Annotated in this window: 105 protein-coding genes and 6 tRNA genes (2 of these 111 only partly in view); 69 read left to right on the top strand and 42 right to left on the bottom strand. The window is 52.3% G+C overall.

The genetic code is table 11. The features are described 5' to 3' along the window. The 3 genes in view from actP to acs are tightly spaced (at most 54 nt apart) and all read right to left on the bottom strand, a layout consistent with a single transcriptional unit that may run on beyond the window. Window positions 1–705, bottom strand: the 5' end (the start) of a protein-coding gene (gene actP, locus IV433_RS09390; protein ID WP_165058782.1) for a cation/acetate symporter ActP. Its footprint begins 963 nt before the window's first position; the window shows 705 of its 1,668 coding nt (coding positions 1–705); its start codon is at window positions 703–705; its stop codon lies beyond the left edge, outside the window. Next, window positions 702–1,013, bottom strand: a complete 312-nt coding sequence (locus IV433_RS09385) for a DUF485 domain-containing protein (RefSeq protein WP_101078242.1) — start codon at window positions 1,011–1,013, stop codon at window positions 702–704. The genes actP and IV433_RS09385 overlap by 4 nt, the downstream gene beginning before the upstream one ends. A gap of 54 nt (window positions 1,014–1,067) precedes the next feature. Next, window positions 1,068–3,029, bottom strand: a complete 1,962-nt coding sequence (acs, locus tag IV433_RS09380; RefSeq protein ID WP_195813544.1) for an acetate--CoA ligase — start codon at window positions 3,027–3,029, stop codon at window positions 1,068–1,070. Between the two features lie 690 nt (window positions 3,030–3,719). On the opposite strand from acs, the gene IV433_RS09375 reads away from it, so the two are divergent. The 5 genes from IV433_RS09375 to IV433_RS09355 all read left to right on the top strand — a co-directional run bounded on the left by IV433_RS09375 (window position 3,720) and on the right by IV433_RS09355 (window position 8,997). Then, a complete protein-coding gene (locus tag IV433_RS09375; protein ID WP_152325359.1) occupies window positions 3,720–4,301 on the top strand; it encodes a fimbrial protein in 582 nt (193 codons plus the stop codon). Between the two features lie 96 nt (window positions 4,302–4,397). After that, the gene (locus IV433_RS09370) at window positions 4,398–6,899 is read left to right on the top strand and encodes a fimbria/pilus outer membrane usher protein (RefSeq protein WP_195813545.1); all 2,502 of its coding nucleotides are present in this window, start codon (window positions 4,398–4,400) and stop codon (window positions 6,897–6,899) included. Window positions 6,900–6,934: 35 nt separating this feature from the next. Then, window positions 6,935–7,672, top strand: a complete 738-nt coding sequence (locus tag IV433_RS09365) for a fimbrial biogenesis chaperone (protein ID WP_195813546.1) — start codon at window positions 6,935–6,937, stop codon at window positions 7,670–7,672. A gap of 86 nt (window positions 7,673–7,758) precedes the next feature. Continuing rightward, window positions 7,759–8,697 (top strand): fimbrial protein, encoded by a 939-nt coding sequence (locus tag IV433_RS09360; RefSeq protein WP_229893313.1) that lies wholly within the window; start codon window positions 7,759–7,761, stop codon window positions 8,695–8,697. Window positions 8,698–8,724: 27 nt separating this feature from the next. Next, complete coding sequence (locus IV433_RS09355; protein WP_104923563.1) at window positions 8,725–8,997, top strand: helix-turn-helix domain-containing protein; 273 nt, start codon at window positions 8,725–8,727, stop codon at window positions 8,995–8,997. 23 nt (window positions 8,998–9,020) lie between these two features. Here the strand turns inward: IV433_RS09355 and IV433_RS09350 are convergent, their stop codons facing one another. From IV433_RS09350 to aspA, 10 genes are all read right to left on the bottom strand, one after another. Beyond that, window positions 9,021–9,425 carry a FidL-like protein gene (locus IV433_RS09350; RefSeq protein WP_195813548.1) on the bottom strand — a complete coding sequence of 135 codons (405 nt, stop codon included), beginning with the start codon at window positions 9,423–9,425 and terminating at the stop codon, window positions 9,021–9,023. Between the two features lie 139 nt (window positions 9,426–9,564). Continuing rightward, window positions 9,565–10,449, bottom strand: a complete 885-nt coding sequence (locus tag IV433_RS09345) for a winged helix-turn-helix domain-containing protein (RefSeq protein WP_195813549.1) — start codon at window positions 10,447–10,449, stop codon at window positions 9,565–9,567. A gap of 264 nt (window positions 10,450–10,713) precedes the next feature. Next, window positions 10,714–11,739: a S66 family peptidase gene (locus IV433_RS09340; protein WP_195813550.1), complete on the bottom strand. Its 1,026-nt coding sequence runs from the start codon at window positions 11,737–11,739 to the stop codon at window positions 10,714–10,716. Window positions 11,740–11,820: 81 nt separating this feature from the next. Beyond that, window positions 11,821–13,137 carry an MFS transporter gene (locus IV433_RS09335; protein WP_195813551.1) on the bottom strand — a complete coding sequence of 439 codons (1,317 nt, stop codon included), beginning with the start codon at window positions 13,135–13,137 and terminating at the stop codon, window positions 11,821–11,823. Next, entirely contained in the window at window positions 13,130–14,290 is a 1,161-nt protein-coding gene (locus IV433_RS09330) for a mandelate racemase/muconate lactonizing enzyme family protein (protein ID WP_195813552.1), read from the bottom strand. Before IV433_RS09330 ends, IV433_RS09335 begins: the two co-directional genes overlap by 8 nt. Window positions 14,291–14,521: 231 nt before the next feature. Continuing rightward, window positions 14,522–14,597: transfer RNA gene (locus tag IV433_RS09325), tRNA-Phe, on the bottom strand. Between the two features lie 129 nt (window positions 14,598–14,726). Further along, on the bottom strand, window positions 14,727–15,302 hold the full coding sequence (gene dicD / locus IV433_RS09320; protein WP_152325350.1) for a division control transcriptional repressor DicD: 576 nt from the start codon (window positions 15,300–15,302) through the stop codon (window positions 14,727–14,729). A 43-nt stretch (window positions 15,303–15,345) separates the two neighbouring features. Continuing rightward, on the bottom strand, window positions 15,346–17,082 hold the full coding sequence (locus IV433_RS09315; protein WP_195813553.1) for a protein-disulfide reductase DsbD: 1,737 nt from the start codon (window positions 17,080–17,082) through the stop codon (window positions 15,346–15,348). A gap of 205 nt (window positions 17,083–17,287) precedes the next feature. Next, a complete protein-coding gene (locus tag IV433_RS09310; protein ID WP_195813554.1) occupies window positions 17,288–18,589 on the bottom strand; it encodes an anaerobic C4-dicarboxylate transporter in 1,302 nt (433 codons plus the stop codon). Window positions 18,590–18,724: 135 nt separating this feature from the next. Next, a complete protein-coding gene (gene aspA / locus IV433_RS09305) occupies window positions 18,725–20,161 on the bottom strand; it encodes an aspartate ammonia-lyase (protein WP_195813555.1) in 1,437 nt (478 codons plus the stop codon). Between the two features lie 372 nt (window positions 20,162–20,533). On the opposite strand from aspA, the gene IV433_RS09300 reads away from it, so the two are divergent. From IV433_RS09300 to IV433_RS09285, 4 genes are all read left to right on the top strand, one after another. Then, complete coding sequence (locus IV433_RS09300) at window positions 20,534–21,025, top strand: FxsA family protein (RefSeq protein ID WP_152325346.1); 492 nt, start codon at window positions 20,534–20,536, stop codon at window positions 21,023–21,025. A gap of 215 nt (window positions 21,026–21,240) precedes the next feature. Beyond that, the gene (locus IV433_RS09295) at window positions 21,241–21,534 is read left to right on the top strand and encodes a co-chaperone GroES (protein WP_009636718.1); all 294 of its coding nucleotides are present in this window, start codon (window positions 21,241–21,243) and stop codon (window positions 21,532–21,534) included. A 53-nt stretch (window positions 21,535–21,587) separates the two neighbouring features. Continuing rightward, window positions 21,588–23,231 carry a chaperonin GroEL gene (gene groL / locus IV433_RS09290; protein WP_195813556.1) on the top strand — a complete coding sequence of 548 codons (1,644 nt, stop codon included), beginning with the start codon at window positions 21,588–21,590 and terminating at the stop codon, window positions 23,229–23,231. Window positions 23,232–23,532: 301 nt separating this feature from the next. Beyond that, window positions 23,533–23,877, top strand: a complete 345-nt coding sequence (locus IV433_RS09285) for a DUF4156 domain-containing protein (RefSeq protein ID WP_014333641.1) — start codon at window positions 23,533–23,535, stop codon at window positions 23,875–23,877. Window positions 23,878–23,968: 91 nt separating this feature from the next. On the opposite strand, the gene epmB is transcribed toward IV433_RS09285, so the two are convergent. Beyond that, window positions 23,969–24,997 carry an EF-P beta-lysylation protein EpmB gene (gene epmB, locus IV433_RS09280; protein WP_165058804.1) on the bottom strand — a complete coding sequence of 343 codons (1,029 nt, stop codon included), beginning with the start codon at window positions 24,995–24,997 and terminating at the stop codon, window positions 23,969–23,971. A 38-nt stretch (window positions 24,998–25,035) separates the two neighbouring features. On the opposite strand from epmB, the gene efp reads away from it, so the two are divergent. From efp to IV433_RS09265, 3 genes are all read left to right on the top strand, one after another. Next, window positions 25,036–25,602, top strand: coding sequence for an elongation factor P (efp, locus tag IV433_RS09275; RefSeq protein WP_101078258.1), 567 nt, complete (start codon window positions 25,036–25,038; stop codon window positions 25,600–25,602). Between the two features lie 88 nt (window positions 25,603–25,690). Further along, a complete protein-coding gene (locus IV433_RS09270) occupies window positions 25,691–25,819 on the top strand; it encodes an entericidin A/B family lipoprotein (protein ID WP_013573743.1) in 129 nt (42 codons plus the stop codon). Between the two features lie 118 nt (window positions 25,820–25,937). Then, a complete protein-coding gene (locus IV433_RS09265; protein ID WP_014333643.1) occupies window positions 25,938–26,072 on the top strand; it encodes an entericidin A/B family lipoprotein in 135 nt (44 codons plus the stop codon). Between the two features lie 77 nt (window positions 26,073–26,149). Here the strand turns inward: IV433_RS09265 and blc are convergent, their stop codons facing one another. From blc to frdA, 5 genes are all read right to left on the bottom strand, one after another. Next, window positions 26,150–26,674, bottom strand: coding sequence for an outer membrane lipoprotein Blc (gene blc / locus IV433_RS09260; protein WP_101078260.1), 525 nt, complete (start codon window positions 26,672–26,674; stop codon window positions 26,150–26,152). A 122-nt stretch (window positions 26,675–26,796) separates the two neighbouring features. Next, window positions 26,797–27,156: a fumarate reductase subunit FrdD gene (gene frdD, locus IV433_RS09255; protein ID WP_104923549.1), complete on the bottom strand. Its 360-nt coding sequence runs from the start codon at window positions 27,154–27,156 to the stop codon at window positions 26,797–26,799. Between the two features lie 9 nt (window positions 27,157–27,165). Next, window positions 27,166–27,582: a fumarate reductase subunit FrdC gene (gene frdC / locus IV433_RS09250; protein ID WP_195813557.1), complete on the bottom strand. Its 417-nt coding sequence runs from the start codon at window positions 27,580–27,582 to the stop codon at window positions 27,166–27,168. Between the two features lie 11 nt (window positions 27,583–27,593). Then, window positions 27,594–28,328: a succinate dehydrogenase/fumarate reductase iron-sulfur subunit gene (locus tag IV433_RS09245; protein WP_195813558.1), complete on the bottom strand. Its 735-nt coding sequence runs from the start codon at window positions 28,326–28,328 to the stop codon at window positions 27,594–27,596. Continuing rightward, window positions 28,321–30,120, bottom strand: a complete 1,800-nt coding sequence (gene frdA / locus IV433_RS09240; RefSeq protein ID WP_195813559.1) for a fumarate reductase (quinol) flavoprotein subunit — start codon at window positions 30,118–30,120, stop codon at window positions 28,321–28,323. Before frdA ends, IV433_RS09245 begins: the two co-directional genes overlap by 8 nt. Before the next feature lie 282 nt (window positions 30,121–30,402). Between frdA and epmA the strand changes: the two genes are divergently transcribed. The 3 genes from epmA to IV433_RS09225 all read left to right on the top strand — a co-directional run bounded on the left by epmA (window position 30,403) and on the right by IV433_RS09225 (window position 34,468). After that, window positions 30,403–31,380: an elongation factor P--(R)-beta-lysine ligase gene (epmA, locus tag IV433_RS09235; protein ID WP_195813560.1), complete on the top strand. Its 978-nt coding sequence runs from the start codon at window positions 30,403–30,405 to the stop codon at window positions 31,378–31,380. Window positions 31,381–31,659: 279 nt separating this feature from the next. Further along, window positions 31,660–33,024 (top strand): nucleobase:cation symporter-2 family protein, encoded by a 1,365-nt coding sequence (locus IV433_RS09230; RefSeq protein ID WP_195813561.1) that lies wholly within the window; start codon window positions 31,660–31,662, stop codon window positions 33,022–33,024. 85 nt (window positions 33,025–33,109) lie between these two features. Continuing rightward, window positions 33,110–34,468: an 8-oxoguanine deaminase gene (locus IV433_RS09225; RefSeq protein WP_195813562.1), complete on the top strand. Its 1,359-nt coding sequence runs from the start codon at window positions 33,110–33,112 to the stop codon at window positions 34,466–34,468. A gap of 71 nt (window positions 34,469–34,539) precedes the next feature. Here the strand turns inward: IV433_RS09225 and mscM are convergent, their stop codons facing one another. From mscM to rsgA, 3 genes are all read right to left on the bottom strand, one after another. Further along, window positions 34,540–37,908: a miniconductance mechanosensitive channel MscM gene (gene mscM, locus IV433_RS09220; RefSeq protein ID WP_195813563.1), complete on the bottom strand. Its 3,369-nt coding sequence runs from the start codon at window positions 37,906–37,908 to the stop codon at window positions 34,540–34,542. A 34-nt stretch (window positions 37,909–37,942) separates the two neighbouring features. Beyond that, complete coding sequence (gene asd, locus IV433_RS09215) at window positions 37,943–38,932, bottom strand: archaetidylserine decarboxylase (protein WP_195813564.1); 990 nt, start codon at window positions 38,930–38,932, stop codon at window positions 37,943–37,945. A gap of 177 nt (window positions 38,933–39,109) precedes the next feature. Next, window positions 39,110–40,147: a small ribosomal subunit biogenesis GTPase RsgA gene (gene rsgA / locus IV433_RS09210; protein ID WP_152325335.1), complete on the bottom strand. Its 1,038-nt coding sequence runs from the start codon at window positions 40,145–40,147 to the stop codon at window positions 39,110–39,112. Between the two features lie 89 nt (window positions 40,148–40,236). On the opposite strand from rsgA, the gene orn reads away from it, so the two are divergent. From orn to IV433_RS09190, 4 genes are all read left to right on the top strand, one after another. After that, complete coding sequence (gene orn, locus IV433_RS09205; RefSeq protein ID WP_195813565.1) at window positions 40,237–40,782, top strand: oligoribonuclease; 546 nt, start codon at window positions 40,237–40,239, stop codon at window positions 40,780–40,782. Window positions 40,783–40,975: 193 nt separating this feature from the next. Further along, a tRNA-Gly gene (locus IV433_RS09200) sits at window positions 40,976–41,051 on the top strand. A 70-nt stretch (window positions 41,052–41,121) separates the two neighbouring features. Further along, window positions 41,122–41,197 (top strand) — tRNA-Gly (locus tag IV433_RS09195). Between the two features lie 48 nt (window positions 41,198–41,245). After that, window positions 41,246–41,321, top strand: a tRNA-Gly gene (locus IV433_RS09190). Window positions 41,322–41,634: 313 nt separating this feature from the next. Here IV433_RS09190 and queG read toward each other — a convergent pair. Continuing rightward, window positions 41,635–42,792, bottom strand: a complete 1,158-nt coding sequence (gene queG / locus IV433_RS09185; protein WP_195813566.1) for a tRNA epoxyqueuosine(34) reductase QueG — start codon at window positions 42,790–42,792, stop codon at window positions 41,635–41,637. Between queG and nnr the strand changes: the two genes are divergently transcribed. The 15 genes from nnr to IV433_RS09110 all read left to right on the top strand — a co-directional run bounded on the left by nnr (window position 42,791) and on the right by IV433_RS09110 (window position 61,163). Then, the gene (gene nnr / locus IV433_RS09180) at window positions 42,791–44,317 is read left to right on the top strand and encodes a bifunctional ADP-dependent NAD(P)H-hydrate dehydratase/NAD(P)H-hydrate epimerase (RefSeq protein ID WP_195813567.1); all 1,527 of its coding nucleotides are present in this window, start codon (window positions 42,791–42,793) and stop codon (window positions 44,315–44,317) included. The two genes, queG and nnr, sit on opposite strands and share 2 nt — an antisense overlap. Further along, window positions 44,314–44,793, top strand: coding sequence for a tRNA (adenosine(37)-N6)-threonylcarbamoyltransferase complex ATPase subunit type 1 TsaE (gene tsaE, locus IV433_RS09175; RefSeq protein ID WP_195813568.1), 480 nt, complete (start codon window positions 44,314–44,316; stop codon window positions 44,791–44,793). The genes nnr and tsaE overlap by 4 nt, the downstream gene beginning before the upstream one ends. Before the next feature lie 7 nt (window positions 44,794–44,800). Next, window positions 44,801–46,591 (top strand): N-acetylmuramoyl-L-alanine amidase AmiB, encoded by a 1,791-nt coding sequence (amiB, locus tag IV433_RS09170; protein ID WP_195813569.1) that lies wholly within the window; start codon window positions 44,801–44,803, stop codon window positions 46,589–46,591. A gap of 34 nt (window positions 46,592–46,625) precedes the next feature. After that, complete coding sequence (gene mutL / locus IV433_RS09165) at window positions 46,626–48,530, top strand: DNA mismatch repair endonuclease MutL (RefSeq protein WP_195813570.1); 1,905 nt, start codon at window positions 46,626–46,628, stop codon at window positions 48,528–48,530. After that, window positions 48,523–49,464 carry a tRNA (adenosine(37)-N6)-dimethylallyltransferase MiaA gene (gene miaA / locus IV433_RS09160; RefSeq protein ID WP_195813571.1) on the top strand — a complete coding sequence of 314 codons (942 nt, stop codon included), beginning with the start codon at window positions 48,523–48,525 and terminating at the stop codon, window positions 49,462–49,464. Before mutL ends, miaA begins: the two co-directional genes overlap by 8 nt. 114 nt (window positions 49,465–49,578) lie before the next feature. Then, window positions 49,579–49,890: an RNA chaperone Hfq gene (gene hfq / locus IV433_RS09155; protein ID WP_104923534.1), complete on the top strand. Its 312-nt coding sequence runs from the start codon at window positions 49,579–49,581 to the stop codon at window positions 49,888–49,890. Window positions 49,891–49,988: 98 nt separating this feature from the next. Further along, window positions 49,989–51,293, top strand: a complete 1,305-nt coding sequence (hflX, locus tag IV433_RS09150; protein WP_195813572.1) for a ribosome rescue GTPase HflX — start codon at window positions 49,989–49,991, stop codon at window positions 51,291–51,293. Between the two features lie 33 nt (window positions 51,294–51,326). Beyond that, window positions 51,327–52,619, top strand: coding sequence for an FtsH protease activity modulator HflK (hflK, locus tag IV433_RS09145; RefSeq protein WP_195813573.1), 1,293 nt, complete (start codon window positions 51,327–51,329; stop codon window positions 52,617–52,619). Between the two features lie 2 nt (window positions 52,620–52,621). Next, complete coding sequence (gene hflC, locus IV433_RS09140; protein WP_152325326.1) at window positions 52,622–53,626, top strand: protease modulator HflC; 1,005 nt, start codon at window positions 52,622–52,624, stop codon at window positions 53,624–53,626. Window positions 53,627–53,720: 94 nt separating this feature from the next. Next, window positions 53,721–53,921 carry a DUF2065 domain-containing protein gene (locus IV433_RS09135; protein ID WP_101078281.1) on the top strand — a complete coding sequence of 67 codons (201 nt, stop codon included), beginning with the start codon at window positions 53,721–53,723 and terminating at the stop codon, window positions 53,919–53,921. Window positions 53,922–54,065: 144 nt separating this feature from the next. Continuing rightward, a complete protein-coding gene (locus tag IV433_RS09130; protein WP_101078282.1) occupies window positions 54,066–55,364 on the top strand; it encodes an adenylosuccinate synthase in 1,299 nt (432 codons plus the stop codon). A gap of 228 nt (window positions 55,365–55,592) precedes the next feature. Further along, a complete protein-coding gene (nsrR, locus tag IV433_RS09125; RefSeq protein WP_165058831.1) occupies window positions 55,593–56,018 on the top strand; it encodes a nitric oxide-sensing transcriptional repressor NsrR in 426 nt (141 codons plus the stop codon). Between the two features lie 41 nt (window positions 56,019–56,059). Further along, complete coding sequence (rnr, locus tag IV433_RS09120; RefSeq protein WP_195813574.1) at window positions 56,060–58,558, top strand: ribonuclease R; 2,499 nt, start codon at window positions 56,060–56,062, stop codon at window positions 58,556–58,558. Between the two features lie 92 nt (window positions 58,559–58,650). After that, on the top strand, window positions 58,651–59,394 hold the full coding sequence (gene rlmB, locus IV433_RS09115; RefSeq protein ID WP_014411562.1) for a 23S rRNA (guanosine(2251)-2'-O)-methyltransferase RlmB: 744 nt from the start codon (window positions 58,651–58,653) through the stop codon (window positions 59,392–59,394). A 137-nt stretch (window positions 59,395–59,531) separates the two neighbouring features. Then, complete coding sequence (locus tag IV433_RS09110; protein ID WP_195813575.1) at window positions 59,532–61,163, top strand: isovaleryl-CoA dehydrogenase; 1,632 nt, start codon at window positions 59,532–59,534, stop codon at window positions 61,161–61,163. On the opposite strand, the gene bsmA is transcribed toward IV433_RS09110, so the two are convergent. Beyond that, window positions 61,164–61,475 carry a biofilm peroxide resistance protein BsmA gene (gene bsmA / locus IV433_RS09105; protein WP_195813576.1) on the bottom strand — a complete coding sequence of 104 codons (312 nt, stop codon included), beginning with the start codon at window positions 61,473–61,475 and terminating at the stop codon, window positions 61,164–61,166. 95 nt (window positions 61,476–61,570) lie between these two features. After that, on the bottom strand, window positions 61,571–63,520 hold the full coding sequence (locus tag IV433_RS09100) for a methyl-accepting chemotaxis protein (RefSeq protein ID WP_195813577.1): 1,950 nt from the start codon (window positions 63,518–63,520) through the stop codon (window positions 61,571–61,573). Between the two features lie 281 nt (window positions 63,521–63,801). On the opposite strand from IV433_RS09100, the gene yjfP reads away from it, so the two are divergent. The 6 genes from yjfP (at window position 63,802) to IV433_RS09070 (ending at window position 66,634) form a co-directional block, all read left to right on the top strand. Further along, window positions 63,802–64,560, top strand: coding sequence for an esterase (gene yjfP / locus IV433_RS09095; RefSeq protein ID WP_195813578.1), 759 nt, complete (start codon window positions 63,802–63,804; stop codon window positions 64,558–64,560). Window positions 64,561–64,702: 142 nt separating this feature from the next. Next, on the top strand, window positions 64,703–65,095 hold the full coding sequence (gene rpsF / locus IV433_RS09090; RefSeq protein WP_013573776.1) for a 30S ribosomal protein S6: 393 nt from the start codon (window positions 64,703–64,705) through the stop codon (window positions 65,093–65,095). A gap of 5 nt (window positions 65,096–65,100) precedes the next feature. Next, window positions 65,101–65,418 carry a primosomal replication protein N gene (gene priB, locus IV433_RS09085; RefSeq protein WP_101078289.1) on the top strand — a complete coding sequence of 106 codons (318 nt, stop codon included), beginning with the start codon at window positions 65,101–65,103 and terminating at the stop codon, window positions 65,416–65,418. A gap of 4 nt (window positions 65,419–65,422) precedes the next feature. Continuing rightward, window positions 65,423–65,650, top strand: coding sequence for a 30S ribosomal protein S18 (rpsR, locus tag IV433_RS09080; protein WP_002210155.1), 228 nt, complete (start codon window positions 65,423–65,425; stop codon window positions 65,648–65,650). 39 nt (window positions 65,651–65,689) lie between these two features. Further along, complete coding sequence (gene rplI, locus IV433_RS09075) at window positions 65,690–66,142, top strand: 50S ribosomal protein L9 (protein ID WP_129954277.1); 453 nt, start codon at window positions 65,690–65,692, stop codon at window positions 66,140–66,142. A 108-nt stretch (window positions 66,143–66,250) separates the two neighbouring features. Further along, window positions 66,251–66,634, top strand: a complete 384-nt coding sequence (locus tag IV433_RS09070; RefSeq protein ID WP_195813579.1) for a DUF488 domain-containing protein — start codon at window positions 66,251–66,253, stop codon at window positions 66,632–66,634. On the opposite strand, the gene IV433_RS09065 is transcribed toward IV433_RS09070, so the two are convergent. Further along, complete coding sequence (locus IV433_RS09065; RefSeq protein ID WP_152325315.1) at window positions 66,631–67,338, bottom strand: OapA family protein; 708 nt, start codon at window positions 67,336–67,338, stop codon at window positions 66,631–66,633. The two genes, IV433_RS09070 and IV433_RS09065, sit on opposite strands and share 4 nt — an antisense overlap. Window positions 67,339–67,593: 255 nt before the next feature. Here IV433_RS09065 and fklB point away from each other — a divergent pair, with 255 nt between their 5' ends. After that, the gene (gene fklB / locus IV433_RS09060) at window positions 67,594–68,214 is read left to right on the top strand and encodes an FKBP-type peptidyl-prolyl cis-trans isomerase (protein ID WP_095923686.1); all 621 of its coding nucleotides are present in this window, start codon (window positions 67,594–67,596) and stop codon (window positions 68,212–68,214) included. Between the two features lie 90 nt (window positions 68,215–68,304). Here the strand turns inward: fklB and ytfE are convergent, their stop codons facing one another. Both ytfE and IV433_RS09050 read right to left on the bottom strand, forming a co-directional pair. Beyond that, entirely contained in the window at window positions 68,305–68,970 is a 666-nt protein-coding gene (gene ytfE, locus IV433_RS09055; RefSeq protein ID WP_195813580.1) for an iron-sulfur cluster repair protein YtfE, read from the bottom strand. 123 nt (window positions 68,971–69,093) lie between these two features. Continuing rightward, window positions 69,094–71,043 (bottom strand): bifunctional 2',3'-cyclic-nucleotide 2'-phosphodiesterase/3'-nucleotidase, encoded by a 1,950-nt coding sequence (locus IV433_RS09050; RefSeq protein WP_195813581.1) that lies wholly within the window; start codon window positions 71,041–71,043, stop codon window positions 69,094–69,096. Window positions 71,044–71,266: 223 nt separating this feature from the next. Here IV433_RS09050 and cysQ point away from each other — a divergent pair, with 223 nt between their 5' ends. Next, window positions 71,267–72,013: a 3'(2'),5'-bisphosphate nucleotidase CysQ gene (gene cysQ / locus IV433_RS09045; RefSeq protein WP_195813582.1), complete on the top strand. Its 747-nt coding sequence runs from the start codon at window positions 71,267–71,269 to the stop codon at window positions 72,011–72,013. Window positions 72,014–72,049: 36 nt separating this feature from the next. Here cysQ and IV433_RS09040 read toward each other — a convergent pair whose 3' ends face one another. Next, window positions 72,050–72,607: a YtfJ family protein gene (locus tag IV433_RS09040; RefSeq protein ID WP_195813583.1), complete on the bottom strand. Its 558-nt coding sequence runs from the start codon at window positions 72,605–72,607 to the stop codon at window positions 72,050–72,052. Between the two features lie 311 nt (window positions 72,608–72,918). Between IV433_RS09040 and IV433_RS09035 the strand changes: the two genes are divergently transcribed. Further along, window positions 72,919–73,125 (top strand): DUF1107 domain-containing protein, encoded by a 207-nt coding sequence (locus tag IV433_RS09035; protein ID WP_013573785.1) that lies wholly within the window; start codon window positions 72,919–72,921, stop codon window positions 73,123–73,125. A gap of 105 nt (window positions 73,126–73,230) precedes the next feature. Here IV433_RS09035 and IV433_RS09030 read toward each other — a convergent pair whose 3' ends face one another. Beyond that, window positions 73,231–74,580, bottom strand: a complete 1,350-nt coding sequence (locus IV433_RS09030) for a hemolysin family protein (protein WP_152325310.1) — start codon at window positions 74,578–74,580, stop codon at window positions 73,231–73,233. 228 nt (window positions 74,581–74,808) lie between these two features. Then, a complete protein-coding gene (gene msrA / locus IV433_RS09025; protein ID WP_195813584.1) occupies window positions 74,809–75,447 on the bottom strand; it encodes a peptide-methionine (S)-S-oxide reductase MsrA in 639 nt (212 codons plus the stop codon). Window positions 75,448–75,772: 325 nt separating this feature from the next. Here msrA and tamA point away from each other — a divergent pair, with 325 nt between their 5' ends. From tamA to IV433_RS09010, 3 genes are read left to right on the top strand one after another with little or no spacing between them, the layout of a single operon-like run. Further along, a complete protein-coding gene (gene tamA, locus IV433_RS09020) occupies window positions 75,773–77,452 on the top strand; it encodes an autotransporter assembly complex protein TamA (protein WP_229893307.1) in 1,680 nt (559 codons plus the stop codon). Next, on the top strand, window positions 77,449–81,264 hold the full coding sequence (gene tamB, locus IV433_RS09015; protein ID WP_195813585.1) for an autotransporter assembly complex protein TamB: 3,816 nt from the start codon (window positions 77,449–77,451) through the stop codon (window positions 81,262–81,264). Before tamA ends, tamB begins: the two co-directional genes overlap by 4 nt. A 31-nt stretch (window positions 81,265–81,295) precedes the next feature. Then, the gene (locus tag IV433_RS09010) at window positions 81,296–81,649 is read left to right on the top strand and encodes a gamma-glutamylcyclotransferase family protein (protein WP_104923512.1); all 354 of its coding nucleotides are present in this window, start codon (window positions 81,296–81,298) and stop codon (window positions 81,647–81,649) included. A 101-nt stretch (window positions 81,650–81,750) separates the two neighbouring features. Here IV433_RS09010 and ppa read toward each other — a convergent pair whose 3' ends face one another. Further along, window positions 81,751–82,281 carry an inorganic diphosphatase gene (ppa, locus tag IV433_RS09005; protein WP_152325307.1) on the bottom strand — a complete coding sequence of 177 codons (531 nt, stop codon included), beginning with the start codon at window positions 82,279–82,281 and terminating at the stop codon, window positions 81,751–81,753. A 316-nt stretch (window positions 82,282–82,597) separates the two neighbouring features. Here ppa and IV433_RS09000 point away from each other — a divergent pair, with 316 nt between their 5' ends. Beyond that, window positions 82,598–84,169: a methyl-accepting chemotaxis protein gene (locus IV433_RS09000; protein WP_195813586.1), complete on the top strand. Its 1,572-nt coding sequence runs from the start codon at window positions 82,598–82,600 to the stop codon at window positions 84,167–84,169. Between the two features lie 128 nt (window positions 84,170–84,297). Here IV433_RS09000 and fbp read toward each other — a convergent pair whose 3' ends face one another. Then, entirely contained in the window at window positions 84,298–85,302 is a 1,005-nt protein-coding gene (fbp, locus tag IV433_RS08995) for a class 1 fructose-bisphosphatase (RefSeq protein WP_195813587.1), read from the bottom strand. 168 nt (window positions 85,303–85,470) lie between these two features. Between fbp and mpl the strand changes: the two genes are divergently transcribed. Then, entirely contained in the window at window positions 85,471–86,850 is a 1,380-nt protein-coding gene (gene mpl, locus IV433_RS08990; protein WP_195813588.1) for a UDP-N-acetylmuramate:L-alanyl-gamma-D-glutamyl-meso-diaminopimelate ligase, read from the top strand. 299 nt (window positions 86,851–87,149) lie between these two features. On the opposite strand, the gene yhcN (IV433_RS08985) is transcribed toward mpl, so the two are convergent. From yhcN (IV433_RS08985) to argR, 3 genes are all read right to left on the bottom strand, one after another. Then, window positions 87,150–87,413, bottom strand: coding sequence for a peroxide/acid stress response protein YhcN (gene yhcN, locus IV433_RS08985; protein ID WP_195813589.1), 264 nt, complete (start codon window positions 87,411–87,413; stop codon window positions 87,150–87,152). A gap of 201 nt (window positions 87,414–87,614) precedes the next feature. Continuing rightward, a complete protein-coding gene (gene yhcN, locus IV433_RS08980) occupies window positions 87,615–87,878 on the bottom strand; it encodes a peroxide/acid stress response protein YhcN (RefSeq protein ID WP_195813590.1) in 264 nt (87 codons plus the stop codon). Between the two features lie 465 nt (window positions 87,879–88,343). Beyond that, window positions 88,344–88,814 (bottom strand): transcriptional regulator ArgR, encoded by a 471-nt coding sequence (argR, locus tag IV433_RS08975; protein WP_104923506.1) that lies wholly within the window; start codon window positions 88,812–88,814, stop codon window positions 88,344–88,346. 464 nt (window positions 88,815–89,278) lie between these two features. Here argR and mdh point away from each other — a divergent pair, with 464 nt between their 5' ends. Next, window positions 89,279–90,217, top strand: a complete 939-nt coding sequence (gene mdh, locus IV433_RS08970) for a malate dehydrogenase (RefSeq protein WP_195813591.1) — start codon at window positions 89,279–89,281, stop codon at window positions 90,215–90,217. A 51-nt stretch (window positions 90,218–90,268) separates the two neighbouring features. Here mdh and IV433_RS08965 read toward each other — a convergent pair whose 3' ends face one another. After that, window positions 90,269–90,538 (bottom strand): helix-turn-helix domain-containing protein, encoded by a 270-nt coding sequence (locus IV433_RS08965; protein ID WP_195813592.1) that lies wholly within the window; start codon window positions 90,536–90,538, stop codon window positions 90,269–90,271. Window positions 90,539–91,216: 678 nt separating this feature from the next. Here IV433_RS08965 and IV433_RS08960 point away from each other — a divergent pair. Next, on the top strand, window positions 91,217–91,576 hold the full coding sequence (locus IV433_RS08960; RefSeq protein ID WP_152325298.1) for a DNA-binding protein: 360 nt from the start codon (window positions 91,217–91,219) through the stop codon (window positions 91,574–91,576). Window positions 91,577–91,623: 47 nt separating this feature from the next. On the opposite strand, the gene ispB is transcribed toward IV433_RS08960, so the two are convergent. Further along, a complete protein-coding gene (gene ispB, locus IV433_RS08955) occupies window positions 91,624–92,595 on the bottom strand; it encodes an octaprenyl diphosphate synthase (protein ID WP_152325297.1) in 972 nt (323 codons plus the stop codon). A gap of 259 nt (window positions 92,596–92,854) precedes the next feature. Between ispB and rplU the strand changes: the two genes are divergently transcribed. The 4 genes from rplU (at window position 92,855) to cgtA (ending at window position 95,690) form a co-directional block, all read left to right on the top strand. After that, window positions 92,855–93,166: a 50S ribosomal protein L21 gene (gene rplU / locus IV433_RS08950; protein WP_013573804.1), complete on the top strand. Its 312-nt coding sequence runs from the start codon at window positions 92,855–92,857 to the stop codon at window positions 93,164–93,166. An 18-nt stretch (window positions 93,167–93,184) separates the two neighbouring features. After that, window positions 93,185–93,442, top strand: coding sequence for a 50S ribosomal protein L27 (gene rpmA / locus IV433_RS08945; protein ID WP_013573805.1), 258 nt, complete (start codon window positions 93,185–93,187; stop codon window positions 93,440–93,442). A gap of 85 nt (window positions 93,443–93,527) precedes the next feature. Next, complete coding sequence (locus IV433_RS08940; RefSeq protein WP_195813593.1) at window positions 93,528–94,484, top strand: DMT family transporter; 957 nt, start codon at window positions 93,528–93,530, stop codon at window positions 94,482–94,484. 33 nt (window positions 94,485–94,517) lie between these two features. Continuing rightward, window positions 94,518–95,690 (top strand): Obg family GTPase CgtA, encoded by a 1,173-nt coding sequence (gene cgtA, locus IV433_RS08935; RefSeq protein WP_152325295.1) that lies wholly within the window; start codon window positions 94,518–94,520, stop codon window positions 95,688–95,690. 66 nt (window positions 95,691–95,756) lie between these two features. Here the strand turns inward: cgtA and pmrB are convergent, their stop codons facing one another. The 3 genes from pmrB to dacB are packed head-to-tail and all read right to left on the bottom strand — an operon-like array spanning window position 95,757 to window position 98,955. Further along, window positions 95,757–96,842 (bottom strand): two-component system sensor histidine kinase PmrB, encoded by a 1,086-nt coding sequence (gene pmrB, locus IV433_RS08930; protein ID WP_195813594.1) that lies wholly within the window; start codon window positions 96,840–96,842, stop codon window positions 95,757–95,759. Further along, complete coding sequence (gene pmrA / locus IV433_RS08925) at window positions 96,839–97,501, bottom strand: two-component system response regulator PmrA (protein ID WP_195813595.1); 663 nt, start codon at window positions 97,499–97,501, stop codon at window positions 96,839–96,841. Before pmrA ends, pmrB begins: the two co-directional genes overlap by 4 nt. A 20-nt stretch (window positions 97,502–97,521) precedes the next feature. Next, window positions 97,522–98,955 carry a serine-type D-Ala-D-Ala carboxypeptidase gene (gene dacB, locus IV433_RS08920; protein WP_195813596.1) on the bottom strand — a complete coding sequence of 478 codons (1,434 nt, stop codon included), beginning with the start codon at window positions 98,953–98,955 and terminating at the stop codon, window positions 97,522–97,524. Between the two features lie 282 nt (window positions 98,956–99,237). Between dacB and greA the strand changes: the two genes are divergently transcribed. Then, the gene (greA, locus tag IV433_RS08915) at window positions 99,238–99,714 is read left to right on the top strand and encodes a transcription elongation factor GreA (RefSeq protein WP_152325291.1); all 477 of its coding nucleotides are present in this window, start codon (window positions 99,238–99,240) and stop codon (window positions 99,712–99,714) included. Window positions 99,715–99,895: 181 nt separating this feature from the next. Here greA and yhbY read toward each other — a convergent pair whose 3' ends face one another. After that, the gene (yhbY, locus tag IV433_RS08910; protein ID WP_095923662.1) at window positions 99,896–100,192 is read right to left on the bottom strand and encodes a ribosome assembly RNA-binding protein YhbY; all 297 of its coding nucleotides are present in this window, start codon (window positions 100,190–100,192) and stop codon (window positions 99,896–99,898) included. 182 nt (window positions 100,193–100,374) lie between these two features. Between yhbY and rlmE the strand changes: the two genes are divergently transcribed. The 14 genes from rlmE to pnp all read left to right on the top strand — a co-directional run. Continuing rightward, a complete protein-coding gene (gene rlmE, locus IV433_RS08905) occupies window positions 100,375–101,004 on the top strand; it encodes a 23S rRNA (uridine(2552)-2'-O)-methyltransferase RlmE (protein WP_152325290.1) in 630 nt (209 codons plus the stop codon). A gap of 56 nt (window positions 101,005–101,060) precedes the next feature. Further along, window positions 101,061–103,004, top strand: a complete 1,944-nt coding sequence (ftsH, locus tag IV433_RS08900; protein WP_165059684.1) for an ATP-dependent zinc metalloprotease FtsH — start codon at window positions 101,061–101,063, stop codon at window positions 103,002–103,004. Between the two features lie 125 nt (window positions 103,005–103,129). Further along, complete coding sequence (folP, locus tag IV433_RS08895) at window positions 103,130–103,969, top strand: dihydropteroate synthase (RefSeq protein ID WP_195813597.1); 840 nt, start codon at window positions 103,130–103,132, stop codon at window positions 103,967–103,969. A 2-nt stretch (window positions 103,970–103,971) separates the two neighbouring features. Beyond that, the gene (gene glmM / locus IV433_RS08890) at window positions 103,972–105,312 is read left to right on the top strand and encodes a phosphoglucosamine mutase (RefSeq protein ID WP_152325287.1); all 1,341 of its coding nucleotides are present in this window, start codon (window positions 103,972–103,974) and stop codon (window positions 105,310–105,312) included. 257 nt (window positions 105,313–105,569) lie between these two features. Next, window positions 105,570–105,905, top strand: coding sequence for a preprotein translocase subunit SecG (secG, locus tag IV433_RS08885; RefSeq protein ID WP_101078321.1), 336 nt, complete (start codon window positions 105,570–105,572; stop codon window positions 105,903–105,905). An 84-nt stretch (window positions 105,906–105,989) separates the two neighbouring features. Next, window positions 105,990–106,076 (top strand) — tRNA-Leu (locus tag IV433_RS08880). A gap of 59 nt (window positions 106,077–106,135) precedes the next feature. Next, window positions 106,136–106,212, top strand: a tRNA-Met gene (locus IV433_RS08875). Between the two features lie 231 nt (window positions 106,213–106,443). After that, window positions 106,444–106,896 carry a ribosome maturation factor RimP gene (gene rimP, locus IV433_RS08870; RefSeq protein WP_157825410.1) on the top strand — a complete coding sequence of 151 codons (453 nt, stop codon included), beginning with the start codon at window positions 106,444–106,446 and terminating at the stop codon, window positions 106,894–106,896. Between the two features lie 23 nt (window positions 106,897–106,919). Further along, a complete protein-coding gene (nusA, locus tag IV433_RS08865) occupies window positions 106,920–108,428 on the top strand; it encodes a transcription termination factor NusA (protein WP_152325286.1) in 1,509 nt (502 codons plus the stop codon). Between the two features lie 24 nt (window positions 108,429–108,452). Then, a complete protein-coding gene (infB, locus tag IV433_RS08860) occupies window positions 108,453–111,146 on the top strand; it encodes a translation initiation factor IF-2 (RefSeq protein ID WP_195813598.1) in 2,694 nt (897 codons plus the stop codon). 79 nt (window positions 111,147–111,225) lie between these two features. After that, window positions 111,226–111,639, top strand: a complete 414-nt coding sequence (gene rbfA, locus IV433_RS08855) for a 30S ribosome-binding factor RbfA (protein ID WP_101078324.1) — start codon at window positions 111,226–111,228, stop codon at window positions 111,637–111,639. Beyond that, a complete protein-coding gene (truB, locus tag IV433_RS08850; RefSeq protein ID WP_195813599.1) occupies window positions 111,640–112,584 on the top strand; it encodes a tRNA pseudouridine(55) synthase TruB in 945 nt (314 codons plus the stop codon). It begins immediately after the preceding gene. Between the two features lie 122 nt (window positions 112,585–112,706). After that, on the top strand, window positions 112,707–112,976 hold the full coding sequence (rpsO, locus tag IV433_RS08845; RefSeq protein ID WP_014333706.1) for a 30S ribosomal protein S15: 270 nt from the start codon (window positions 112,707–112,709) through the stop codon (window positions 112,974–112,976). 273 nt (window positions 112,977–113,249) lie between these two features. Further along, window positions 113,250–115,343: the 5' portion of a polyribonucleotide nucleotidyltransferase gene (gene pnp, locus IV433_RS08840; RefSeq protein WP_195813600.1), read on the top strand. 30 nt of this gene lie beyond the right edge of the window; only the first 2,094 of its 2,124 coding nucleotides appear in the window; the start codon lies at window positions 113,250–113,252; its stop codon lies off the right edge, out of view.

Genomic DNA, 115,343 nt, shown 5'->3' with positions numbered 1-115,343 from the left:
GACGGATTTCATGACCATAACGGCCATAAACGTGGCGCCCGCCAGCAGCAGGATTGCCTTAATGATTTGTACCCAGGTTGTTGCCAGCATGCCGCCGAACAGCACGTAGAGCACCATCAGGATCCCAACCAGAATGACTGCAACATGGTAGTTCAGGCCGAACAGCAGTTGGATAAGCTTACCGGCCCCCACCATCTGTGCAATCAGATACAGTGCAACCACCACCAGCGAACCACAGGCTGAGAGCAGGCGAATTGGCTTTTGCTTCAACCGGTATGAAGCGACGTCGGCGAAGGTGTATTTACCCAAATTACGCAGACGTTCAGCAATCAAGAAAAGGATGATTGGCCAGCCGATAAGGAAGCCTATGGAATAGATCAGGCCATCGTAACCGGAGGTATATACCAGCGCGGAGATCCCAAGGAAAGATGCGGCTGACATGAAATCACCGGCAATCGCCATCCCGTTTTGCAGTCCGGTAATTCGGCCGCCAGCAGTGTAATAATCCTGACGGGAACGCGTCCGTTTAGCGGCCCAGTAGGTGATATAAAGCGTCGCACCCACAAACAAAACGAACATCACTATCGCTTCAATATTAAGAGGCTGGCGTTTTACCTCTCCTGCAATTCCTTCTGCTGCAAAAGCGCTGAAAGGCAAAGCCAGAGATAACATCAGGAAAAGGAGGGAGCTACGGCGTGCGATCATGGCTTAACCTCACGGATAATATCAGCCGTCAGCTGGTCAAACTCGCTGTTCGCGCGAATGACATAGATGCCAGTGAGGATGAAAGAAATCACGATCAGCCCGACGCCAACCGGAATACCCCGCGTGATTGTGGCGCCTTCATACAACGGCGTCCCCAGCCATTGCGGGTCGAACGCAATCAACAAGATAAACGCGACATACAACACCAGCGTGATGCCTGACAAAAGCCAGGCAAAACGGCTGCGTTTTTGCACCAGTTCCCTGAAGCGCGGGTTACTTACAACTCTCTGATAAATGAGATCATTCATCTCAGTGACTCCTGTGAGGCATTGATAGAGTTCACCGCGCCAGGGCGGTGAAAATTATGACGGCACTTTCATTGATTGTTTTTCTTCCAACAATTTTTCAACTACGCCCGGATCTGCAAGCGTTGAGGTATCTCCCAGATTACTGGTGTCACCGGCTGCAATTTTGCGCAGAATGCGGCGCATAATTTTGCCGGAACGGGTTTTAGGTAATGAATCAGTCCAGTGAAGAACGTCCGGTGTGGCGATGGAGCCTATCTCTTTACGCACCCAGTTGCGTACCTCCGTATAGAGCTCCGGTGACGGTTCCTCGCCATGATTCAGAGTGATGTAGGCATAAATAGCCTGGCCTTTGATGTTATGCGGAATCCCGACAACGGCGGCTTCTGCAATTTTTGGATGTGATACCAGTGCGGATTCAATTTCAGCGGTTCCCAGACGGTGGCCGGAGATATTCAGGACGTCATCCACGCGGCCTGTGATCCAGTAATAGCCATCTTCGTCACGACGCGCGCCATCACCGCTGAAATACATGTTTTTGAAGGTGGAGAAATAGGTTTGCTCAAAGCGATCGTGGTCGCCAAACAGGGTACGTGCCTGGCCCGGCCAGGAATCGGTAATCACCAGATTGCCTTCGCATGCGCCCTCCTGCGGGATACCTTCATTATCGACCAGCGCGGGTTGCACACCGAAGAAAGGACGGGTTGCAGAACCCGCTTTCAGCTCCGTCGCACCCGGCAATGGTGTGATCATGAAACCGCCGGTTTCAGTCTGCCACCAGGTATCGACGATCGGGCACTGGCTGTTACCAATCGTTTTGTAGTACCACTCCCAGGCTTCCGGGTTAATCGGTTCGCCCACTGACCCCATGATCCGCAGCGAGGCGCGGCTGGTTCCTTCGACCGCTTTATCCCCTTCCGCCATCAATGCACGGATTGCGGTAGGCGCCGTATAAAGAATGTTTACTTTATGCTTATCAATGACCTGAGCCATGCGCGCTGGCGTCGGGAAATTTGGCACGCCTTCAAACATCAGGCTGATCGCACCACAAGCCAGCGGGCCGTAGAGCAGATAGCTGTGGCCGGTTACCCAGCCTACGTCGGCTGTACACCAGTAGATGTCGCCGTCGTGGTAATCAAAGGTGTATTTGAAAGTCAGCGCTGCATAAACCAGATACCCGCCGGTGGTATGCAAAACGCCTTTAGGTTTACCGGTAGATCCGGAGGTATAGAGGATGAACAGCGGATCTTCCGCTTTCATCTCTTCCGCCGGACAATCCGCCGGAACATCTTTTATTGCGTCATGCCACCAGATATCGCGGCCTTCTTTCCATTCACCCTGTTTCCCGGTGCGTTTGAAAATAATGGAGTGCGTAACACTGGTGACTGCCGGATTTTTCAGGGCATCGTCCACATTCTGTTTCAGCGGGATGGTGCGACCTGCACGCAAGCCTTCATCGGCGGTGATCACGATTTTGGCATTGGAATCAATGATGCGGCCTGAAACGGCTTCCGGTGAGAAACCGGCAAAAATGACGGAATGCACTGCGCCGATACGGGCACAGGCCAGCATTGCCACGGCGGCTTCAGGCACCATAGGCATATAGATGGCGACAACATCGCCTTTCCTGACGCCAAGTCCTTTTAATACATTAGCGAACTGGCAGACATCATGGTGAAGCTGTTTATACGTGACGTGTTTATTTTCGGCGTTAGGATCATCGCCTTCCCAAATAAGCGCAGTCTGATCGCCTTTCTCTGCTAAATGCCGGTCGAGACAGTTAGCCGCCAGGTTGAGCGTGCCATCCTCAAACCAGCGAATATCAATATTCCCTGGTGCAAACGAGGTGTTTTTCACCTGAGTAAACGGTTTGATCCAGTCGAGGACTTTTGCCTGTTCTCCCCAAAAGGCATCGGGGTCTTCAACAGACTGCTGATAATACTGCTGATATTTTTCAGGTGTGATCAGGGCGCGTTCTGCCACAGAGGCAGGAATAGAATGCTTATGAATTTGGCTCATGGTTTTTCTCCTTTATTTTGTTAAATATATGTCAATCAAAAGTTAAGTGTAGTTTGCGTTAAGGCTTTGTTTGCTTTCTGGGGGGCAGATCACGCAAGCGGAGAAAAAACAGCAAGATATCTGCAACAGCGGTGCGGGGCAGGCCACAAAAGCCAACGTGCCGTCAGAATGAACTGAGGTATGGGCCAAAAAGGAAGCGGAAACTGTCATTTCTCAATGAACGCAGGGCAGTTTGAGAAGAATGATCGACTGAAAATGATCTGAAGAGAGATCCGGATGGACTTAGCTGCGGGCGTTCTTTTGATCTGAATGCAGAGTTTTCTCACCGCTGTCGGAGAAAATGTATCAATAACCCTGAAAACGTAAATTTTAATTAAACGAAAAGTAAATTATTGGTTAACTAAAGCTTAACTTTTCAACTTAACAAGAATGATTTTTATTCAGGCCGGAACATTTAATGTTAATTATTTTAACTTTTAAGTTAATTTCCATTCATAAAGGTGATGTTTAAAGATTAATCTGAGATTAAAACTCTTAATATTTGCAATTGGCAAATTATTATAACGTTAAATTAAAAATATCAGTATATTGATCTGGCAAGAGAGGGGTGCTCTCTTCGGTACAGCGAAAAATATCGCCTGTGAGCGTATTTATCACTTAATAGCTACCGTTAAATCTCAAGGACTTACTATGTTTAACGCTAAGAACAAGACACTGATTATTGCTTTATCCACTTTAATTTCCGCTTCAGCTTTTGCTGATGACGTCACAACACCTCCGACCGGCGCTGACCAGGGTTCCGGCCGTATTCATTTCACCGGTACCGTTATTAATGCGCCTTGCTCTATTGCCGCAGGCGATGAAGACATTAATGTCGATATGGGACAGGTGGCGAATAAGGTGCTGGCAAGCGGCAATAAATATTCTCAAAACGTTAACTACACCATCCATCTGCAAGACTGCGATTTGACCGCGCAAACTGCCGGCACCGTTGAATATCCGGCGATGTCTAAAGTGGCTGTGTCTTTCGCGGGTACTCCGGACAGCAGCGCCACTGAACTGCTGGCGAACACCGGCAGCGCTAAAGGTGCAGGCATCCGTCTCATCGACGCTAACGGTGATTTGCTGAAAGTTGGCGATACCTCAAAAGACATTAATCTGGTAACAGGTAATAACGAGCTGGTATTTGCTGCGCGCGTTGAAGCCAACACCCAGCCAGTCTCCACCGGTACTATCGTTTCTCAGGCGACTTACGCCCTGAACTACAAATAAATATTGCTGTTATTTAGGGGAGTTATCTCCCCTTTATTTTCCGGGTGCATCGGGGTTCCGTGCTGGATTTATAAAAAATAAAAAAGTGATTTTATTATGTTGTTTGCGATGGACAGAACATCGACAGGGATGAGAATAACAACAGGGGTTATTATTTTCTTGTCAGGATGCTTTATTTCATTCAAAAGTCTGGCGGTGGAATTTAACGTTAACTTTATTGATTCTGCCGATCGCAATAATGTAGACCTTTCACGTTTTCAGGTGGCGAATTATATTGCGCCCGGTGAATATCTGCTGGATGTCGTGCTCAATGGCCGCACGCTGGGCGATCAAAGCCTGATTAAATATATTCCTACCGAAGATAATAAAAACAGCCGTCTGTGCGTGCCGCCTTCACTGGTGGATAAATTCGATCTGACCAAAACCGCCCGGGCACAGCTGACACTCTGGCATCACGGCGAATGCACTTCTCTGGATCGTCAGAAAGAAATCACTGCGCGTTACGATCAGGAAAAACAGACGCTGAATATCAGTATCCCGCAGGCGTGGCTGACGTTTCACGATGAAAACTGGGTGCCGCCTTCCCAGTGGGATAACGGCGTGAATGGGGTATTACTTGATTACAACCTGCTGGGCAGCAAATACATGCCGCAGCAGGGTAACAGCTCGACCAGTTTCAGCAGCTATGGTACGACCGGATTTAACCTGGGTGCATGGCGTGCCCGCGCGGATTATCAGTATTCCGCCGCCCGGACGTCTGGATCGCCTGCAAGCGATAAATTCACCTGGACGCAAACCTATCTGTTCCGTGCATTACCTTCCATCGGCGCGCGTCTGACCGGCGGGCAGACCTATTTCAGCTCAGATATTTTCGATTCCTTCCGCTTTGTCGGCGTTTCCGTCAACAGCGATCAGAGGATGTTGCCGCCTTCGCTGCGTGGTTATGCGCCTCAGGTAACGGGTATCGCCAAAACCAACGCCAAAGTCAGTATCAGCCAGAACGGCCGGGTGATTTATCAGACCAACGTTTCTCCCGGGCCGTTTGTCGTGCAGGACCTGACGGAAGCCGTCCAGGGCGCGCTGGACGTTAAAATTGAAGAAGAAAACGGCAGCGTAACGACATATCAGGTTACCACGGCAACGATCCCGTTTCTGACCCGCAAAGGTCAGGTGCGCTTCAAGACGGCGATGGGGAAACCGACCACCGGCAGCAGCAATCACGTTTTGCAACCGGGTTTTTACAGCGGAGAAATGTCGTGGGGCGCGCTCAATGATTTCTCCGTTTATGGCGGGCTGATTGCCACCACCGGGAACTATCAGGCTCAGGCGCTCGGCGTCGGGCAGAACTTGCAAAAGCTGGGCGCGGTGTCTTTCGATGTCACCCGTTCTTCCGCGACGGTTCCTGTGGCGGGTAAGCAAACGGGTTTCAGTTACCGCGCCAACTATTCCAAACGCTTCGATTCCACCGGAAGCCAGATCACTTTTGCCGGTTATCGTTTCTCGGAAAAAACATTCATGTCGTTCAACCAGTATCTCGACAAGGTGAATGGCGACGGGTATTCCCGCGACGATAAACAAACTTATACGGTAACCGCCAACCAGTTTCTGCCGTGGCCGGCGATCACGTTGTATCTCTCGGCGACGCATAAGGTGTACTGGAACGAAAATCCCAGCAATAACTACAGCGTTTCCGTCAGCAAGATATTTGATATCGGGCGGTTCACCGGCATTTCCGGAACGTTGTCCGCCAGCAAGCTGAGATACCGCGATACCGATGAAAACCAGATGTTTCTGTCATTCAGTTTGCCGTTGTCTTCCGGGCAACAGATCAGCTATGACGCACAACAGGATTCCCAGGGCGGCTTTTCGCAAACCGCGTCTTATTACAACAGCCAGGATCCGAACAACAGCTGGCGCGTGGGAGCCGGCGGAAGCAGCCCTGACCTGCAAAAAGGGGACGGCGTTTTCCGTGCTAACTACCAGCACATGTCGCCGTACGGTCAGTTAGGCGTGAACGGCAGCGTAAAAAATAACGATTACCGCTCGGTAAACGCCAACTGGTACGGCTCATTTACGGCCACCGGAGCCGGAGCCGCCTTGCACCAGAGCAGCTCAGGCAGCGAGCCGCGCATGATGGTGTCTGCCGGGGTGAAGGGTATTCCGATCAGCGAAGGCGCGTCGGTAACGAATGATTACGGCATCGCCGTCGTGAACGGCGTCTCAAGCTATCAGACTTCTGATATCCGCGTTGACGTCAATCATCTGCCTGATGATGTGGAAGTTTACAGCTCGGTTGTCAGCAAAACCCTGACGGAAGGAGCAATAGGTTTCCGCAAAATCCGCGCGATTAAAGGCGAGCGCCTGATGGCCGTAATTCGTCTCGCTGATGGAAGCTATCCGCCATTGGGTTCGTCAGTGACGGACAACAGTTCCGGGTTTGAAGCCGGTCTGATTGGTGATGGCGGTCTGGCGTATCTGGCTGGCGTCTCCGGCGAGAAATCGCTGACCGTACGCTGGGGCGACGATCAGCAATGCCGGATACAGGTACCTTCGCAGCCCGTGACCCGTTCCGGTCAGGTGCTATTACCGTGCAGCTGAAAATTAACAAAGTGAATCAGGAAAGGAAGAGTCCGATGAAGAAGCAGATTTTACACACTGGCATGGCATTACTGATGATGGCCAGCGTGGCCTGTCCGGCCATTGCAGCCATTAACCTTGACCGGACGCGCATCATTTTTAATGCCAATGACAAATCGGTCAGCGTCATGCTGGAGAACCAGAGCAAAGATTTGCCTTATCTGGCTCAGGTCTGGCTGGAGAATGCGCAGGGCGACAAAATTACGTCCCCGCTGGTGGCGTTGCCACCTATGCAGCGAATTGATGCGGGTCAGAAAAGCCAGATCCGCGTACTTCAGTTACCGGAAACTGCCGCGCTGCCGAAAGATCGTGAATCGCTATTTTATTTCAATGTGCGTGAAGTGCCGCCAAAAAGCGAAATGGCCAACGTGATGCAGGTTGCGATTCAGAGCCGTGTGAAGCTTTTCTTCCGGCCCACCGAACTGCGCAAATTGCTGAAAGGAAACTGGCAGGAACAGCTTCAGGTTAGCCGCCTTTCGGACGGTTTGAAACTGACCAACCCGACGCCGTTCTACATCACCGTCGGCTATCTGGGTAAGGACAATAAAGGCAACGTGCCGGGTTTTGACAGCGTGATGCTGGCCCCGTTTGCGACGGAATCCCTGACTGGCGGCCAGTACGTCAGCGATCGTTACAGCCTGGGATATATGGACGACTACGGGGGTTTACAGGTGAACGAGTACCAGTGCCAGACGCCTCAGTGTCAACTCATCAGCAAAGAAGGCAAACGCTAAGTCGTGTGAACGCCCGTATTTGAACCTGTTCATCTCCTTGATAAGGGATTGTTATGCCTGATATTTACCGGTTATCCGCTGGCAGGATGATATTGATTATTTTATTGCTCTGTTTTTCCCGCAGCGCGCTGGCGCTCGATTGCGTGGAAAAAGGAACGGGGATCGTCGATAAACCGGCGATCCCGGTCGGGCAGCTGGCGATACCGTCGAATGTGCCGGTGGGCACCAAAATCTGGGAATCCAATGACATTAACGTCACAGCGTATTGCGATAACGTTCTGGGTTCAATCATTGATGTGGTGCATTTCTACTTCAACCCGAAATCACAATCCATTGGCGAGGGTTTACTGCTGGGCGTGAGCTATAACGGGCAGGATCTCGAGCAGAATGAACAGCGTCTCAGCACCAACAGCACGCCTATCAAAAAAGGCCAAAACGTGACGGTAAACGTCACTTTCCGTCTGTATATCAAAGTCAGCGGGAACGCGCCTTCCAGCGGTCATTATCAGGGCGCCGACCAGTTCACGGTATTCCAGCTTGATGGCAGCCGGGGCATCAATAAAACGCCTGGCGCGAAAAACCTGAAATATAACCTCTCCGGCTTACAGGGGATTCGCTTCCTGGCCTGTGGCTCCGATTTAAAAGTCTATCCGGAATCTCAGATTGTGGATTTCGGCCCGATTCAGAGCACCATTTTGTCGCGTTCTTCCGGCATTTCTCTGCCGTTTGCCATCAAAGCCGTTAAGCAGGGGTGTCTGGATAATTTCTCCCTGCAGGCCGAGTTTTCCACGGCCAGTCCGCTGCTCGATAACACGGCCATAGACTTGTCGAATGGCGCCAAATTAATGCTCTATAACGATAAAGAACAGGCGATTACGTTCAATCGTTACGATGATTTTGCTGAACTCAATAACGTGAATGAAGTAACGAAAAACTTCACGGCGAAAGTGAGTGCGATCCCGGGGAGAGCACTTTCTCTCGGGCAATTTGATGCGTCAGTGATCGTCAAGATTAACTACTACTGACCGCGTCTGTAAGAGAGGGAGAACGACATGCTAAGAACGGCTAAATTACGGGCTCAGGCGCTTGAAGAACCGGTATATTCTGCGCAGGCTCCGGAACTCATTGCTGAGACAGAAATTCATGCGTTGTTGCAAACCTTACGCGAAGATGCCGGATTAAATAAAACGGAACTGGCCCGACGCCTGGGGATCACACCTCCGGCCATCACCCGCCTGGAAAAGCGCCCGGCACAGGCCAGTTTCAGTACGCTGGCCCGTTACGCACAAGCCTGCGGATTTCAGCTCTATCTGTATTATAAATAGACAAAAGCAGTGACTGCCGGGTCTCACAGACTCTTACTGAAGACGCACAGCGTAAACGGTGACTGATTGTTTTCGATGAGCAGGGCGTTATCGCCGTACTTCTTTAAGACCAGCGTATCTGTGTGGCCCGTCAGAAAAAAACTGTTCATCAGTAAAAGTGAGGAAATACGCCAGTCAAAGTCATCCACGCTGTCGATATTGATCTGACTGCTGGTCATCGAGTAGGTATCCGTGGCCTTACTTTCATGGATATAATCATAATAGATATTGCGCAGCAGCGTTTTTTTCTCAACGACGACATTTTCGTTGTTATACAAATACCCTGTCCCGCTCAGAGAAATCAAAATCTTATTCTTGCTCAGAAAACTAAAGTACAGCGATGTCACCATTCTGGCTTTTTGATTATCATATTGTGCTTCAATGATCATGTTCCCCCGGCAAGGGATGTTAACCGGAAATGCTTCTTTCTCTCTTCTTAAAAAAATCTCGCAAAAAATAATGATCAGTAAAACAAAAATAGGGGATAAGGATAAAAGAAGGATCTTCTTTACGGAAGGTAAGCTTTTATTATAATTTGTCATTCGTGGTCCTGTCATTTGTATAATAACTTATGCAAATGTTCATCTTATGATTATCATCGGTATTACATTGCGTCATGAAGTCGCGCACAGAACCCGTATTTATCGGGAGAGAAAATCGCTCGCTTTGGAATATGAATATTTCACCGGGCTTGCAGGAAATATTGTTTTCCCGCAGGAATATTTCGGCCAGACGCGCGAACTCCTCCTTTCGTGAGGGAGTGACGGGCGCGGCTGAATACAGTTCGCAGACGCCTATTCTCGCAATCTGCAAATGTGCCATCGGGTCACTCAGATTAGGGTAAAGGATAAAAATCCCCCAGGCCGTAATCACTGTTGTGACTAAAATACTCATAAAAACAGAGTGTTTTGTTTCCCACCGGTACCGCTCCGGCGTCACGGTGTCGGGCTGAACGGGCTCAGTCACAGCTTCTGCGGAAGGCTGTTCTCCAGCGACGGGCAGAATGATTTCCGGGATTTCGATAACACTTTTGCACTCTTGCATATTTTCTGCGGGAGGTGCGATTTGCTCAAAATTCACCGCAATGGCGATCTCTTTCCTGATGAAAAAACCCACTTTGGGAACGGTGACAATGAATTCATCGGAATAACCCAGCAGTGAAATCACTTTACGTAATTTGCTGATGCAGTGATTGAGATTATTATTACTGGCTGTCAGTCCGTAGTCATCCCATACTTTTTTAAAAAATGTTTCACGATGAACAACAATGCCATGTTGCTCAATCAGCAATAATAAAATTCTCCGCGCAGGATTGGATACAGCGACCTTACTCTCAGCGTCGCTCAGCAAAGAAAGTGAGTTATCCTCTGGATTGAATACTATTTCATTTTCAATCAGATAAATCATTTGCATCCTTCGTCTCCCTGTTAAACATATCCTGTCTTACATTTGCGTTCAGATAATTAGTACAGTGCTACCCTATCAGAATTTTACCCTGATATACCGTCGTAAAGGGGCAGTCAGTATAAACCGTACTATTTAAAAGTCAGATTGTTGTCAGAAATATTTACATGCTGGCAATGCACAGCCTTAACGGGAGAGAAGAAAAAGGAAGGCTTGAACCGGAGAGATATAAATCACGTACGGAATTTTAGTAGTACGTGATTTATACGGTCATCAGGACAGGTACTGGCCGGTAATGTGAATCTGCTGCCGGTCAAAGTCGACAGCTATATCGACACCCAGCGGCAAGGTGAGCATCGGGTGAGTATGGCAGCAGTCAAAGCCGTCGACTAACGGGATATCCTGGCCGTTAAGGATTTCCAGCAGTACATCGGCGGGCTGCCTGCCGGTTCCGGCGTCGTCGAATAATTCATGCTTCCCGAGCACTATCGCACTGACGCGGTCGAAAACGCCATTGAGCTTAAGCATGGAGAACGAACGTTCGACGGTGGCGATATTCAGCAGGCTATCTTCGACAAACAAAATATCACCCTGACGGATTTCAGGCTGATAAGGACTTCCCCAGATCCCCGAAAGCGTATTCAGATTACCGCCGATGACGCGCCCTTCAATACGCCCTTTGCCCAGAAAACGGCAGTTATTGGCATACAAATGCTTAGCCCGAACCGGAGCAATATCATTCCAGTTAAGCTTTTCGTCCGTCCAGTGTGAGGGCAGAGAATAACGATACGGCGCGTCGTGACGGTTCATCAGAACGTCAGTAAAAGACGCATAAGTCTCATCAACCAGCGGGGGAAATTCGCCGAAAGAGGCAACCAGCGCAGGACCGTAAAAAGTAATCAGTCCGGTCTGTGCGTAAATGCCTGCCAGCAGCGCGGTGGTATCTGAATAACCAATAATGATTTTCGGGTCAGCGCGCAGTGCGTCGTAATCGAGATAAGGCAGCAGGGAGTTGGTGTTATTGCCACCAATGGTTGACATCACGCAGCGCACCTGCGGATCACGAAACAGCTGGTTTAATTCTTCTGCCCGCCGGGCAACGGATCCTGAACGGTAATGATCTGACTCGCCGGTCAGCAATCCCGGTTTAAGCACAAAACCTTTCTCCCGCAGGAAGTCTTTCCCGCGCGCAAAGCGGTTTGGTGCCGTGGCGGTAACCGGTGAAGAGGCGGAGAAAAAACCAATAGTGTCACCGGTTTTCAATGCTGGCGGGAATAGCGGAGTTCCGGACGAAGGCATTTCTATATCCTATAAATTTGCTCAATGTTCAACCTGCAATGTATCAGCTCGGCTGCAGGTTGAACATGATAAATCAAAGGATTAATGCTCCGTAATGACATCTTCTGACGGGCTTTTTTTACCAAAAAGTTCATTCACTTTATTCTGGCGTACGAGTATGGCCATTGCGACCACGCCGACGATCGCCAGACCGCTCGACAGGATAAAAGCAGACTGATAACCGCCGCCGTACTGGATTAAAAAGCCGGTGATGCTGGGAGATAAAATCCCGGCCAGATTAGCCAGCAGATGGACAAATCCCCCTGCGGTTCCGATGCGGTGCGCCGGCACGATATCCTGCAACAGCGACCAGCACGCCTGCGGCGTCATATACGCGAAGATACTGGCGACGGTTATCAGGGCGACGGCACCGGCCGTATTGCGGGTGTAAGCGGTCATCAGCACGCAACCTGCGGCGATAATCAGGCCGGTGAAAATAACGGCTTTACGTGAAAAAAGGAAATTACCGGTCCTGCGGTACAGCATATCTGCCACAATGCCGCCGCCAATGAAGCCTGCCGTTGCGCCCAGCCACGGGAGAATGCCGATAATACTCATGCTCCTGATGTCCAGATGCTGGAAATCCGTGAGGTAGCTTGGCAGCCATGACAGGAAAAAATACTGAATATAATTGAAGCAGAAAAACGCGGCGGCCACGCCTAATACCGGTTTGGAAAAAACGTAATACCACAGGGTATGCGCATCTTTTTCTTTCATCCCTGAAGTGACCGGTGTCGCCGGACGGTCGCTGGCAATCAGCGTTTTCTCGGCCTCTGAGACGCGCGGATGCTGTTCCGGCTTATCTCGGAAAAGAATCATCCAGGCCGCCAGCCAGACGAAGCCCAGCGCGGCAATCACCACAAAGGCAATACGCCAGCCGAAGTGCAACCCGACCAGCCCGACAATCGGTGCAGCAATTGCGGCGCCCAGCGGTTGCCCGGCGTTGGTAAATCCCACTGCGCGCCCGACTTCCTTACGCGGGAACCAGTTGGAGATGGATTTGTTGGTGGTGGTGCCCATCGGCCCTTCACCGATACCAAACATGACGCGTACGATCAGCAAATGCCCGAAACCTGTCACCAGAGCCGTAGCGCCGCAGAATACTGACCAGAAAGCCGCCGCCAGCCCGAACACTTTCCGCGGCCCGAATCTGTCAGCGCTCCAGCCCCCGATGAAACAAAACAGGCAGTAACCGATGAAGAAGGCGCTGAACAAAATCCCCATCTGCGCATCGTCGATGTGCAAATCGCCTTTGATCAGCGGTGCCATGACCGACAGCGCGGCGCGATCGAGATAATTCAGCATGCCTGCAAAAAACAGCAGCAGGGCGATAACGACGCGGTAATTGGATTTACGCATGAGCCGCCTCCGCCGTCAGGGAAAGCGTTTGTGAGCTGACGAGGTATTTCTGAATGACCGCGGGAGAAGGCTCAAAACCCAGACCCGGTGCATCAGGTAAAACCATGCGCGGCGTGAAGTCCAGCTGCGGATAAAGCTCTTCCTGCCACTGAATGAAAGGCACCTCCAGGCTGACACTTTCATCAAGTAAAGCCACCAGCTGCGCGGTCGCCATCAGGCCGGCGCCATAATAGAAGCAGTGCGGAACAACCCGGACAGAATATTGTTTTGCCAGCGCGAAGACTTTCAACATAGCGGTGATACCGCCAACTTTGCTGACGCTTGGCTGCGCGACGTCAATCGCACCGTGTTCGAAATGCTCGACAAATCCCTGTACGCCTGCCGCATTTTCGCCAGCGGCAATTCGTGTGCCCTGCGTTCTGACCAGCGCCAGACCGGCCAGATCATCCGGCGGCCAGATGGGTTCTTCCAGCCATCCCAGATTCAGCGGGCGTAATCTCTTTGCCTGCGCCGTGGCATCTTCAACACTCCACGGGCAATTCACATCGACCATCAGTTCGGCATCCTGCGGCAACACTTCCCGCGCGGCGGCAATGGCAGCGTATTCGGTTTCATGCAGTTTGATGGCGCGGAATCCGGCGTCATAAGTGCTCAGCACTTTTTCTGCCACGCGTTGCGGGTCATTCCCATAACTCACCAGACTGGCATAAACCCCGATTTTATGGCGCTTCGCCCCGAGCAATTGCCAAAGCGGCTGGTTTCTGGCTTTTGCCAGCAAATCCCACAGCGCGATATCCACCGCTGAGAGCGCAAACATCACCGGCCCCGTGCGGCCAAAGGCGTGGAAATTGATTTCTGCCTGTTGCATCAGCGAGGCAATTTCGTCAGGGCTTTGCGGGCAGGTTTGCCCGAGGAAAAATTTGCCCACCAGGCCGTTCAGCGCCGTTTCCGTCATCGGGTTAGAAAGATGCCCAAAACCTTCGCCCCAGCTGTGTAAACCGGTATCCGTGGTGATTTTGACCAGCAGCGTTTCCATACGGGTTAATGTCGGTGACGCCGCGTTGTAGGCGTCAGTGTTTTTCTCTTGTGATTTTTCCCTGCCGCTGCTGAAAGGAATAGCAACGCGCAATACCTCAATGTGGGTTATTTGCATCAGACAATCCTGTTTGTAGGGCTTTGAGTAAATTTTTTAGCCTAAGGAAACAGTCTAAAACGAGGAAATATGCCCGTTAACGGACGTTGGCCTAACTTTTAAACAGGAATGAACGGGAGTTTTGTGCAAATGAATGAAGGGATGAGAAGTCAGTCACGAAAGGAGAGGGCTGGTTTTTTTGGCTGAGGCCAGAAAGCAAAAAACCAGCCGTTAGGCTGGTTTCTTTAAATTTGGTGCCCGGACTCGGAATCGAACCAAGGACACAGGGATTTTCAATCCCTTGCTCTACCGACTGAGCTATCCGGGCAACGGGGCGCATTAAACCGTATTGGGCATGTGTCGTCAACGGCTTTGTCATCTAAAACACATAAAAGACGTTCGTTTGCTGTCTTTTCATTCAAAAATGGCGAAATGGCCTGTCTGCGGTCAGAGAAAGTCAGGAAAGTGCGCCATGTTCACGGCAGCGTGCGACATTCAAAACATCTTCTGCCAGGCGTCGCGCCACTTCCACATCGATGAGCTGACGTTTCACCAGCAACTTGCTCAGACAACCTTCAAGGATCAGTTCCATCTGCTGCGCCACCATTTCGGCATCATCGGAACCCATTTCCTGGAGCAAGGACAGCGTGTAGTCGTAGGACGCCCGTTTCTGATTTTCGGCCAGTTGGTGAATAGGCGCGTCGCTCTCAGGGAAAAACGTACAGGCTGCGATAAAGAGGCATCCCGGATAACGCTGCTGGCGCACCTGCTCATCGAGCACTTTATACCGCGCCAGTAATTTCTGCGGTGGAGTGAGCGTTTCGTCCAGCATCAGCTGACGCCGCCAGATTTCAATTTGCTCGCCATGATAGCGCAGGCTGTCGTAGAGCAGCGCTTCGGCATCGGGCCAGAAACGGCGCAGTTCATTGAGCGGAACGTCGACGAGTTCAGCGACGTTTTCCAGTGACAATGTTGCAAGGCCACGTTGTTCCAAGAGATTAAGGGTTTGATCGAGAACCTGTTCACGTAGCACGTTTGCCTCCTCACAATTCGCGTACTTCAAAATGTAGTGTCGTTTAAGGGCGGGCTTTCTGCAAATGCGCACTGAACTCAGTGGCATCCATAAAACCGGTAACCCGCGACTGCGGCAATTCATGGCCATCGGCGCCAAAGAATAAAATCGTAGGTAAGCCCAGCACTTCCAGACGCTCTAACAACGCCTTTTGCTCCGCCGAGTTTTGCGTCACATCGGCCTGAAGCAACAAAGTGTTCGCCAGTTCATTCTGCACTTCTGGCGCGGAAAACGTATATTTTTCGAACTCGTTACACGCCACACACCAGTCTGCGTACAAATCCAGCATGACGCGTTTGCCCTGCGCGCCCTGTAAGGCGGCGTTCAGTTCATCAACGTTTTGGATTTTCTGGAAGTTCAGCGCGTGCTGTGGCGCGGACTGACTGCTGGCGGGCGCAAAAGCCCAGTCCTGCAACGGACGGCTGACGATAAGCGCAGCGGCGAGGAAAATCAGTTGCAGAAAACGCACGATACCACGCTGACTTTTCAGGCTCAGCAGTAACGCCCAGCCGAAGAACGCGATGCCAAGCAGGCTCCACAGGCGTAATCCCCAGGTATCGCCAATCACACGCTCAAGTAAAAACACCGGCAGCGCGAGAATGACAAAACCGAAGCCTTCTTTGACGTAATGCATCCACGGGCCGCTGCGTGGCAGCAGTTTATTCCCGAACATAGTCACGATAATCAGCGGGATCCCCATCCCCAGCGCGTACAGGTAAAGCGTACCGGCACCTGCCAGTAAGTTTCCGCTCTGGGCGATGTACAGCAAAATGGCGCTCAGCGGCGCGGTGGTGCAGGGGGAACAAATCAGGCCAGCCAGCGCGCCCATAATAAAGACGCCCGGCAGCGAACCGCCTTTTTGTTCATTGCTCCACAACGCCAGCCGGGTCTGAACGGAGGACGGAAGTTGCAGGCTGAAAGCCCCAAACATTGATAACGCCAGCGCGATAAACATCACGGATAAAACGATCAGCACCCACGGGCTTTGCAATGCGGCCTGGAACTGCAAGCCGGCGGCGGCGACCACCATCCCAAGCAACGTATACGTCAGCGCCATGCCCTGTACGTACACCAGCGACAGCAGGAAAATTCGCTTCATGCTGTGCGGACGCTGGCGCCCGAGAATAATGCCGGAAATCAGCGGATACATCGGCAGTACGCACGGCGTGAATGCGATGCCGATACCAATCAGCAACGCCCAAAGCGGCGAAAAAGGCAGCGGCGTGGAAACTTTCGCTGGTGTGGCCTCAACCGGAGAAAGGATGGATTCTGCAACGTCTGCGCCGGCTTTAACCGGCTCTGAAACCTCACTGAGCGGCACTTCGCGGGTTTCCGGCGGATAGCAGAAACCGGCAGCGGCGCATCCCTGATAAGTTACGCGGACGGTCGCATCGGCGCTGGCCTGTCGTAACGGCACCATTAGGCGCAGCGCGTTTTCGAAGACTTCACTGTCGCCGAAAAACTCATCGTGATGTTCACGGCCCTTCGGCAAGATAAACGCTGCCAGCCGGGCATTCTTCGGTTCAATCTCAATTTTGCTGCGATATAAATAGTAACCGTCGCGGATCTGCCAGTTCAGTTTGAGATCATGGCCTTGCTGCTGAAAATCAAAGCTGAAAGCCTGATCAACAGGAACGAATTGCGTGGCGGCTGGTTTATCAAACAACGAGGCGTGAGCCTGCAAAGGCAACATAAACAGGCTGCACAGCAGGAAGAAAATTCGAAGAATGCGGTGATCCATGCGGAGTAAAGTTCTCTTTGTCGCGGCAGGTGAACGGCCACTGGGTGATTCGACAGAAGATGCGGACGGCTTCATGCCGCAGCGCGTTAATGAAATGTGAGTATACCCCGTGCGAACGCGACGCAGAAAGCCTTGCAGGTACTTTACAAAAGAGTGAAGCGGGAGAACGCAGGAAAGGCGGGGGCCGCAGCCCCCGGAAAAACTGTCAGAGAATAATACTGCCGACGGCGAAACCGAAAAGAACCGACAAAAATACGCCGATCGTGCCCGGTATAAAGAACGGATGGTTGAAGACGAACCGGCCAATTCGGGTGGTGCCGGTGTCATCCATCTGCACGGCGGCCACCAGCGTCGGATACGTCGGCAAAATGAACAGCCCGGAAACTGCTGCGAAAGAGCCCACCGCCGTCAGCGGGGAAACGCTCAGCGCCAGCGCCATGGGCAACAGGGCTTTGGTCGTCGCGGCCTGTGAATACAGCAGGGCCGAACTGAAGAAGAAAATCACCGCCAGCAGCCACGGATGTGCCTGAATAATGGTGCCCGCAGTTTCCTTAATCCAGCCCAGATTCGCCTGGACAAACGTGTCTCCTAGCCAGGCAACGCCGAGGATACAAATACAGGCGCTCATGCCGGATTTGAACGTGCTGGAGGTCAGAATTGAGTCGGTTTCGATGCGGCACAGCAGGGTGATTAATGTCGCCACGCTGAGCATGATAATCAGAATCGCGCTGTTGGTGGTCATCACCGGTTGAGCAACCCAGCCAAGGCTCGGGCTGTTAATCACGGCGTAGCCGACCACAGAAAAAACGCCCAGCAGGAACAGTAAAACGGAAAGCTTCGCGCCCCGTTTTATTTCCACTTTTTTATCGCCACGCAGCGCAATCAGGCCCTCTTCATAACGCTTGAGATAAACCGGATCGTTGGAGAGTTTCGAGTCAAAGCACCAGCTGATAATCAGCGACATCACAATCACGGCGGCCAGTGTCGAAGGGATCATCACCATCAGCAGATGCAAATAACTGACACCGTGGCTTTCCATCGTCGACGCCATATACACCACTGCGGCGGAAATCGGCGAGGCGGTTATGGCGATCTGCGCGGCCACAACGGCCGTTGAAAGCGGACGGCAAGGTTTGATCCCCTGCTCTTTTGCCACTTCAGAAATCACCGGGAGCGCAGAAAGTGAAATGTTGCCGGTACCGGCCATGATCGTGAGGAAATACGTGACGATCGGGGCCAGAAGGGTGATGTGTTTCGGGTTACGACGCAGCAGTTTCTCGGTTTGCTGCACCAGATAATCCATCCCGCCCGCGACCTGCATGGTCGAGATGGCGGCAATCACGGCCATGATGATGGAGATAACGTCAAAAGGGATCGAGCCCGGTTTCACGCCGATTAAAGCGAGCACCAGAACACCCAATCCGCCCGCGAAACCAATGCCGATGCCGCCTAAGCGGGCACCGAGAAAAATCGCGGCGAGTACAATAATAAGTTCGATGATTAACATGGCTGTCCGTCCATATATCCAGCAATCCTTAAGGAATTGAAAAATAATTGTTATGTAATTGTTGTTTGCCACTCAGTAAAAAGGCCCGCTGTTCCGGAGAACAACGAGCCTTTAAAAGGTCAGAGATGGAGTCTGTTACTGTTCATTTTCATCGGTATAACGCTTCGCTTTGTAAGCCGGGTGCTTCAGGTTATCGATGGAGAAAATGTCGTCCAGCTCGGCTTCCGTCAGCAAACCGCGCTCAAGCACGACTTCGCGGACGCTCTTGCCGGTTTCCGCACAAATCTTCCCGACAATATCGCCATTGTGGTGGCCGATGAACGGGTTCAGATACGTCACGATCCCAATAGAATTGAAGACGTAGAATTCGCACACTTCTTTGTTCGCCGTAATGCCGTTGATGCATTTTTCCAGCAGGTTGTAGCAGGCGTTAGTCAGGATATGTACGGATTCAAACATGGCCTGGCCGATCACCGGTTCCATGACGTTTAGCTGCAACTGACCCGCTTCGGCGGCCATCGTGACGCACATGTCGTTGCCGATGACTTTGAAGCAAACCTGATTCACCACTTCCGGGATCACCGGGTTAACTTTGGCAGGCATGATGGAAGAACCGGCCTGCAATTCTGGCAGGTTGATCTCATTGAGCCCGGCGCGCGGCCCGGAAGAGAGCAGGCGCAGGTCGTTACAGATTTTGGAAAGCTTAACCGCCAGACGTTTCAGGGAGCTGTGAACCATCACGTAAGCGCCGCAGTCTGACGTTGCTTCAATCAGGTCTTCAGCCGGAACGCAGGCCAGATTGCTGACTTCCGCCAGTTTCTGCACGGCCAGTTGCTGATAACCTTCCGGAGTATTCAGACGCGTACCGATCGCCGTTGCCCCGAGGTTCACTTCCAGCAGTAATTCGCCGGTGCGGATCAGGTTGCGGGTTTCTTCTTTAAGCAGCACGTTGAATGCATGGAATTCCTGACCGAGCGTCATCGGTACCGCATCCTGCAACTGCGTGCGGCCCATTTTGATGACGTTTTCAAATTCGACCGCTTTGCGCTCGAAGCCATCGCCCAGCTGGGAAATCGCATCAACCAGTTTCAGCAAAGAGGCGTAAACCGCGATACGGAAACCGGTCGGGTAGGCATCATTGGTGGACTGGCATTTATTAAGGTGATCGTTGGGATTAAGGAACTGGTAATCGCCTTTCTGGTGACCCATCAGCTCGAGACCGATGTTCGCCAGCACCTCATTCGTGTTCATATTTACCGAGGTTCCCGCGCCGCCCTGATAGACGTCGATAGGGAACTGGTCCATGCATTTACCTTTATCAAGCACTTCGTCGCACGCCTGAATGATGATGTCCGCAATATGGCGTGGAATGGTGCGCAGCTCTTTGTTTGCCAGAGCCGCCGCTTTCTTCACCATCACCATGCCACGAACAAACTCAGGCACATCGCTGATCTTGGTGTTGCTGATATAGAAGTTTTCAATCGCCCGCAGGGTATGAATGCCGTAATAAGCTTCTGCCGGTACTTCACGCGTGCCCAGCAGGTCTTCCTCGATACGAATGGTGTTTGACATGAGAACCTTCTCTTCGGTACTGAATGCGTTATGCGATGTTTAAAATTATGTTACTAGCCGTGGTAAATTTAAAACGATCAACCGTTGTTTCCACAACGAAGGCGATCATATGCTGCTTCAGGCGAATTGCACGTACTAAGATCACTATCCTGCCCTATGATTGTGCAAGTTTTTAGTATCTGTGAGAATTCTCACAATTCATTTACCTGCTCAATTAAATCAGGTCTGGCGCTTGAAATCACCGGGACACAGCACCATCTCATTGTAGTCAGCCTGCATTTCTTTGATGGCAAACATCGGAAACAGGCACTTATTCAGGGTTTCGAACGTTTCTGAAAAAGAACTTCGGGGCCAAATCACAAGGAGAATGCGGTGCGCTGGTTACCGTTACTACTGTTATTCCTGCTGGCTTATATTGAAATCACCTTATTTATCAAGGTGGCTGCGGTCGTTGGCGTCGCCACGACATTATTGCTGGTGGTATTCACCTCCTGCGTGGGTGTTTCTCTGGTCAAAAATCAGGGAATGAAAACGTTCATGCAGCTTCAGCAGAAGCTGGCTGTCGGTGAAAGCCCGGCGGCTGAAATGGTGAAAAGTGTTTCACTGGTGATTGCCGGTTTCCTGTTACTGGTTCCGGGATTCTTTACCGATTTCCTCGGCTTGCTGCTCCTGCTGCCACCGATTCAGAAACGACTGACGCTTAAGCTGATGCCACATCTGAATATTGTTCGCTCTGGCGGTAACTGGGGAAGCAGCGCGCCTACCGGAAATACCTTTGAAGGTGAGTTCCAGCGGACCGATGAAACACCGGAACGCCTGGTTTCACCGAAAAAAGATGACGACACAGAGCACCGCGATCGCTAATCTCTGTGGCCTTGATTGTTAATACATTGTTGGGAAGTAGTTTTCAGTCCGGGTTCAGATGGCCTGAAAGCCAAAAGAAAAAGCGAAATTTTTTCTGTTCTTCCCCTTGAAGGGCGGTGTATCGCCCCCATTAAACAAACCACGAGGCCGGGCAGGCATTTGTCAGGCATTCAACCCTAAAAATAGATATGGACCCGCTCACAGGAGAGTTATCAATGAAAATTCGTCCATTGCATGACCGCGTTATCGTCAAGCGTAAAGAAGTAGAATCTAAATCCGCTGGCGGCATCGTTCTGACTGGCTCAGCTGCTGGTAAATCTACCCGTGGCGAAATCCTGGCTGTCGGCCATGGTCGCATTCTGGAAAACGGTGAAGTTAAAGCGCTGGACGTTAAAGTTGGCGACATCGTCATCTTCAACGACGGCTACGGCGTGAAAGCTGAAAAAATCGACAATGAAGAAGTGTTGATTATGTCTGAGAGCGACATCCTGGCAATCGTAGAAGCCTGATCTTCCTCCGACCCACTTTTTTCTGAACTGAACGAATTGAAGGGAAATTAACAATGGCAGCTAAAGAAGTAAAATTCGGTAACGACGCCCGTGTGAAAATGCTGCGTGGCGTAAACATCCTTGCTGATGCAGTAAAAGTGACCCTGGGCCCTAAAGGCCGCAACGTGGTTTTGGACAAATCTTTCGGTGCTCCAACCATCACTAAAGACGGCGTGTCCGTTGCACGTGAAATCGAACTGGAAGACAAGTTCGAAAACATGGGCGCACAGATGGTGAAAGAAGTGGCGTCCAAAGCGAACGATGCTGCGGGTGACGGTACGACTACCGCAACCGTTCTGGCACAAGCCATCATCACTGAAGGCCTGAAAGCCGTTGCCGCTGGCATGAACCCAATGGATCTGAAACGCGGGATCGACAAAGCGGTCATCCACGCTGTTGAAGAACTGAAAAAACTGTCTGTACCTTGCTCTGATTCTAAAGCGATTGCACAGGTTGGTACCATCTCTGCTAACTCTGACGAAACTGTCGGTAAACTGATCGCTGAAGCGATGGAAAAAGTCGGCAAAGAAGGCGTCATCACTGTTGAAGAAGGCACTGGCTTGCAGGACGAGCTGGACGTTGTTGAAGGTATGCAGTTCGATCGCGGTTACCTGTCTCCATACTTCATCAACAAACCAGAAACCGGTTCAATCGAGTTGGAAAGCCCGTTCATTCTGCTGGCTGACAAAAAGATTTCTAACATTCGCGAAATGCTGCCAGTACTGGAAGCCGTTGCTAAAGCCGGTAAACCACTGCTGATCATCGCTGAAGACGTTGAAGGCGAAGCCCTGGCGACTCTGGTTGTGAACACCATGCGTGGCATCGTGAAAGTGGCTGCGGTTAAAGCACCTGGCTTCGGCGACCGTCGTAAAGCTATGTTGCAGGACATCGCAACCCTGACTGGCGGTACTGTAATCTCTGAAGAGATTGGCCTGGAGCTGGAAAAAGCGACTCTGGAAGACATGGGTCAGGCTAAACGTGTTGTGATCAACAAAGACACCACCATCATCATCGATGGCGTTGGCGAAGAAGCAACCATTCAGGGCCGTGTATCTCAGATCCGTCAGCAGATCGAAGAAGCGACCTCTGATTACGACCGTGAAAAACTGCAAGAGCGTGTGGCTAAACTGGCAGGCGGCGTAGCTGTTCTGAAAGTTGGCGCAGCGACTGAAGTTGAAATGAAAGAGAAGAAAGCCCGCGTTGAAGATGCGCTGCACGCAACCCGTGCTGCTGTAGAAGAAGGCGTGGTTGCTGGTGGTGGTGTTGCGCTGGTTCGCGTTGCCCACACTCTGGCTAACCTGACCGGCGACAACGATGACCAGAACGTGGGTATCCGCGTTGCTCTGCGCGCAATGGAAGCTCCACTGCGTCAGATCGTTGTGAACGCAGGCGAAGAAGCTTCTGTAATCGCAAACACTGTTAAAGCAGGCGAAGGTAGCTTCGGTTACAACGCTTACACTGAACAGTACGGCGACATGATCGCAATGGGTATCCTGGATCCAACTAAAGTGACCCGTTCTGCTCTGCAGTACGCGTCTTCTGTAGCTGGCCTGATGATCACCACTGAGTGCATGATCACCGACCTGCCTAAAGACGATAAAGTCGATATGGGCGCTGGCGGTATGGGTGGCATGGGCGGTATGGGCGGCATGATGTAATCATCATCCCCCTGCGTTCATCCGCAGGTACGGCAAATCAGCGGCAGTTTTGTTGTCTGAGTTAACGTACTGAAGAAACCCGGTCTGAAAAGGCCGGGTTTTTTTATTTGACCATTTTTTATCGTGTTCAGTAAGATAAGTCTCAATGTCTTCCGGGTTTAACGTGTAGACTCATTTCTGCGTGGTTTTCGGATTTATACCGATAGCGCAGAACCTTGGGTATGCGTGGCAACGGATGCCTAAGAGAGCCAGGTGTTTTCTGATAGGCTTTATGTGATTACAAAAACAAATGGGGAAAGTGATGCGGATTAAAATGTTACTGGGCCTGTCAGCTATCGCGCTGCTTGCCGGGTGCAGTACCACTCATCAACTGGATGCAGCGGGACAGCAGGTGAAATTCACGGACGACAAACCAGGCGCAAATTGTCAGCTCCTCGGTGAAGTCACTGGTGCCCAAAGCAACTGGTTCTCCGGTACCGGCGGCGATGGTAGCTCAATGCGTGGTGCGGCCAACGACCTGCGCAACAAGGCGGCAGCGATGGGCGGCAATACCATTTATGGTGCCAACAGCCCGTCTCAAAATTTCCTGTCCAGCTTTGCACCGGTTGACAGCAAAATGGTCGGCCAGGTTTATAAGTGCCCATAGTCGGGCCGTTTACGCTTTAGCTGCGTGAACCTGCACAGAAATACGAAAGGGATGCCTGATGGCATCCCTTTTTGCATTTCGGCATTCGCGTTTACGACTGTTTAAGGCGTAAATCCAAAATGGTTTTACTTGGTTCGCCGCCAATCTCGCGGGTCAGTTTCGGCACCATATAACCGGAAACTTTGCTCATCAGCCCTTTCATAATGATGCGCGCTTCATCGTCGCTCACCATGAAATGCGCCGCGCCCTGAACTTTATCCAGCACGTGGATGTAGTAAGGCAAAATTCCCGCATCAAACAGCGCATTACTGAGCGCGGCAAGCACATCGGCAGAGTCATTTACGTCACGCAACAGCACGCTCTGATTGAGCAGCGTGACCCCATGACGCTTCAGTTTCGCCATGCTGGCGCGCAACGCGTCATCGATTTCATTGGCGTGATTGATGTGCGTCACCATCAGCACCTGCAAACGCGACTGTTCAAGGCGCTGGCAGAGCGTGTCCGTGATGCGCGCAGGGATCACCACCGGTAAACGGGTATGGATACGCAGGCGTTTGATGTGCGCGATCCCTTCCAGTTCACCGATCAACCAGTCGAGTTCGTGATCTTTCGCCATCAGCGGATCACCGCCGGAGAAAATAATTTCATCGAGTTCGGGCTGTGTACGGATATAATCCAGCGCCTGAACCCAGTTGGCCTTATTCCCCTGGTTGTCCTGATACGGGAAATGGCGGCGAAAGCAGTAGCGGCAATTCACCGCACAGCCGCCTTTTACCAGCAACAGGGCGCGATTGCTATACTTGTGCAACAGACCCGGAACAACGCTGCGTTGTTCATCAAGCGGGTCGGTGGTAAAGCCCGGCGCGGCGATAAATTCTTCGCGTGCGGTTAATACCTGGAGCAACAAAGGATCCCGCGGATCGCCGTGCTGCATACGTGCTACAAAGGCACGGGGCACGCGAAGCGGGAACAAACGACGGGCTTCATGGCCACTTTGCAGATCTGCATTGTCGTTAAGTGCCAGAAGAGTAAGCAGTTCATTCGGGTCAGTGATAACATCGCCGAGTTGATACAACCAATCTTCTCTAAATGGCGTGTTTAGGGTTACAATGTTTGCCATTTTTTTGGCTAATACCAGTTTAAAATTAGAGGGCCATCATGGCGACTTATTCTAGCAACGATTTCCGTCCGGGTCTTAAAATCATGTTCGAAGGCGAGCCTTTCGCAATCGAAGACAGCGTGTTCGTAAAACCAGGCAAAGGCCAGGCTTTCGCACGTGTGAAAATGCGCCGTCTTCTGACCGGCTCCCGTGTAGAAAAAACCTTCAAATCTACTGACTCTTGCGAAGGCGCAGACGTTGTAGATACCAACATGACTTACCTGTACAACGACGGTGAGTTCTACCACTTCATGCACCCTGAGACTTTCGAGCAGCACGGTGTTGAAGCTAAAACTGTTTCTGAAGCCTCTAAATGGCTGCAAGACAACGCTGAATGTATCGTGACTCTGTGGGACGGTCGTCCTATCGCTGTCCAGCCACCGAACTTCATCGAAGCCGAAGTTGTTGATACCGATCCAGGCCTGAAAGGTGATACCGCAGGTACCGGCGGCAAGCCAGCAACGCTGAGCACCGGCGCTGTGGTTAAAGTGCCTTTATTCGTGCAGATTGGCGAAATCGTCCGTTGTGACACCCGCTCTGGCGAATACGTTTCCCGCGTTAAATAAGTTTCTTATTACGCTGGATGAAAGCTGCCACAGGGTAATGCCTGTCGCAGCTTTCCGGCTCAACCTGTTGAATGGGATTGTGTTTTCCATGTTGAAGAAGATGATGTTTATCGTGGTTTCAGTGATGTTGCTGGCTTCGTTATCCGGCTGCAACACGGTTCACGGTTTTGGTGAAGACATCCAGCATCTGGGTGGCGCGATTTCCAAAGCAGGCTGATTCCTTCAGCCTCGTTTTACCAACTGTCCTAAAATCCTGCCTTTTCCCTTCCGTATTCAGAAAATTAACTACACTTAGTGAGTCTTACTTTACATTCTCTTATAGGAAGGAATTTTATATGTTGAAGAAAAGTATCCTCGCAATCCTGTCTGTTCTTGTTCTGTCTTCTGCGTTAACTGCCTGCAATACCACGCGTGGCGTGGGTGAAGATGTCTCTGCCGGCGGCCAGGCAATTCAGAAAAGCGCTCAGTAACGGGCGTGTGAGTTGAAGTAAGCTGAAGTCTGCCTGCACATTGATGCAGGCAGTGTTGTTTCTGAAGGGCGGAAAACTTACGGCTGTTTGACCCACACCAGCTTGCTGGTATCAAAACCGTAGCCTTGCGCGGTTTTCAGCAGTTGTTGTTTTACGCTGTCATCCAGCGTCGGGGTTCGTGAGAGGATCCACAGATAGCTTTTATCCGGCCCGCAAACCAGCGCATAGCGGTAATCTTTATCCAGCTCGATGACGTTATAGCCGCCATAGAACGGGCCAAAGAACGAAACTTTGAGCGCCGCACGTGACGTTGAACCGGTGAAATACCCTTTGCCTTCACTTTCCTGCCATTTGTTTTTCTCAGGATTAAAGCCACGGTTAATAACTTTCACACCGCCATCATCCCGCAAGCTGTAATTGGCCGTCACGCGTTCAAGCCCGCTTTCAAAGCTGTGATCCAGCCTTGCCACTTCATACCAGGTTCCCAGATAGCGGTTAAGCTCGAAATTACTGACGACTTTGACGTCTTTGGGTGGCGTCACGCTGCAAGCGACCGATAAAAGTGCCGTGACAATCACACCGAGTTTTGACCAGATACGCATATATGTTCCTTCCTTAGGTAATCACCTAAGTGTAGGTAACAATTGAGGAAAAGAGAAAAGGTGAAAGCAGGAAAAAATCAGCGGCCACGAAAATGACCGCTGAAGAAGGAGATCTTCTGAGATCAGAGGCGGATCAACACGATAAGTGTGACAACACTTAAGATCATTGCCAGACCGTAGAACACCCATTTACCGGCAGGAACGTGGATTTTCAGGTCATGCATGGCGTGGTGGATCCTGTGCAGACCGCACCACAACGGCAGGACGATCATCAGCAGCAGAAACAGGCGGCCAATCCAGCTTTGTGCGAACGCCAGTACGCGCGGATAGCTCAGCGCGTCACCGGGGAAAAACCCCAGTGGCAGCAGGAAGCACACCAGCAGAATCATCACCGGCGCAAAAATCGCACTCCACATGCCGCCCGCGCCAAACAGCCCCCAGAACACCGGCTCATCTGAACGTTTAGGAAGAGTATTTTTCATGTCGCCTCCTCAAAGAAACAGCGCGATGGCGAGTATCACCAGCGTCACAACGGCAGTTACGCACCAGAAACCGGTAATCACCGGTTCCGGCCCCATCTTCTTGCCTTTCACAATGACGATGGAGGCTTTCGGTGCCAGTTCAAACCAGGTTTTGGTGTGAAGCAGCGCGGCCAGTAAAGCAATCAGGTTGATCAGCATGACCACCGGGTTTTGCAGGAAATGTACAAATCCCGACCAGCTTTCCGGCCCGTTGCGTAAGGCAAAAATACCGGCCAGCAGCAAGATACTGAACCAGACTGCCGGAACGGACGTGCCTTCACGCAGCATATAGAAACGATAGAAAAGTGAACGTTGCCACCAGCTGGCGGGCATTTCGCGCACGTAAGGTTTACGTTTGCTGCCCGGGGTCTGAGTTCGAGTCGTCATATTTTCCTCCCTCATTGCGGTCTCAGCCTCGCTATCATGAAGTCTTTCGAACTTTCGACTTTGCCCTGTTGAATCGCGGCGGCAGGGTCGACGTGTTTCGGACAGACTTCAGAACAGTAACCGACAAACGTACAGCTCCAGACGCCGTTCTGGCCGTTAAGCTGCGGCATACGCTGGGCTTTGCCGTGATCCCGGTTATCCAGGTTATAGCGGTGCGCCAGCGTAATGGCGGCCGGGCCGATAAATTCCGGGTTCAGGCCGAATTGCGGGCAGGCGGCGTAACATAAACCGCAGTTGATACAGCCGGAGAACTGATGATATTTCTCCATTTGAGCCGGCGTTTGTTTGCCCGGGCCTTCCGCTACAGTTCGGGTATTGCCAATAATGTACGGCTTAATGGATTCGAGGCTTTCGATAAAGTGAGTCATATCGACCACCAAATCGCGTTCGACCGGGAAGTTTGCCAGCGCCTCCACCTGCATTCCGTCCGGATATTCGCGCAGGAACGTTTTACAGGCCAGTTTTGGCACACGGTTGACCATCATGCCGCAGGAACCGCAAATGGCCATACGGCATGACCAACGGTAGGAAAGATCGGCGGCAAGATAGTCTTTGATATAGCCCAGCGCGTCGAGCAGCGACGTTGTTTCGTCGAAAGGCACGTCATACACCACCGGATGCGGCGCGTTGTCCGTCTCCGGGTTATAGCGCATGATTTCAACCTTCAGGCTTCGCATTTTAGCCACGTGATTGCTCCTTATCTTTTTTATCGTGATTCTCAGCTTCCCCGCCATACATACGTTTTGCCGGTGGTAATGTGGTGATTTTCACATCGCCGTATTCAAGACGTGGCGCGGAATCTGGCTGATAAAAGGCCAGCGTATGCTTAAGGAAATTGACGTCATCGCGTTCGGTACAGCCTTCATCCAGGCGCTGGTGCGCACCGCGGGATTCCCGGCGATGCAGGGCAGAGTGCGCCATACATTCGGCCACTTCCAGCCCGTGCCCCAGCTCGATGGTGTACAGCAAATCGGTGTTGAAAACGCTGGAGGTGTCTTTGATTTTGACGCGTTTGAAACGCTCTTTCAGCTCGGTCAGCTTGTCGATGGTTTTTTGCATCAGCTCGGTGGTGCGGTAAATCCCGCAGCCTTCTTCCATCGCCAGCCCCATTTCGTCGCGGATGGCCGCCCAGCTCTCATCGCCTTCCTGCTTCATCAGCGCGTCAACGCGATTTTCGATATCACGAACCTGCGCGTCGAGGGCTTCGGTATTGCCGTAGTCTTTGGCTTCGGCGGCGCGTTCTGCCGCTTTTTCACCGGCCATGCGGCCAAACACCACCAGTTCTGCCAGTGAGTTGGAACCCAGACGGTTTGCGCCGTGCAGGCCAACCGATGAACATTCACCGACGGCAAACAGACCTTTGATGCGGGTTTCGCACTGCGCATCCGTTTCGATCCCCCCCATCGTGTAGTGCGCGGTAGGGCGTACAGGGATTGGATCGGTGATCGGATCGACGCCGACGTAAGCTTTCGCCAGTTCACAGATAAACGGCAAACGCTCGCGCAGCTTTTTCTCGCCGAGATGACGTAAATCCAGATACACCACATCGCCACGCGGAGTGGAAATGGTGCGACCGGCGCGCCATTCGTGCCAGAACGCCTGCGACACTTTGTCGCGCGGGCCGAGTTCCATATATTTGTTTTTCGGTTCGCCGAGCGGGGTTTCCGGCCCCATGCCGTAATCCTGCAAATAACGGTAACCGTCTTTATTCACCAGAATACCGCCTTCACCACGACAGCCTTCTGTCATCAGAATGCCGGAGCCGGGCAGGCCGGTCGGGTGATATTGCACGAACTCCATATCACGCAGCGGAATGCCATGACGGAACGCCATGCCCATGCCGTCGCCGGTGACAATCCCGCCGTTGGTGTTGTAGCGGTAAACGCGGCCTGCGCCGCCGGTCGCCATTACGATAGCGTTAGCGCGGATTTGTACGCGGGTGCCTTCCATCATATTGATGGCGACGACGCCGCGAACCTGGCCGTCATCGACCAGAATATCGAGAACGAAATGCTCGTCGAATCGTTTGATTTGCGGGTATTTCAGCGAGGTCTGGAACAGGGTATGCAGCATGTGGAAACCGGTTTTATCCGCGGCAAACCAGGTGCGTTCGATCTTCATCCCGCCAAAACGGCGGACGTTGACTGAACCATCTTCCTTACGGCTCCACGGACAGCCCCAGAGTTCAAGCTGCGCCATTTCAGTCGGGCATTGATGAACGAAATGGTCCACTACGTCCTGCTCACACAGCCAGTCGCCTCCGGAAACGGTATCCTGGAAGTGAAAATCAAAGCTGTCGTGATCTTGCGTCACTGCGGCAGAACCGCCTTCGGCGGCCACCGTGTGGCTGCGCATAGGGTACACTTTCGAAATCAACGCGATATTCAGGTTGGGATTGGCTTCCGCTGCGGCTATTGCTGCGCGTAAACCCGCCCCACCTGCACCTATAATTGCAATGTCGGCGTTAAAGGTTTGCACTGCATTCCTCCACTATCATCAATGAGATCGGGTTTGAAACACCCGCGAAAAAGGTTTTGAATCTGAGGCTTAACCACCGCTGATGACATACAGGCGCTGTCCCAGAGGCTAATATTCTTATTATTTGTAAGGGAATTATTATACCTAATGAGGAGTAGTGGTAATTTGATGTGAATGCAGGTTTAGGCTTTCTCTGTATTTTGCTTCGCAAAATGAGATATTTGTTTGCCCTGAGGGTTGCAGGTAGACTGCATGACTTTTCTGAATTCGGAGTAAATCACCATGAGCGAAACGGCAAGCTGGCAACCCAGTGCTCCTGTCGCCAATTTGTTGAAGCGTGCGGCTATTCTCGCTGAGATTCGACGTTTCTTTGCCGATCGCGGCGTGCTGGAAGTAGAAACGCCGGCCATGAGCCAGGCCACGGTGACCGACATCCATCTGGTGCCTTTTGACACACGTTTTGTCGGGCCGGGTGCGGCTGACGGCATGACGTTGTATCTGATGACCAGCCCGGAATATCACATGAAACGTCTGCTGGCTGCGGGCAGCGGGCCGATTTACCAGATGGGCCGCAGCTTCCGAAACGAAGAAGCCGGTATCCATCACAACCCTGAATTCACCATGCTGGAATGGTATCGTCCGCGTTATGACATGTACCGCCTGATGAATGAAGTGGATGATCTGCTGCAACAGGTGCTCGATTGCGATACGGCAGAAACCCTGTCCTATCAGCAGGCGTTTACGCGCCATCTGGGCGTGGACCCGTTGTCTGCGGATAAAACCGAACTGCGTGAAGTTGCCGCGAAGCTGGATTTATCAAACATCGCGGATACCGAAGAAGACCGCGACACCTTATTGCAGTTGCTGTTTACGATGGGTGTTGAACCGCATATTGGCCGCGACAAGCCGACTTTCGTGTATCACTTCCCGGCGACGCAGGCGTCTCTGGCGGAAATCAGTACCGAAGATCACCGTGTTGCTGAGCGTTTTGAGGTGTATTACAAAGGCATCGAACTGGCGAACGGTTTCCGCGAACTGACAGATGGTCGCGAACAGCGTCAGCGTTTCGAGCAGGATAACCGTAAACGCGCCGCGCGCGGTTTGCCTCAGCATCCTATCGATAACAATCTGCTGGATGCTCTGGAACACGGTATGCCGGAATGCTCCGGTGTAGCGCTGGGCGTTGATCGTCTGATTATGATTGCGCTGGGCGCGAGCAGCCTGAGCGAAGTGCTGGCCTTCCCGGTCACACGCGCCTGAGTCGGTTTTACCCAATCCTGGCCCTCGGGTCAGGATTCTCTTTCTTACCCGTCATGCCTCCTTTCCTTGCCCTGTGATTGTGCAATAACATTAAAATTGCTCCTTTAGTGAAACAAAAGTACCTAAATCGCGTAACACTGATTTTAAAGTTTCAGAGATGACACCCCCGCGCGAACCCGCAATCCTTCTGGCTCCTCAACGATTTAACGCAAATTTTCTCTCCGCTGGCCTGATTTATGCATTACAGGATAACTACTCAATCAGCTCTGGGATCCCGTTATGTCTGAATCTGGCGACAAAGAACTTCTTTATGGTCTGGAGGCGCGTATTGCACCGGCACCGGCATTTTTCACGGCCATCCAGCATGTCCTCGCGAGCGTGGTGGGGATTATTACTCCGCCGCTGATTATCGGTTCGGTACTCGGGCTGAATGCGTATCTCCCTTATCTCATCAGTATGTCGCTGCTGGCTTCCGGCATCGGGACGTTCATTCAGGCGCGCCGGTTTATGTCGGTGGGCGCGGGGATGATTTGCCTTCAAGGCACCAGTTTTGCATTTCTGGGTGTGATTCTGTCCGGAGGAATGCTGGTGAAAAGCCGCGGGGGCTCGCCTGAAGACATCATGGCGATGATTTTTGGCGTGAACTTTGTCGCGGCTTTTATTCCGCTTCTGGTCAGCCGGTTTATCGGGCAGATGCGCCGCGTGTTTACTCCGCTGGTCAGCGGCACGGTGATTGCCCTGATTGGCATCAGCCTGATTAAAGTCAGTATTACAGACTGGGCGGGCGGGCACGGTGCGGCGAATTTCGGTGCGCCGGTCAATCTGGCGCTGGGCGCGCTGACGCTGCTGGTGATCGTCGCATGTAACCGCATTAATGTCCGCTGGCTGCGCCTTTCATCGATAGTGTCAGGGATTATTGTCGGGTGTATCGCGGCTGCCCTGACCGGACATCTGCCGCTTAAACCGTTGCAGGGCGACTGGTTTGCGCTGCCGCAGTTGTTCCGTTTTGGCTTCAAGTTTGACTGGATCATCTTCGTGCCAATCGCGCTGGTGTCGTTTATCAGTATTCTGGAAGCGGTCGGCGATTTGACGGCGAACTGCATGTTGTCGCAGCAGCCCATTGAAGGGGAAAGTTTCCGTAAGCGCCTGAAGGGCGGGATCCTGGCCGATGGCGTCAGCTGCATTATCGCTGCGGCGTTTTCCTCCTTCCCGAATACCACTTTTGCGCAGAACAACGGCGTGATCCAGATGACCGGCGTCGCCAGCCGTTATGTCGGGATGTACATCGGGGGTGTTCTGGTGTTGCTGGGGCTGTTCCCGTTTATCGGCGAAGTCTTGCAGCAAATCCCTGCGCCGGTGTTGGGTGGCGCGACGCTGGTGATGTTTGGCAGCGTGGTCGCTGCGGGCATTCGCATCATGACGCAGTCGCCGGTTGGCCGCCGCGAAATGTTAATTATCGCGATTTCCTTTGGCATCGGTCTGGGCATTGAAGCGGTGCCCGATGTTCTTGCGCAGTTCCCGCCGATTGTGGGGAATATCTTCGGCCACGCAGTCACCAGCGGCGGCGTGATCGCCATCCTGCTGAATCTGCTGATGCCGGCAGAGCGCGCTATCGCTGTGGCAGAAGAGGTGAAGGTTCACTAACGTTCCCCGCGCGTGCGCCCCTGGATCAGCAGACAGGGCATAACTGAGCTGACTCACTTTTGAATTCATTAAGAGGAAGTCAGTTATGTCTTTGCAACGCACCTGGATTAAAAATCCGCTGGCGGTATTTACCGCCAATGAACTCGATGCCCGCGGCGGTATCGTCGTCGAAGGCTCCACGATCGCCGAAGTTCTGGCATCCGGCCAGTTACCCTCAAAGCCGGTTGATCAGATTGCCGATGCCGCCGGCTGCGTACTTTTACCCGGCCTCATCAACACCCATCATCATTTCTATCAGACGCTGACCCGGGCCTGGGCGCCCGTGGTTAATGTGCCGCTGTTCCCGTGGCTGAAAAAACTGTATCCGGTCTGGGCGCGTTTGCAGCCTGAAGCGCTGGGGCTCGCCAGCCGAGTGGCGATGGCCGAACTGTTGCTTTCCGGCTGCACTACCACGACTGACCACCATTATCTGTTCCCGCAGGGAATGGAAGAGGCGATTGATGTGCAGGTTGAGGTCGTCCGCGAACTGGGGATGCGTGCTCTGCTGACGCGCGGCTCGATGAGCCTCGGAGAAGAGCAGGGAGGTTTACCGCCGGAGCAGACGGTGCAATCAGGAGATACGATTTTGCGCGACAGCCAGCGGCTGATCGACCGTTATCACCAGCGCGGTGACGGGGCGTGGATGCAGATTGCGCTGGCGCCATGCTCGCCGTTTTCCGTGACTACGGACATCATGCGCGAAAGCGCTGCCATGGCGCAGCGCGAAGACGTCCGGTTGCATACGCATCTGGCGGAAACGCTGGATGAAGAAGCGTTCTGCCTGAAAATGTTCGGGCTGCGCACGGTGGACTATCTCGAAAGCGTCGGCTGGCTGAATGACCGGACGTGGCTGGCGCACGGCATTCATTTCAATGCGGACGAAATTCAGCGGCTTGGCGCTGCCGGAACCGGGGTCTGCCATTGTCCGGTGTCGAATATGCGCCTGGCGTCCGGCATGTGTCCGACGCGCGACCTTGAAGCGGCAGGCGTTCCCATCGGTTTGGGCGTGGACGGTTCTGCGTCCAACGATGCGTCGAATCTGATGTACGAAGCGCGTCAGGCGCTTTACCTGCAACGTCTGAAATATGGCGCGGAATACGTCACGCCGGAAAGGGTTTTAGGCTGGGCAACGCGCGGTTCGGCGAAGCTTATCGGGCGTGATGATATCGGGCAAATCGCGGTCGGGAAGCAGGCGGATCTGGCGCTTTTCCGGCTGGATGAATTACGTTTCAGCGGCAGCCATGATCCGGTTGCCGCGCTGCTGTTGTGCGGAGCTGAACGGGCTGACCGCGTGATGGTTGGTGGAAAATGGCGGGTGATTGACGGACAGATTGTCGGGATGGATATCAAATCGCTGATTTCTCAGCACCGTAAAGCAGCGGCGGCGTTGATTGCAGATCTGTAAAACTATGGATTCAGGGGCAGAGAAAATCTGCCCCTGGTTTTCTATTAAATATCGTTATTTCAAAACCGGTATTACAAATCACCCGGAGAACGTGAACTGTTACCGCTGCGACCACTGCCGCTGCTGCTGGTAAACGTCGCATTATTGCCATTCTGCGCACGGTGCAGCGTTTCCATACGGACCTGGAACGGAGGGAACGGCAGCGTGATGCCGTGCTCGCGGAACCCGGCCAGAATCAGCTGATGGATTTCGTGGCGAAGCGGCATACGGTGCGCCATTTCGGCGGCATGCATACGCAGCTCGAAGATCTGAATCCCTTGTTGTAAATCCACGAGGTATGCTTCCGGCGCAGGCATATCCAGCACCAGCGAACAGCGGTGCGCGGCGTTAAGCAGGATTTGTGTCACTTCTTCACTGTTGGCTTCCGATGGCGCCGGAACGGTCAGTACAACACGCGTGACGGAATCTGAAAGCGACCAGTTGATGAACTGCTCGGTGATAAAGGCCTTGTTCGGCACGATAATTTCTTTGCGGTCCCAGTCGGCAATCGTCGTGGCGCGCGTGTTGATTTTGGTGATGCTGCCGGTCAGGTTGCGGATGGTGACGGTATCGCCGATACGGATCGGTTTTTCGAACAGAATAATCAGGCCGGAAATGAAGTTAGCGAAAATCTCCTGCAAACCAAAGCCCAGCCCGACACCCAGCGCGGCGACCAGCCATTGCAGTTTTGCCCATTCGATCCCGATAAGCGAAAAGCCCACCAGCCCGCCAATCAGCAGCAAAACGTATTTTGTGATGGTCAGCACGGCGTAACCGGTGCCCGGCGTCAGCTCCAGATGTTGCAACAGCGCCAGTTCCAGCAGGGCGGGTAAATTACGCACCAGCTGCGTGGTAATAATCAGCACCAGAATGGCGATCAACACGGATCCGAGGGTGATCGGCTGCATGCTTTCCACGCCCTGAACGGTCGAGGAAACCTGCCACAGATGAATATTTTCCAGGAAAGAAAACGCGGAATGGATTTCCGACCACAGGAAGATCACCGAGATCAGCGCGATCAGCGTCAGCAGGGATCGCACCAGCCGCAATGACTGCGCGGAGATCGCATCCAGATCGACCACCGGTTCTTCGATTTCCACCGTGCCTTCGTTACTGCTGCTGGCGTGATGTCCGTCTTCTTCACCGCGGGCGCGCTGGTTCAGCATTTCTGCACGGCGCTGTTTTGCACGCTCAAAAGCGATACGGCGTCGCTGAATGAGCATCCAGCGGCGGATTATGTGATAAATCACCAGCAGAACAAACCAGATGGCAACCGAGGTTTCCAGACGCGCCAGCAAAGCCTGCGATGTGGCGAGGAAGCCCATCAGTGAGGCCAGCGCGGCCACAACCGGCGCGCCCAGCAACATCCACCACAGCGTGTTATTGAGGACATTCTCGCTGTTGCCGTGTTTATCGTGGTACAGCGGAATGCCCGCGCGCTTCAGGCTGTGCGTTACCAGCGCAACCACCAGACAGAGAATAACGAAACACAGGCGACCCAGCGTATTGGAGAACTCGCGGTCATTGAGATTATCGAAGGTAATCAGCGCCATAATCAGCGGCACCAGTACCCAGATTGACAGGGCGTAATAGCGTAAAGCCCGCGAAACGGCGCGCTGAGGCCAGCCAAAGTGCGCGACAAACAGCCCCTGAGGATGGGCAAGCGCGGCGCTGACCATAAACGCCCAGAGGATCGGCAGCGTTGCCGTCACGCCATCGCCAATGGCGACTGCAATCGGGTAAGGCCACGCACTTTGCAGCCCGAAGCCCAGCGCCGCCCAAAGTACGGGCAACGGCATGGCGACCAGAATTGACCAGAACACCGTACGCATCGTCAGCGAGAAATGGTCCTGGGTGACTTTGCCGACCTTGCTGCTGGCGCGCGCCAGAAACGCGTAATAGTGTTTGCGCGAGCTGATACTGACAATCACCAGGATCAGCGCGCCAAACAGCGGCAGCAGCGTTTCTTTGCTGGTGATCATCATCATCGATGCACCGCCGAGCTGGCTCAGTGAATCGAGCGATACCAGACGTTTCAGGTCATGTGCGACCTGCACCGGATAAGAAAAACCAATCGGGCTGACGTCGGCGACCCAGAACAGATAACGGTGCGCGGCGTCATGCACGTCATTCAGCGCTTCCACCAGCTGGCTGTTGGCGACTTTCAGTTTGGTCAGTTCAAGAATTTGCGTATCGCAGCCGGAGAGCAGCGAATTGAGCAAATCACGCTGCGTCCGCAGCTGAGCATCAAGGATTTTTTGCTGCGCCGCCGTCAGCGGTTTGCCGTCGTCCTGACGTCCCTGACGGTAAATTGCCTGCTTATCCAGTAAATCTTCATAGTGCAGACGCTGGACGCGCAGCTGCGCCATATCGCGGTCAAGCTGTTGCGGTTTAGGCATATCCGGCAGGCGTGAAACCTGCGCCCTGAGCGTTTCGCCCAGCAGATTCGACGCGCCCAGCCACTGCGCCTGTTCGCGGATAGTGTTAATTGCCTGACGAACCTGTTGTGTCTGCGCGGCAGCCTGACGCTGCTGCGAGGAAATCAGATCCATGCGCTGCGCCTGCTGGTTCAGCGCCAGCGACAGCTCGCGGTTCGACTGCAACTGCTGGCTGATGGAATGCGGAAGCTCACCGCTTTGCTCGGCTAACTGCTCGGTTTTTTCCAGTGCCTGTTCAGCTTCGCGCTGGCGCTGGTTGTTGAGCATGTTGCGCAATGCCTGCAACTGCTGGTCGAGAAAATCGGCGCGTTTTTTGTAGAGATCGGCGCGAAGTCGTGACAGTTCCTGCCGGTTATTGGCAGAAAGCTGCGCCAGCTCCAGTTCATCGACCTTGGCTTTGCGTGCCGCCGATTCAGCCTGAAGCGCGCTGAGCTGAGCCTGCGCCAGCGGTGAAGATGCCGCCGCCGCCGTGGCCGCCTGCATGCGCTGCTCAATATCGCTGAGCGCATTCCGGGCTTCGGTTTGTTGTTGGGGGATCTGGCTGACCGAATCGCTGATATCGCGGAAGCGGTCCTGCTCCTGACGCAGCTGGCGGGTTTCTTCCAGCTGCTGGCTGCTGACCTGCAAAATCTGCTGCTCTAACTGCGCGGCAGGGATGCTGGCATCAACGGCAGGCGGCTTTTCAGGCTGATTTTGCAACTCGAGGCGCAGCGCCTGTGTCAGTTTTGGAAAATCATCGATGACCGTCTGGTATTGCGTGGTGCGCCCGGCCGAAACATTCATCTCATTCAGCCAGTTGAGCGCACTTTGCAGCGCCTCAACCACCTGCGTCTGATTGGCCATTTCTTTATTGGCTTCCGCCTGTTTCAGCTCTTGTTTGAGCTGATCTTCGGTCGGGGTTGCTGTCGCCGCCAGAGGCAGAGCCAGCAATAAACTCATCAGCAGGGCGGGGATCAGGCGCACTTGGTCAATTCCTTTTCAGTGGTTTAACGCGTACTCAGTAGTCTTTAGGCGCTTGTGGTTCAGCTGTGGCCACACCAGCCGGCGTTTCTGCGATGACAGGTGCTTCCGGAGTGACAATTGCTTCTGGTACCGCAGGTTCCGCCGTTGCAGCTGCCGGTGTACGCAGCGCTTCAGCAAACGGTTCACCCATGCGGGTAACAGTGCCGTTGCTCAGTTGTGGCATAAAGCGGATCTGGTTTGCAGCAAACAAGTTGATCACGGTTGAGCCCAGTTTGAAACGTCCCATTTCCTGGCCTTTTTCCAGCGCAATCGCGCCTTCTTCGTCAGCGGCCGGGTATGTCCAGCGTTTAATGATGCCTTCGCGCGGCGGCGTAACGCTGCCTGCCCATACGGTTTCAATGCTGCCAACGATGGTCGCGCCGACCAGAATCTGCACCATCGGGCCAAATTCAGTATCAAATACGCAGATGACGCGTTCGTTACGAGCGAACAGATTCGGGACGTTGGCCGCCGTCAGCGGGTTCACGGAGAACAGATCGCCGGGCACGTAAATCATTTCGCGCAGCACGCCGCCGCACGGCATATGTACGCGGTGGTAGTCGCGCGGCGCCAGATAAATCGTGGCGAACTGGCCTTCTTTGAATTTTTCAGCCAGCAGATAATTTCCGGCCAGCAATGCTTCGAGGCTGTAGAAATGGCCTTTTGCCTGGAACAGTTTGCCATCGGTAATTGCGCCTAACTGGCTGACTGCGCCATCGGCGGGCAGGCAAAGCATGTCCAGGCCGCTGACCACCGGACGCGCGCCATCACGCAGCGGACGGACAAAGAATTCATTGAAGGTGGCGTACGATTTGAGATCCGGGTTCTGCGCTTCTTTCATGTCCACGCTGTAGAAACGGGCGAAAGCTTTGATGACCCAATGCGTCAGCGTGGCTGCGCGTTTATCTGCGCCCCAGCCTGCCAGACGGGTTAATCCTTGTTTAGGAAGTAAATATTGGAGTTTGATTTTGATACTGTCCAGCACGGGAAAACCTCTTGGATGGTATGAATGACCGGTTTGATCCGGCCATTTTGCAGGAGGCCGTCTTTTGACGGCCCCACAGTGTTTTAAGGTGGGGGATTGTAACGGGGTGAAATCATCGGTTCAACTTCCGTTAACTTCACCCGTTTGCCCTTAACCTTTTAGCTCAATGGCTTAACATTAAAGCGCGTCGAAGTTTTTACGCGTTTTTACGTCTTCCATACTTTCCAGAATGCGGTGGTAGTTGTCGAAACGTTCTTCGGCGATTTCGCCGCGATCGACCGCATCACGGATTGCACAGCCCGGATCGCTGCCGTGTTTGCAGTCGCGGAATTTGCAATAGCCGAGGAAAGGGCGGAATTCGACAAAGCCTTGTGTGATTTGCTCTGGCGCGAGATGCCACAGACCAAACTCGCGCACCCCAGGGGAATCGATAACATCGCCGCCGCGCTGGAAGTGGTAAAGGCGGGCTGCGGTCGTCGTGTGCTGGCCCAGACCGGAGTTGTCGGAGACTTCATTCACCACGATCTGTTTTTCTTCCGGCGGAAGCAGGGCATTCAGCAAGCTGGATTTCCCCACGCCTGACTGACCGGCAAAGATACTGATGCGATCCGTCAGCGCTGTTTCAAACGCCGGCATGCCTTCACCGGTCTGGCTTGAAACTTCAAGCACGCGGTAATTAATCTTGCGGTAGATGTCCATCATGCCTTCGACGAACTTACGGCCTTCGTCGTCGAGCAGGTCAATTTTATTGAGCACAATCAGCGGCTCAACTTCTACGGTTTCGCAGGCCACCAGATAGCGGTCAATAATGTTCAGGGATAGCTCTGGCAGGATGGCGGAAACAATGACGATCTGGTCGATGTTGGCAGCGATAGGTTTCACGCCGTCGTAGAAATCAGGACGCGTCAGGACGGACGTGCGTTCATGTACCGCCTCAACGATACCTTTAACGCTGTCGTTTTCGCCTTTGCGCCAGACGACGCGGTCACCGGTGACCAGTGATCGGATGGTACGGCGGATGTTGCAACGGTGCTGGCTGCCGTCGGCCGCTTCAACGTCCGCATGCATCCCGAAACGGCTGATGACGATGCCGTCCTGCGGTTCGCCGTGCAGAGAATCGTCCAGCTCTTTCCGTTTGTCGGTCTGTGTCAGACGACGCTGGTGGTTAGTCTGAACGCGACGTTGTTGCCCTTTAGACAGTTTTGACTTAGTCACTGCGCCTCACTTGACTGGCTTTAATCGCTCGGTGCGACCAAAACGTCTATGATACCAGCTATATCTCTTTCATTGTAATAGGACACATCATGGCTGCAAATGACTCGAATTTGATTTGGATCGACCTGGAGATGACCGGTCTGGATCCTGAGCGCGACCGCATTATTGAGATTGCGACGCTGGTCACCGACGCGCATCTGAACATTCTGGCTGAAGGCCCGGTGATGGCGGTTCATCAGTCTGACGCGCAGCTGGCGCTGATGGACGACTGGAATGTCCGTACGCACACCGGCAGTGGTCTGGTTGATCGCGTGAAAGCCAGTCCGTTTGACGATAATGCCGCACAGCAAAAGACGATTGAGTTCCTGCGCGAGTGGGTGCCGGAAGGCAAATCGCCAATTTGTGGCAACAGCGTCGGGCAGGATCGTCGTTTCCTGTTTAAGTACATGCCGGAGCTTGAGGCGTACTTCCACTACCGTTATCTGGATGTCAGCACCCTGAAAGAACTGGCGCGCCGCTGGAAACCGGAAGTGCTGAGCGGCTTTAAGAAGCAAAACACGCATCAGGCCCTGGACGACATTCGTGAATCCGTGGCTGAACTGGCGTATTACCGCGAGCATTTTATTAATCTTTAAAATACCTGAAATCTTTTTTACTGCGGCGCGGAGCATGAAATCATCGTGTTTCGCTGCTTAAATCGCCGGTTTGCTGTTTTAATCGGCACTTGAACAAAAAAATCGTTTTTTTGCTTTCAGGGGCTTGCGGCTAAAAGGATTTCTCGTATAATGCGCACCCCGTACCGATGAAGAATTTCGTTGAGTGCGCAGAGCGGGAATAGCTCAGTTGGTAGAGCACGACCTTGCCAAGGTCGGGGTCGCGAGTTCGAGTCTCGTTTCCCGCTCCAAATTTTTAAGTGTTTGTTTTAAGTGTTTTAGATTTATCATGTAGATGTAAAACATGCAGTGCCATGCGACGCGGGAATAGCTCAGTTGGTAGAGCACGACCTTGCCAAGGTCGGGGTCGCGAGTTCGAGTCTCGTTTCCCGCTCCAAAATTTCAAAAGCTGTAAATTTACAGCGGATGCAATCAGCATCTCAATGCGGGAATAGCTCAGTTGGTAGAGCACGACCTTGCCAAGGTCGGGGTCGCGAGTTCGAGTCTCGTTTCCCGCTCCAATTTTCTTCTTCAGTTTACTTTCATTTCTCAGCAGCGTTTTCATGCATATTTCGTGCGTGATTCAGACGATCATTACACGGTTTGTAGTAATTTTTTAAACAGACTTATCCACAGGTTTAGCTGTTTTTTTACACTGTCCGTTTTTTGCACTGCACATATTGCCAATTCATAATTATTTGATTTTATTGAAAATAAATTTATAACAAAACGTTATGACGATCACTTGCTCTTTTTTTTGCAATTGATTGGCAAAGCATTTTTATTTTTATGCACAGAAAATATAGCTTTTCTAGTAATGTGATTTGGGATTTGTTATGCATCCCTCGGCAAACCTTTTTCAACAGCGCGGATCAGCCGTTTCTGCTGCGAAGTTTGCACTTCAATACGATGTTCATTTCTTCTTTCGGTTTGTTGCCGGATTGCCCATTCAATATGTACATCCAGCAGCGGATTTTCGCCTGCGCGTGAATTCAGCGCGTCCAGCACTTCTTCCGACCAGGGCGCATTGCCCAGCGCCACTGAAATATTCCGCAGCCAGCGCAAATGTCCGATGCGGCGGATTGGCGAGCCTTCGGTGATGCGCAGAAACTTCTCTTCCGTCCAGCCAAACAGCGCGATCAGCTCCGGCGAATGCAACGCGGCGCGCGGGCTGAAATCCTCTTCATCCGTCAGTTGTGAATAACGGTTCCAAGGACAAATCAGCTGGCAATCGTCACAGCCATAGATGCGGTTACCCATCATGGGCCGGAATTCTTCCGGTATCGCGCCTTCCAGCTCAATCGTCAGGTAAGAAATGCAGCGACGTGCATCGACGGTGTAAGGCGCAACAATGGCACCGGTCGGGCAGGTGGTGATGCAGGCCACACATTTACCGCACTTTTCTTCCTGTGGCTGATCAACCGGCAACGGCAGATCAATCAGCAGTTCGCCGAGAAAGAACCAGGAGCCGGATTCCCGGTTAAGGATAAGTGAGTGCTTGCCAACCCAGCCAAGGCCTGCTTTAGCTGCAAGGGGACGTTCCATAACGGGCGCTGAGTCGACAAATGGCCGGAACGTGACGGTGTGATCGGGCTGCTGTTCGGTGCAATACGCCTGAATCATATCGCCGAGCTTTTTCAGCCGCTGGCGCAACACTTTGTGATAGTCGCGCCCAAGCGCATACCGGCTGACATAGCCGAGCTGCGGATTATTCAGGGTTTTGGCGAAGGCGGCTTTGGCGGGCAAATAGTTCATGCGCACGCTGATCACCCGCAATGTGCCGGGCAAAAGCTCATGAGGGCGTGCGCGCAACATGCCGTGGCGCGCCATCCATTCCATCTCGCCATGATATTGTTTATCAAGCCAGTCCTGGAGTTTAGGCTCTTCTGCGGATAAGTCTGTATCGCAGATGCCGACCTGCTGGAAGCCTAGCGATTGGCCCCATTGCTTGATATGTTGAGCCAGTTGAACGAGATCGAGAGGGAGTGTCATGACGAACCAACGTGAAAAACGAAACGAGGCGAGTTTACCACATTCCGTGTTTTCTGCTGACTGGCTGCGAAAAGCGGAGCGCCAGGCGGCGCAGGAAACAGGGATTTCTCTGTTTACCCTGATGCAGCGTGCGGCCAAAGCCGCTTTTTTGCTGGCTCAGCACAAGTTTCCTGACGCGCGTCACTGGCTGATATTTTGCGGGCACGGCAATAACGGCGGCGATGGTTATGAAGTTGCCCGTCTGGCAAAGCTGGCCGGAATTCGGGTGACGCTTCTGGCGGTAGACAGCCACAAGCCGCTGCCTGATGAAGCAGAATCAGCGCGCCTGGGCTGGGAGAAAGCGGGCGGAGACATCGGCGCTGCTGAAACACAATGGCCGCAGGATATTGATCTCATTATCGATGGTTTGCTGGGCACCGGCCTGACGTCTGCACCGCGCGCGCCCTACGACGGGCTCATCGAAAACATTAACGCGACGCCGGTTCCGGTTCTTTCTTTAGATATCCCCTCGGGTCTGGATGCCCAAACCGGGCAGGCCGCCGGACAGGCGGTTCACGCCACGCACACGCTCAGCTTTATTGCCCTTAAACCCGGCTTACTGACTGGCCAGGCGCGAGATTACGTCGGGAAATTGCATTGCGATCCGCTCGGGCTGCAAAGCTGGCTGGGCGGGCATCTTCCGCACCTGCAACGGCTGGACGCAACGCAGCTGGCGCAATGGTTGCCTCCGCGTCGCCCCTGTTCGCACAAAGGCGATCATGGACGTTTGCTGGTGGTTGGCGGCGACACAGGTTTTGCCGGTGCTATCCGCATGGCGTCTGAAGCCGCGCTGCGTAGCGGTGCTGGTCTGGTGCGAGTACTCACTCACATTGAAAACGCCGGGCCATTGCTGACGGCAAGGCCTGAACTTATGGTGCAGGAACTCACGGCGAAATCACTGGAAGAAGGCCTGAAATGGGCAGACGTTCTGGTCATCGGTCCGGGGCTCGGACAACGCGACTGGGGCAGGAAGGCGGTAGAACAGGCTGAAAAATCGGATAAACCGGCGTTATGGGACGCCGATGCGCTTAACCTGCTGGCAATCAATCCCGGGAAACGGCAAAATCGCGTACTGACACCGCATCCCGGCGAAGCAGCTCGTTTACTCGGGTGCAGTGTGGAGAAGATTGAGAGTGATCGCTTACTTTCAGCCAGAAAACTCAATGAACGCTACGGCGGTGTGGTCGTCCTGAAAGGTGCAGGCACGCTGATTGCCAGTGAACGCGGCGAGCTCGCCGTTGCCGACGTCGGTAATGCCGGAATGGCATCGGGCGGCATGGGCGACGTACTTTCTGGTATTATCGGCGGATTACTGGCTCAAAAACTTGAAGTATATGATGCGGCCTGCGCGGGCACAGTGGTTCATGGCGCAGCTGCGGACGAAATCGCCCACCGGCAGGGAACGCGCGGTATTCTGGCGACTGATCTTTTAGCGGTGATTCCCCCGTTAGTTAATCCAGACCTGAAGAAACAGATATCTGAATGAATCAACTTAATATCTCTTTACCCGACGAAGCAGCGACGCTGCAATTAGGTGCTTCTCTGGCGAAAGCCTGCGAAGGCTCTGCGGTTATCCATCTTTATGGTGATCTGGGCGCCGGTAAAACGACCTTTAGCCGGGGTTTTCTTCAGGCATTAGGGCATCAGGGCAACGTTAAAAGCCCGACCTACACGCTGGTTGAGCCTTATCAGCTGGACAATATTGCTGTTTATCATTTTGATTTATATCGCCTTGCGGATCCGGAAGAACTGGAATTTATGGGGATCCGTGATTATTTCGCGCAGGATTCCATTTGTCTGGTGGAATGGCCGCAGAAAGGCGCAGGTGTCTTACCCGAGCCGGATATTGAACTGACGCTGGATTATTCGTCGCAGGAGCAGCCTCTGGCGCGCACGGCGAAGCTTGTCGCAGTGTCGGAAGCCGGTGTTACGTTATTGCATCGTGTTCAACAGCAAGGATGACCGCGCGATGAACTCACGCTTCACCTCTCTTTTCCATTCAGCGGCGATGCTTTTGTCGGCGCTGATACTTTTTGTTGTTTTGATTCCGTCCGCAGCGTTAGCGGCCGGTATGAAGAACATCAACGTTTCCAATGGCGCAACGCAGTCGACGGTGACGATTACCTTTGACGGCTCGCCGGATTATTCTTTTTTTCCGCTGCATAACCCCGAACGCGTTGTCATGGATATCCGTCAGGATGGCGTGATGAAAGGGTTGCCGCTGACCTTTAACGGCCAGAATCTGGTGACCCGCGTGCGCGCGAGTACGCCGCCGAATGCGCAAAGCCAGCGTCTGGTTTTTGAACTGAATCAGAAAGTCAGAACCAACGCGACGAAACAAAAAGACGGCAGCCTGTACACCGTTGTGCTGACCATGAATGCATCGGCCGCGCCGCGCCGCAATGCGCCGGTTTCCACGGTCACCAATACGCCGTCGCCGAATGCCACCGCCACGCCAGCCGCCTCTCAAAAATCGAATCCGTTTACCAATGATCAGACGAAAGTTGTCGCTACCACCGTCGCGCCGGACAACTCACGTTCTTCCACTGTTTCTACCAGCGACAGTAAAATCATTGTCGCGATCGACGCCGGTCACGGCGGGCAGGATCCGGGCGCTATTGGCGGCGGCGGCCTGAAAGAAAAAAATGTCACTATCGCCATTGCCCGTAAGCTTCAGACATTGCTCAACGCCGACCCGATGTTCAAACCGGTGCTGACCCGCGACGGCGACTATTTCATTTCCGTCATGGGACGTTCTGACGTGGCGCGTAAGAAAAACGCCAACGTTCTGGTCTCCATTCACGCCGATGCGGCGCCAAGCCGCAGTGCGCGCGGGGCGTCGGTGTGGGTTCTGTCCAACCGTCGCGCGAACAGCGAAATGGGTAACTGGCTGGAGCAACATGAGAAACAATCAGAATTGCTCGGCGGTGCAGGCGATGTGCTGGCGAATACCGCGTCTGACCCTTACCTGAGCCAGGCGGTTCTGGATTTACAGTTCGGCCATTCCCAGCGCGTGGGTTATGACGTGGCGACCCGTGTTTTACGGGAACTTCGCTCGGTCGGCTCGCTGCACAAAGCCAAACCGGAACACGCCAGTTTAGGCGTACTCCGTTCTCCGGATATCCCGTCTCTGCTGGTAGAAACCGGCTTTATCAGTAACTCAACCGAGGAGCGGCTGCTGGGCAGCAGTGCGTACCAGGATAAAATTGCACGAGCCATTCACATTGGCTTGCGTAATTATTTCCAGTCGCATCCGATACAAAACGGCCCAAAGGTCGAAAACCGTCCGCTGCTGGCATCAGCATCGGCGGCAAGTGATAGCGCAGCGGGAAGCGATACATCAGCCAGTTCTTCCGTCAGTCAGCCCGGCCCGATTGAAGCCACTGCGGCTTCCGGCGGGGCAACGCAAATCCATAAGGTCACCCGTGGTGAGACGCTGACCGGCATTGCCAGTAGCTACGGAACGACCAACGCGGCGCTGCGTGACCTGAATAAATTGAAAAAAGATGGCGTCTGGGTCGGCCAGAGATTGAAAGTACCGGCTGGCACCCGCACTTCTACAGCATCATCTTCATCGCGCGCTTCTGCCACCACGGCCAAAGCAACGAAGAAACCGGCGAAACATACGGTGAAACGCGGTGACACGCTTTCCGCGATAGCGAGCAAATACGGTGTCAGCATGAATGACATCAAAACGGCGAATCACATGAAGTCTGGCGAGGTGCAGCTCGGCCAAACCTTAACGATTCCACAGTCATAACGGCGGTTTATAGACGCCAGCCACAGGAGCCGATATGCCGATCAAGGTATTGCCGCCGCAGCTTGCTAATCAGATAGCGGCCGGTGAAGTTGTCGAAAGACCGGCTTCCGTGGTGAAAGAACTGGTGGAAAACAGTCTGGATGCCGGTGCGACGCGCATCGATATTGATATCGATCGTGGCGGCGCCAAGCTCATCCGTATTCGTGATAACGGCTGCGGGATTGGTAAAGACGATCTGGCTCTTGCGCTGGCACGTCACGCCACCAGCAAAATTACCTGCCTCGACGATCTGGAGGCCATTCTCAGCCTCGGTTTTCGTGGCGAAGCGCTGGCCAGTATCAGCTCGGTATCGCGCCTGATCCTGACTTCACGTACCGCAGAACAACAGGAAGCCTGGCAGGCGTACGCCGAAGGCCGCGACATGGCGGTAACCGTCAAACCGGCAGCGCATCCGCAGGGTTCTACCGTTGAAGTGCTGGATCTGTTTTACAACACGCCAGCCCGGCGCAAATTTATGCGCACCGAAAAGACCGAATTTACCCATATTGATGAAGTCGTCCGTCGCATTGCACTGGCGCGCTTTGACGTTTCCGTCAATCTCAGCCATAACAGCAAACTGATCCGGCAGTACCGCGCCGTGAAAGATCCGTCGCAGTCTTCCCGCCGTCTGGCCAGTATTTGCAGCCCGACGTTCGTTGAACATGCGCTGGAAGTTGAATGGAGCCACGGCGATCTGGCGATCCGCGGCTGGGTTGCTGACCCTGCAGGTTCGCGCAGCCTGACTGACATGCAATATTGCTATGTGAATAACCGCATGATGAAAGATCGTCTGATTAATCATGCGATCCGCCAGGCGTATCAGGATCAGTTAAAAGACGACCAGCAGCCTGCGTATGTGTTGTATCTGGATGTCGATCCGCATCAGGTGGATGTCAACGTGCATCCTGCGAAACACGAAGTGCGTTTCCATCAGTCGCGGCTGGTTCATGATTTCATCTATCAGGCCGTGATGTCTGTTTTGCAACAGGCAGGCAATCCGGTGCTTGAAGAACCGGAGTTGCAGGCAGAAGCGCCGCGCTGGCAGCCGGAAAACCGGCAGGCGGCAGGGGGAAATCATTTCTCACAGCCCGCAGATAAAAAACCGGCTCAGCCCGCGCGGGAAAATGTGTTTCCTGAAACTGCCCGAAGCAGCGCGCCGCGCGAACCAGCATTCCGGAATTCTGAACCGGCATATAACCGCAGTGAAGCAAAGCCCTATCAGCAGCTTTTGCAGCCCGCCGCCGGGGATTTCTCTTTACAGGAACCGGCTCCGGCCGTGGCACAGGCCGCTAAGCCTGCACCATCCACTGCCCGTACACTGGCTGAACCGGCACTTGAAGCGCACAGCCAAAGTTTCGGGCGCGTACTGACGGTCTGTTCGGCTGAATATGCGTTGCTGGAACGCGGAAAGCAGCTGGTGCTTTTATCGCTGCCGGTGGCCGATCGCTGGCTGAAGTGGGCACAGCTGACACCGCCGGAAGAAGGGCTTCGTCCGCAGCCTTTGCTGATCCCGCTGAAGCTGACGGTGAGTAAAGAAGAAATCGCCGTGCTGGCGCGATATCAGACGTTATTACAGCATTTTGGTTTAGAAATGCTCAGCGAGTCACAGCGTGTGACGGTTCGCGCGGTACCTTTACCATTACGCCAACAAAATTTACAAAAGTTGATACCTGATCTGTTAGGTTACCTTGCTGTTCAGCAGGAGGTGACTTCTGATGCGGTAGCTATGTGGTTTGCCCGCCACTGTGGCTGCGAGCACGAGGTCTGGTCGGTTTCACAAGCCATACAATTACTCACGGACGTTGAGCGACTTTGCCCACATTTGGTTAAAGCGCCTCCTTCCGGACTTCTGCAACCTCTTGATTTACAGTCCGCGCTGGCGGCTTTTAAGCATGACTGATTCTGACAAACACTCCGCTCCCCCGGCGATCTTTATTATGGGGCCGACCGCATCCGGTAAAACGGCACTGGCGATGTCGCTGATGAAACATCTGCCCGTTGAGTTAATCAGTGTGGATTCCGCACTGATCTACCGTGGAATGGACATCGGTACCGCGAAACCGACGGCGGAAGAACTGGCGCAAGCACCACATCGTCTGATTGATATTCTTGACCCGACCCGCGCGTATTCTGCCGCTGACTTTCGTGCGGATGCTTTACGCGAAATGGCAGAAATAACCTCACGCAATAAGATCCCGTTATTGGTGGGTGGGACTATGCTTTATTTCAAGGCATTGCTCGAAGGACTTTCACCGTTGCCGCCCGCCGATCCGGCTGTGCGCGAGCGCATTGAAAAGCAGGCCGGCGAGCAGGGTTGGGAAGCGCTTCATAGCCAGCTGAGCGAGATTGATCCCGTCGCGGCTATGCGAATTCATCCGAATGATCCGCAGAGACTGTCCAGAGCACTGGAAGTTTTTTATATTTCGGGTAAAACTTTAACGGAACTGACTAAAATTTCGGGTGAAACGTTGCCTTATCACGTTCATCAGTTTGCGATTGCCCCGACCCGCCGTGAAACATTACATGCGCGGATCGAGGAACGTTTTAGTCAGATGTTGTCCAATGGTTTTGAAGACGAAGTCAGAACGCTGATAGCTCGGGGCGATTTGCATACGGATTTGCCTTCCATTCGTTGCGTCGGATATCGCCAGATGTGGTCATATTTGTCCGGTGAATTCGATTACGATGAAATGGTTTATCGTGGTGTTTGCGCGACACGACAGCTGGCCAAGCGTCAGATGACCTGGTTGCGGGGTTGGGAGGGAGTCCAATGGCTTGATTCTGAGAAGCCAGAAGAGGCCTTAAACCGTGTAATTCAGGTTGTTAGTGCATAGGTTGGGTGATTGTGTACAATTGATGAGTACTCAGCGCGCAAATTTTTTATGTGATTTATTTTCGAGCCGATAGGCTCAAAGTTACAAACAACAAACTAATAAGGAAAAGATAGAATGGCTAAGGGGCAATCTTTGCAAGATCCGTTCCTGAACGCATTGCGTCGTGAACGTGTTCCGGTTTCTATTTACTTGGTGAATGGTATTAAGCTGCAAGGCCAGATTGAGTCTTTTGACCAGTTTGTCATTCTGTTAAAAAATACGGTAAGCCAGATGGTGTATAAACACGCTATCTCCACCGTAGTGCCTTCCCGCCCGGTGTCACATCATAGCAATAATCCAGGTACGGGCAGCACCAGCAGCAATTATCACCATGGTAGCACTCCGTCTGCGCAGCAGCCGCAGCAGGAAAACGATGACGCTGAATAAAGCGCAACGTTGGTCAACCACGAAGGGGTTCATAAGTATTCCGATTATGCTTATGCACCCCCGGCTGGCGAATTTTTCCCAAATGAGAGGTCGCAAGCTTGTTTGACCGTTATGAAGCCGGTGAGCAGGCCGTACTGGTTCATATCTATTTCTCGCAAGACAAAGACACGGAAGACCTGAGCGAATTTGAATCGCTGGTATCTTCTGCAGGTGTAGAGGCGTTGCAAGTCGTCACCGGGAGCCGCAAGGCACCGCACCCAAAATACTTTGTCGGTGAAGGAAAGGCCCAAGAAATCGCAGATGCCGTCAAAGCAACGGGCGCTTCTGTCATCCTGTTCGATCACGCTTTGTCCCCCGGCCAGGAACGAAACCTGGAAGCCTTATGCGAATGTCGCGTTGTCGACCGCACCGGTTTGATTTTAGATATTTTTGCCCAGCGGGCACGAACTCACGAAGGTAAGTTACAAGTAGAACTGGCGCAATTACGCCACATTGCTACCCGACTGGTTCGCGGCTGGACACACCTTGAGCGTCAGGGCGGCGGCATTGGTGCACGCGGCCCGGGTGAAACCCAGCTCGAAACGGACCGCCGTTTACTGCGGGACCGGATTACTCTAATTCTCAGCCGTCTTGAAAAAGTGGCTAAGCAGCGTGAACAGGGTCGCCGTTCGCGCGTTCGTGCGGATATTCCGACGGTGTCTTTGGTGGGGTATACCAACGCCGGAAAATCTACACTCTTTAACCGTATCACTCAGGCCGATGTTTACGTGGCCAATCAGTTGTTTGCTACGCTGGATCCTACGCTGCGCCGCATTATGGTGGCAGATGTCGGGGAAACAGTTTTGGCGGACACCGTAGGGTTTATTCGTCACCTGCCCCATGATTTAGTTGCCGCCTTTAAGGCAACGTTGCAGGAAACCCGACAGGCATCTCTGTTATTACATGTGATTGATGCAGCGGACATCCGGGTTCAAGAAAATATTGACGCGGTGAATACGGTGCTGGCAGAGATTGAAGCAGATGAAATTCCTGCGCTGTTAGTGATGAACAAAATAGATATGCTGGATGATTTTGTCCCGCGTATCGATCGCAACGAGGAGAATTTGCCGGTCAGGGTCTGGCTCTCAGCCGTGACAGGTGAAGGTATTCCGTTGCTCTTTCAGGCGTTAACGGAGCGGTTATCTGGCGAAATTGCGCAGCATGAATTGTGCCTGCCGCCGGAAGCTGGCCGCCTTCGTAGCCGTTTTTACCAGCTTCAGGCCATTGAAAAAGAATGGATTGAAGAGGATGGCAGTATCGGTCTGATGGTGCGAATGCCCATTGTTGACTGGCGTCGCCTCTGCAAACAAGAGCAGGAACTGGCCAGCTATGTCCGCAACCAGAGCCTGTCTGATTTAGCCTGAAGAACACCAATCATAGAATAATGGAGCTATAACATGGCGTGGAATCAGCCCGGTAATAACGGACAGGACCGCGACCCCTGGGGCAGCAGCAATAATAGCGGCAACTCTGGTGGAAATTCTGGTGGAAATAATGACAACAAAGGCGGCCGCAATCAGGGGCCACCTGACCTGGACGATATCTTCCGTAAACTCAGCAAAAAGCTGGGTGGATTCGGCGGAAAAGGTTCAGGCAACAACAATAACAACAATGGCGCGCCAACCGGTTCTGGTCACGGAATGAGTGGCACCCGGATTGCGGGCATCGCGGTTGCCGCGGTGGTTGTGATTTGGGCGGCGACGGGCTTCTATACCATTAAAGAAGCGGAGCGTGGCGTGGTCACCCGTTTTGGTAAGTTCAGCCACCTGGTTGAGCCGGGCCTGAACTGGAAACCGACCTTTATCGATCAGGTTCGCGCAGTGAACGTCGAATCGGTACGTGAACTGGCCGCGTCTGGTGTGATGCTGACGTCTGATGAGAACGTGGTACGCGTTGAAATGAACGTGCAGTATCGCGTGACAAACCCTGAAGCTTACCTGTTCAGCGTCGCTAACCCTGACGACAGCCTGAGCCAGGCAACAGACAGCGCATTGCGTGGCGTTATCGGCAAATACACGATGGATAAAATCCTGACCGAAGGCCGTACCACCGTGCGTAGTGACACCCAGCGAGTACTGGAAGAAACCATTCGTCCGTACAAAATGGGTATCACTATTCAGGACGTCAACTTCCAGACCGCGCGTCCGCCGGAAGAAGTGAAAGCTTCCTTCGATAACGCGATTGCCGCCCGTGAAAGAGAGCAACAGTCTATTCGTGAAGCAGAAGCTTACGCGAACCAGATCCAGCCTCTGGCAAACGGTGAAGCACAGCGCTTACTGGAAGACGCGAAAGCGTATAAAGACCGTACCGTTCTGGAAGCGCAGGGTGAAGTGGCCCGGTTCTCCAAACTGTTACCAGAATATAAAGCCGCACCGGAAATTACCCGTGAGCGTCTTTATATCGAAACCATGGAAAAAGTCCTCAGTCACACCCGTAAAGTTCTGGTGAGTGACAAAGGAAATAACCTGATGGTATTGCCACTGGATCAGATGCTGCGCGGAAATAATGCGGCAGCAAACGACACCAGCAAAAATGATGACACAGGTTTGTTACCTTCTGTGCCGGGTTTGACCAGCAGTAATGGCAAAAGCAGTGCCGATAACAGCAGTTCCCGTTCGTCTGGCAGTGTCATGGACCAGCGCCGTGCTAATGCACAGCGTGACGATACACTTCGCGTAGGGAGAGAATAACAATGCGTAAGTCATTTTTACTTATCGTCGTTGTGGTGCTGGTGGCGCTTTATGCTTCACTGTTTGTGGTTCAGGAAGGTCAGCGCGGTATCGTGCTGCGCTTCGGCAAAGTCCTGCGCGACAGCGATAACAAGCCTCTGGTCTATGCGCCGGGTCTGCATTTCAAGGTTCCGTTTGTGGAATCCATCAAAATGCTCGATGCGCGTATCCAGACCATGGACAACCAGGCTGATCGTTTCGTTACAAGCGAGAAGAAAGACCTGATCGTCGATTCTTATCTGAAATGGCGTATCAGCGATTTCAGCCGTTACTATCTGGCAACGGGCGGCGGCGACGTCTCTCAGGCCGAAGTTCTGCTGAAACGTAAATTCAGTGACCGTCTGCGTTCTGAAATTGGTCGTCTGGATGTGAAAGACATCGTGACCGATTCCCGCGGTCGTCTGACTCTGGATGTACGTGACGCGCTGAACACAGGTAGCGCAGGTGATGAGCCGGAAGCGACGACCGAAGCTGATGATGCTATCGCGTCTGCAGCGAAACGTGTTGAGCAGGAAACCAAGGGCAAACAGCCTGCGGTGAACCCGAACAGCATGGCGGCGCTGGGTATTGAAGTGGTTGACGTTCGTCTGAAACAAATCAACTTGCCGGAAGAAGTGTCCAGCGCGATTTTCGACCGTATGCGCGCTGAGCGTAATGCGGTGGCATTGCGTCACATCTCTCAGGGTAAAGAAGAGGCGACTAAGATTCAGGCCGCGGCGGATTACGAAAGAACCCGTACAGTAGCTGAAGCAGAACGTACTGCCCGTATCACACGCGGTGAAGGCGATGCTGAAGCGGCGAAACTGTTTGCTGATGCATTCAGCCAGGATCCGGACTTCTACGCATTCATTCGTAGCCTGCGTGCTTATGAGGCCAGCTTCAAGAGCGGTAACGATGTCATGGTGTTAAGCCCTGACAGCGACTTCTTCCGCTTCATGAAGTCACCTGACCAGCTAAGAAACAAATAATTGCTGATGCAATTTCCAAAAGGCCCTTCGCGGGCCTTTTGTCATTTCTGAAACTCCTTTTCCTGTTGAAGGGAATCACTGAGACACATTCACCATGAATTCGACAATCTGGCTGGCGCTGGCCTTAGTTTTGGTTCTGGAAGGCCTGGGACCGATGCTTTATCCAAAATCGTGGAGAAAAATGATCCTCACCCTGGCGAATCTTCCGGACTCCGTTTTACGTCGTTTTGGCGGGGGTCTTGTGGTCGCAGGCTTCGTAATTTACTACATGTTGCGTGGTCGTCTGGGTGGTTGAGGTTTTGTTACGCTCAGCGTGTCACGTCCTGCTGAGACCGGTAGCACGCAATTAAAATTTTTCCCGCAAACGTGTGCTAAAAGTACTGGAAAGCACAGAATGAGATGTTAGAATCCTTTTTTAAGCAACCTGGTGATTCTTGAGATGGGTAAGAACGTCGTCGTACTCGGCACACAATGGGGTGATGAAGGGAAAGGCAAGGTCGTAGACCTGCTTACTGAACGGGCTAAATATGTTGTGCGCTATCAGGGCGGTCACAACGCCGGTCACACTCTGGTTATCAACGGTGAAAAAACCGTTCTTCATTTAATTCCGTCTGGCATTCTGCGTGAGAACGTGATCAGCATCATCGGCAACGGTGTTGTTCTGGCACCTGACGCTTTAATGAAAGAAATGGGCGAACTTGAAGCTCGTGGCATCCCTGTACGCGAACGTCTGTTACTCTCTGAAGCTTGCCCGCTGATCCTGCCTTACCATGTCGCACTGGACATGGCGCGCGAAAAAGCGCGTGGCGATAAAGCTATCGGCACCACCGGTCGCGGCATCGGCCCGGCTTATGAAGATAAAGTTGCCCGTCGCGGTCTGCGCGTTGGCGATCTCTTCAACAAAGAAACTTTCGCTATCAAGCTGAAAGAAATCATCGATTATCATAACTTCCAGCTGGTCAACTACTACAAAGTAGAAGCCGTTGATTTCCAGAAAACGTTGGATGATGTCATGGCTATCGCCGACATCCTGACGGCTATGGTTGTTGACGTGTCTGAGCTGCTGGATGGCGCGCGTAAGCGTGGCGATCTGATCATGTTCGAAGGCGCACAAGGTACGCTTCTGGACATCGACCATGGGACATATCCGTATGTAACGTCTTCCAACACCACAGCAGGCGGCGTCGCTACCGGTTCTGGTATTGGTCCACGTTACGTTGATTACGTTCTGGGTATCGTAAAAGCCTATTCCACCCGCGTGGGTGCAGGTCCGTTCCCGACTGAACTGTTCGACGAAACCGGCGAATTCCTGCGTAAGCAAGGTAACGAATTTGGTGCGACCACCGGTCGTAGCCGTCGTTGCGGCTGGCTGGACATCGTTGCCGTACGTCGTTCTGTGCAGATCAACTCCCTGTCTGGTTTCTGTCTGACCAAACTGGACGTGCTGGACGGTCTGAAAGAAGTGAAACTGTGTGTTGGCTACCGCATGCCTGATGGCCGCGAAATGACGACCACCCCGCTGGCAGCAGAAGGCTGGGAAGGTATCGAGCCAATCTACGAAATCATGCCAGGCTGGAGCGAAACCACCTTTGGCGTGAAAGAAGTCGAAAATCTGCCACAAGCAGCACTGAACTACATCAAACGTATCGAAGAGCTGACTGAAGTTCCGGTTGATATCATTTCGACTGGCCCGGATCGTAGCGAAACCATGATCCTGCGCGACCCGTTTGACGCATAACAGCCTGAGCTGATTGCGTAAAAACGTCATAACCGGGCAAATTTGCCCGGTTTATTTTTTTCTGACCGTCCACGCTTGTTTACTTCCCGCGAAGCATCCACTATCTAAATGATTAGCTGCAAAGTTCGCGGCTGGTTTATCATCAAAGTGTCATAATAAACAATCATCTTCACCCTGTTGTCATTGCTGACGTGGAAAGACCGGGTAAACAACTACCCAGAGGTATGTGTGCAGTTAACGAGTTTTACTGATTATGGTTTGAGAGCGTTGATTTATATGGCATCCCTGCCAGGCGATCAGATGACCAACATTTCGCAGGTCACCGAAGTTTATGGTGTATCGCGCAACCACATGGTGAAAATCATTAATCAGTTGAGCCGTGCGGGCCTGGTCACCGCTGTCCGTGGAAAAAACGGGGGCATTAAACTGGGGAAACCCGCGGAAACAATCCGCATTGGCGATGTGGTTCGCGAACTCGAGCCGCTTTCACTGGTTAATTGTGACAGTGATTTTTGCCATATCACGCCCGCTTGCCGGCTAAAACAAGTCCTGCACACTGCTGTAGAACATTTTCTTGATGAGCTGAATCAGTACACTCTGGCCGATATGGTCAAAGATAACTCTACGCTCTACAAATTATTGCTTGTTGAATGAAAGACTTTCAACAAACTGCTGATGACAACGGAGGAACCGCTATGTCACAAGATCCATTCCTGGAACGAGAAGCAGAAAAATACGAATCACCTATTCCCAGCCGTGAATTTATTCTTGAACATCTCGCCAAACGTGAAACGCCCGCCAGCCGGGAAGAGATTGGGAATGAGCTGAATCTTTCCGGAGAAGAAGCGCTGGAAGCCCTGCGCCGTCGTCTGCGCGCGATGGAGCGTGACGGACAGCTGGTCTTCACCCGCCGTCAGTGTTACGCGCTGCCGGAACGTCTGGACTTACTGAAAGGGACCGTCATTGGCCATCGCGATGGCTACGGTTTCCTGCGTCTTGAAGGCGTTAAGAAAGACGACGTATACCTTTCGGCTGAACAAATGAAAATGTGCATCCACGGTGATGTGGTGCTTGCACAACCGGTCGGCACCGACCGTAAAGGCCGCCGTGAAGCGCGTATCGTGCGCGTTCTGGTTCCGAAAACCAGCCAGATTGTTGGCCGTTACTTTACCGATGCGGGCGCGGGTTTTGTCGTACCTGACGACAGCCGCCTGAGCTTCGATATTCTGATCCCGGCCGATGCCATTAACGGCGCGCGTATGGGCTATATGGTGGTGGTGGAGCTGACACAGCGTCCGACCCGCCGTACCAAAGCCGTGGGTAAAATCGTGGAAGTGCTGGGCGATAAAATGGGTACCAGCATGGCGGTGGATATCGCGCTGCGTACTCACGAAATCCCACACGTCTGGCCGCCACAGGTTCTGAAACAGGTCGAAGACCTGAGTGAGCAGGTGCCGGAAGAAGCTAAAAAAGGCCGCGTCGATTTACGCAGCCTGCCGTTAGTCACTATCGATGGTGAAGACGCCCGCGACTTTGATGACGCCGTATACTGCGAGAAAAAACGCGGTGGCGGCTGGCGCTTATGGGTGGCTATCGCTGACGTAAGTTATTACGTTCGCCATGGCACAGCGCTGGACGACGAAGCACGCAGCCGCGCGACATCTGTTTACTTCCCGTCGCAGGTTGTCCCGATGCTGCCGGAAGTCCTGTCGAACGGTCTGTGTTCCCTGAACCCGCAGGTTGACCGTCTGTGTATGGTCTGTGAGATGACGATCTCCGCGCAGGGCAAGCTGACCAGCTCTAAATTCTACGAAGCGGTGATGAGCTCCCACGCGCGTCTGACGTACAACAAAGTCTGGCGCATCATCGAAGGCGATCCTGAGCTGCGCGAGCAGTACAACCCGCTGGTTAAGCATCTGCTTGAACTGCATACCATGTACAAAGTGCTGGATCAGGCGCGTGCAGAACGCGGTGGCATCGCCTTTGAAACGGAAGAAGCGAAATTCATCTTCAACGCCGAGCGCCGTATCGAACGTGTCGAACCGACCGTCCGTAACGACGCGCACAAACTGATTGAAGAGTGCATGATCCTCGCAAACATCGCGGCGGCGCGTTTTGTTGAAAAACATAACGAACCGGCATTGTTCCGTGTTCATGATCGTCCAAGCGATGACCATATCTCCGCGCTGCGCAGCGTGCTGGGTGAACTGGGTCTGGTCATGGGCGGCGGTCTGAAACCTGAGCCGAAAGATTATGCTCAAATTATGGATGAACTGGCGGATCGTCCTGACCGCGAAATGCTGCAAACGATGTTGCTGCGTTCGATGAAACAGGCGATTTATGACCCGGAAAACCGCGGTCACTTTGGTCTGGCATTGCAGTCCTACGGGCACTTTACGTCCCCAATCCGTCGTTATCCGGATCTGGCCCTGCACCGCGCCATCAAATATCTGCTGGCGAAAGAGCATGGCACGCTGAAAGACCGCTGGACGCCAACCGGCGGCTGGCACAGCGATTACGAAGACATGTTGCAGCTCGGCGAGCATTGTTCCATGGCAGAACGCCGTGCGGATGAAGCCACCCGTAACGTGGCTGACTGGCTGAAATGTGACTTCATGCAGGATCACGTCGGTGAAGTCTTCACCGGCATTATCGCCAGCGTCACCGGCTTCGGATTCTTCGTGCGCCTGAACGATTTGTTCATCGACGGTCTGGTACATGTGTCCTCGCTGGACAACGACTACTACCGTTACGACAACATCGGGCAGCGCCTGGTGGGCGAATCTTCCGGCGCGGTTTACCGCCTGGGCGATACGGTAGAAATCCGCGTTGAAGCCGTACATATGGATGAGCGCAAAATCGATTTCGCACTGTTTTCCAGCACCCGTAAAGCACGCGGTGAAGGTAAAACAGCCCGCGATCGCGCGAAAAAAGGGGGTGAACGTTCCATGCGTTCTACCGCGCCTGCGAATGCCGGGCGTCGCCGTACTGGCAAGAAAAACGTGAACTTCGAGCCGGACAGTGCTTTCCGTAAAGACGACGCGAAACCGGCCAAGCCGAAGAAAGAAAAGGTTGTTGGTGCTGTCGGCAAAGACGGTAAACCAAAGAAAGCCAAAAAGCCTTCTGACAAAACGGCGAAAATCGCAGCGGCCACCAAAGCCAAGCGCGCGAAGAAAAAGTCGACTGACAGCTAATCCTTCCCGGCGATTCTTCTATGGTAGAATCGCCCGTAACCTTATTAAATTGCGGACAGCATGCTGTCCGCAAGTCTATTTTAAAGAGCATCATGAGCGAAATTATCTACGGTATTCATTCCGTTAAAGCCTTACTCGACAACGATCCCCAGCGCTTTCTGGAAGTCTTCATCCTGAAAGGTCGTGACGACAAACGTCTGAAACCGCTGATCGACGAGCTGGAAGCCAGCGGAATTGTTATCCAGGTGGCGAGCCGCCAGTGGCTGGATGAGAAATCCGAAGGTGCCGTGCATCAGGGAATTATTGCCCGCGTGCGCGAAGGCCGCCAGTATCAGGAAAACGATCTGCCTGCGCTGCTGGAAAGTCTCGATTGCCCGTTCCTGCTGGTGCTGGATGGCGTAACTGACCCGCATAACCTCGGTGCCTGCCTGCGTACCGCTGATGCGGCCGGTGTTCATGCCGTTATCGTTCCGCGTGACCGTTCTGCAAAACTGAACGCGACAGCCAAAAAAGTGGCCAGCGGCGCGGCAGAAAATGTGCCGTTGATCAACGTGACCAATCTGGCGCGTACTTTACGTGTATTGCAGGAACATAACGTCTGGATCGTCGGCACGGCTGGCGAAGCGGATCATGACCTGTTCCAGAGCAAAATGACCGGCCCGATGGCGCTGGTGATGGGCGCAGAGGGTGAAGGTATGCGCCGTCTGACCCGTGAACATTGCGACGAACTGATCAGCATTCCGATGGCGGGCAGCGTGTCTTCCCTGAACGTGTCTGTCGCGACCGGCGTTTGTCTGTTCGAAGCGGTACGTCAGCGCGGTCTGAAAAAAAGCTGATTTCAGTTTCTGATTTCATGCCATAAAACGGGAGCCTTCGGGCTCCCGTTTGCATTTCTGCCTTTGTGATCTGCGCGCCTGTTAATTCCCCGCTTTTTACCATACTGATACCTCATCCTTTTGAAAGGGAGCAGGCGATGAACTGGGAAACACACCGGGTTTTCAATCAGCCCAAACCGTTGAGTAACAGCAATTTATTCCTCTCCGATACGCCGCTGCGCGAAGCTGTTTCACGTCAGCAGGCGGGCTGGGACAATGACGTGCTGGCCTCTTTAGGGCAGCAGCTGGGCTCTGCCGAATCGCTGGAGCTCGGACGGCTGGCGAATGCGAATCCACCCGATCTTCTGCGTTATGACACCACAGGGGAGCGGCTTGACGATGTCCGTTTCCACCCGGCCTGGCACTTGCTGATGCAGGGGCTGGTTGCCAACCGCGTACATAATCTACCGTGGCAGGAAGATGCCCGTATCGGTTCCGCCGTGGCGCGGGCGGCGCGATTTATCCTGCATGCCCAGGTCGAGGCCGGAACGCTTTGCCCGGTGACGATGACTTTCGGTTCAATTCCTCTTTTACAACAATATCTGCCTGCGGAATTTCGCAGCTGGCTGAAACCACTGTTGTCTGATCGTTATGATCCGCATTTGCAGCCCGGCGATCAGAAAAAAGGTGTGCTGATTGGCATGGGCATGACCGAAAAGCAGGGTGGTTCTGACGTGCTCAGCAACACCACGCGGGCAGTTGCGCCGGAAGGCCGTGGCAGTGGAAAACCGTATCATCTGACCGGCCATAAATGGTTTTTCTCTGTGCCGCAAAGCGATGCGCATCTGGTGCTGGCGCAGGCCGACGGCGGGCTTTCCTGCTTCTTTCTGCCACGGGTTTTGCCGGACGGCTCGCGAAATGCCATCCGTATTGAACGCCTGAAAGACAAACTTGGTAACCGCTCGAATGCCAGCAGCGAAGTAGAGTTTCAGGATGCGACGGGCTGGCTGCTGGGCGAAGAGGGCGAAGGGATCCGCCATATCCTGAAAATGGGCGGGCATACGCGTTTTGACTGCGCGCTGGGCAGCCACGCCATGATGCGCCGGGCTTTATCCGTGGCGCTGTATCACGCCTTCCAGCGGCAGGTTTTCGGCAAGCCGCTGATTGAACAGCCGCTGATGCGCCAGACACTGAGCCGGATGGCCCTGCATCTGGAAGGGCAAACCATGCTACTGATGCGCCTGGGCGCTGCGACCGGTGCCCGTGATAATCCGGCTGAGCAGGTTTTGTGCCGCCTGCTGACGCCCGCTGCGAAGTTTGAAGTATGCCGTCAGGGCATGCCTTTTGTGGCGGAAGCGATGGAGGCGCTAGGCGGGATCGGGTATTGCGAAGACAGCGAGTTGCCGCGTTTGTATCGCGAAATGCCGGTGAACAGCATCTGGGAAGGTTCCGGGAACGTGATGTGCCTCGACGTGCTGAGAACCCTCAAAAAGCTGCCTGCCAGCGGAGAAATGCTGCAACACCTGCTGCATCAGGCGCGCGGACAAAACCGGATTTTTGACCGCGCTTCACGCCAGTTTCTGCAACGGCTGCGGACACCGGAAGAAGCGCAGGGGCGCTGGCTGACCGGGCAATTGTTTAACCTACTGGCGGCCACGCAGATGCTGGAATTCGCTTCGCCGCCTATGGCAGACGCGTGGTGCCGGATGGTGTTGGATCCACGCGGTGAAACATTGCTGCCGGAACGTCTGTGTCAGTTGCTGATCAATCGCGCGATCGGCGCTGAATAATTAGCGGTAAAGCGTGGCCTGAGAATACCAGCGGCCGGGCACAATGGTTTCGCTGTTAAACATGATGACGTAATAATGTGCGCCCGCCGCGGTGGCTTTGCGCCGGATTTCCGCTTCGACGTCCATCGGGCTGCCAATAGCTTCGGCAGTAATGCTGCCGGTTTTGGTCAGCGTTGACGTCTGGGCGCGGGTAATTTCCTGTGCTTTTGCCGTCGGCGCGGGCGGAGGAACAGGCGTTGTTTGCATGACGTTGCTGCAACCGCTGAGCGCAGCCAGCAACAGCAGCGCGGCGGAGATTCGGAGGGATTTCATCGTGATATCCGGTAAAAGGGCGATAGTCTGAGTGTAGCCCTTTCACCGGTACGCTGGCGAGTCTGCGCGGTGTTTATTGCCGCGCGACGCACGTCTTATCTTTCGGAAATTTTAAACACGCTCACCAGCTGCGAAAGGTGACGCCCCTGTTCGCTGAGCGCCGCAGCGGTTTGGCGGGAATTTTCCACCAGCGTGGCGTTCTCCTGCGTCGCTTTACCAATCTGCATGATGGCAATATTGACCTGCGAAATTCCTGAAGACTGCTCGTGCGAAGCCACGTCAATGTCACTCATCAGTACTTTGACCTGACGGATCCCGGCAAGAATATCGCTCATATTGGCCTGCGTTTTGGCTGCGCTCTGATGGCCGTCTTCGACTTTGCTCAGGGAATCGGCGACCAGATTTTCAATCTCTTTCACTGCATTCGAACTGCGTTGTGCCAGCGCGCGGACTTCGGCTGCGACCACTGCAAATCCGCGTCCGTGTTCACCGGCTCTGGCGGCTTCAACTGCGGCGTTCAGCGCCAGAATGTTGGTCTGGAAGGCGATGCCTTCGATGACCGTGGTGATATCCGCGATACGCGTTGAGGCATGTTTGATGGCTTCCATGCTTTCGACGGACTGATTCACCGCATCCGCGCCGACCGTGGCGGCTTTATCAGTTTGTTGCACCAGTTGCGTTGCCTGCGAGGCGTTGTCTGCGGTGTTCTGCACGGTGGCGGTAATTTGCTCCATACTGGCCGAGGTTTCTTCAAGACTGCTCGCCTGCGTGCCAATCTGCTGATTGATCTGATCGCTGTCGTGCGCCAGCCCGTGCGTATTGGCCATAATTTCAGAAGACACCTGACGCACTTCGCCGACAATTTTCTCCAGGCCGTGGCCGATACCGTCGATGGCGTGCATCAGGGAACCAATCTCATCGACGCGCTGCGTCTGCGCGCGGGCACGCAAATCACCGCTGGCATATTGCTGGGCAATCAACACAACGTCGCTGAGCGGGCGGCTGACCAGTTTTCGCGTCAGCCCGATAAAGAGCGCCGCAAACAACGCCAGCGCCAGAAGGCTGATCATCAGGAAACGGTTACGCGTGCTGTTAACCTGTTCCATCAGACTGTCTTTGTCGGTACTGCCCACGACGACCCAATGCCACGCCGGGACATTCGCGTAGACAATAAATTGCTGATGCTGGCTGGCCGGATCGGTGTACTCGCGTTCTCCATGCGGTTGTGACATCACCTGCTGCAACTCGCCGTCCGGCCACGCCGGGGTTTTGCCTTCATCCGTGGAGTGCACCAGATACTTGCCGAGATCTTTCCCCGGCGCGCTGTTGAGCACAAAGAAATAACCTTTCTCCCCGATGCGTTTGGATAAAATTTTGGAGCGCATATCCGCGTACTCCTGCGTGATATCCACACCGACGAACAAAATGCCAATCACACTGCCCTGAGCGTCACGCACCGGCTGATATTTGGTGATGTATTTTTTGCCGAATAACGTTGCGAGGCCGCTAAAAGATTGTCCGGCCATAATCCGTGCATACGCCGGGCTGGTGTTGTCGAGCAGCGTCCCGATGGCACGGGTGCCATCCTGCTTTTTCAGCGAAGTCGTCACGCGGATAAAGTCGTCGCCGCGGCGGGCGAAAACCGTAGAGATCGCGCCGGTGCGCGCCAGAAAATCGTCGGGGATCCGCGTTTCAAGGTTCAGGGGATTGCCGCCTGCTTTAATGACGGGGGCAAACTCACTGCCGATCATCACCGGGCTGGCGGTATCCAGCTCGAAATTCTCCGGCAGAAAATGGCTGAAGAGGCGCGTGTAGCTGTCCACTTCGGCATTCAGGCTGGCGTTATACATCTCAATCATGTCAACGACGCCGGTCACCTGTTCTGAAATGGCGTTAACGGCCAGTGCGTTGACCTGTCTGCCGGCAGAGTGGGTCAGTGACAAAGTGAAAATAATAAACAGGGTGCCGACCAGCAGCGAAGCGATACTGGCCAGTTTTGCGCCTATGCTCCAGCGGCGAAATGAGCGTTTTGATGCCGTTTTCATGGTGTTTTTCCGTTTGCTTCTGATAGCGCACTAACGGCGGCAAACGGGAAAGGATTAATGTTCAAATGTAACCAGTTATTTCATTAAAAATTGATCTAAATCAATGAAATCATCCTCGATGTGTGAATTTGAATTAGGTGGAAATGGCTGATTTTACTTTCACTCCGGTAAATGGTTATAAATCATACGAAAAAGGTTGTGGTCGGCGGGCGGCAGGCCGGTAAAATGAAAAGCAGACTGAAGCCAAACTCATTTGCCAGAAAGCGTAAAGGGAGTATCCGATGGTTGAGATGTATGAAGAAAATATTGACGGGATCCAGGTTATTCACGCCGTTCCTGCCGGGCAATATCAGCAGCAGCTCCCGACGATATTCTTCTATCACGGTTTTACCTCGTCGAAAGAAATTTACTCCTATTTTGGTTACACGCTGGCGAAGGCCGGTTTTCGCGTTATTTTGCCCGACGCCCGCCTTCATGGCGCACGCGCGGATGGCGATGAAGCCCGGCTGCTGGCGAATTTCTGGGGCATTTTGCAGGGTAACGTCGAAGAGTTGCCCGTGCTGAAAGATCACTTTGTCGGTAAAGGGCTGGCGGACCCTGAAAGATTAGGCGTCGGTGGCGTATCGATGGGCGGAATGACGACGATGGCCGCGCTGGTCAAATTCCCGTGGGTAAAAGTGGCGGCCAATCTGATGGGCTCCGGTTATTTTTCAACATTATCGCACTCTCTTTTTCCGGCTTACGACACGCAAGACTCCGCGCAACGCCACGCGTTTGAACGCGAATTTGCACCGTTACTCAGCCTGGATTTCAGCGGAAAAGCGGCTTTAATTGCCGGTAAACCGTTGTTTGTCTGGCATGGCGAAGAGGATGATGTCGTCCCGTTCGGCGAAAGTCAGCGCCTGCGGCAGGAACTTGCAGAGAATGGCGCGGATGCGAACCTGACGTTCATTTCTGAAGCGCAAGCGAAGCATAAAGTGTCGGTGAATGCGCTGGCGAAAAGTACGGCATTCTTCGTCGCAAAGCTGTTGAGAAATTAATCTGCCTTTCTCCTTGAGTTTCCCACAGGCTGTACATATAATTGCGCGTCATTTTTTCGACCGCACAACAAACACGTTCCTTGCTTCCATGGGCCGCGGTTGACCCTGACAGGAGGCTGAATAATCCGTAAGGAGCAATTCGATGCGTCATTACGAAATCGTTTTTATGGTTCACCCTGACCAAAGCGAACAGGTTCCGGGCATGATCGAGCGTTACAGTGCAGTAATCACTAACGCTGCTGGTCAGATTCACCGTCTGGAAGACTGGGGCCGCCGTCAACTGGCTTACCCGATCAACAAACTGCACAAAGCTCACTACGTTCTGCTGAACGTTGAAGCTCCGCAGGAAGCGATCGATGAGCTGGAAACTAACTTCCGCTTCAACGACGCCGTTATCCGTAGCATGGTTATGCGTACTAAACACGCGGTAACTGAAGCATCTCCAATGGTTAAAGCAAAAGACGAACGTCGTGATCGCCGTGAAGACTTTGCTGAAGCTAACGATGATGCTGAAGCTGGGGATTCTGAAGAGTAATTGCCGTGACGGCGAATCGTCTGGTGTTGTCAGGCACTGTGTGCAAGACCCCCATTCGTAAAGTCAGTCCTTCGGGCATTCCTCACTGCCAGTTTGTGCTTGAGCACCGCTCGCAGCAGCAGGAAGCCGGATTTAGCCGACAAGCATGGTGCAGAATGCCCATCGTTGTCAGCGGACAAGCGTCACAAGCATTAACTCACAGTATAACGGTCGGCACGCAACTCACTGTTACCGGATTCATTAGTTGCCATCAAGGGCGCAATGGACTGAATAAAGTGGTGTTACATGCCGAGCAGATTGATTTGATAGATTCTGGAGACTAGCCTAATGGCACGTTATTTCCGTCGTCGCAAGTTCTGCCGTTTCACCGCGGAAGGCGTTGTAGAGATTGATTACAAAGACATCGCTACGCTGAAAAACTACATTACCGAAAGCGGTAAAATTGTCCCGAGCCGTATTACCGGTACTCGTGCAAAATACCAGCGTCAGCTCGCTCGTTGCATCAAGCGCGCACGCTACCTTTCTCTGTTGCCATACACTGATCGTCATCAGTAATCGGCAACTGTCAATTAACGACTCTGAGAGGATAAGGTAATGCAAGTTATTCTGCTTGATAAAGTAGCAAACCTGGGCAGCCTGGGTGATCAAGTTAACGTTAAAGCGGGCTACGCTCGTAACTTCCTGGTACCACAGGGCAAAGCTGTTCCTGCTACCAAGAAAAACGTTGAATTTTTCGAAGCACGCCGTGCAGAGCTGGAAGCTAAACTGGCTGACGTTCTGTCCGCTGCTGAAGCTCGCGCAACTAAAATCAACGAACTGGGTTCAGTAACCATCGCGTCTAAATCAGGCGACGAAGGCAAACTGTTCGGCTCTATCGGTACTCGCGATATCGCTGATGCAGTAACTGCTGCTGGTGTTGAAGTTGCTAAAAGCGAAGTTCGTTTGCCGAATGGCGTTCTGCGTACCACTGGTGAACACGAAGTTGAGTTCCAGGTACACAGCGACGTATTCGCTAAACTGAACGTAGTTGTGGTTGCTGAAGCGTAATAACGCTGCAGTTAACCTGTAAAACGCCGGCCTTGTGCCGGCGTTTTGCTTTTCTGCGTCCGGGAAAATACGCTAGTCTGAAAAGGCATTCATTCATGGAGCGATTCGATGGCAGATATTACTCTTCAGCGCGTTTACGATTTCCACGGTCCGGCACAGCAATATTGCTATCTGACGGATCGTTTATGGCCGCGGGGCATCAGCAAAGAAAGATTGCAGGGCGTCGTCTGGCTCAAAGAGGTGGCACCGGAAACTGAGCTGCGCCAGTGGTTTCATCATCACACCGACCAGTGGGATACGTTCGCCGCAAGTTATCGTCAGCAGCTTGAAGCCAGTGAGCACTGGAAGGAATTACTGGAGATAGTGCAGCAAGGCCATTCACTGACCCTGCTGTTTGGCAGCAAAGACGTACACCATAATCAGGCCGTCGTGCTGCGGGACTTTCTGCATGAAAAGCTACATGAAAAGCTGCTGGAAAAGCTCAACACTTAACCGCCGCGCTGGAAACTGCCGTCCGGCTGACGCGTAAACGTCACCGTCACATTCTGATCCGTCGTCACCTGTAATGCGGTGACCACGCCCTGCGCATCACGCTGAATCTTCACCTGCTGACCCGTTTTAAGCGTGCTCAGCGGTTTATCAGCGCCTTCAACGCGGGCCATCGCGAACACATCATTCACGGCCATATTATTATCGCGGAACAGCTGAGCCAGCGTCTGGCCTGACTGAACCTGATAATTGCGCCATGTGCCGGTGCTGTCGTTCACCTGCGGCTGTACCGGGTCCGGTTCCGCCATTTGCGTGGTCCGGCCCTGATCGTTACGCAAATCGGCCTGCATAGGAATGCTGGTCGGCTGCTGCGGTTGTGAAGGCGCGTAAGTATTTTCCGGCGTATAAGGCCAGAGCAGTGCCAGAAGGATCACCAGTACACTGATAATCATGCCACGGCGGTGCGCATAAGGCAGGGGCGACATCCAGTGAAAATCGTCGCTCATATGCCAGATTTTGCTGAGCAGCGTTTTGCTTTTCGTTACCGCAGAAGAAGCGCGACCGGTTTGCCCGACGTTTTCTTCCTCTTCGTTTTCAGTTTGCGCTGTCGTGTCTTGCATCGGCCTTTTCATAATGGCAATCCAGGATCTCAACATGGGTTGATAAATACGGACGGCTTTCCTTCTCCTGGGCGGGATTCTGCCCATGACAACCTCTCTTTTTCACTGTCACAATTTCGACTGCCTGTTGCTGCCTAGTATAGCCGTTTAACTGCTTGATGCGGAAAGGGGCAAAGCATAAATATCACCCAAACGATGTGTCAAATAGCGGCAAATACGAAAAATTTATCGAAAAGTGGAAGGAACTGCGTCAGGCGTCAAGTTGCCTCACAGAGAATTTTACCCAAAAGCGTTGCGCTGCTATGCTGCGCGTTCGACATTTTTAAGAGCTAAGGAAAATTCATGACTACCCCTTCATTTGACAGCGTAGAAGCGCAGGCAAGTTACGGTATCGGCCTGCAGGTCGGTCAACAGTTGCAGGAATCAGGTTTGCAGGGCTTAGAGCCTGACGCACTGCTGGCAGGCTTACGTGACGCGCTGGAAGGGAATACGCCAGCCGTTCCTGTTGATGTGGTTCACCGCGCACTGCGTGAAGTCCACGAACGTGCTGATGCTGTTCGTCGTGAACGTCAGGAAGCCCTGGCCGTTCAGGGTCAGGAATTCCTGGCTGCCAATGCACAGCGCGAAGGCGTAAGCAGCACCGAATCCGGTCTGCAATTCTCTGTGATTACTCAGGGCGAAGGCACTATCCCGGGCCGTCAGGACCGCGTACGTGTTCATTACACCGGTAAACTGATCGACGGCACTGTGTTCGACAGCTCCGTACAGCGTGGCGAGCCGGCTGAATTCCCGGTTAACGGCGTGATTGCTGGCTGGATTGAAGCACTGACTCTGATGCCAGTGGGTTCTAAATGGGAACTGTACATCCCTCATAACCTGGCTTACGGCGAACGTGGTGCGGGTGCTTCCATCCCTCCATACAGCGCGCTGGTGTTTGAAGTTGAGCTGTTAGAAATTCTGTAATTCCTCGCGGAAACCAGAAACGAAAAGGGCGCATTTGCGCCCTTTTTTCATCTTTGCCTTTTACAAATCAGCTGTTTACTAAATGCAGAATTACTCGCCGCGTAATGCACGCGGGAACAGCAGATTATTTTCCAGATGGATATGTTCCATCAGGTCGGAGATGAACTCGTTAATCCCGGCATACAGCGCACGCCAGGTGACACAGGCACCTTCCGGCGGTGTCACGTTATTGGTCAGTCGTTTGATCTCTTCCAGAATATCGCCCGCATCATCATGCTCACGTTCCATCACTGAAATCGGACCGGCGGCCTGACGGCCCATTCCGCCGCGGATCATCGGGAAAAGGATCTGTTCTTCTTTCATCATGTGCTGGGTCAGCTCATCAAGGATCAGTTGCAGCTGAACCGCCAGACCGTGCGGGCAGGGCAGTTTGTCACCGTGAACACGTTCGACTTTATCCGCCATCAGCACCAGCTCCGGCAATTCCTGACGGTGACGATCGTGATAACGCGGAATAATGAAATCGATGATCTCTGCCAGCGGCGCGGTTTTCCAGTCTGTAGAAGTGTCCGGTTGCTGTGCAATTTCAGCAAGTTGCTGTTCGATCGCATCAATATCCAGCTCTTTTTTGGTTACGGCGCGCAGAAGCGTTTGTTTGCCACCACAGCAGAAATCCAGATCATACTGACGAAAAAGACGTGTTGCGCGCGGAATGGCAACGGCCAGAGCGCCAAGAGGTTGGTCGCGATAGTCCATGATGAAGCCTCGTTAAATGAAGGTATTTATAACATGTATTATAAATGCATGTTTAAGGCAAGGCTATAGCTCAAAGGAAGTACAGAAAGAAAAAACGCTCCCGGAGGAGCGTTGAGTGAAAGGCTATTTTTGCAAATCGACCTGATAAACTTCGAAGCCGATATCGTCCGGCCCTTTGGCGGTGACCGGATACTGCACATGAGATTTAATGAAGGCCGCGGCCTTTTCGCCCGGCGATGTCTCGAAGCGGATATCCAGCGGCTGCGGCGCTTTAATTGTTGCCAGCTTCCAGTTGTTGTCGGCTGTTGGCGTAACCGCACCGTGTTTTTTGGTTTCCGCGCTGATATATGCTGCAACCACAGACCGGTTTTCATCCGGCGACGCGAAGGCAATGTGTTTATCGCCGGTGCCCGCGAATTTTCCGCCGTAGGCACGGTAGTTGTTTGTAGCGACCAGGAAAGTCGCTTTCAGATCGATAGGCTTACCGTTGAACGTCAGATTTTTAATGCGCTCAGCATCTTTGTTGATGAGCGTACATTCGCCGTCATATTTCGCCGGCTGGCTGACATCAATCTGATAATTCACGCCATCGATCACGTCGAAGTTATAGGTACGGAATCCGTCCCAGTTAATCAGCGACTGTGGCTTAGTGCTGTTCACATCAATCTGATTAAACTGCCCGGCGGAGCATTCCAGCCAGTCTTTCACTTCCTGCCCGGTGACTTTCATCACCACCAGCGTATTCGGATAAAGATACAAATCTGCGGCATTACGGAAGGTCAGTTCGCCCTTTTCCACCTCGACATAGCTGGCCGGATCGTTTTTACGTCCGCCCACTTTGAACGGCGCGGCAGCGGATAATACCGGCAGATTCGCTAAATCCGGATCGCCCTGAATGAAGTGTTCGGTATAGGCTTTTTGTGCATTGTTGACGATTTGCACCGTCGGATCGTCCTGTACCAGCGCCAGATAGCTATACATATTATCGTTCGATTTGCCGATGGGCTTGCTGACGAATTCTCGTGTCGCGTCATGTGAAGGCGCGAGGACTTTCACCAGATCCTGATCTTCAGCGGCCAGCGATTTCTTCTGCGCTTTGTCATAGATCGGGCGCGCTTCTGCCTTTGCAGTTTCCACTTTCCAGCCGCCACTGTCGTTATTTAAGACCATATCGACTACGCCCAGATGGTCGCCCCACATGCCCGGCATCACCGCAGGAATGCCATTCAGCGCCCCCTGTTTGATGTCAGCGCCTTTAATATTGGCGAATTCTTCGCTCGGGAATACGGCGTGCGCGTGACCGAACATAATGGCGTCGATGCCTTTCACCTGGCTCAGGTAATACACCGAGTTTTCAGCCATGGCTTTGTACGGATCGCCGGACAGACCGGAGTGGGGGATGGCGACAATGATGTCCGCGCCCTGTTTACGCATCTCCGGGATCCATTTTTTTGCGGTCTCGGTAATATCCGCAACGGTGACTTTGCCCTGCAAATTTGCTTTGTCCCAGACCATGATTTGCGGCGGAACAAAACCGATATAACCGATGCGCAGATTATGCGTTTTGCCGTCGCGATCTTTTACCGCGTTGTCGGTAATCAGGAAAGGCGTGAACAGCGGTTTGCCGGTTTTGTCGTCGATGACGTTGGCATTTACGTAAGGGAATTTCGCCCCGGCCAGCGCTTTTTTCAGATAATCCAGGCCGTAGTTAAACTCGTGATTCCCCAGGTTGCCGACCGCGTAATCCAGCGTGTTCATGGCCAGATAAACGGGATGAACATCGCCCTGCTTCAGCCCTTTTGCTGCCATATAGTCGCCCAGCGGGCTGCCCTGAATGATGTCGCCATTATCGACTAACACGGAGTTGGTCACTTCGTTTCGCGCGGCGTGGATCAGGCTGGCAGTGCGCACTAACCCGAATTTGTCCGTCGGCTTATCTTTGTAGTAATCGAAGTCCATCATGTTGCTGTGCAGGTCCGTGGTTTCCATGATGCGCAGATCCACCTGTGCCGCGCCCGCAGATGTTGCGACCAGCGTAGCCAACAGGGATAACGTCAGATGACGCTTATTCATTGCCTTGCCTCCAGAGAACGGGCGACGCCCGGAAAAGAAAAACCGGATATGTATCTCAAAATTTGCTGAGAATGTAATTAGTTGTCATAAATAAATGTGAGTTGTAACAACTTTATGGCGTCTTTAAACCGTCAATACGCTGGCCCGGTAACATTACGGGATGGCTATTCACGGTAAAAAAAACTAGGCTTGAGAAATGAGAATCAAAGCATTGAGGTAAAAGATGTTAGAGCAAATTTGTCAGTTAGCGCGCGAGGCGGGCGATGCCATTATGGCAGTCTATGATGGCGAGCAGCCGCTCGATGCGCGTCATAAAAAAGATGATTCACCGGTCACGGCGGCTGACATTGCGGCGCATAACGTGATTAAGGCCGGTTTGCAAAAGCTGGATCCGCAAACGCCGATGTTGTCGGAAGAGGATCCGCAAAGCTGGAGCGAGCGTCAGACATGGACGCGTTACTGGCTGGTCGATCCGCTGGACGGCACCAAAGAATTTCTGAAGCGTAACGGTGAATTCACTGTGAATATCGCGCTGATCGAAGACGGTGTTCCGGTGCTGGGCGTGGTGTATGTGCCGGTAACCCAGGTGATGTACAGCGCAGCCGAAGGCAAGGCGTGGAAGGAAGATCAGGGCGAACGCCGGCAGATTCAGGTGCTCGAAGCGCATCCGCCGCTGGTGGTTGTGAGCCGCTCACATTTCAGTAATGACCCGGAATTGCAGGATTATCTGGCGCAGCTGGGCGAACATCAAACCGTGGCTATTGGCTCATCGCTGAAATTCTGTCTGGTGGCTGAAGGTTCTGCGCAGCTTTATCCGCGCTTCGGGCCGACCAATATTTGGGATACTGGCGCCGGGCACGCCGTGGCGCTGGCCGCCGGTGCGCAGGTGCATGACTGGAAAGGGCAGACGCTGACGTATACACCGCGTGAGTCTTTCCTGAATCCGGGCTTCCGGGTTTCTCTCTTCTGATATTAAAACCCCGGTTTCACGCCGGGGTTTTCTTTATTACGCTTTCACCAGCTGATCCACCAGCGTAATCACCTGCTGCACTTCCTGCGGCGTCAGTTGCCCGTCTTTGGCAAATTTGATCACGCCATTTTTATCCAGCACGACGACCGCCGAACTTTCCGGTTGCAGCTCCCATGCTTTTTTCACCGCTCCGTTGCTGTCGACAATCACCTGTGACCACGGGAATTCACGCTTGCCGCTTTCAATGCTTTTACGCACGAACAGGCCTGTGCCGATGATTGCGTCATCAGTGTTAACGATAGTGGTGGTCTGGTAACGATCGTGCGGCAAATTTGCGGCGCGGATGGCGCTGATCAGCGGTTCATTGAGCGCTTTGGCGCTGCTTCTGCCCGCCATGTGCTGCACGATGCGGACTTTGCCCGGCAATTTCGCGCTGTTCCATTTGCTGTAGCTAAACTGGTCATTGACATCATTAAGCTCGCCTTTATCGTCTACACCGACGGGAGCCACGCGCTGCCCGACAGTGAAATTGTGGGCGGATGCAAAAAGCGAAAATGTCATAAAAGTGATCACTAAAAGACTTCTTAAAAGCATAGATTCTCCGGGGCGCAAAAGAACAGTCCACTCCATCATAGGATCGCCCAAGTGGTCTGTCCTGTTGGGTTGTTAAATTTGTGTTGCTGGTTACAAAATTGCCACATAAAGCAGGGTTATACTGCCATTTAGCGTCAAGACTTAAGACAATACTGAAAAGCAATGTAAAAGCAGTTAAATACACTGGCAATACCTGACTGCCCTGCTATGTTATAGGTCTCTTCACTGCAATCGACCTTTTTCTGCCCCAGTATCTGTCGCCTTGCGACGTGGCTGGTGCATGCAGTGATTTAACGGAGAAAAGTAGAAAAATGAGAATCTTCCAGCGTTACAATCCGATGAAAGTCGCAAAGTACGTCAAGACACTGTTTCGTGGGCGTTTGTATATTAAAGACGTCGGCGCGTTCGAGTTTGACCAAGGCAAAATTCTGTTGCCAAAGGTCCGGGATAAGCGCCATTTCAGCGTGATGTCTGAAGTTAACCGCCAGGTGACGCACCTGCAGGCGGAAATGGGCTGACAGCCCTGCGGGTTGTCGCTGCCGCCTTTTGCGAGCAGCTTGCGCAAACAATAACGGCCCCTTTTGGGGCCGTTTGTCTTTCCGGAGAACAAAGAACGAATGGCGCTACGCCTGTGCTTTCTTCTCGTCTTTAATTTCCTGCGGCGTTTTTGGCAGCAGCGGAGCAGCAGGCTGATCGATAATCCGGGTCACCAGCAGCTGATCAATTTTGTAGCTATCGATATCCACGACTTCAAATTTATAACCGGCAAATTTCACGAAATCCGTACGCTTTGGAATTTTACGCAACATGAACATCATGAAGCCGCCGATGGTTTCATAATTGCCGGACTGCGGGAATTCTTCGATATGCAGCACGCGCATGACATCTTCAATTGGTGTACCGCCTTCAATCAGCCATGAATGCTCATCACGGGCCACAATCTGTTCTTCCATGCCCTGGCCCACAAGGTCGCCCATCAGCGTCGTCATCACGTCATTGAGGGTGATAATGCCCACCACCAGCGCGTATTCGTTGAGGATCACCGCGAAATCTTCGCCTGCCGCTTTGAAGCTTTCCAGCGCTTCGGAAAGCGTCAGGGTATCCGGCACAATCAGCGCATTACGGATTTGCACGCCGCTGCTCAGCATCAGGCTCTGATTGCCCAGCACGCGGTTCAGTAAATCTTTGGAATCGACGTAGCCGACGACCTGATCGATATGACCATCGCAGACCAGGAATTTGGAATGCGGATGCGTGGCGATTTTCTCTTTAATACTTTCTTCGCTTTCGCGCAGGTCAAAATAGATCACGCTTTCACGCGAGGTCATGGACGACGGAACGGTACGCGATTCGAGTTCAAATACGTTTTCAATCAGCTCATGTTCCTGTTTACGCAGCACACCAGCCAGCGCACCAGCTTCAAACACGGCATAAATGTCGTCAGTCGTAATGTCGTCATTACGCACCATCGGCAGTTTGAACAGACGGAAAATCATGTTCGCCATGCCGTTAAAGAACCAGACCATCGGGCGGCAAATCATCAGACAGAAACGCATCGGGTTGACTATACGGACGGCAACCGACTCAGGTGAAATCATACCGATGCGCTTCGGCGTAAGGTCAGCAAACAGAATAAACAGGCTGGTGACCAGTGCGAATGAGCAGATGAAACTGATTTGATCCGCCAGTTCAGGCGACATAAAGCGAACAAAGAAAGTCTGGAAAGCGGGGGAGAACGCGGCATCGCCGACGATACCACCGAGAATGGCGACGGCATTCAGGCCGATCTGAACCACCGTAAAGAACAGGCCAGGGGTTTCCTGTAATTTCATTACGCGTGCGGCATTGACGTCTCCTTCGTCTGCCAACTGTTTAAGTTTAATTTTGCGGGAAGCCGCCAGCGATATCTCTGACAGCGAGAAAAATGCACTGATCGCGATGAGTAAAAGAATCAGTAAAATACTGTTTAACATAATCTATCCGTTTAACACCGGGGTAAACCGGCAGGGAAAGGCTCTCATTATTTTTGTTGCTTAAAAGAACATCTTTTTAAATGAAGCCGTAAAAAGCAGTTCATAAGAAAAAAGCGTAAGGATGAAAAACAAAGATAATTGCCAGAAATAGTTTTAAAGGGCCACATTTGTGACCCGCATAGTATAGCAGCAGCACTGAGACTGCCGCCAGCGCTTAAAAATCCCGCATTATTGCGGCGGTAAACAGACGCCGATGCCGCCTAATCCGCAATAGCCTTCCGGGTTTTTATACAGATATTGCTGATGATCGTCTTCTGCATAATAAAACGGCAGGGCTTCGGCAATTTCCGTGGTGATGGTGCGCTTATCGTTCGCGTCATCCATCGCCTGCTGGAAGCTCGCCAGACTGGCCAGCGCCTGATCCTGCTGGTCTGCGCTCAGCACATACAAAGCAGAGCGATATTGTGTCCCGATATCGCCGCCCTGACGCATTCCCTGAGCCGGATCGTGATTCTCCCAGAAAATTTGCAGCAGCTTCGCGTAGCTGATAACCGCCGGATCAAACACCACGCGGACAACTTCGGCGTGGCCGGTCTGGCCGGTACACACTTCGCGGTAAGTCGGGTTCGGTGTGAAACCGCCGCTGTAACCGGAGGCTGTGCTGTAAACCCCATCCTGTTGCCAGAATAAACGCTCAACGCCCCAGAAACAGCCCATCGCAAAGATGGCGACTTCCATATTATCAGGCACATGCGTCATTGAATGACCGTTTACTGCGTGAATCGTTGCAACCGGCATCGGGGTTGTACGGCCAGGTAACGCATCCTCATGACTGACGGGCTGCGCTTTATCGGAAAGTTGCACCACGGAAAACTCCAGTTGTTGCTTTAATGAACAAGGTTTGTAACAAAAGGTCTTAGTGAATATCAGTGACCAACAGGCCACTCTTAGTTGTATCTGATTGCGTCTTTGCACACAATACGGGGAACGTTGCTTCGTCGTTGAACATTTTCAGGGGATTAGCACTAAAATGCTGTCATCTGACTTTGGAAAGATGAATCTGCCAGAAACGAGCAGAACTACCCCGACGGGTAACGAATTTTTTAACAGGAAAGCAAAATTAGCAGGAGTGCGTGTGCCACGATATCGTGAACTGGGTTTGTTATGTGTACTGCTGGCCCCCTCACTCTCCATGGCAGCGAAAGTGCGTTTGCAGCTGGAAGGCCTGGATGGCGATTTGGAAAGGAACGTTCGCGTTCGCTTATCTTCAATTCAAAGTGATGAAGTCGGGGCTAACGGGCGGTTTCGCGCGCGTGTCAGCGCCGCCATTGAGCAGGGATTGCGGCCATTAGGCTATTATTCGCCAACAATCGATTTCGATTACCGCGAAACCCCTCCGCCGGGCCGCCCGGTATTGATTGCCAAAGTGACGCCGGGTACGCCGGTAAAAATCGCTGGCACGAATGTCGTCATTGAAGGGCAGGCGGCCAAAGATGATGAGTTTGAGAAACTGAAGAAAGAGCAGGTTCCTGCGGTAGGCACCATTCTGAACCACGGCACCTACGACAGTTTTAAAAGTTCTCTGACCGGCGAGGCCGTGCGCAAAGGGTACTTCGATGCCAATATGCGCAAAAGCCAGCTGGGCGTGATTGAAGATGAGCACAAAGCGTTCTGGGATATCCAGTTCGACAGCGGTGACCGCTATCGCTTTGGCGGCGTTCATTATCAGGGCTCGCAAATCCGCGATGAATATCTGCAAAATCTGGTGCCATTTAAGCCGGGTGATTATTACACGTCTGCGCAACTGGCCGAGCTTAACCGCCGCCTGTCCGCTACCGGCTGGTTTAACTCAGTCGTTGTGTCACCAGATTTTACTGATGCCAAAGCCACAAAAACGCTGCCGCTGAATGCGCTGGTGTCACCGCGTACCGAAAATACGATCGAAACCGGTGTCGGCTTTTCCACGGATATCGGTCCTCGTCTGACGGCTAACTGGAAAAAACCGTGGGTTAACGATCGTGGTCAGAGCTTTGAAACCTCCACGACGCTTTCCGGCCCTGAACAGTCGCTGGATCTCAGCTATAAAATCCCGCTGCTGAAATCGCCGCTCGAACAGTATTACCTGGTTCAGGGCGGCTTCAAACGTGAAGACCTGAACGACACCAACTCCGATTCCACCACGGTGAATCTGGCCCGTTACTGGGATTTGTCCAGCGGCTGGCAGCACGCTGTTAACCTGCGCTGGAGCCTCGACCACTTTACCCAAGGCAGCGTCACTAACACGACGATGCTGATTTATCCGGGTGTGAGCCTGAACCGTACGCGTCAGCGCGGCGGACTGATGCCGACCTGGGGCGATTCCCAACGTTATTCTCTGGATGTCTCGGACACTACCTGGGGCTCGGACGTCGATTTCGCCGTGATTCAGGCACAGAACGTCTGGATCCGCACGCTGGCCGAAAAACATCGTTTCGTATTCCGCGGCAATCTGGGCTGGATTGAAACCAACGACTTCGAGCGCGTGCCGCCGTCCCTGCGATTCTTCGCCGGTGGCGACCGCAGCATTCGTGGTTACAAATACAAATCCATTTCCCCGCGCGATGATGACGGCAAACTGACGGGCGCCTCGTATCTGGGCACCGGTTCGGTGGAATATCAGTACAACGTGACCGGAAAATGGTGGGGCGCGGTGTTTGTCGATTCCGGCGAAGCGGTGAACGACATCACGCAAAATGATTTCAAAACCGGTGCGGGCGTAGGCGTGCGCTGGGCTTCACCGATCGGCCCGGTGAAATTAGACGTTGCCGCCCCCGTTGGCGACAAAGATGAGCATGGATTGCAGTTCTACATCGGTTTAGGTCCGGAATTATGAGTTTATTTAAGAAAATCTGCCTGGGTTTCCTGATCTTCCTGCTGCTGATCATCAGTCTGGTGGCGTTTTTAGTCGGTACGCAAACCGGTCTGCATCTGATGATCAATGGCGCGAACCGCTTCGTGCCGGGGCTGAATATCGCCAGCACGGAAGGCGGATGGCGCGATCTGACCCTTCAAGGCGTGCATTACGAAATGCCGGGTGTTGACGTGAAAGCGGGAGAATTCCATCTTTCGCTCGATTTTTCGTGCCTGAAAAACAGCGCGCTGTGCGTGAACGCGCTCCGCGTGAAAGACGTCAATGTGGTGGTGAACACCAAAGAAATGACGCCGGCGGCAGAGCAACCTCAGCCAGAAAACAGCGAGCCGCTGACCAATCTCAGCACGCCGTATCCGATTACGCTGCGCGTGCTGACGCTGGATAATATCAACGTGACGCTCGATGACCGGGCGATTTCTCTGGCGTCATTCCGCACCGGCGCGCACTGGGAAGGGCGGGCGATTCAGCTGATGCCAACGCACATCGGCGGGTTGCTGATTGCCTTGCCGAAAACGCCGGTCAATCCGTTACCGGAAGTTGTTCAGGCGGCGCAGGACAAAGCGGTCGAAAAGGCCACCGGAAAACCGGCAGAACCTGCCGTTGTCGTACCTGAAAAGCCACTGGGTGAAACCTTACAGGAGCTGTTTGCCAAACCGCTGCTGCCTGAATTACCGGATTTCCGTCTGCCGGTCGATCTCGATATTCAGCAAATTCTCGGTGAAAACCTGCGACTGACCGGTGACACCGATGTGCTCATCACCCGTTTCGAACTGAAAGCCAGTACGCAAAATCAGATCGTTAAGCTCGATAAATTGCAGGTGCGGTCGCCACAGGGTTCGCTGGACGGCATCGGGCAGGCAACGCTGAATCAAAACTGGCCGGTGGATATGACGGTCAACACCGCCGTGAATCTCGATCCGCTCAAAGGCGAGAAGATCAAACTCAAAATCGCCGGTGGTCTGCGCGACAAACTCGATGTTGGGCTGAACCTTTCCGGCCCGGTACGTGCTCAGCTGGCGTTGCAGACTCAGCTGGCGGAAGCCGGACTGCCGCTGGATCTGAAACTCAGCAGCGATGCATTGCAGTGGCCACTGACCGGCACGCCGCAGTATCAGGTGAAAGGCTTCAAACTGAATTTCAGCGGCAAAGCGACGGATTATGCGCTTTCGCTGCGTTCTGATTTTAAAGGCGATCAGATCCCGCCCGCCACGCTGACCGTTGACGGTAAAGGGAACGTGGAGCAATTCAAACTGACCTTGCTGCGCCTGGCGGCTCTGGAAGGGAATACAGACCTGACCGGCGTGGTCGACTGGAGCAAAGCAATAAGCTGGAACAGCGAACTGAAACTGACGGGGATTAACACCGCCAGACAGTGGCCGGACTGGCCTGCGAAGTTGCAGGGTAAAATTACCACGCGCGGCAGCCTGTATGGCGGCACGTGGCAGATGCAGGTTCCGGTGCTGGATCTGACCGGCAACGTCAAACAAAACGCAGTCAAAGCGCAGGGCAACGTACGCGGAAACAGCTACGGCCAGTGGGATATTCCACAGCTGCACCTTGAGCTGGGTCGCAATAATCTGGACGTGAAAGGCAAGCTCAGCGACACCTGGAATCTGGATGCCAAAGTAGATGCGCCGCATCTTGATGGCGCATTGCCGGGGCTGGGCGGCGTGGTGAAAGGGATGCTGCAACTGCGCGGTGATCTGAAAGCGCCGAAGTTGCTGGCCGATCTGACTGCCACCGGCCTGAAATGGCAGGCGCTGACGGTGCGTCGCGTGGATGTGAAGGGCGACGTCAGTTCTACCGATCAGATTCAGGGCAATCTTGCCGTGCGCGTCCAGCAGCTTAAACAGGATGCGCTGGATATTTCGGATATCAATCTGGAAGCCAAAGGCAATGAAAAGCAGCATCAGCTGACGCTGAAAGTGGAGGGCAAACCGGTCTCGGGGCGCCTGGCGCTGACCGGCAGTTTTGACCGGGCAACCGAAGAATGGAAAGGCAATATCAACAATACGTCGTTTGATACGCCGGTCGGGCAATGGCGTCTGAACCGTTCTATCGCGCTGGATTATTTCAATAAAGAGCAGCGGATCACCGTCGGGCCACACTGCTGGCAGAATCCTAATGCAGATCTGTGTGTACCGAAAACCATTGATGCCGGTGCCAGCGGGCAGGCCAGCGTGGTGCTGAACCGCTTTGATCTGGCGATGATCAAACCTTTCCTCACTGACGATACGCAACTGAACGGGACATTCAGCGGCAAAGCCGACGTGAGCTGGAAAGCCGAAGGCGGTCTGCCGCAGGCCAGCGTTTCGCTGGTGGGCAAAGGCGTCAAAGTGCAGCAACTGGTGCAGGGGAATCCGCTGCCGGTCGCGTTCGATACGCTGAACCTGAATGCCGGGCTGAACAATGGGCGGGCAAATCTCGACTGGCTGATCAAAATTGCCAACAACGGCCAGCTCGACGGCAATATCCAGATCGCCGATCCGCAAGGGAAACGTAATCTCAGCGGGAACGTGAATATTGCCCGTATTTCTATGGCATTGCTGCAACCCGCACTGATGGATGGCGAGAAAGCCTCCGGCATCCTGAATGCGAATCTGCGGTTGGGCGGTGATGCGCAAAAACCGCAGGTCTTCGGCAAACTGGCGCTGACTGGCGTCGATTTCGACGGGCAATTTATGCCGTTCGATATCACGGATGCCAATATCAACATCAACTTCAACGGCATGTCGTCGATTATGGAAGGCGTCATCAAAACCGCTCAGGGTCAGCTGGAGCTGAACGGTAACGCCGACTGGAGCGAAATCAACGCCTGGCGCGCCCGTATTGCCGCGCGCGGGAATAAAGTCCGCGTTTCGGTTCCGCCGATGGTGCGGCTGGATGTTTCGCCGGACCTGGTGTTTGACGCCACGCCGCAATTGTTCTCCCTCAACGGCACCGTCGATATTCCGTGGGCGCGCATTACCGTGCAGGAACTGCCGGAAAGCGCCGTGGGCGTTTCGTCGGATGAAGTGATGCTTAACGATCAGCGCCAGCCGATCGCGCCGGTTTCGGCTTCGATTCCTATCAACAGCAATCTGATGGTCAATATCGGCCCGGATGTGCGTCTGGACGCGTTTGGCCTGAAAGCGCGTCTGGAAGGCGCGCTGAAAGTGGCGCAGGACAGTCGCGGGTTAGGTCTGAACGGGCAAATTAATATTCCGTCCGGGCGTTTCCATGCGTACGGTCAGGACTTAATTGTGCGCAAAGGTCAGCTGTTATTCTCCGGACCGGCGGACCAGCCACTGCTGAATCTGGAAGCCATCCGTAACCCTGAAGCGACAGAAAATGACGTTGTGGCCGGTTTACGCGTTACCGGCGAGGCTGATGCACCTAAACTTGAAATATTCTCAGATCCGGCGATGTCGCAGCAGGAAGCCTTGTCCTACCTGCTTCGCGGGCAAGGATTAGACAATTCTGGCGGTGACAGCGGCGCAATGACCTCAGCTCTTATCGGGTTAGGGGTTGCGCAAAGTGGTAAACTTGTGGGTAAAATCGGCGAGGCATTTGGCGTCAGCAATCTGGCGCTGGATACTCAGGGCGTGGGAGACAGTTCTCAGGTCGTGGTCAGTGGCTATGTTTTACCGGGTTTACAGGTGAAATATGGTGTCGGGATATTTGACTCGCTGGCAACCCTGACATTGCGCTATCGGTTGATGCCGAAGCTTTACCTGCAGGCTGTATCGGGCATCGATCAGGCATTGGATTTGCTCTATCAGTTTGAGTTTTAATTCATGTGACTTTTACTATACGAATATAAACATGCGAATAATTGTTTACGGTAGTCTGCGACGCAAGCAAGGCAACAGTCATTGGATGACGAATGCTCAATGGTTGGGTGACCATGAGCTGGAAGGGTATGCGCTTTATAATCTGGGGCATTACCCGGCAGTCATTCCAGGGGACGGGAAGGTCTATTGCGAAGTTTACCGCATTAACTCGTCAATCATGGCTGAGTTGGATGAGCTGAAAAGTAATACGAAAGATTATCGTCGCGAGCTGATCTCGACGCCTTACGGCAGTGCCTGGATTTACCTCTACATTCGCTCACTGGATGGTGTGCCGAGAATTGAGGGTGGCGACTGGGTGAAGCGTAACGAACCGGTCAGCGAGTAATCTGAGAAAGGTCGTCAGAAATAGTCGTTGCTAGCCAACGCGTTATACATAAAAAAACACCGTCCAGTGGACGGTGTTTTTTTTCGTGTCGCAGAAAACAATTACTTGTTTTTAGCGCGCTCGAAGGAGCTCACGATTTCAGCTTTTGCAGCAGCGGCGTCAGCCCAACCTTCAACTTTCACCCATTTGCCTTTTTCCAGCGCTTTGTATTGCTCGAAGAAGTGAGTGATCTGGCCGCGCAGAAGCTCTGGCAGGTCGTTCACATCTTTGATGTGATCGTATTCTTTGCTCAGTTTGGTGTGCGGAACCGCAACAACTTTCGCATCTTCACCAGATTCGTCAGTCATTTTCAGAACGCCAACCGGACGGCAGCGGATCACAGAACCTGGTTGCAGCGGGTATGGTGTTGGAACCAGTACGTCAACCGGGTCGCCGTCCAGAGACAGGGTGTGGTTGATGTAACCGTAGTTCGCAGGGTAGAACATTGCAGTAGACATGAAACGGTCTACGAACAGTGCACCAGTGTCTTTATCAACTTCGTATTTGATAGGATCCGCGTTTGCCGGGATTTCGATAACAACGTAGATATCTTCTGGCAGTTCTTTGCCTGCCGGCACGTTCAGTAAGCTCATTGTTGGTTTCCTTCATTGAACCAGGAATAGAGTGCCGCACATTATAGCCAACTCTCCCGTGATTTCCCGCCCTTTTCGTCGTATCGCCTTTGCCTAATTGCCGGCATGACCTGCTGCTGAAGATCGGCAAAATCTCCAGAATCGGCAGTAAAATTTACGCATGCGCCTCTTTGCCGTGTAACTGCCTGTTTTTGCTTTTCTTATCAAGAGATTCGATGGATTGCCGATAACAATATTCATACAAAAAATCAGGCAAACCTGATCCCTACCTCATTCGCAGTTTCTCCTTTTCACCTGAATAGCTGGATAACACCGTATGTTGAATAAGTTGAGCGTAAAAGCCGGTCTGATTGGCTTACTGGTCGTGATGACGTTGATTTTGTTGCTGGTGAGTGTCCTTGGCGCCAATGCCATCCGGCAAAGTGCCACTTCACTACAGAAAATTAACCAGCTTCAGGGAGATGAACTGGGATCGCTGGCAGACAGCTACAGTTTTTCGCTGCGCACGCGTGTTGCCAGCGGTGTTGCGGTTCGTCAGCTTGAAATCGGTATGATGGACGACGCCAAATCCACCACCGACCGGATTGCCGGATACATCAAACAGGCCGATGCAGACCTGACGAAATTCAACGGTATTCAGGATGACACCGTGCGAGGCCGCGAATTATCGGCGGCGGTCAGTAAAAGCTACGAGGCGTATAAGGCTAACGGCCTGGTGCCACTTCTGGCTGCGCTCCAGGCGCAAAGCGCCGACGGTTATTACGACGTACTGGAAAATAAAATCACGCCTTACAGTAATGCTTACGACAAAGCGCTGGCCGATTTCCGGGCGTATGCCACGGATAACACGGCCCAAAGAATTGCACAGGCACGCACAAATGCCCGCATTCAGGTGACCGTGATTGTTGTCGGTTTCCTTATCGCTCTGGCGATTGCGCTGATCGCCTGGTTCGCCCTGCAAAAAATTATTATGCATCCGCTGAATTTCTCTATCGCACAGCTCGAATTTATTGCCAAAGGCGATCTGACGCATGAAATCGATGATTCACGTAATAATGAAATGGGACGTCTGCTGAAGGCCATGAAACAAATGCAGGATTCGCTGGTGCTCTCGGTCGGGCGCGTCCGCGATGCCGGGAATCAGATTGATGTCGGCTCCCGCGAACTGGCCGCCGGTAACGTTCATCTGGCGCAACGCACGGAAGAATCCGCCGCCTCTCTTGAAGAAACCGCCGCCAGTATGGAACAGCTGACATCAACGGTGCGCATGAACGCGGCAAATTCCGAGCAGGCTAATCAGCTGGCGCAAAGCGTATCCGTGATTGCCGATAAAGGCAGCGAAGTTGTGCATCAAGTGATGGATAAAATGCAGGGTATTACCGACAGTTCGAAACGTATCGGTGACATTATCAGCGTGATTGACGGCATTGCGTTCCAGACCAACATTCTGGCACTGAATGCCGCAGTGGAAGCTGCCCGCGCCGGTGAGCAGGGGCGCGGTTTCGCGGTGGTGGCCGGTGAAGTTCGCAGTCTGGCGCAGCGCAGTGCGCAATCCGCCCGCGAAATCAAAGAGCTGATCGGTGATTCAGAAAGCCGCGTGTCGGAAGGTTCGGCGATGGTGAAATCTGCGGCGGATACGATGGTTGAGATTTCCAGCGAAGTGACGCGGGTGACCAGCCTGATGCGCGAAATTTCCATCGCAACTACTGAGCAAACGCACGGCATCGAACAGGTGAATGTGGCGATTACGCAGATGGATCAGGTTGCGCAGCAGAATGCGGCATTGGTCGAGCAGGCCACGGCGGCCACGCGTTCTCTGGAAGAGCAGGCACAGCTGCTGGCGGAAAGCATGGCAGTGTTTAAGCTGAACCGCGCTGAGCATTACTAATACGTTGAATCTGAAGTGGAAGGTAATAAAAAGGTGGCTTTTAAAAGCCACCTTTTTTGCGTTTGGGAAACGCTAAGTTACAGAGGTATCACGTTCATTCTTTGATGATTTTTGAGTCGGGTACCGGTTTATTCATCGGGGAATTGGGCGATAAAGCGTTCTGCATCTTCAACCATTGAGCTGTTACCGACGAAGAAGGGCGCGCGTTCGTGCAGTTTTTGCGGAATGATGTCCAGAATGCGGTTTTTACCGTCACTGGCTTTACCACCAGCCTGTTCGGCCAGGAATGCCATCGGGTTGCATTCGTACAACAAACGCAGTTTTCCGTTCGGATGGCTGGCAGTGCTCGGATAAATATAGATGCCGCCTTTCAGCAGGTTACGGTGAAAATCTGCAACCAGTGAACCGATATAACGTGAGGTGTAAGGGCGTTGCGTCGCTTCATCCTGCTCCTGGCAATACTTAATGTATTTTTTAACGCCGAGAGGGAATTTGATGTAGTTGCCTTCATTAATGGAGTACATGTTGCCCTTGGCAGGGAAACGGACTTTTTCGTGAGAGAGGCAAAATACACCGAGTGAAGGATCATAAGTAAAGGCATGAACGCCTGCGCCGGTGGTGTAAACCAGCATGGTGGAAGAGCCGTAGACTACGTAACCTGCGGCAACCTGACGGTTCCCCGGTTGCAGGAAGTCTGCTTCCGTTACGGGCTGGCCGAGCGGAGAAGTCCGGCGGTAAATCGAGAAGATGGTCCCGACTGAAACGTTCACATCGATGTTTGAAGAGCCGTCCAGCGGATCCATCAAAATCACGTATTTCGCATTTTCAGCGCGTTCGCCATCGAAAATGACAATTTCATCTTCTTCTTCAGACGCGATACCGGCAATTTCTCCACGTGCTTTCATCGCCGCTTTTAATTTTTCATTTGCGTACAGATCGAGCTTCATCTGTACTTCACCCTGCACATTTTCTGCACCGCTGGTGCCGAGAATGTCAACCAAACCCGCTTTGTTGATATCGCGGTGAATGATTTTAGCGCCGAGTTTTATTGCTGACAGCAAGGCGGTGAGCTCACCGGTTGCATGAGGAAAGTCTTGCTGTTTTTCAACAATAAATTCGCCTAACGTTTTCATAACACGTTCCCTGAATCTAGGATGGATAACGGTTCGTTAATAAAACCTTCACAAGAGCATGGGCAGTTTAGCCCAAATATATGGACGAATCATAGGCAAATCCATTTCTTCTGGGCGATTCTGAGCGGTAGAATAGCGGCTGACTTAAAGGCATTAATGGAAAAATTTATGCGCATTCATATTCTTGGGATTTGCGGCACGTTTATGGGCGGGCTGGCGATGCTGGCACGTGCACAAGGGCATCAGGTAACCGGTTCGGACGACAACGTTTATCCACCGATGAGTACGCTGTTGGAAAAACAAGGGATCGCGCTGATCCAGGGTTACGATCCGGCTCAGTTAGATCCTCAGCCGGATCTGGTGATTATCGGTAACGCGATGACGCGCGGAAACCCGTGTGTCGAAGCCGTGCTCGAGCTGGGGATCCCGTATGTCTCCGGCCCGCAGTGGCTGCACGATCATGTTCTGCCGGAGCGCTGGGTTATTGCTGTCGCGGGTACGCACGGTAAAACGACGACTGCCGGAATGGTCACGTGGATCCTTGAAGCCTGCGGTTACGAGCCGGGCTACGTTATCGGCGGCGTGCCGGGGAACTTCGAGGTTTCTGCACGTCTTGGAAACAGCCCGTTTATGGTTCTGGAAGCGGACGAATATGACTGCGCGTTCTTTGATAAGCGCTCCAAATTCGTTCACTACAGCCCGCGGACGCTGATCCTGAACAATCTCGAATTCGATCACGCGGATATTTTCGATGATCTGAAAGCAATCCAGAAACAGTTCCACCACCTTGTTCGCCTGGTGCCGGGTAAAGGTAAAATTATCCTTCCTGAGCATGACACGCCGCTGAAACAAGTGATGGCGATGGGCTGCTGGAGCGAACAGGAATTTGCCGGTGAAGCAGAAAATTGCGCCTGGGATGCGAAAAAACTGACACCAGATGCCAGCTCTTTCGAGGTTTATCTTCATGGCGAAGTGGCCGGTCAGGTGAACTGGAATCTGGTGGGCGAACACAATATGCATAATGCGCTGATGGCGATTGCCGCTGCGCGTCATGTTGGCGTGAAACCTGAAGATGCCTGCAAGGCGCTGGGTGATTTTATCAATGCCCGCCGTCGTCTTGAACTGCGTGGCGTGGAAAATGGCGTCAGCGTGTATGACGATTTTGCGCATCACCCGACGGCCATTCTGGCAACGCTTTCTGCATTGCGCAGCAAAGTGGGCGGGACGGCACGCATTCTGGCTGTTCTCGAACCGCGCTCAAATACCATGAAAATGGGCATGAGTAAAAATGAGCTGGCGCCTTCTCTCGGTCGCGCCGATGAAGTGTTCCTGCTTCAGCCGCAGCATATTCCGTGGCAGGTTGCTGAAGTGGCAGAGCGCTGCATCCAGCCCGCGCACTGGAGTGCGGACGTCGATTCGCTGGTCGATATGGTGATCAAGGCTTCGCAGCCAGGCGATCATATTCTGGTGATGAGTAATGGCGGTTTTGGTGGCATTCACGGGAAGTTACTGACGGCGCTGGCTGCTAAAGCGGAAGCCGCTCAGTAGCAGTCATACCGCAGCGGATAAACGGAAAGCACAGCGATGGCTGTGCTTTTTTTTGCCTGGGATTTGGCCATGCGGCGATTTGCAGACAAAAAAAGGCCCTCAAAAAATTTGAGGGCCAAAGGGTGTCGTCGGACAGGACGACGAGGGTTACGTTAGCAAGAGAGCGGCAGTGGCAGTGTCTTCTCTCTTCCCAGCCTCAACAGCGCATTAATTTTCGCTGGTATGTGGCTGTTGAAACCCGGTAACGCTAATTCAAGAACTCAAGCAGTGGCTTTGTATCAGGGACTGACTCAGAAATCTTATTGATAGATTTCTGCGGTTGCGTGATAAGCACCATCGTTATGTGCTTCGATCACACGATAAGATTTTGCGCCTTTGCTGTCGGCTTTATCGGACAACTCCTGGCGAATGTCTGTCGGGACGCCATTGACGCCGCTGACGCTGATAGTGCCCATAGGCTGAAGATTTTCTGCCTGCTGACTAGAAACCAGTTGTGCGGCAGACGCACCGAAAGAAACAGCAGACAGCAGGCTAAGAGCGACAATAGTGGTCATGATTTTCATGATAATTTCCTAATTTCATAGACGTTGATGCTAAAAGTGAGAGCAACGCCGGTTGAGATTTGGATTCATCAGTTCTGGAATATCTGAGTCCGGCAACGCGAAAAGCGTGGGGGAACATTGATGATGGCAGAGACAAATCCGTCTTGATGCGCTTCGCGCGGGCCTGAATCATTCAGGCCCCTTCGCTTCGTTTACCCAGGCTTATTGGTAAATTTCTGCGGTAGCGTGGTAGTTACCTTCTTCACGCACTTCGATAACACGAAATGCTTTAGCGCCTTTGGCATCCGCTTTATCAGACAATGCCTGACGGATATCAGAAGGTGCACCGGCAACACCGCTTACGCTGATCATCCCGCGTGACTGAAGATTTGCGGCCTGATCCTGAGAAACAGGTTGTGCTGCAAAAGCGCCGAATGACAGAGCAGAGAGAATGCTTAATGTTGCAATTGTAGTTTTAACGTTCATGATTTTGACCTCGTCTATTTTATTATGTTTCCAACAACTGGTGCTTCACACCACGGAAATGAGTATACATCTAGTCACTTGGAATATTAATAGTTTGCTAATAGTTATTTTGGTGGTTATGTGGGGGCTATTTGAATTTTTAATAACAAAAAGGAATAAAAATTGCGTGAAAATCGATCTTTTTGAGTTAATTTTTCGTAAAATCAACGGATTGAGTGAATTTGACTATTTGTGCTTAATTTTGCAGTCAATCACACCATGGAAATGTTTATGTGACGGGAAAGTGCTTCGTGTGAACAGAATTAACAGGGATAACGACCTGAGGCGTGTGTTTAAAACAACGGTGCAACGTTAAAGAAGGGCAAGTGATAGACGGATAAAGAAAGTCAGGCTGAGGCCAGAAATTGCTTTCTTCTGACCTCAGGCACAGAACTGAAGCAGGAAACAGCGCAACATATCGCGGTATCAGAGTTCCTGTTCAAACAAACTGAGGATTGCGTCGTGAAGCTGTCTGACGCTGAAACCCCGTGCGGGCGTGGTAAAAATTGTGTCATCGCCGGCAATGGTGCCCAGTATCCCTTCGGATTTGCCCAGAGAATCGAGCAGGCGCGCGATCAGCTGTGCCGCACCCGGACTGGTGCGGATAACGACGACGGCGTCGTTATGGTCAATATCTAAGACCAAATTCTTCAGTGGGCTGGTCGTTGTCGGCACGCCGATTTCGGCAGGCAGGCAATAAACCATCTCCATCTTTGCGTTGCGGGTCCGCACCGCGCCGAATTTAGTCAGCATCCGTGAGACTTTTGACTGGTTGATATTTTCGAAACCGTCTTCCTGAAGTGCGACGACAATTTCGCCCTGAGAACTGAATTTCTCTTCCTTCAACAGTGCCTTGAAGGCTTTGATCAAATCTTCCTGTTTAGCAGGATTACGCATTTTGCACCCTGGTCTCTGTATCATCGTTTCGTTGATTATGCAGATATTTGCATTTTTATGCAACACGGGGCGACAGGTAACATCAGAATTGTGCACTCAGACGGGAATGACAGCACCGGAGTAAATATCTGGGCGTCATGAATATGCCGAAATAGTGCATTATGGTGAAATGATTAGCCGGATTGCTGTTAATCCTATGATCTCGATTCAGCTCTCACATTGAATTGAATTTAACCATTTTTTAACCTGGCAGGTTTTGTGGTGCTACTTTTAAGGTGTAGCTTTCCGATAAAAAGTCATAAAAGACCGGAAAAATGGCGCTAAGCGATGTTTTTTTACTTTCTTAACGACCAAGCTCAGTTTTCCAGCAGTTGAGCGATTGTTTTTAGCTGTATAAGTGATTAAGGTCACACCCAAAATAATTCCACGACACTTATAAGTTAGTGATAAAAAAGGAGTATAGGATGAAAGTTGCAGTTCTAGGTGCTGCGGGCGGTATCGGTCAGGCCCTCGCGCTTCTGCTCAAGACCCAGCTACCTTCCGGTTCCGAACTGTCATTATACGATATCGCACCTGTTACTCCGGGTGTCGCCGTCGATCTGAGCCATATCCCTACCGCAGTCAAAATCAAAGGCTTCTGTGGCGAAGACGCAACGCCAGCTCTGGAAGGCGCGGATATCGTTTTGATCTCTGCCGGTGTGGCGCGCAAACCGGGTATGGATCGTTCCGACCTCTTTAATGTTAACGCCGGTATTGTACGTAATCTGATTCAGCAGGTTGCGAAAACCTGTCCGCAAGCGTTAATCGGCATTATCACCAACCCGGTCAATACTACCGTCGCTATAGCTGCCGAAGTTTTGAAAAATGCAGGCGTGTACGACAAGAACAAACTGTTTGGCGTCACCACGCTCGATGCAATCCGCTCGAACACGTTCGTGGCTGAACTAAAAGACAAGCAGCCTGAAGAAATTGATGTGCCCGTGATTGGCGGGCACTCAGGGGTGACAATTCTTCCTTTATTGTCTCAGGTGCCTGGCGTGGTATTTAGCGACAGTGAAATCGCTGCGCTGACCAAGCGTATCCAGAATGCGGGAACTGAAGTGGTCGAAGCCAAAGCAGGCGGCGGTTCTGCTACTCTGTCTATGGGGCAGGCGGCCGCACGCTTCGGGCTTTCACTGGTTCGTGCTCTGCAAGGTGAAAGCAACGTTATTGAATGCGCCTATGTAGAAGGGAAGGGCGACTATGCCCGTTTCTTCGCACAGCCTGTTCTGTTGGGTAAAAAGGGCATCACTGAGCTCATTGATATTGGCAAGCTCAGCGCTTTTGAACAGCAGTCACTGGATTCGATGCTGGATATCCTGCGTAAAGATATCGAACTGGGCGAACAGTTTATCAATCACTGATAAGCCTTAAGTGAAGCCGCCGGGTATCTCCGGCGGCTTTCTTTATTGGCATCATTTATTCTCATTGGGAATGCGGCACCTGCGCTCGATGACCTGAAACGTGGTGGCATCAAAGTAACGGCTTGGCCAGATAATTGACGGGTGAACGCCCAGCGCCCCGGCAATTAGCAATTCTCCTTTGGGCCAGGGCCTGGAAAGTGCATTAGAAAGCGTTGAAGAGCTCAGTCCGGCGGATCGTGACACCGCGGCGAGTGTCGTCCCTTTCTTTCTCAGGGCTGCGATAATATCAGCCTGATGCCAGTCATCATTTCTTGTCATCATGGTATTTTCCTTATTTTTAAATCGCTTTTATAAGACTTTCTTTGAAAACATATATTCAATGATTGCTTGGTTGCGCCCAGTTCAATCCTATCAATGTTTCCTAAAAAATATTTTCTGCTCGGATTAAGAAAATACATTCTTATTAGAATTAAAACAAACAAGTAAATTCAGTTTGCTTTTTGGCCTGATAGTCTTTTTTTATCCTATATTTCGAGTTCATTTAATACGAACGCGTTATTGAAGTGTTGATAATTTGAACGCAATTATAGATCTGAATGATTTAAAAGAATGAAATAACGATCTAAGTTAATGAATGATGAAGGGGATATGCGCATTATATAAGGTGAAAATTCCATTACTATTTGTTTGTAATGGTTTTTTTGTTTTATTTGGCGTGCTGGCTGTCAATCTGATTACATAACTTTCTAAAAAAGACTTTTAAGGGAGATATTCTGTTGTTGATAAACATATTTCATGGAAACATTGTGCGGCAACAGTAGACTCATTCCGAAAAATTGAATATCTTCTTTCCGTTAAATAGGCGTTTTCCTAAATAGTCTGTTTTAATATCTTCTCTAAAATGGGCTTGCAGCGAACAAGGAAAGCATCCGCAGAATTCTCATGGATTTATAACAGCAACCTTTCTTATTGGATTATATGAGAAAGACAAGGATCGTTATGAAAAAAGAGTGGTTTGCAGCAAAGGAACTGACCGGAAAAGATGGCCTTCCTACCTCAACACAGGGCGTGCACGGCATGGCGCGCAGATTATGTTGGATCAAACGGCGCAGACGTGGCGTTCAGGGACGTGCAGTGGAATATCACATTGACAGCCTGCCGGGTAATACCGTCGCCAGTCTGGCAATGAATGAACATTCTGCTGAATATGTTTACACGTCACATCAGGATCCGCTGGCGATATGGATCGAAAGTTATAAGCAACTGAAGGAGCCTGAGCGCGAAACGATGATCTCTTTTATCGTGAGGGAAGGGGTATCGGAAATACTAAACAGGCTGCGTAAGTCTGACGATTCATAGATTTGCCAGAACTGACGCGCCTGTGCAGACAGGCACGTCAGGAAACATCAGAAATCGCGTTTAACGGCCAGATGCGCCAAACCTTCCAGCGCGGAGCGATATTCAGATTCAGGCAGTACCTGAAGAGCCTGAATCGCTTTGTCAGCTTCTTCTTCAGCACGCTGACGAGTATAAGCCAGAGAACCCCACTGATGCATGGCGGCCAAAACTGGCTCCAGCAAATGGCGCCCGTTGCCTTCTTCGATAGCTTTACGGATCATTGCTGACTGCTCAGCGTCGCCGTGTTGCATGGCATGCAGCAGAGGCAAAGTCGGTTTGCCTTCATCGAGATCGTCACCGGTATTTTTGCCCAGCGTTTCGCCATCGGCGTCATAATCGAGCAAATCATCAATCAGCTGGAATGCCGTGCCCAAATAGCGACCATAATCTTGCAACGCCGTTATTTGTTCGGTGTTCCCGCCAGCCAGCATGGCAGAAGATTGTGATGCCGCTTCGAAAAGACGGGCGGTTTTGCTGTAAATGACCTGCATGTAGCTTTCTTCGGTGATGTCGGGGTCATTGCAGTTAATAAGCTGCTGAACTTCACCTTCTGCAATCACATTCACCGCTTTGGCCATCAGAGCCAGAACCGGCAGTGATTCCAAATCCGTCATCATCTGGAAAGCGCGGGTGTAGATAAAATCACCGACCAGCACGCTGGCGGCGTTTCCGAAAGCGGCGTTGGCCGTTGCTTTTCCACGGCGCATATCAGACTCATCAACCACGTCATCGTGCAGTAATGTCGCGGTATGAATGAACTCAATCAGAGCGGCGACTTTTATGTGTTTATCACCGTCGTAGGATAGTGCTTTGGCTGCCAGTACTGCTATCATCGGACGGATACGTTTGCCGCCGCCACTGATGATGTAGTATCCCAGCTGATTGATGAGAGAAACCTCTGAATTCAACTGCTCAAGGATGGATGCGTTGACCGCAGCCATGTCATCCTGGGTAAGATCGATAATCTGTTCTAGGTTCATTGTGTTTTTTCGGCTGTTTTTCTCTTCGCCGCAATGAGGTCTGGCTCACATTGGCACATGGCGCTAACTGTAATGGGGATTGTACTTGAAAAACAGTGTAGATAAATGATATCGAAAGAACTGCGCTTTTTTTCTTCTTTTGTCGTCATTGTGCTCTTGTCTTATGCTGATTTTTTGCGTAGAATTCGCGCCCTATTGTGAATATTTATAGCGCCCTCTGGACTATACAAAGTTGAGTGCGCGGAAAGCGGAGTTTTATATGTACGCGGTTTTCCAAAGTGGTGGTAAACAACACCGTGTCAGCGAAGGGCAGACTATTCGTCTCGAGAAGCTGGACGTTGCAACTGGCGAAGCTATCGAATTCGATCAGGTTCTGATGATTGCAAACGGTGAAGAAATTAACATCGGCCTGCCATTAGTTGCTGGCGGTGTAATCAAAGCTGAAGTCGTTGCTCACGGTCGTGGCGAAAAGGTCAAAATCGTTAAGTTTCGTCGTCGTAAACACTATCGTAAGCAGCAGGGCCACCGTCAGTGGTTCACTGACGTTAAAATCACCGGCATCAGCGCTTAAGATTAGGAGAGCGGAACAATGGCACACAAAAAGGCTGGCGGCTCCACACGTAACGGTCGCGATTCAGAAGCTAAACGTCTGGGCGTAAAACGCTTTGGCGGCGAAGCAGTACTGGCAGGCAGCATCATCGTTCGTCAGCGCGGCACCAAATTCCACGCTGGTATCAACGTGGGTTGCGGCAAGGACCACACTCTGTTTGCTTTGGCTGACGGTAAAGTCAAGTTCGAAGTTAAAGGCCCGAAAAACCGTAAGTACATCAGCATCGAAGCTGAATAAGTTTTTCGCGTCTTAGTAAATAGATGTAAGCCCCGCAATTCGTTGCGGGGCTTTTTACATTCTGGTTAGCCCATTCTGGCGGGATATGGACACAAAATCACAGGCGTCTGTTGGTATTCTGTTAGCACTAATTACTGCTATGAGCTGGGGTTCTTTACCCATCGCCATGAAGCAGGTGCTGGTGGTAATGGATCCCTTTACTGTGGTTTGGTATCGGTTTTCTCTGGCTGCAATTGTGCTGGGGTGCATTCTGGCAGTTAAACGCAGATTGCCGCCCAGAGCGATTTTTAGCCGCCCACGCTGGCTGATTTTAGTGTTAATCGCCACGTGCGGGTTGCTGGGGAACTTCGTCCTTTTTAGTTCCTCCCTGCAATTCCTAAGCCCGACAGCCTCGCAGGTTATCGGCCAGCTTTCGCCGGTCGGTATGATGTTTGCGAGTGTGATTATCCTGAAAGAAAGGATGCGGATCACGCAGGTTATTGGCGCCATTATGCTGATTTTCGGGCTGGTATTGTTCTTTAATACCAGTCTGATCGAAATTTTTACCCGCCTCACGGATTACACTGTAGGTGTGATTTTTGGTGTCGGGGCAGCCTCGGTTTGGGTGATTTATGGTGTGGCACAGAAAGTATTGCTGCGCCAACTCGCCTCACCGCAGATCCTGTTTTTGCTGTACACTTTATGTTCTATCGCATTGCTCCCGCTGGCCAGCCCGGCGGTGCTTTCACAGCTCAGCGGCTGGCAGTTTGCCTGTCTGTTGTTTTGCGGCGCGAATACCTTAGTAGGATATGGCGCCTTAGCGGAAGCGATGGCGAGATGGCAGGCGGCCCAGGTCAGTGCAATTGTGACGCTGACTCCGCTGTTTACCCTGCTATTTTCAGATTTACTGGCACTTGCCTGGCCCGACTTTTTTGCTGCACCCGTGCTCAATTTTATTGGTTATATCGGGGCAATTGTGGTGGTGGCGGGGGCAATGTTTTCCGCAGTTGGCCATCGCTGGTGGCCACGTCGGACAGAGCAAAACCTGGTAGCTAAACACTAGCTGCCCGGCGAATGATTTACGGAGACGGTACAAATGAAGTTTGTTGATGAAGCCACGATTCTGGTTGTGGCCGGAGATGGCGGTAACGGGTGCGTCAGCTTCCGCCGCGAAAAATACATCCCTCGTGGCGGCCCTGATGGCGGCGACGGCGGTGACGGCGGTGACGTTTACCTGCTGGCTGATGAAAACCTCAATACGCTGATCGATTTCCGTTTTGTGAAATCTTATCGTGCTGAGCGCGGCACCAACGGTCAGAGCAGCGACTGTACCGGTAAACGCGGTAAAGATATCACCATTAAAGTGCCTGTCGGAACGCGTGTTCTGGATCAGAGCACTGGTGAAGTGCTGGCAGATATGACCCAAAATGGTCAGATCAATATGGTCGCTAAAGGCGGTTTCCACGGTTTGGGTAACACCCGTTTCAAGTCTTCCGTGAACCGTTCACCGCGCCAGAAAACGATGGGTACCAAAGGTGAAGAGCGTGATATCGCACTCGAGCTGATGTTGTTAGCCGATGTGGGGATGTTGGGCTTGCCAAATGCGGGCAAATCTACATTTATCCGCTCAGTGTCTGCTGCAAAACCGAAAGTTGCTGACTATCCGTTTACGACTTTGGTTCCAAGCCTGGGCGTTGTGCGTATGGATCACGAACAAAGCTTCGTGGTTGCCGACATTCCGGGGTTGATCGAAGGCGCTTCTGAAGGTGCCGGCCTCGGTATCCGCTTCCTGAAGCACCTTGAGCGTTGCCGCGTTCTGCTGCACCTGATTGACATTGCGCCAATCGACGAATCTGATCCGATCGAAAATGCTAAAGTTATCATCAACGAACTGAAGCAATACAACGCCAAACTGGCTGAAAAGCCGCGTTGGTTAGTATTCAACAAAGTTGATCTGATCGAAAAAGAAGAAGCAGAAGCACGTGCAAAAACGATCGCTGAGGCTTTGGGCTGGGAAGGTAATTACTACCTGATTTCCGCCGCTAACCGCGAAGGCGTTAACGCACTGTGCTGGGATGTGATGAAATTCATCAATGAAAATCCTAAGCACATGGCTGTTGAAGCTGCTGTGCCAGAAAAAGTTGAGTTCATGTGGGATGATTATCACCGTGAACAGCTGGCTGAAGTTGAATCTGAAGCCGACGACGACTGGGATGATGACTGGGATGAAGATGACGACGAAGGCGTCGAAATCATTTACGAACGTTAATCCCTGCCTGGCGTTGTGCGTATAGCGAAAAGGCTGCCTGATATGGCAGCCTTTTTTAATGGTTTTTTAAAGAGAAGGGAGCGTGAGCGAATTCTGTATTGCCACATGTGGCAACCAGCATTGCGCGCTGAGCCCTTTTTCCGCCACGCGATTTCGGAGCGCCAGAGTACCGCCATGTAAATTCGCAATACGTATAACGATATTTAGCCCTAATCCACTGCCACCATACCGCTGATCACCTCGTTTGAAGGCTTGCGTCAGTTCACTGGCTTTGGCTTCATCAATCCCCGGACCTTCATCATTAATCTGTATCAGAAAGCCGTTGTTCTGCGGCTCAATCACGATGGTAATTTCGCTGCTCTCCGGCCCGTAACGGTAAGCATTTTCCACCAGATTACGCACCATCAGCCGGAGTAGTACTGCATCACCCTGAATCTCAGCACGGGAAGGCATCTGTACAATCAGTTGCTGCTGACGATCGGCAAGCATCTCACTCAGCTCTTCCCGGAGAGGTTCGACGACGTTACTCACCAGATCTACCTGCTGGTATTCACCTTTTGCAAAATTTTGCCCGGCGCGCGAAAGCATCAGCAATTGTTCAATAGTGTGCATTAACAGATCGATACGGCTTATCAGCGTATCACTGCCATCCACGCCATTTTTTTGCATGATTTCAAGATGCAGCCGGACGCCAGCCAGCGGAGTTCTCAGCTCATGTGCGGCATCGGCGGTGAACAGCCGTTCCTGCTGTATGGTATTGGAAAGGCGGGAAAATAGCTGGTTGAGCGTGTTGGTCACCGCCACAACTTCACGGATTTCTGTATTGAGTGGCAGGGGCGTCAGGTTATCCGCAGAACGGGTTTCCAGACGCTTTTGCAACTGATTAAGTGGCCGGATAATCCAGCTAATGGCCCAGAAAGATAAAACCAGGGTAATCGTCATCATCAGCAAAGAGGGCGCAATCAGGGACGCGATAGCTTCCGCAATCTCTTTCTCAACGTGAGCATTGCGAACTTTTGCGGAAAGCGTGTCATTCACCAGCAGGTTTATCTGCTCCTGGCTTTCATGCCAGAGCCAGAAAACGCTGGTGAGCTGGGTGACGAAAAGGATCAGGGCCAGCATAACCAGCAGGCGGCGGCGCATACTGGTCATGGTAAAACTTCCAGCCGATAACCAATGCCGCGAACCGTGCGAATCAACTCTTTACCCAATTTCCGTCGCAGATTATGCACATGAACTTCCAGCGTATTGGATCCTAAATCGTCCTGCCAGGTGTAGAGATCTTGCTGAAGCAATTCGCGATTGACGGTTTGCCCTGCGCGCATCATCAGACGGGATAAAATGGCGAACTCTTTAGGTGTGACTTCTACCGGTGAATCGCCCAGATAGGCCTGCTGAGACGAAAGGTTGATGGTCAGGTTCCCGACAGTTATCTGATTGTCGCTTTGCCCCTGATAACGGCGAATGAGTGCCCGGACGCGGGCCTGCAATTCCACCAGAGCAAAAGGTTTGATCAGATAGTCATCCGCACCGGCATCGAGACCATCAACACGGTCTTCCAGCGCATCGCGGGCAGTGAGAATCAGTACGGGAAGGGAAATATTTTGACGTCGCCACTGGCGCAGCAGCGTTGCGCCATCTTTATCCGGCAATCCTAAATCCAGGATCACCAGACTGTACTGGCTGGTTTGAATCAGACTTTGCGCTTCAGCGGCTGTAGAAGCGCAGTCGCAAACATAATTATCACTGGTAAGTGCCAGAGATAATCCCTGCCGTAAAAGTTCATCATCTTCAACTATCAGCAGTTTCATCGTCTGGCACGGCTCCGTGGTTAATTATTTTGGTAAATGTCCCTGTAGAGACGGCTCTCAAAGCGCACCAGCGGAGCACGTCTTGTGCGCTGGTCTTCAGGCGGAACCGCGTAACCGGAGAGGAACTGGACAAATGCCATGCGCTGTCCGCTGGCCGTGGTGATAAAGCCCGCCAGATTATATACGCCAGCCAGTGAACCGGTTTTCGCCGACACTTTGCCATCTACGCCCGCTTCATGAAGACCGCCGCGATATTGCAAGGTTCCGTCATGGCCCGCTAAAGGCAGCATAGAGATAAAGTCTAACTCTTTATCGTGCTGCGCGATGTATTGCAGCACCTGCATCATGGTAGCCGGAGACAATAAGTCATGGCGCGAAAGGCCGGAGCCATCAACCTGAATTGAATTACCCAAATCCACGCCTGCTTTCTGACGCAGAATCTGACGAACTGCATCAGAACCCGCACGCCAGGTTCCCGGAACGCCAAAGCGCTGATGACCGATTGTACGGAAAACAGTATCGGCGATCATGTTGTCAGATTTTTTCAGCATCTGATGCAGTAAATCATGCAACGGAACGGACTGCGTTTGAGCGAGCACGGTTCCGGCAGGCGTTTGCTGAGTCTGGCGTTTTAGCGTGCCATCAATCTGGATATCGGCTTGCAGCAATTCGTCTTTCAGAATTGCGCCCGCATAGCTGGCCCCATCCTGAATGGCGAAAGCCAACGGCAAAGGCTCGCTGCGCTGGGTCAGACAACCTGTCAGGGTATAACGGTTAAACTCGCCCGGCACGACGTCCAGCTCACAGTACTGGGCATCTGGCGAGCCTTTTACCAGAGTGCGCACTTCGCTAAACATATGAACAGGGTAATAAGATGCCACGCGGATAAAGGCATTTTCGTCCGGTTTCGGGGCGCTGTAGAGGGAAACAGAGAAACAGTTTCTGTCGACTATTGCCGCCGCCGGTGGTGCGCTGAAGCACTGGGTAATGTCGTTCCAGGGCCAGCCGGGAGCTTTATCGTGGCTGGCAAACACAGAGGTGTTAATAACCACATCGCCACTGATCTCTTTTATGCCCTGTTTTTTTAGCACCGCGACCATATTCCGAATATTCTGACGTTTCAGTGTCGGATCGCCGGAAAAACGAGCAACCAAATCACCTTTCAGAACGCCATCAGAAACGGAACCCGGAGTTTCGAGTGTGGTGGTGAAGCGGAAATCGGGGCCGAGCTGCAAAAGAGCTGCCAACGCCGTGAGAATCTTCATTGTACTGGCAGGCAGAGCCATCTGCGAACCGTGATAATCAAGCACGGGTGCAGGGGCGCCGATTTTCTGTACCAGCACAGCCAGATTCGTGCCGTCCGGCAGATATTCTGTGTAATTCTCGATCTGGGCCGCATTTGTATTCAGAACAAACGCGCATGCTAATCCACTGACAATTCGTAAAAAACGCATTATTTTGAGTAAAGGCTCTGGGTAACGGCAGGATAAAGTGGTGCCATACTACGATGCTACGAACCAAGGCGCAACGTGGCTGAAAGTAAACAATGATCCTCAAGGAACTCTACGTTAAAATACGAATCATAATGCAAAATGAATCCTGGCCTGGTGGCAACCCCGGGTGAGGTTTTTTTTGTTTTTCGCCAGAGAGAGTCGGTCAGAAGAGCTGGCTTAATTTCTTACCTGATTCAATCAGGACGGTGTTTACCGAAAGGACAAAGTTAGAGGTAATAATATATGAAACCGATTCCGATGACGTTGCGTGGCGCAGAAAGATTACGTGAAGAACTGGACCATCTGAAGGGTGTCCGTCGTCCGAAAATCATCGCAGATATTGCCACTGCACGTGAGCATGGCGACCTGAAAGAAAATGCTGAATACCATGCCGCCCGTGAGCAGCAAGGTTTTTGTGAAGGTCGCATCCAGGAAATTGAAGCCAAGCTTTCAAATGCCCAGGTTATTGATGTCACTAAAATGCCGGCAACCGGTCGTGTCATTTTTGGCGCAACAGTGAAGGTGCTGAACCTGGATACAGAAGAAGAACAGTCTTACCGCATTGTGGGTGATGACGAAGCTGATTTTAAGCAGAATCTGATCTCTGTGAACTCACCGATTGCACGTGGTTTGATCGGTAAAGAACAGGATGATGTGGTTGTTATCAAAACGCCTGGCGGTGATGTGGAGTTCGAAGTCCTGAAGGTCGAATATCTCTAAAAATCTGCATTAAAAAGGGCGAAACGCGTTGTTTCGCCCTGTAAATCTCACATTCATGCAGTGAATTGCTTCACAGTAAATTGAAAACTAAAGTAAAAAGGCCACCTGAGGCCTTTCCCTGAACGTGATTTCGTGGCACCTTTCCGAAAATCTAAAGCGCTTTTCGTTAAACCTTAACGGATTAACGCGGTAAGATAATTTTGCGGTCTTCGGTAGAAGGGCGATAAAGTACCAGCATATTGCCGATGACTTGCACATTACACGCCTTGGTTTCACGCACAATTGCGTCTACGATCAAGGTCTTCGTTTCGCGTTCTTCTGCCGCGACTTTTACCTTGATCAGCTCGTGATGCTGCAGCGCCTGTTCAATTTCGGCCAGCACGCCTTCAGTCAGGCCGTTGTTACCCAGCATGACAACCGGTTTTAGTGGATGTGCCAGACCTTTCAGGTACTGTTTTTGTTTATTGTTAAGATTCATCGTCTTTTTTGCTTAAGTTGGGATTGAAAACGGGTCATTCTACCGCCATCTCATGTATATCACCAACCCGGACTGCTCCGGGAAGGGAATTATACTGACTTAGCCATAGACGTCATGATGCTAACAGCTTGTTCCAAAAGCTCTAACTCAGGGTGGTTGGAAAACTATATGGTTATTAAATAATGTCTAATAAGAAGCGTTCTGCAAGTTCCAGTCGCTGGTTGCAGGAACACTTTAGCGATAAATATGTGCTACAAGCACAGAAAAAAGGCCTGCGTTCCCGTGCCTGGTTTAAACTTGATGAAATCCAGCAAGGCGATAAGCTGTTTAAACCGGGTATGACAGTCGTCGATTTAGGTGCCGCACCGGGCGGTTGGTCGCAGTTTGCGGCGACCCAAATCGGCAACAAAGGGCGAATTATTGCCCTGGACCTTTTACCTATGGATCCTATTGTTGGAGTCGATTTCCTTCAGGGGGATTTTCGTGATGAATTAGTTCTCAAAGCGCTGCTCGAACGCGTGGGAGAAAACAAAGTTCAGGTGGTCATGTCCGATATGGCCCCGAATATGAGCGGTACTCCGGCAGTCGATATTCCAAAATCGATGTATCTGGTTGAGTTAGCGCTGGATATGTGTCGGGATGTATTAGCACCAGGCGGAAGTTTCCTGGTGAAGGTGTTTCAGGGAGATGGCTTTGATGAATACCTGCGGGAAATTCGCTCCCTGTTTACGAAGGTGAAGATTCGTAAGCCAGACGCTTCCCGAGCACGTTCGCGAGAAGTGTACATCGTAGCGACAGGGCGGAAAGAGTAGTACCCTAACGCTGTTTGTTAACACAGTTGTAATATGAGGTTAATCCCTTGAGTGACATGGCGAAGAACCTGATCCTCTGGTTAGTCATCGCGGTTGTATTGATGTCTGTATTTCAGAGTTTTGGGCCCAGCGAGTCGAATGGCAGTAAGGTGGATTACACTACCTTTACTACCGAAGTGGCCCAAGACCAGGTTCGTGAAGTACGTATCAATGGGCGTGCGATTGACGTAACCAAAAAAGACAGCAGCAAGTACACAACCTATATCCCGGTAAATGACCCTAAATTACTGGATACGCTGCTGAGCAAAAACGTGAAAGTTGTTGGCGAACCGCCTGAACAGCAGAGTTTCCTCGCAACTATCTTTATTTCATGGTTCCCGATGCTGCTCCTGATTGGCGTCTGGATATTCTTTATGCGACAAATGCAGGGTGGCGGTGGCAAAGGTGCAATGTCCTTTGGCAAAAGCAAAGCCCGCATGCTGACGGAAGACCAAATCAAAACCACATTCGCTGATGTTGCAGGTTGCGACGAAGCGAAGGAAGAAGTGAGCGAACTGGTAGATTACCTGCGCGAGCCGAGCCGTTTCCAGAAATTGGGCGGTAAAATTCCTAAAGGCGTTCTGATGGTCGGTCCTCCGGGTACCGGTAAAACCTTGCTGGCTAAAGCCATTGCAGGTGAAGCGAAAGTTCCGTTCTTTACTATTTCCGGTTCAGACTTCGTCGAAATGTTCGTGGGTGTGGGTGCATCTCGTGTGCGTGACATGTTCGAACAGGCGAAGAAAGCCGCTCCATGTATCATCTTCATCGATGAAATTGACGCCGTTGGCCGTCAGCGTGGTGCTGGTTTAGGCGGTGGTCACGATGAACGTGAACAAACGCTGAACCAGATGTTGGTTGAGATGGATGGCTTCGAAGGTAACGAAGGTATTATTGTCATTGCCGCGACCAACCGTCCGGACGTTCTTGACCCGGCATTGCTGCGTCCAGGTCGTTTCGACCGTCAGGTTGTGGTTGGCTTGCCAGACGTTCGTGGCCGTGAACAGATTCTGAAAGTTCACATGCGTCGCGTTCCTTTAGCCACTGATGTTGATGCTTCTGTGATTGCCCGCGGTACACCTGGCTTCTCCGGTGCTGACCTGGCAAACCTGGTCAACGAAGCTGCGCTGTTCTCCGCACGTGGTAACAAACGCGTGGTGTCTATGGTTGAGTTTGAAAAAGCCAAAGACAAAATCATGATGGGTGCAGAACGTCGCTCCATGGTGATGACAGAATCGCAGAAAGAATCGACCGCGTATCATGAAGCAGGCCACGCCATTATTGGCCGTCTGGTTCCTGAACACGACCCGGTGCATAAAGTGACGATTATTCCTCGCGGACGTGCATTAGGTGTGACCTTCTTCCTGCCTGAAGGCGATGCCATCAGCGCCAGCCGTCAGAAACTCGAAAGCCAGATTTCTACCTTGTACGGTGGCCGTCTTGCTGAAGAGATCATCTACGGCGTGGAAAAAGTGTCTACCGGTGCGTCTAACGACATTAAAGTTGCAACGTCGATTGCCCGTAACATGGTGACGCAGTGGGGCTTCTCAGAGAAATTAGGCCCGTTACTGTATGCAGAAGAAGAAGGCGAAGTCTTCCTCGGTCGTTCAGTGGCGAAAGCTAAACATATGTCTGATGAAACAGCCCGTATCATCGACCAGGAAGTGAAATCACTGGTTGAGCGTAACTATGTGCGTGCACGGACTTTGCTGATGGAAAACATGGATATCCTTCATTCAATGAAAGATGCCCTGATGAAATATGAAACCATCGATGCACCACAAATTGACGACCTGATGAACCGTACAGAAGTTCGCCCGCCAGCAGGCTGGGACGATGCAAACGGTAAAAACGGTAACGGCAATTCTAACGACGGTGGTGCGCCTAAAGCCCCAACGCCAGTTGACGAACCTCGCACGCCAAATCCGGGCAACACGATGTTTGAGCAATTCAGCGGCAAATAAGCCACTGGTTAGCAAATAATGCATAACTCTCAAACCCCGGGCTTGCCCGGGGTTTTTTATGCGTGCATTCTTTCCCCCGGAATTTAGATACTGCTATTACTGATTGACCAGAAGGGACATGACTTATGCACCTCACCGCCAGAGAGTCGACGCTGGACCTCACCTTTCCCCAGGTAATGGGGATCCTGAATGTTACACCTGATTCCTTTTCGGATGGTGGCCGCCATAACACGCTGGAACTGGCCATCCGGCACGCGCAGGTGATGGTAGATGCTGGTGCCACGCTCCTTGATATCGGCGGCGAATCAACACGTCCGGGCGCAGCTGAAGTGAGCGAAGATGAAGAGCTGGCTCGTGTGGTGCCGGTCGTTGAGGCGATTGCCAGTCGTTTTGATGTCTGGATCTCCGTCGATACCTCGAAGGCTTCAGTGATCCGCGAATCTGCTAATGCGGGCATGCATTTGATCAACGATATTCGTTCGTTGCAGGAACCGGGAGCCCTGGCGGCGGCGGCGGAAACTGGTTTGCCAGTTTGCCTGATGCATATGCAGGGTGACCCGAAAACGATGCAGCATTCTCCGCACTACGGGGATGTGGTTGCTGAAGTTGAGCAGTATCTTGCCGGGCAAATTGCGCGTTGTGTGAACGCCGGTATTCCTAAAAATAAATTGTTACTCGACCCCGGCTTCGGTTTCGGTAAAAATCTGGAACACAATTACCAGATGCTCGCCCGACTGGCAGAATTCCATCATCTGGGATTACCGCTCCTGGTGGGTATGTCGCGAAAATCCATGGTGGGGCAACTGCTGCATGTGTCTCCTGAGAAGCGGGTCACCGGAAGTGTCGCCTGTGCCGTCATCGCGGCCATGCAGGGCGCTCAGATTATCCGGGTACATGATGTCAAAGAAACCGTTGAAGCGATGCGTATCGTTGAAGCCACACTTTCTGCAAGGAATAAAAAATAACTATGAGCAACCGTAAATACTTTGGGACAGATGGCATTCGTGGAAAAGTAGGCGATAGCCCGATTACACCTGATTTTGTTCTGAAACTCGGCTGGGCTGCCGGTAAAGTGCTGGCACGACACGGTTCGCGCAAAGTCATTATCGGCAAAGACACCCGCATTTCCGGTTATATGCTGGAATCTGCACTGGAAGCCGGGCTGGCTGCTGCCGGGCTGTCGGCTTCTTTCACCGGGCCTATGCCAACGCCAGCGGTTGCTTACCTTACAAGAACATTCCGGGCAGAAGCGGGGATTGTTATCTCTGCATCGCATAACCCTTACTACGACAACGGCATCAAGTTTTTCACCATCGACGGGACGAAACTGCCGGATGAAGTTGAAGAGGCTATTGAAGCTGAGCTTGAAAAACCACTTACCTGCGTAGAATCTGCCGAACTGGGCAAAGCCAGCCGTATCGTTGACGCAGCAGGCCGTTATATCGAATTTTGCAAAGGTACATTCCCGAGCGAACTGAGCCTGAATAGCCTCAAAATTGTGGTCGACTGTGCCAATGGCGCAACCTATCACATTGCCCCAAGCGTGCTGCGCGAACTGGGTGCTAAAGTGATTGCGATCGGCTGCGAGCCTGACGGCATGAACATCAATGAAGAATGCGGTGCGACAGATGTACGTCAGTTGCAAAAACGCGTTCTGGCAGAAAAAGCTGACCTCGGTCTGGCATTTGATGGCGACGGTGACCGTTTGATCATGGTTGACCACGAAGGCAACAAGGTCGATGGCGACCAGATCCTTTACATCATTGCGCGCGAAGGTTTGCGTCAGGGGCAGCTGAAAGGCGGCGCCGTGGGCACGCTGATGAGCAATATGGGGCTGGAACTGGCGCTCAAACAGCTGGGCATTCCGTTCACCCGCGCTAAAGTCGGCGACCGCTACGTGCTGGAAAAAATGCAGGAGAAAGGCTGGCGTATCGGCGCGGAAAACTCAGGTCACATTATCCTGCTGGACAAAACCACCACAGGCGATGGCATCGTGGCCGGTTTGCAAGTGCTCACTGCGATGGTTCGCAACCATATGAGCCTTCACGATCTTTGCAGTGGCATGAAGTTATTGCCGCAAATTTTGGTGAATGTTCGCTTTGCCGGGGAACACGATCCGCTGGAATCCGACGACGTCAAAAAAGTGACAGCTGAAGTGGAAAAAGAGTTGGGTGGTCGCGGCCGTGTGCTGTTACGTAAATCAGGCACCGAACCATTGCTGCGTGTGATGGTTGAAGGCGAAGACGCGGCACTGGTCGAAAAACTGGCGAATCGTATCGCTGATGCCGTAAAAGCCGTGAAGCCGTAAGCCGATAAAAAACGGTGAATTTTCATTTTTTTCGCCGCCGCTTTTTTTGGGTAGCGGCGTAAAATGAATCACTTTGGTTGTTTTAACGGATATTTGACGATTTTTTCCGCAAACGAGCAATCTGATGAAAATTGCCCTTGCGCGGTAATACGGCTTTGGTTAGTATTCACACCCGCTTCAGTGGGTCCTTGAATGACCTGCTAAATTGGTGAGAAGCAATTGGCATGCGGTGAACCCGCGAGGATACAGGTACTACTATGTACGACGCTCTTCTGGTGATTTTCCTTATCGTAGCAATCGGCCTTGTGGCTCTGGTTATGCTGCAACAGGGTAAAGGCGCTGATATGGGAGCCTCTTTCGGAGCAGGTGCTTCTGGCACATTGTTCGGTTCGAGTGGTTCCGGTAACTTCATGACCCGCATGACAGGCATTTTGGCCGCACTGTTCTTTATCATTAGTTTGATTCTTGGGAACATGAGCACCAATAAAGGCCAAAAAGGTAGTGAGTGGGAAAACTTAAGTCAGCCAGCACAAACTGAGCAGACAACTGCACCGGCCGCTCCGGCAGCGCCTAACAGTGACGTTCCTCACTAAGCAGTAAACTTCTTATCAAAAGAAGCAGAGTTTTAAACAGTGGCTTGTCCTTGGACAGTATGAGCGATTGTGAAAAAAAAGAGTGCCGAGGTGGTGGAATTGGTAGACACGCTACCTTGAGGTGGTAGTGCCCGAATGGGCTTACGGGTTCAAGTCCCGTCCTCGGTACCAATCTTTATGATAACTTGCTTTTAAGCGGTTATCGGCGTAATATTTGCCACGTTTTCGGACGCGGGGTGGAGCAGCCTGGTAGCTCGTCGGGCTCATAACCCGAAGGTCGTCGGTTCAAATCCGGCCCCCGCAACCACTTTCCCTAAGTGTTTATTTCAAATAGACTTTCAGTATCTTCCTGTGATGTTCTGCAGTTCCAATTTGAAAGCTTCAATTTGAAAATAATACTTTGCGAAAGTTGTACCGAAGCCGCCTGTGCGGCAAATAGGGTCCAGTTGCATAAAGCCCCGATTTATCGGGGTTTTTTGTTATTTGGCAACAGAATCACTGGGCTATTTAGCCCTTTTTTTATGTCTTGGGGGTGGGCTTGTCCACATTAGAACAAAAATTAACAGAGCTGATTTCAGCACCAGTCGAGGCACTTGGCTTTGAGCTGGTGGGCATCGAGTTCGTTCGGGCTCGCCAATCGACGTTGCGCATCTATATTGATAGTGACGCCGGGATCAATGTTGATGATTGTGCTGATGTCAGCCACCAGGTGAGCGCTGTGCTGGACGTAGAAGATCCAGTCACCGTCGCCTACAACCTGGAAGTTTCCTCTCCAGGCCTTGATCGTCCTATGTTCACCGCTGAACATTATCAACGTTTCCTCGGTGACGAAGTCAGCATTGTCCTGCGAATGGCTGTGCAGAACCGTCGCAAATGGCAGGGCATTATCAAAGCTGTCGAAGGCGAAATGATCACGGTGACAGTGGAAGGGAAAGATGAAGTGTTCGCACTGAGCAACATCCAGAAAGCGAACCTGGTACCCCACTTTTAAAGAGTTTGGAAGAGGCAACTAGGATGAACAAAGAGATTCTGGCTGTTGTAGAAGCAGTTTCTAATGAAAAATCCCTCCCGCGCGAGAAGATTTTTGAAGCGCTGGAAATTGCATTATCAACAGCGACCAAGAAAAAATACGAGCAGGAAATCGAAGTCCGCGTCAGCATTGACCGCAAAACCGGTGACTTTGATACCTTCCGTCGTTGGGTTGCAGTCGACGAAGTGACTCAGCCTACCCGCGAGATCACCCTCGAGGCCGCACAATACGAAGATCCGTCCATCGAACTTGGCGGATACATCGAAGACCAAATTGAGTCGGTCACTTTCGACCGCATCACCACGCAGACTGCTAAACAAGTTATCGTACAAAAAGTACGTGAAGCAGAACGTGCAATGGTGGTTGAGCAATTCCGCGAACAGCAGGGCGAAATCGTCACTGGTGTCGTTAAAAAAGTAAACCGCGACAGCATCGCACTGGATTTAGGCAGCAACGCTGAAGCCGTTATCCTGCGTGAAGACATGCTTCCGCGTGAAAACTTCCGCTCTGGCGACCGTATCCGTGGCGTGCTGTATGATGTTCGTCCGGAAGCGCGTGGCGCTCAGCTGTTTGTCAGCCGTTCACGTAACGAAATGCTGATCGAACTGTTCCGCATCGAAGTTCCAGAAATCGGTGAAGAGCTGATTGAGATTAAAGCGGCAGCCCGTGATCCGGGTTCCCGTGCAAAAATCGCAGTGAAAACCAACGATAAACGTATCGACCCGGTAGGTGCCTGTGTCGGTATGCGTGGCGCACGCGTTCAGGCCGTATCCAGTGAACTGGGCGGTGAACGTATCGATATCATCCTTTGGGATGACAATCCTGCGCAATTCGTGATCAACGCTATGGCGCCGGCAGACGTCGCTTCCATTGTTGTTGATGAAGATAAATGCACCATGGATATCGCCGTCGAAGCCAGCAACCTGGCACAGGCGATTGGCCGTAATGGTCAGAACGTGCGTTTGGCCTCCCAATTGTTGAAACAGCATCGTGGTGATGACAAATGGGAACTGAACGTGATGACAGCAGACGACCTGCAAGCCAAGCATCAGGCTGAGGCACACGCTGCGATTGATACCTTCACGAAATACCTGGCCATTGATGAAGATTTTGCCACGGTTCTGGTAGAAGAAGGTTTCTCTACGCTTGAAGAACTGGCTTATGTGCCAGTCAACGAACTGCTTGAAATCGACGGCCTGGATGAAGACACCGTGGACGCGCTGCGCGAACGTGCAAAAGAAGCGCTGACCACCATTGCTTTAGCCCAGGAAGAAAGTCTCGGTGATAAAAAGCCTGCTGATGATCTGCTGAACCTGGCGGGTCTGGAACGTAGCATGGCATTTAAACTGGCTGCCCAAGGGGTTTGTACGCTGGAAGATCTTGCCGAGCAGGGTGTCGACGATCTGGCTGATATTGAAGGTCTTACTGACGAGCGGGCTGGTGAACTTATCATGGCTGCGCGCAATATCTGCTGGTTTGGCGACAACGCGTAATAAACTGTAGCAGGAAGGAACAGCATGACAGATGTAACTGTAAAATCGCTGGCGGCAGAGATTCAGACACCGGTAGATCGCCTGGTACAGCAATTCGCTGATGCAGGGATCTCGAAGTCCGAATCTGACTCTGTGACCCAGCAAGAAAAAGAAACATTGTTGGCGCATCTGAATGGTGGAAACGCAGGTGCGACAAACAAACTGACGTTACAACGCAAAACGCGTAGTACACTGAATATTCCGAGCACCGGCGGGAAGAGTAAATCGGTGCAAATCGAGGTCCGCAAGAAACGCACTTATGTTAAACGTGATATGACCGAGGCAGAAATTGCCCAGGCCGAAGCGGAAGAGCAGGCGAAGCGTGACGCGGAAGAACAGGCACAGCGTGTAGCAGCAGAGCAAGCCCAGCGCGAAGCTCAGGAAAAAGCCAAGCGCGCCGCCGAAGAGCAAGCTAAACGTGAGGCCGCTGATAAAGCTAAGCGTGACGCAGCGGAAAAAGATAAAGTGACGAATCAACATACCGACGAAGTAACCAAACCAGCTCAGGCAGAGAAAGCACGCCGTGAAGCTGAAGCCGCAGAGCTGAAACGCAAAACGGAAGAAGAAGCCCAGCGTAAGCTTGAAGAAAACGCCAAGCGCATTGCAGAAGAAGCCCGTAAAATGGCTGACTCTGGTGTCTGGACTGAAACTGTCGCGCCAAGCGAATCAGAATCTGCTGACTATCATGTCACCACTTCTACCCATGCCCGTGCTGCTGAAGACGAGAATGACGCCAAAGTTGAAGGCGAACGTCGTAGCCGTACCCGCGGCGGCAAGGCGACCAAACAGAAGAAAGGCAACAAGCTGTCCGAATCTAAAGCGGATCGCGAAGAAGCCCGTGCTGTTGGCCGTAATGGTAAAGGCAAACGCAAACCAAGCACTCTGCAACAGAGCTTCAACAAGCCTGTTGTTGCAGTGAACCGTGACGTGGTGGTGGGTGAAACCATTACCGTTGCCGAACTGGCAAACAAAATGGCCGTTAAAGGTTCTCAGGTCATCAAAACGATGATGAAACTGGGCGCCATGGCCACCATCAACCAGGTTATTGATCAGGAAACTGCTCAGCTGGTTGCTGAAGAAATGGGTCACAAAGTTATCCTGCGTCGTGAGAACGAGCTGGAAGAAGCGCTGATGAGCGACCGTGATACGGGCGCATCTGCTGCTGCCGAGCCACGTGCTCCGGTTGTCACCATCATGGGTCACGTTGACCACGGTAAAACTTCCCTGCTTGACTATATTCGCTCAACGAAAGTTGCTGCGGGCGAAGCCGGTGGTATTACCCAGCACATCGGTGCTTATCACGTAGAAACCGAAAACGGTATGATCACCTTCCTGGATACTCCGGGACACGCCGCATTTACATCGATGCGTGCTCGTGGTGCTCAGGCTACGGACATCGTGGTTCTGGTTGTTTCTGCCGATGATGGCGTGATGCCACAAACGATCGAAGCAGTTCAGCATGCGAAAGCGGCTGGCGTGCCAATCGTCGTTGCAGTCAACAAAATTGATAAGCCAGACTCTGATCCGGATCGCGTTCGTACCGAACTGTCTCAGTACGGCGTTATGCCGGAAGAGTGGGGCGGTGAGTCTCAGTTCATCCACGTTTCTGCGAAAGTCGGTACGGGTATCGACGATCTGTTGCAAGCCATCTTGCTGCAAGCTGAAGTTCTGGAACTGAAAGCTGTTCGCACCGGTATGGCGAGTGGTGTTGTGATCGAATCCTTCCTGGATAAAGGTCGCGGCCCGGTTGCTACCGTTCTGGTTCAGGAAGGTACGCTGAACAAAGGCGACATCATTCTGTGTGGCTTCGAATACGGCCGTGTCCGTGCGATGCGTGACGAAATGGGTCGTGACATTCTGTCAGCAGGTCCTTCAATCCCTGTCGAAGTGCTGGGTCTGTCCAGTGTACCGGCTGCGGGTGATGAAGTGACCGTTGTTCGTGACGAGAAGAAAGCTCGTGAAGTTGCTCTGTATCGTCAGGGTAAATTCCGCGAAGTTAAACTGGCTCGTCAGCAGAAATCTAAACTGGAGAACATGTTCGCGAACATGACCGAAGGTGAAGTTTCTGAACTGAACATCGTTCTTAAATCTGACGTACAGGGCTCTTGCGAAGCGATTTCCGATGCATTGCAGAGCTTGTCTACCGACGAAGTGAAAGTCAAAATTGTGGGTATGGGCGTAGGTGGTATCACCGAAACTGATGCAACGCTGGCTGCTGCTTCCAACGCGATCATTCTGGGCTTCAACGTCCGTGCAGATGCTTCTGCCCGCCGTGTCGTAGAAAGCGAAAGCCTGGATCTGCGTTACTATTCCGTTATCTATAACCTGATTGACGAAGTTAAGCAGGCGATGAGCGGTATGTTGGCGCCAGAGTACAAACAGCAAATCATCGGCCTGGCTGAAGTTCGTGACGTGTTCAAGTCACCTAAATTCGGCGCAATTGCAGGTTGTATGGTTACTGAAGGTATGATCAAGCGTAACAACCCAATCCGTGTACTGCGTGATAACGTGGTGATCTACGAAGGCGAGCTGGAATCCCTGCGTCGCTTCAAAGATGACGTTGCTGAAGTTCGTAACGGCATGGAATGTGGTATCGGCGTTAAGAACTACAACGATGTGCGTGCTGGCGATGTGATCGAAGTCTTCGAAATCATCGAGATCAAACGTACTATCGCTTAACGTTTGCGAAGTAGCGGATATCCAGATGGGGGGCCTTGCGCCCCCTTATTTGTCTGGATCAAGTGAGGAGAAAAGCATCATGGCAAAAGAATTTAGCCGTACTCAGCGCGTCTCTCAGGAGATGCAAAAAGAAATCGCTATTATCTTACAGCGCGAAGTCAAAGACCCGCGCGTAGGAATGGCGACAGTTTCAGGCGTTGAAGTTTCACGCGATCTGGCTTATGCCAAAGTCTTCGTGACATTCCTGGATGTTCTGACGACTGACAATCACGATCCTGATCGTGTTAAAAATGGCATCAAAGCTTTGCAGGACGCATCCGGTTTCATCCGCACGCTGATCGGTAAAGCAATGCGTTTGCGCGTCGTGCCGGAACTGACTTTCGCTTACGACAACTCTTTGGTTGAAGGTATGCGCATGTCTAACCTGGTGACCAACGTTGTGAAGAACGATGCTGAACGTCGTTCAGCTGCAGGCGATGACGAGGAAGTATAAATGAGTCGCCCACGTCGCCGCGGCCGTGACATTCACGGCGTTCTGCTACTGGACAAATCGATTGGCTTGTCGTCCAACGATGCTCTGCAAAAGGTTAAACGTCTTTATAACGCTAATCGTGCAGGGCATACCGGTGCGCTGGATCCTCTGGCTACCGGCATGTTGCCGTTGTGCTTAGGTGAAGCCACCAAGTTTTCCCGATTCCTGCTCGATTCCGATAAGCGTTATCGTGTTATCGCCCGTATGGGACAGCGCACGGACACGTCTGATGCTGAAGGCGCGATCATTTCTGAACGAGAAGTAACCTTCAGTCAGCAGCAACTGGATGACGCACTCAACAGCTTTCGCGGGGAAACCCAGCAAATTCCTTCCATGTATTCTGCACTGAAATACGAAGGGAAAAAGCTGTATGAGTACGCGCGCCAGGGTATCGAAGTCCCGCGTGAATCGCGCAGCATCACAGTGTATGAACTCAAGTTCATCCGCTGGGAAGGTTTCGAAGTTGAGCTGGAAATTCACTGCTCAAAAGGTACTTACATCCGTACGATTGTCGATGATCTCGGCGAGAAGTTGGGGTGTGGTGCGCACGTGACTTATCTGCGTCGTTTGCAGGTCGCAACCTATCCTTCTGAGCGTATGGTCACCATGGAAAAACTCCATGAGTTGATTGCTCAGGCTGAAGAGCAGGGCATAGAGCCTCGTCTTTTGCTGGATCCGTTGTTGTTGCCGATGGACAGCGCATGTGAAGACTTCCCGGAAGTGAATCTGCTGCCCGTGGTGGCCGGATATGTTAAACAGGGGCAACCTGTTCAGGCATCTGGTGCGCCGGCGAGTGGCATGGTTCGCATCACTGAAGGCGAAGAACGTAAGTTTATCGGTGTGGGCGAAATAGATGATGATGGCCGCATTGCGCCGCGTCGTTTAGTCGTCGAATACACGGATTAAGCGCTTTCTGCTCACCTTGCGATCATATATAGCAAAGGGTAGAATAGCGCAGCTTATGCATTGGGTAGCTGAATTAGAGATCGGCTCCCGTTTAATTATCTATAATATTTTGGAGTAAGATTATGTCTCTAAGCGTTGAAGCTAAAGCTCAAATCGTTTCCGACTTCGGTCGTGGCACTAACGACAGTGGTTCTACCGAAGTTCAGGTTGCTCTGCTGACTGCTCAAATTAACCATCTGCAAGGTCACTTTGCAGAGCACAAAAAAGATCACCACAGCCGTCGTGGTCTGCTGCGTATGGTTTCTCAGCGTCGTAAACTGCTGGACTACCTGAAGCGTAAAGATGTAGCACGTTACACCAGCCTGATCGAACGTCTGGGTCTGCGTCGCTAATCAAGCGAGTTTCAGTGTAAAGGGGCCAATAGGCCCCTTTATTCTAGGAAGCATCAGCAAATCAGGTTACTGTATGGCTGCTGTTTCTATTGCTATTCTAAGAACATGAACTTCCGTTACAGATGTTTTCGCGCGGCTAATGAGAGACTTTATTGCCACAACGTCAGGCCAATAAGGATTGTCATTAGTCGCGAGAATGTAGTGAGAAGCTCGGATATTTATCGGTGTGAACTGCTGTCATAACAGCTGCGCGCCACAAACAAGGATATTACATTGCTTAATCCGACTATTCGTAAGTTCCAATACGGCCAGCACACCGTTACGCTGGAAACCGGCATGATGGCTCGTCAGGCCACTGCAGCTGTTATGGTTAGCATGGACGACACCGCGGTATTCGTTACCGTTGTTGGCCAGAAAAAAGCGAAACCAGGTCAGAGCTTCTTCCCGCTGACGGTTAACTATCAGGAGCGTACTTACGCTGCTGGTCGTATTCCGGGTAGCTTCTTCCGTCGTGAAGGCCGTCCAAGCGAAGGCGAAACACTGACTTCCCGTCTGATTGACCGTCCGATCCGCCCTCTGTTCCCGGAAGGTTTCCTGAATGAAGTTCAGGTTATCGCGACTGTGGTTTCCCTGAACCCACAAGTTAACCCGGACATCGTTGCGATGATCGGCGCCTCTGCTGCCCTGAGCCTGTCTGGTATTCCATTCAGTGGCCCAATCGGTGCAGCTCGCGTAGGTTATATCAATGACCAGTACGTTCTGAACCCAACTGCCGATGAGCTGAAAACCAGCCGTCTGGATCTGGTTGTAGCGGGTACTCAGGGCGCTGTTCTGATGGTTGAATCTGAAGCTGAAGTGCTGAGCGAAGATCAAATGTTGGGTGCGGTGGTATTCGGCCATGACCAACAGCAAATCGTTATCGACAACATCAACGCTCTGGTTGCAGAAGCGGGCAAACCTAAATGGGAATGGCAGCCTGAAGCTGTTAACGCTGAGCTGCACGCTCGCGTTGCTGCACTGTCTGAATCCCGTCTGGGTGATGCGTACCTGATCACTGATAAACAAGATCGTTACGCTCAGATCAACGTGATCAAGTCTGACGTTGTTCAGGCTCTGCAAGCTGAAGACGAATCTCTGGATGCGGGCGAAATCTCCGACATCCTGGGCAGCATCGAGAAGAACGTGGTTCGTAGCCGTGTTCTGCGTGGCGAGCCGCGTATCGATGGCCGTGAAAAAGACATGATCCGCGGTCTGGACGTGCGTACTGGCGTTCTGCCACGTACCCACGGTTCTGCGCTGTTCACCCGTGGTGAAACTCAGGCTCTGGTTACCGCAACTCTGGGTACTGCACGTGATGCGCAAAATCTGGATGAGCTGATGGGCGAGAAGACTGATAGCTTCCTGTTCCACTACAACTTCCCTCCGTACTCTGTAGGTGAAACAGGTATGGTTGGTTCGCCAAAACGTCGTGAGATTGGCCATGGCCGTCTTGCTAAGCGTGGCGTGCTGGCAATGATGCCAAAACCAGAAGATTTCCCGTACACCGTACGTGTAGTTTCTGAAATCACCGAATCTAACGGTTCATCTTCAATGGCTTCTGTTTGTGGTGCTTCTCTGGCCCTGATGGATGCAGGTGTTCCGATTAAAGCCGCTGTTGCGGGTATCGCAATGGGTCTGGTAAAAGAAGACGACAGCTTTGTCGTTCTGTCCGACATTCTGGGTGACGAAGATCACCTGGGCGACATGGACTTCAAAGTGGCCGGTAGCCGCGACGGTATCACCGCGCTGCAGATGGACATTAAAATCGAAGGTATCACCCGCGAAATCATGCAGGTAGCTCTGAACCAGGCTAAGGGTGCGCGTCTGCACATTCTGGGCGTAATGGAACAGGCTATCAGCACACCACGTGGCGATATCTCTCAGTTTGCTCCACGCATCCACACCATCAAGATCAGTCCGGACAAAATCAAAGACGTGATCGGTAAAGGTGGTTCTGTGATCCGTGCTCTGACTGAGGAAACTGGCACCACTATCGAAATCGAAGATGACGGTACTGTGAAAATCGCAGCAACCGACGGCGAGAAAGCGAAATACGCTATCCGTCGTATCGAAGAGATCACTGCAGAAATCGAAGTGGGTCGTATCTATCAGGGTAAAGTGACCCGTATCGTTGACTTTGGTGCGTTTGTTGCCATCGGCGGCGGTAAAGAAGGTCTGGTTCACATCTCTCAAATCGCTGATAAGCGCGTTGAGAAAGTGACTGATTACCTGCAGATGGGCCAGGAAGTTCCGGTTAAGGTTCTGGAAGTTGACCGTCAGGGTCGTGTGCGTCTGAGCATCAAAGAAGCTACCGCACCAACTCAGGAC

Origin of the sequence: Rahnella laticis, assembly GCF_015644585.1 — a bacterium.
Classification (GTDB): Bacteria; Pseudomonadota; Gammaproteobacteria; order Enterobacterales; family Enterobacteriaceae; genus Rahnella; species Rahnella laticis.
This window is presented reverse-complemented; position numbering and strand designations above follow the sequence as displayed.

What these genes read in the sequence shown, in the direction of transcription:
- IV433_RS09385 (WP_101078242.1), bottom strand. Translation starts at nt 1,013, where the DNA reads ATGAATGATCTCATTTATCAGAGAGTTGTAAGTAACCCGCGCTTCAGG.
- acs (WP_195813544.1), bottom strand. Translation starts at nt 3,029, where the DNA reads ATGAGCCAAATTCATAAGCATTCTATTCCTGCCTCTGTGGCAGAACGC.
- IV433_RS09375 (WP_152325359.1), top strand. Translation starts at nt 3,720, where the DNA reads ATGTTTAACGCTAAGAACAAGACACTGATTATTGCTTTATCCACTTTA.
- IV433_RS09370 (WP_195813545.1), top strand. Translation starts at nt 4,398, where the DNA reads ATGTTGTTTGCGATGGACAGAACATCGACAGGGATGAGAATAACAACA.
- IV433_RS09365 (WP_195813546.1), top strand. Translation starts at nt 6,935, where the DNA reads ATGAAGAAGCAGATTTTACACACTGGCATGGCATTACTGATGATGGCC.
- IV433_RS09360 (WP_229893313.1), top strand. Translation starts at nt 7,759, where the DNA reads ATGATATTGATTATTTTATTGCTCTGTTTTTCCCGCAGCGCGCTGGCG.
- IV433_RS09355 (WP_104923563.1), top strand. Translation starts at nt 8,725, where the DNA reads ATGCTAAGAACGGCTAAATTACGGGCTCAGGCGCTTGAAGAACCGGTA.
- IV433_RS09350 (WP_195813548.1), bottom strand. Translation starts at nt 9,425, where the DNA reads ATGATCATTGAAGCACAATATGATAATCAAAAAGCCAGAATGGTGACA.
- IV433_RS09345 (WP_195813549.1), bottom strand. Translation starts at nt 10,449, where the DNA reads ATGCAAATGATTTATCTGATTGAAAATGAAATAGTATTCAATCCAGAG.
- IV433_RS09340 (WP_195813550.1), bottom strand. Translation starts at nt 11,739, where the DNA reads ATGCCTTCGTCCGGAACTCCGCTATTCCCGCCAGCATTGAAAACCGGT.
- IV433_RS09335 (WP_195813551.1), bottom strand. Translation starts at nt 13,137, where the DNA reads ATGCGTAAATCCAATTACCGCGTCGTTATCGCCCTGCTGCTGTTTTTT.
- IV433_RS09330 (WP_195813552.1), bottom strand. Translation starts at nt 14,290, where the DNA reads ATGCAAATAACCCACATTGAGGTATTGCGCGTTGCTATTCCTTTCAGC.
- IV433_RS09315 (WP_195813553.1), bottom strand. Translation starts at nt 17,082, where the DNA reads ATGGATCACCGCATTCTTCGAATTTTCTTCCTGCTGTGCAGCCTGTTT.
- IV433_RS09310 (WP_195813554.1), bottom strand. Translation starts at nt 18,589, where the DNA reads ATGTTAATCATCGAACTTATTATTGTACTCGCCGCGATTTTTCTCGGT.
- aspA (WP_195813555.1), bottom strand. Translation starts at nt 20,161, where the DNA reads ATGTCAAACACCATTCGTATCGAGGAAGACCTGCTGGGCACGCGTGAA.
- IV433_RS09295 (WP_009636718.1), top strand. Translation starts at nt 21,241, where the DNA reads ATGAAAATTCGTCCATTGCATGACCGCGTTATCGTCAAGCGTAAAGAA.
- groL (WP_195813556.1), top strand. Translation starts at nt 21,588, where the DNA reads ATGGCAGCTAAAGAAGTAAAATTCGGTAACGACGCCCGTGTGAAAATG.
- IV433_RS09285 (WP_014333641.1), top strand. Translation starts at nt 23,533, where the DNA reads ATGCGGATTAAAATGTTACTGGGCCTGTCAGCTATCGCGCTGCTTGCC.
- epmB (WP_165058804.1), bottom strand. Translation starts at nt 24,997, where the DNA reads ATGGCAAACATTGTAACCCTAAACACGCCATTTAGAGAAGATTGGTTG.
- efp (WP_101078258.1), top strand. Translation starts at nt 25,036, where the DNA reads ATGGCGACTTATTCTAGCAACGATTTCCGTCCGGGTCTTAAAATCATG.
- IV433_RS09270 (WP_013573743.1), top strand. Translation starts at nt 25,691, where the DNA reads ATGTTGAAGAAGATGATGTTTATCGTGGTTTCAGTGATGTTGCTGGCT.
- IV433_RS09265 (WP_014333643.1), top strand. Translation starts at nt 25,938, where the DNA reads ATGTTGAAGAAAAGTATCCTCGCAATCCTGTCTGTTCTTGTTCTGTCT.
- blc (WP_101078260.1), bottom strand. Translation starts at nt 26,674, where the DNA reads ATGCGTATCTGGTCAAAACTCGGTGTGATTGTCACGGCACTTTTATCG.
- frdD (WP_104923549.1), bottom strand. Translation starts at nt 27,156, where the DNA reads ATGAAAAATACTCTTCCTAAACGTTCAGATGAGCCGGTGTTCTGGGGG.
- frdC (WP_195813557.1), bottom strand. Translation starts at nt 27,582, where the DNA reads ATGACGACTCGAACTCAGACCCCGGGCAGCAAACGTAAACCTTACGTG.
- epmA (WP_195813560.1), top strand. Translation starts at nt 30,403, where the DNA reads ATGAGCGAAACGGCAAGCTGGCAACCCAGTGCTCCTGTCGCCAATTTG.
- IV433_RS09230 (WP_195813561.1), top strand. Translation starts at nt 31,660, where the DNA reads ATGTCTGAATCTGGCGACAAAGAACTTCTTTATGGTCTGGAGGCGCGT.
- IV433_RS09225 (WP_195813562.1), top strand. Translation starts at nt 33,110, where the DNA reads ATGTCTTTGCAACGCACCTGGATTAAAAATCCGCTGGCGGTATTTACC.
- orn (WP_195813565.1), top strand. Translation starts at nt 40,237, where the DNA reads ATGGCTGCAAATGACTCGAATTTGATTTGGATCGACCTGGAGATGACC.
- nnr (WP_195813567.1), top strand. Translation starts at nt 42,791, where the DNA reads ATGACGAACCAACGTGAAAAACGAAACGAGGCGAGTTTACCACATTCC.
- queG (WP_195813566.1), bottom strand. Translation starts at nt 42,792, where the DNA reads ATGACACTCCCTCTCGATCTCGTTCAACTGGCTCAACATATCAAGCAA.
- tsaE (WP_195813568.1), top strand. Translation starts at nt 44,314, where the DNA reads ATGAATCAACTTAATATCTCTTTACCCGACGAAGCAGCGACGCTGCAA.
- amiB (WP_195813569.1), top strand. Translation starts at nt 44,801, where the DNA reads ATGAACTCACGCTTCACCTCTCTTTTCCATTCAGCGGCGATGCTTTTG.
- mutL (WP_195813570.1), top strand. Translation starts at nt 46,626, where the DNA reads ATGCCGATCAAGGTATTGCCGCCGCAGCTTGCTAATCAGATAGCGGCC.
- miaA (WP_195813571.1), top strand. Translation starts at nt 48,523, where the DNA reads ATGACTGATTCTGACAAACACTCCGCTCCCCCGGCGATCTTTATTATG.
- hfq (WP_104923534.1), top strand. Translation starts at nt 49,579, where the DNA reads ATGGCTAAGGGGCAATCTTTGCAAGATCCGTTCCTGAACGCATTGCGT.
- hflK (WP_195813573.1), top strand. Translation starts at nt 51,327, where the DNA reads ATGGCGTGGAATCAGCCCGGTAATAACGGACAGGACCGCGACCCCTGG.
- hflC (WP_152325326.1), top strand. Translation starts at nt 52,622, where the DNA reads ATGCGTAAGTCATTTTTACTTATCGTCGTTGTGGTGCTGGTGGCGCTT.
- IV433_RS09135 (WP_101078281.1), top strand. Translation starts at nt 53,721, where the DNA reads ATGAATTCGACAATCTGGCTGGCGCTGGCCTTAGTTTTGGTTCTGGAA.
- IV433_RS09130 (WP_101078282.1), top strand. Translation starts at nt 54,066, where the DNA reads ATGGGTAAGAACGTCGTCGTACTCGGCACACAATGGGGTGATGAAGGG.
- rnr (WP_195813574.1), top strand. Translation starts at nt 56,060, where the DNA reads ATGTCACAAGATCCATTCCTGGAACGAGAAGCAGAAAAATACGAATCA.
- rlmB (WP_014411562.1), top strand. Translation starts at nt 58,651, where the DNA reads ATGAGCGAAATTATCTACGGTATTCATTCCGTTAAAGCCTTACTCGAC.
- IV433_RS09110 (WP_195813575.1), top strand. Translation starts at nt 59,532, where the DNA reads ATGAACTGGGAAACACACCGGGTTTTCAATCAGCCCAAACCGTTGAGT.
- bsmA (WP_195813576.1), bottom strand. Translation starts at nt 61,475, where the DNA reads ATGAAATCCCTCCGAATCTCCGCCGCGCTGCTGTTGCTGGCTGCGCTC.
- IV433_RS09100 (WP_195813577.1), bottom strand. Translation starts at nt 63,520, where the DNA reads ATGAAAACGGCATCAAAACGCTCATTTCGCCGCTGGAGCATAGGCGCA.
- yjfP (WP_195813578.1), top strand. Translation starts at nt 63,802, where the DNA reads ATGGTTGAGATGTATGAAGAAAATATTGACGGGATCCAGGTTATTCAC.
- rpsF (WP_013573776.1), top strand. Translation starts at nt 64,703, where the DNA reads ATGCGTCATTACGAAATCGTTTTTATGGTTCACCCTGACCAAAGCGAA.
- rpsR (WP_002210155.1), top strand. Translation starts at nt 65,423, where the DNA reads ATGGCACGTTATTTCCGTCGTCGCAAGTTCTGCCGTTTCACCGCGGAA.
- rplI (WP_129954277.1), top strand. Translation starts at nt 65,690, where the DNA reads ATGCAAGTTATTCTGCTTGATAAAGTAGCAAACCTGGGCAGCCTGGGT.
- IV433_RS09070 (WP_195813579.1), top strand. Translation starts at nt 66,251, where the DNA reads ATGGCAGATATTACTCTTCAGCGCGTTTACGATTTCCACGGTCCGGCA.
- IV433_RS09065 (WP_152325315.1), bottom strand. Translation starts at nt 67,338, where the DNA reads ATGGGCAGAATCCCGCCCAGGAGAAGGAAAGCCGTCCGTATTTATCAA.
- fklB (WP_095923686.1), top strand. Translation starts at nt 67,594, where the DNA reads ATGACTACCCCTTCATTTGACAGCGTAGAAGCGCAGGCAAGTTACGGT.
- ytfE (WP_195813580.1), bottom strand. Translation starts at nt 68,970, where the DNA reads ATGGACTATCGCGACCAACCTCTTGGCGCTCTGGCCGTTGCCATTCCG.
- IV433_RS09050 (WP_195813581.1), bottom strand. Translation starts at nt 71,043, where the DNA reads ATGAATAAGCGTCATCTGACGTTATCCCTGTTGGCTACGCTGGTCGCA.
- cysQ (WP_195813582.1), top strand. Translation starts at nt 71,267, where the DNA reads ATGTTAGAGCAAATTTGTCAGTTAGCGCGCGAGGCGGGCGATGCCATT.
- IV433_RS09040 (WP_195813583.1), bottom strand. Translation starts at nt 72,607, where the DNA reads ATGCTTTTAAGAAGTCTTTTAGTGATCACTTTTATGACATTTTCGCTT.
- IV433_RS09035 (WP_013573785.1), top strand. Translation starts at nt 72,919, where the DNA reads ATGAGAATCTTCCAGCGTTACAATCCGATGAAAGTCGCAAAGTACGTC.
- IV433_RS09030 (WP_152325310.1), bottom strand. Translation starts at nt 74,580, where the DNA reads ATGTTAAACAGTATTTTACTGATTCTTTTACTCATCGCGATCAGTGCA.
- tamA (WP_229893307.1), top strand. Translation starts at nt 75,773, where the DNA reads ATGGCAGCGAAAGTGCGTTTGCAGCTGGAAGGCCTGGATGGCGATTTG.
- tamB (WP_195813585.1), top strand. Translation starts at nt 77,449, where the DNA reads ATGAGTTTATTTAAGAAAATCTGCCTGGGTTTCCTGATCTTCCTGCTG.
- IV433_RS09010 (WP_104923512.1), top strand. Translation starts at nt 81,296, where the DNA reads ATGCGAATAATTGTTTACGGTAGTCTGCGACGCAAGCAAGGCAACAGT.
- ppa (WP_152325307.1), bottom strand. Translation starts at nt 82,281, where the DNA reads ATGAGCTTACTGAACGTGCCGGCAGGCAAAGAACTGCCAGAAGATATC.
- IV433_RS09000 (WP_195813586.1), top strand. Translation starts at nt 82,598, where the DNA reads ATGTTGAATAAGTTGAGCGTAAAAGCCGGTCTGATTGGCTTACTGGTC.
- fbp (WP_195813587.1), bottom strand. Translation starts at nt 85,302, where the DNA reads ATGAAAACGTTAGGCGAATTTATTGTTGAAAAACAGCAAGACTTTCCT.
- mpl (WP_195813588.1), top strand. Translation starts at nt 85,471, where the DNA reads ATGCGCATTCATATTCTTGGGATTTGCGGCACGTTTATGGGCGGGCTG.
- yhcN (WP_195813589.1), bottom strand. Translation starts at nt 87,413, where the DNA reads ATGAAAATCATGACCACTATTGTCGCTCTTAGCCTGCTGTCTGCTGTT.
- yhcN (WP_195813590.1), bottom strand. Translation starts at nt 87,878, where the DNA reads ATGAACGTTAAAACTACAATTGCAACATTAAGCATTCTCTCTGCTCTG.
- argR (WP_104923506.1), bottom strand. Translation starts at nt 88,814, where the DNA reads ATGCGTAATCCTGCTAAACAGGAAGATTTGATCAAAGCCTTCAAGGCA.
- mdh (WP_195813591.1), top strand. Translation starts at nt 89,279, where the DNA reads ATGAAAGTTGCAGTTCTAGGTGCTGCGGGCGGTATCGGTCAGGCCCTC.
- IV433_RS08965 (WP_195813592.1), bottom strand. Translation starts at nt 90,538, where the DNA reads ATGATGACAAGAAATGATGACTGGCATCAGGCTGATATTATCGCAGCC.
- IV433_RS08960 (WP_152325298.1), top strand. Translation starts at nt 91,217, where the DNA reads ATGAAAAAAGAGTGGTTTGCAGCAAAGGAACTGACCGGAAAAGATGGC.
- ispB (WP_152325297.1), bottom strand. Translation starts at nt 92,595, where the DNA reads ATGAACCTAGAACAGATTATCGATCTTACCCAGGATGACATGGCTGCG.
- rplU (WP_013573804.1), top strand. Translation starts at nt 92,855, where the DNA reads ATGTACGCGGTTTTCCAAAGTGGTGGTAAACAACACCGTGTCAGCGAA.
- rpmA (WP_013573805.1), top strand. Translation starts at nt 93,185, where the DNA reads ATGGCACACAAAAAGGCTGGCGGCTCCACACGTAACGGTCGCGATTCA.
- IV433_RS08940 (WP_195813593.1), top strand. Translation starts at nt 93,528, where the DNA reads ATGGACACAAAATCACAGGCGTCTGTTGGTATTCTGTTAGCACTAATT.
- cgtA (WP_152325295.1), top strand. Translation starts at nt 94,518, where the DNA reads ATGAAGTTTGTTGATGAAGCCACGATTCTGGTTGTGGCCGGAGATGGC.
- pmrB (WP_195813594.1), bottom strand. Translation starts at nt 96,842, where the DNA reads ATGACCAGTATGCGCCGCCGCCTGCTGGTTATGCTGGCCCTGATCCTT.
- pmrA (WP_195813595.1), bottom strand. Translation starts at nt 97,501, where the DNA reads ATGAAACTGCTGATAGTTGAAGATGATGAACTTTTACGGCAGGGATTA.
- dacB (WP_195813596.1), bottom strand. Translation starts at nt 98,955, where the DNA reads ATGCGTTTTTTACGAATTGTCAGTGGATTAGCATGCGCGTTTGTTCTG.
- greA (WP_152325291.1), top strand. Translation starts at nt 99,238, where the DNA reads ATGAAACCGATTCCGATGACGTTGCGTGGCGCAGAAAGATTACGTGAA.
- yhbY (WP_095923662.1), bottom strand. Translation starts at nt 100,192, where the DNA reads ATGAATCTTAACAATAAACAAAAACAGTACCTGAAAGGTCTGGCACAT.
- rlmE (WP_152325290.1), top strand. Translation starts at nt 100,375, where the DNA reads ATGTCTAATAAGAAGCGTTCTGCAAGTTCCAGTCGCTGGTTGCAGGAA.
- ftsH (WP_165059684.1), top strand. Translation starts at nt 101,061, where the DNA reads ATGGCGAAGAACCTGATCCTCTGGTTAGTCATCGCGGTTGTATTGATG.
- folP (WP_195813597.1), top strand. Translation starts at nt 103,130, where the DNA reads ATGCACCTCACCGCCAGAGAGTCGACGCTGGACCTCACCTTTCCCCAG.
- glmM (WP_152325287.1), top strand. Translation starts at nt 103,972, where the DNA reads ATGAGCAACCGTAAATACTTTGGGACAGATGGCATTCGTGGAAAAGTA.
- secG (WP_101078321.1), top strand. Translation starts at nt 105,570, where the DNA reads ATGTACGACGCTCTTCTGGTGATTTTCCTTATCGTAGCAATCGGCCTT.
- nusA (WP_152325286.1), top strand. Translation starts at nt 106,920, where the DNA reads ATGAACAAAGAGATTCTGGCTGTTGTAGAAGCAGTTTCTAATGAAAAA.
- infB (WP_195813598.1), top strand. Translation starts at nt 108,453, where the DNA reads ATGACAGATGTAACTGTAAAATCGCTGGCGGCAGAGATTCAGACACCG.
- rbfA (WP_101078324.1), top strand. Translation starts at nt 111,226, where the DNA reads ATGGCAAAAGAATTTAGCCGTACTCAGCGCGTCTCTCAGGAGATGCAA.
- truB (WP_195813599.1), top strand. Translation starts at nt 111,640, where the DNA reads ATGAGTCGCCCACGTCGCCGCGGCCGTGACATTCACGGCGTTCTGCTA.
- rpsO (WP_014333706.1), top strand. Translation starts at nt 112,707, where the DNA reads ATGTCTCTAAGCGTTGAAGCTAAAGCTCAAATCGTTTCCGACTTCGGT.